Below are 115,343 nucleotides of genomic sequence, written 5' to 3' on the forward strand. Positions count from 1 at the left end.
GCTTGGGAATCAGGTTGACCGGTCGGCCCCGGACCCAGTGCACGGATTCCATGGGCTCAGGACCAGTCGGCGTCGGTGGACAGTATGGCGGGGCGTCCAGAACCGGCCAGGATGGATTCTTCCATCATCAAGGCATCGGCAAAGAACTTCGCGGCCCAGTTGGGATACTGCCAGGGATGGTAGCCACCATTGATGGGATGGGAGCCCTTGATCCCACCGCGCTCATCCGGGATGCCGCCGTGAAGGCGCTGAGTCCGACGGGTAAAGCCATTCACCCGGCTGACCGCCTCCCGGAACCGCTCCTCGCCGGTGAGTTGGTGCAGGCGCCCCCAGTTGATGGCGATCTGGGCATTGCCCGTCAGGCAGGACCAGGTCACCGTCGGTTGCCAGCGGGCATCGTATCGTCCCGGTAAAAAGCCATCCGGCGGCAAGGAGGCCAGCACCGCGTTCCCCATGGTGACGGCCTGGTGCAGGAAATCCTCGCGCTGTGCGTAGGCCCCCACTTCCAGGAATCCGCGCATGGCATAGGCAATGGTATGCAGGAAGGGTTGGGCGTCGTCCTGCAGGCAGTTGTGGGGTAACCAGCCATTGTCATGGCGCTGGGACAGCGCCCATTCCAGATTGCGCACCGCCGCCGCCAGAAAACGCGGTTCCTGAGTGATGCGATGGACCCGGGCCAGGCCCCAGGCAGAGCGAGTGTTATAGGTATTCATGGACGTGGTCGTGAACGGCGACCCGAAACGCCGCCAGCAGCCGTCCTCATCCTGTACATCGCAAAGCCAGGCAGCCGCCTTGAGGGCCGCCTCCCGATAGCGTTCCTCGCCTTCCTCCTCAAATGCCCGCACCCAGCCAAACAGCACCTGGCCGGTGTTGAAGATGGTGGGTTGATCCGAACTGCCCAGTGCACCGGCCAGCACACCGCCTTCCGGCAACTGGATCTCGCATTCCCAGTCGGCCATGGCCCGGGCACGGCCGCGGGCATCCATATCCCCGGTCAGGTGAGCAAAGCGGTAGAAAGTGGGCAGGATGTAGCCCGTGGTCTCGGGGTAGGACGGCGCCCAGCGGCGGGAGCGCACCAACCAAGTCTGGGCCACACCGGCATCGGGCGTCGCATCCTGGGCGCGCTTGAGCCAATCCATTGCCCCCCGCAGGTGATCCCGAATCTCTCCCGGGGCATGCAGCCCCATGCCCAGCCTGTCTCCCATCACACGGCCGTATTGACGCAATGTATCCGTAATCGCCATATCCACACCCTGGCTTGTCTGGGGCACCGGCGGCACCGATGCGTTACCGGTTCATGGGCTCAAGAGGCGCCCTGGAAACCGGTTATTGTGCTGCCCTGCGGGGAGCAGCGCAAAAAAAACTGCGGAATCATTGCGGTGAATCGAAAAAATGCCGTCCGGTAGCCACCATATGGTCCACCACCTCCGTCATGGCCCGGCAATCCAGCAGGCCAAGCCGGGTATTGCCCACCCGTCGGCGCTTCAACACCCCCTCTTTGAGCAGTTCTGCCTCCAGAAGGTCATCCCGACGCAGGCGATTGGCAGTGGCGCTGAGCACCTTGACAGGCACCTTGCGAGCCACACCCTCGTAATCAATCACCGTTCCTTCCATGGGTTCAGGCTCGTACAATGGAACCGGTAGCGTCTGCGCAATCCGATCTTCAAGGAAATGGGTAAAGGTCACGGTGGAAAAAGGGGCATCAATGGTGAGGATCTTGCCGTTCCACTCCAGCAGACGGCCAAAGGGCGATTGCGGCCCGAAAGGGACCAGGGCCTCGTCATGACCCACCAGAAATTCTTCGGCGCGATGCCCCCATGCCAGCAGTGGGTGTGTTGGACTCAGGCTCCTGCGCACGCCCTTGCCTCGACGAAACACTTCGGACAACAGTCCCATCTGGGAAGGGCTGCGTCGGACATCCATTGCTACGTTGCGGATGAGAAACTCCTTAGAACTTTCATTCTGATAAATTAGAGAAGGGAAAACCAACAAGCCATTTATCCCAACAACATCCCTAAGCGTTGCGATCATGTCGGTCGGTCGCCCTACAAAACCGTTGTTAGTGCGCCATGATGAATGAATCATCACCACATCATCTCGCCGCAACCCGAGTTGCGAAATCGCTTCAGAAAAACCTCCACTCTGATAACTCAAAAAACACTTAACAAACCACCACCTTAAATCAAATTTTGACCCATGAATAATTCTCATAAAGAGCCCTTTAGCAATCCGCCACCAGACTAAGCTCCTGCAACCGCATCAAAACAAAAACCCGCATACGACTCTCTTGTCAAACAACTGTCTAACTCGCCCTTCACCAAAGCTCTCCATCACCAAACCTAAAGCACTAATATTCCTGGCGAGCGCCCATCAGATTGAGAGGCTTGGGGCATGACATACCTTCGAGGATATTTTTTATGGAACCCTTTAAATGGACCCACAATCACCACGCCTAAGTCTTCTTGGCAACCAATATTCTCCCCCACCTAGACGACTAATTTTGAAACGCCAGAAAATCGCCTCATAAATATACACTGGCAACCTAGCCAACACGTATCTAATGGGATAATTTGAACATAAAAAAATTTGCGCATTATTCGAGACCCACGGCATTTCCCAACTCAATGGGTAAATCGCAAATTTCATCACCCACTCAAACAACCTAGCGCGTCGAAACCCATGTGACATAAATTTAGCCGCCCAATATTCTTTGAATTGGCAATTCACATGCCCTGTTCCACCCTGCCCGACCTGCGCAGCTGTAAAAAAAATTACTTCACTCGCGTGTCTTGTCAGGCTTTCCACAAAGAGGGCTGCCTTACACTCTGGAAGGTGCTCTGCAACCTCAATAGATATCACAAGATCAAATCTCTTGCCCAAATCCACAGGCTCCGATAGGTCAAGAGGTAAGATCTTAACCTGAGCTGAAGATTGAGCAGCATTGGATGACTCAATCCCGATTACATCCACCCCAAAAGACTTCAAGAAAAATAGAGTTCTACCTATTCCACAACCAAAATCCACGGCAGACTTTGGCCTAAAAACATCAAAAAGAAACCCAGCTATAAAGGGGTAGCCTTTTCGCATTCGATGCTGATCATAAAACTGCTCATCATAAATCTCAGACTCATGACTCATGACCTCGCCCCTTACACCACTAGTTCAAGATGGCATTTACAATATAAGCAAAACCCGCTGACCAGACCCGGTGAATATCTTACCAAATCCCAAAGCTAACTGAGCCACATGCGTAATCAGATAGCTACTTAATTACTGGATCAATAGAACTAGGATGTCTCCATACCGCATCAGGTCTTAGCCCATAAGAAAAAGCGAATCGCACCCCGGAAAAAACCTCTGAAAACCCTTCCTTGAATCCCGCCCTACGGAGACTCCAATACCAATGACGCAAATACATACTTCTGGCCGGGGCATACAAACAGTATTTCATCATACAGGCTCCTCTACCCAGGGAATGACCGCTCCGCAGACGTTTTTCAGCTTCATCAGTGCGCCGTTGATGATGATGATATACGACCAGCCCCGGCTCATAGATTCCATCAAAACCCGCTATCGACATCCGACGAAACATATCCGTATCCTCTCCTGAACAGAATCGCGTTCCAGCACCTAGGCGCTCATCAAAGCCCCTCAAGCCTACAATTGCCTCACGCTTGAAAGCCATATTCGCACCCAAAATCAAACCTGCCCCAACAAACTGGCCAGCAGGTATTTTCTGCTTATCCTCAGATTCCTGAATGGACACTCTGCGATCCAAGGGATCATAAAGCAGCAGACGGCCACCACAATAATCAACATCTTCTTGTAAAAAACATTTATATATCATGGATAGCCAACCTGGATCTGGGTAGCAATCATCATCCGTAAAGGCAAGGAATGCTCCCTTACCATGAGTGATCCCCCGATTACGGGCTTTCGACAAACCGGCAGCAGGCTCAAATACGGCCCGGATAGAAATCCTTGTCTTCGCCATAAAATTTTGGATGACTTGATCCGTATCATCCGTTGAACCGTTATCCACGACAATCAATTCCCAGGGATGCTGAAAATCCTGCCTTTCCAGACTGGCCAACGTCCCGAGGAGTTGCGTCGACCGGTTCCGGGTACAAAGGATCACCGAGATCATCAAACTGGATACTTCCCCCATGACTACCTCCTGTTTAATCGATTGAGAGGTATCGAAACAGCATGGTACTTTAACTCGACCAGCCGTGCATGTACCTGCCCAAGGCGGCATCAGATACCGATCTTGGGCAGTAGCCAGCCCTTATGCGACCTTAAAACCGCCCATTGCCGTGATTGCATCCCCATGCGGACCCATGCAAAATGCTAATCAGATCACGTTTTTGCCCCAAAAGTATTGACCGCACGCAAATCACGCCACCCATCCACCATCCAGAAGACCCCATGCCCAAATATGGCCATGCCGACACGGACAGCAGAAAGATGAACGAACCAGCACCACCTCACCGCACCGTGATTGAACCCCATACCGGCTGGAAGCTGATCAACTGGAGGGAACTCAGAGAATACAAGGACCTTTTCCTGTTTTTGATATGGAGAAACATCAAGGTAAGATATGCACAAAGTGCCATCGGCATCGGCTGGGCAGTAGTCCAGCCGGTTGCAACCATGATCGTATTCACCATCATTTTCGGCCGGCTGATGGGAGTTGAGTCGGACGGAGCACCCTATGCGGTATTCGCCTTTGTCGCGCTGGTTCCATGGACCTACTTTTCCAATTGCCTTACAGACGGCACGGCCAGCATGATCACAAACGCTCAGATCATCAGTAAAATTTATTTCCCCCGACTCATTTTGCCCATGGCAATTATCGGCGCCCGCCTCGTAGACTTCCTCATTGCCTTCGTAATTCTCTGTTTACTCTTGGCTGCCTACCGAATCATGCCCACATCAGACGTACTATTTCTTCCCCTTTTGGTGCTGATCATGACGCTTTCCGCTGCTGGATTGGGCTTATGGCTCACAGCCTTGGCCATTCAGTACAGGGACATTAATTACGGTATGAGCTTTGGCGTTCAATTACTCATGTATGCAGCCCCTGTAGTCTACCCAGCCAGCGCCATTCCTGAAGCCTACCGTCTCCTGTATGCCTTGAATCCGATGGTAGGTGTCATTGAAGGTTTTCGTGCAGCCCTACTCGGTACTCGGGCATTACCTTGGGATTTTATCCTCATCGGCTTGACCACCTCCGTCCTCATGTTCATTTCAGGAGTCATGTATTTCCGCCGTAAGGAGCACGTCTTTGCAGATGTTGCCTGAATCCCAAAAGCAAAAGAATTCAACTGGAATCTTCTAATTTTCGCCTACACGCACCCCGGAGAAACAGCCTTCTCATGAAGGATATCGTCATCAAGATTGAGGGATTAAGCAAAGCTTACCGCCTTGGCTCCCAGGCAGAACGTCCTGAAACCCTGGTCCAGGCGACCACCGCTCTTATTAAAGCCCCTCTGAAAAATTTGCGTCGCCTAAGACGTCTGGATACATTCACGACAGACAATACATCGGATGACATCCTGTGGGCACTTAAAGACATTAACTTAGAAGTCCAATCAGGAGAAGTCATCGGCTTTGTGGGGAGAAATGGCGCAGGCAAGTCGACACTGCTCAAGATATTGTCCCGCATTACTGACCCCACCAGAGGCCGCATTGAAATCCACGGACGTGTCTCAAGCCTACTTGAGGTTGGCACCGGCTTCCACCCGGAGCTTACCGGACGGGAAAACATTTACATGAACGGCACTATCCTGGGAATGAAAAAACGGGAAATAGATGAAAAATTCGAGCAAATCGTAGATTTCTCCGGAGTCAGCCGCTTCTTAGACACACCCGTCAAGCGTTACTCATCCGGCATGAAGGTTAGGCTAGCCTTTTCCGTGGCAGCGCATCTGGAACCGGAAATACTTATCATTGACGAAGTTTTGGCCGTAGGAGACGCCGAATTTCAGAGAAAGTGCTTGGGAAAAATGCAGGATGTTGCGGGCAGCGGACGCACCGTGCTATTCGTAAGCCATAATATGGCTGCCGTCCAAAACCTCTGCTCCAGAGCCATTGCACTCAGGAATGGAGAACTCATTGATGAAGGAAATACCAAGGAAGTTATTGGACGGTATCTTTCAAGCCTGATGTCAAGTAGTGCTAATGCCTTTTCTAATGAAAACACCGAGCGTCAGCAAAGCGGCCCCTTGCGATTGACATCGGGCTACCTTCTGAATGGCCAAGGCAGTCGGACTGAGTCACTCATCGCGGGGGAGTCCGCCACACTATGTTTCGAGTATGACTCCAGCGAAAACCTGGATGATCTGTCACTCACCTTCACCATCTACAATGATACCGGCACTGCCATCACCAGCGTGAGCACTGGGCTCAAAAATTTCTCAATACGCCAAACCGGCACCCAGGGCATCCTTAGCTGCCACATCCCCAGATGCCCGCTACCACTGGGAGAATACCGGGTAGCAATTCGTGTCGCCTCACATGGCAGGGCACTGGATCAGATTGGGAACGCACTGCGCTTCACGGTCGAAGACTCGGTATTCTTCGGGACGACAAAAGTACCTGATCGTCAATATTGTACAGTGTACATTGACCATGAATGGAATTTAAAAAAAACCATACTAAAGAAACATCCGAACCCTCAATATCAGCCACACAAAAACCCTTCCTAGTGCTTCAATTACCTAAAAGTCACGACCTATAAAGCAAAACGGTGAAGCGCATGAGATGGCAGGGTCATCCTAAAAATCGACGAAACTCGAGCCCACAGCAGCGCACTCGCACTAATCATAGAGGCTGACATGGATCGCTTGTCGCACTCCACTCCCGAGATCAGCGTGTCTAACTCATCAGATAACTTCGAATCCACTACCGCCCTTGGATCTCAAGCACTAAAGTATGCCGCACTGGTGCATGACATTCTGGACCCGCTGATAGCCCACGGCTCTCCCGTAGCGCTGTTCGATTTTCCAAATTATTCAAATGTTGGTGATAGCGCAATCTGGCTGGGGGAAGAGGCCTTTTTAAGCAAGCGTCCCGATCTTCATACGGTCGCGGTGGAAGACTGCGGCATCCGGCACTATGGCCTTCCTGACTTGCCAGACTCAGCGATCATACTCATACAAGGCGGTGGCAATCTGGGGGATCTCTGGCCCCATCATCAGGCCCTGCGGGAAAAGCTCATCGGACATTACCGGCAACACCGTATTATCCAACTGCCTCAGTCCATTCATTTCAGGGATGCAACCAACGCGGATCAGTGCCGAGACACCTTCAGCGGCCACCCGGATTTTCACTTGCTGGTTCGTGATCATGACAGTCTGGAGCAGGGGCAACGACTTCATCAAGGCCCCACTTATCTGTGTCCGGATATGGCTCTCTGCCTCGGCCACCTGCCTCGTACCACCCCCTCACGCTACCCCGTGGTTGGATTGCTGAGAACGGACAAGGAAGCAATCAACGACGAAGCTTTTCCAGCACCACTGGGAGATACCCTTATTGTCGACTGGATCGACGAATCGCCATCCCGTACCCAGCAGATCACAAAAGTCATCGAAAGAATACAAATTCAATATCCGCGTCGATCATCCATACTCTATGGTATCAAGCGTCGGCTTTACCATCAGTTGGCCAAGGAACGCCTCAAGCGTGGTTGCGACATTCTGAGTTCGGGCCATGTTGTCATTACAGACCGACTACATGCACACATTCTCTGCACCTTAATGGGTATTCCCCATGTGGTTCTAGATAATAACTATCGTAAGATCGGCAATTTCCGTGATGCTTGGCATACAGGAGAAAACATATGTGCCTCGGCATCAACCCTCGCTGAAGCCAAGGATAAAGCTGAGGAATTATTCAACACCTTTCAGGCATCTGGGCCGAAATAACCGATCACGTCCACTTTCTGAGAGAGACTCAGTTCATGACAGATAAGACCATAAGACTTTCAAGTAGTGGAGTGACCACGGAATCGGGCTGGTCGAAAGTAAACTGGACGCTTAAGGGGTTGGAGCCGGATGATTTCATTCTCAGCCATGAAATACCCGAGCAAGACCAGAACCTATTGAGTGATCCGCAGTGTGGCGATCATGCATTATGTGCCATCCTGTTGAAAGCGATGGAGCAGAAGGACGACATCGTTGTGGAAGGAAAGGTCTCCCCGAAGTTACTTGACGGACTGGAAACCCTACAAGCCATCTGGCACCGATGGCGACCTGAGCGTTATCAACTCATCAAGATATTTGCCGAAGAGGAATGCGAAACTGTCCCGGCAAAAAATGAGCGGCCAGCGATTTTTGCCTTCTCCGGAGGCGTTGATGCCTCGTTTACCTTGTTCCGCCATCTACACAATCAAGCTGGCCGTAACAAATACAAACCCGCCGCGGCACTTTTGATTCATGGCATGGATATCCCCCTGGATCGTGATGATTTCTTCCAAAATGCCGCCACACGTGCAGAACAAATACTGGATGGCTCCGGGGTTCGACTAATCCGTATGCGAATGAATTGTCGGGAACTACTTCAAAGATGGGAAGACAGCTTTGGACTACAATTAGCGGCATGCTTCTTGCTATTCCAGGCCAACTATGCTGATGCCGTTCGAGGCAGTGAAGAACCCTATGAATCTCTCATTTTCCCTTGGGGGTCCACCCCATTGACCGACCCCTTAGCCTCAACGGCATGCATGGAAATGAGGCATGATGGTTGCGATTTTGATCGAACGGAAAAAGTGTACTGGCTAGCAAAAAACACAAAAGCATCAGAGTATTTACGGGTGTGCTGGGAAGGCCCAAGACCTGACAGAAACTGTGGTGAGTGTGAGAAATGCATCCGCACAATGCTAAACTTCTGGGCAATGGACTTGCCGATACCAAAAGCCTTCCCCACTCAGTTAACGCCAAAGCGTGTCTCATCAATCCGAATACGAAACCGCATTCAACACACCTACCTCATTAATTTATTGAGATTCGCGGAACGACACCATCCAAAAGACGATCAGATACTAAAAGCACTACAAAAACGCCTAGGACATACAGGGCCAAAAAATGCAGCAAGAAGAGCCGGTTACCTTGCAAAAAGAATATTGGGAATATAGCTCATTAAAAATTGATAAGCACAACACATAAAACATCATAACATGACAATCTTCCAGCTCTCACGCCGCACCCGCCTCCCCAATACCATTATAATCAATCAAAACCGGCTACATCATTAGAAAATGCCTCATAGACATCCTCCAATTGCAGCCTTTTCCCCTCACCCATGGAAAGAAAGCCAGTGGATGAACCGACAACACTTATTGTCTCGCCTGGCTTCTCGAGGATGGCCAATTTACTATACAACAGGAGCACTGGACCTGTGGGATCGCCATGGAAATGCTTGGAAAAAAAGTCACTGGCTAGGCAAGACAGAACCGATAGATGGCGTAAGTCTATATCATGCCGGGAAATTAATACCACGTTGGCGAAATCAACCGCGCTGGGATCAACTGGCGCTGAAACACCATACTCGGCGCCTTTGCAAGATATCAATGAAGCATCATGACAACCAACCCATTATGATGCTTTTTCACCCCGGATTCTGGCCTTATGTGGAATATTTAACTCACTACCCGATCATCTTTCATGCCTATGATCTCTATTCCGCTCAGCCAGACTGGAATGAGGAAAAAGAAAGTTTCCAAACCGCTCTTTTACAGCGTGCCAACTTGGTCACGGCATCATCAAAAAGCATTGCAGAAATATTAGAAAAGGAGTCCGGAAGAAACATAGCTTATCTACCTAACGGGGCTGACGTGAAGGCATTCAACTATCAAAATGTGGGAAATTGTCCTGATGACCTTGCAGCCATACCCCAGCCCCGGATCGGCTATATTGGAGCCATCAACAAAAAGGTGGACTTGAGAATTATAGCTGGCATTTCCAAAGCTCGACCAAACTGGAATTGGTGCTTAATAGGCCCGATTGCACATAATGAATTACAATCCGACCCAGAACTTTTTGCAGCATACAAACATTGCCTAAACTCTACCAATGTACACTTTCTCGGCGAACGCCGGCACGACATCATTCCGTCTTATGCCAATCACATGGATATCAACACCATGTGCTATCGCTGTGATGGCGATGGATGGTGGAAAAACATATACCCCTTAAAAATGCATGAGTATCTCGCAACAGGAAAACCAGTCGTCAGCTCAGATGTTCCCTCTGTTCGGGAATATGCCGATGTAATCGCCATCGCCAACGATGATCATCAATGGATCAACCTACTGCAAGCGTGCTTGCAGAATGGTGGCGCTGGATCCTCGGATCAGCGCCTTGCGGTCGCACAACAGAATAGCTGGGAAACGCGCGTCACCCAACTTGAGCAATGGCTGTTGCAACTTTCTAAAGCAGAATACGATCCCCTGCGCTAAAACTGTAGCACTTCACCCTGAACGAAAAAACAAAGCTCCCAAAAGATTACGAGCCGTCCTCCGACAGGGATAAGCCTTGAGTGCTTCCATCGCCTTCTGCAAAGACTCACTTCTTTCGCCTGCCCTACGAAGATGCATGGAACATCCAATCAACTCATCGCTCAATTGCTGATGCATGAGAGGCGCCTTACTCCTTGAGCGGTCGTCGATCATCTTCCTGATCGCATAGGCTTGCCAAAAACAAGCTCGCGCACGTATTCGATGAAATCCCACGGGATCACATGCCATATCGACTCCAGATGAAAGACTGCCGGGAACACGCTTTGCCCACGCATGAACCCGTTTATCAAGAACAATATCCCCCACTCTGGAAAGTTCCCAAACCATCAGCACATCACCCCTCAGCTTCATGCTGGAATCAAATCCACCCACACGCCGAGCAGCGACTGCATCTATCAATGCTGCCGAAAGATGACCAACAAAGAATATGTGCTCTAACTCCCGACTCCGTGTGCGCTGATATACTTCATAAAACCCCGGAACAGGGTGATAATCATCCATCAAATGAGGGGCTGGCATGATAGGGATATTCGATTCAGGCCTGGAGATGAGTCCACCAAGAAAGACTGCTTGAGAAAAAGACCTCGCAAGTTCAGTCAAGCGCTCAATGTGTATTTCTACCCAAGCGTCGTCATCATCCAAAAATGCAATATAGCCATCCTCAACAGCTTCCAGCCCTCTATTTCTCGAAGGATACAGACCAGACTGTTCATAGCGATGATACTCTACTGGAATCGGCGCATTTTTTGCGATTTGAGCCACCACCTCGGAAGTACCATCACTACTGCCATCGTCTATAACGATCAACTTGCATACTGACGACGTCTGTTTGAATACAGACATGATTGCGTCTTCAAGTAATTCTTTTCGGTTGAAGGTATTGATTACTGCTGTGACTTTAATTTTAGTCATCAGATTCACCCGCCCTATAAAATCTGGAAACTTGCTGGCAAAATCCAGCTTGTACACCCATGACCCAGGGAAATAGACTTATGGTAAACAGACTTGAAAGGACGGGGCAACCATGCTGAGAACCATCGCCTTATTCATTTTTTTGCTGCCATTCCCCTTTATTGTGAATGCGAATCAATTTGTTGGCGGAGAACTGGAATGTGGGAGCCTGAAAAATCCGGACGGTCCCAATGATTATCGCCGCGCGGATTTCAGCAAAGGTATCCCTCAGGGAGACAACCACTTTACCCCCGAAATCGAGCGACTGGAACGGGGACGCACCAGCATATTACTGGGTGATATCGACTACACCCTGCGCTCTTGGCCAAACCACCACCGTGCGCTGTGGGCCGTATCCAGATACGAAAGACTGAATAATGGACGGTTGCCTAACGCGGATCAGCTACGTGGCTGGCGCCGTAGCGCAGACTGCTACTTCGACCGTGCCATGCGCTTCACCCCCGACGATGGCACCGTCAGGATGCTCTACGGCATGCATTTGCATCTCTCCGGACATCCCCGGCGCGCGCTCCCTCATTTCGAAAAAGCCGCTGAGCTAGGCGAAGATTCCGCCGAATTTCACTACAATTTCGGACTGTTGCTGTTTGATCTGAGAGATTACCGTGCCGCCAGGGAGCAAGCCGAGAAAGCTTATTCTCTCGGCCATCCACTGCCCGGCCTGCGAAACAGGCTGCAGCGAGCAGGTCACTGGAACTGAACAGATAATCAGAGCGTTCTTTTTTGGCCAATACCCCCACCAGCGTCGCCAAGGGCGCCGCGCTGACCATCACCATGCGCTGGACCGACCGCCTGATCGGTCTTGTCAGCGTCATCATCCTTGCACGCCTTTTGGCGCCCGAGGATTTCGGCATCATTGTCATGGCCTCCCTGGTCATTGGCCTGGCGGATGTTCTGCTGGATCTGGGCGTGCATGTGGCCCTGATTCAGACCCCCTCTCCATCTCAGGATCATTACAACACGGCCTGGACGCTGCGTCTGCTGCAATGTGCGGCGGCCGCCGCGCTGGTGTGGGTGGCGGCGCCGTGGGCGGCGGTCTTTTTTGACGAGCCAAGCCTCACCCTGGTCATACAGATTCTTGCCCTCTCCTTTTTATTGAGCGGGCTGGAGAATATCGGCATCGTGAATTTCCAGAAGGAGATGCGCTTTGTCGAGGATTTCCAGTTCCTGTTTGCCCGGCGAATGGCCGGCTTTGTGACCACCATCGGGGCCGCCTTCGTGCTGCAGTCGTTCTGGGCACTGGTGATCGGGACTTTGGCGGGGCGTGCCTTCGGCCTGGTATTGAGCTATGTGATGCATCCCATGCGGCCCCGGCTGAGTCTGGCCCGATTCCATGAGATTTTTGGTATTTCACAGTGGGTACTGGTGCGCAATATCGGTGTCTATCTGGATCAATCGTTGCACATGATGTTGGTGGGGCGGCGGGACAGCACCACCGTGACGGGGGGATATTCCCTGGCCAACGAGATTTCCAGCATGCCCACCACCGAACTGCTGGCGCCGATCAATCGGGTGCTGTTCCCGGCCTTTGTGCGGGTGAAGCAGGATCTGACTGAACTCAAGCGTCTATTCCTGCTGGCGCAGGGGGTACAGGCCTTGATCGTGATTCCCGCCGGCACGGGGCTGGCCCTGGTGGCCCGAGAGGCAGTGGCCATACTGCTGGGTGAGCAATGGGGGTTCATCGTGCCTTTCGTGGAGATCATCGCGCTGGTCACGGTGGTCACCGCCCTGCTCTCCAGCGGCATCTATGTCTGCCTGACCCTGGGGCGTGTGAAGCTGGTGGCTGCCTATACCTGGTGGCAAGTGGGTGTTTTTGCCGTGCTCGCGGTGATGCTCCTGCCCCAGGCGGGTGCCTTGGAAATCGCTTGGTTGAGATTGTTCGTGGCGGCACTGGGGGTGGCCGTGTTTGCCGGGTTGCTGACCCGGACATTGTCGGGTCTGAAAGTGGGCGAGTTGGTGGGTGTGGTCTATCGGCCCCTGCTGGCGGCCCTTTTCATGGCACTGTGCGTGACGCAGCTTGGCGAGTTGATCCCGGGACCGGAATGGCTAATCCTGATGGCCCGCATCGGCTTGGGCATGGTCAGCTACATGTTGGCCATCATCCTGCTGTGGTGGCTGGCGGGCCGCCCCGCCGGGGCGGAAGCCTATGTGCTGAGGCAGGTACTCAGGCTGCGGCGGCGACATGACTGAAAAGGCCCCCTGCATCGTCATGTGACGCAGGGGGCCTTTGCCGATACGCCCTATGAGTGAAGACGGACGGGGCTCATTCCATCAAGAAAACATCCGGCGACGACGCATGGCGGAGAGCAGGCCCAGAATACCCATGCCCATCAGCAGCAGGCTACCGGGTTCGGGGATATCCGTCCGGACATGCTCGGCATAGACCCGGATATTGATGTCGCTGGACTTGTCCCAACCAAAACCGTCGGAATCCACCATGCCACCGAAAACGATTTCATCCAGGCCGGCATTACCGAAGAACCAGCGGTACAGGTCATCCGACTGATCCTGAGGGGTGCCGCTCAGAGCGGCGTTGGAAGCATGGTTGAACCACAGGGGCTGGGGATCACCCGTGGTACTGATGCCGTCCGCCGCAAAGAGATATTGGCCTTCGGAGAAGATCCCCAGATCAAAGAAGTCAATCTGCCAGATCTGAATGAAACTGCCACCGGACCCCTGGTAGGCCACACCGGGGTTATCCGGATAATCCACAGGAGTGATGGTGACGTTGGCATTGTCCGTCTCATTACCGGTCACGTTGGCTGTTGCCACGCGCGGCACCACCGTGTCTTCTCCCTGATCCTGCCCCAGGAACAGGGAAATGGTCTGGTAACGATCACCCAGTTGGAAATCGGACTCATACCCTCCTGCAATGGCCCAGACGGTGATCCGGTAAATATTCCAGTAGTCGGTGTGCTTGGGCTGACAGGACAGGCAAGGCAGGGTGAAATCATCACCGGCAATCCATGCATCGCCGGTTCCACCGGCTTCACTGCCGAAATCCCAAGCCACGTTGCTTCGATCCGGACCGGCAACGTTATTGAGGTTTGTATTGGGGAGTCCGCGATCAACAACCAGCGCCGCCGAAGCAACACCGCTCATCCCCATCGCCAGCAGCCCAATCATGCCGCCGGCAATACATGCCGATTTTAGCGTTTTCATTGATGTCTCCGACGTCGCTTGATTTCTCCGCCTGAAACAAGCAAAAAAGACACCAGTTTTTTAATTCATTGATAATCAAAGCCTTAAAAAGGCCAGAGAGGTATTTTAAGATGAGGATGTCAACCATCCCGACAGTGAGGTTATCAGGACAAAGGGACCCGCGTTGAAGCCGCATTGACCGCATTGAGCAATAGGCGCGCCATGAAGCGGGATGGAATGCGATCCCAAGGTGAAAAGCGAGGCAGTTGCCAGCGGTCGGCATTCCGGGTAGCCACGCCACCGGCGGTGCTGAAGGCGGCTTCGAAACCCAGATCGCGCACCAGCCTGACATGTTCGGCCTGATAGTCATCAAACGGACGGCCGTTGGGATAGGCGAACAGGGTCACCGACTCATCCAGCAGGGACTGCAGCTCGGCTCGTCCCTGCTGGATTTCCTGCCGCACCGTCTCGATGCCCACGGTCGTGAAAATGGGATGGCTGACCGTATGACAGCCCAAGACCATGCCGGATTTCTGCAACCGTCGAACCTGGTTCGAGGTCATCATCAGGTCCGTGGGCAAACCGCTCGATACGGGCTCGATGATGCGCTGTATCAGTGCATCACGGTCGGAAGGGTCCAGGTTTTTCAACAGGGCAATGAGTCGGCGAGTGGAACGGCGTTTTTCATGAATCGAGCCGGTCAGGAAACGCTGGCCCAGACTGTCGCTCAGATCCAGCAGGTCGGTTTCCATCAGGCGCATGGCCTCGATCACCGTGTCATGCCACATCCGCCCACCATCCAGATAGCCGGTGGAGATGAAAAACGTGGCGGGAACGCGATGCTTCAGCAGAATGGGCAAAGCCACGTTGGCATTGTCCGCGTAACCGTCGTCAAAGGTCACGCAGACCGCCTTGGGAGGCAAGGTGCCCTGGCTCAGTCTCTCCATGGCCTCCGGCAGGCTCAGCAAGTTGAAGTGTTCCGCCAGCAAGGCAATCTGCCAGTGAAAGGTTTCGGCATCCAGTGCTTCCGGTCTGAAGGGGTCCGGCTCGGGAAGGACCTGGTGGAAGATGAGAATGGACAGTCGCCCATTTGCGCCACCCTTGCAGATCATGGGCAACAGCCTTCCGGTCAGATCCACCAGGCCGCGATCCAGTCGACTACTGGGCTCCGGAGTCAGCAAGTTGCGGGACATACCGGAAATGGTTGCAGTGTAATGTGTCATGGTTCCATCGCCTCCCGATAGACGCCATATAACACCTGGCGTACCTGCTCCCATTGAAAGCCACCCACCGCCTCCAGACCGTTGCGGCGCAGCCGTGAAACTAGGCCAGGGGAATCCATGAGTCGGCATACGGCCTCGGCCATGGCCCGGGGTTCACCCGGAGGCACCAGCAGGGCGGTGCTGCCATCCTCCACCAGATAGGGTACGCCCCCCACATGGGTACTGACGACGGGAACCCCACTGGCCAAGGCCTCCAGAATGGAGTTGGGGGTGTTATCGATCAGACTGGGATTGAGCATGATGTCGGCACTGCGATACAGGTCCGGCAGCAGGCCAACTTCCAGACGGCCGGCAAACGTGACCCACGGCGTCAGTTGCAGCGATTGCACCAGGGCCTCCAGGGCGGGGCGCTCCGGTCCGTCACCGGCGATGGTCATTCGCGCCTCGGGGTGATGTTCCCGGATCAGGGCCAGGGCACGGATGGCCGTGGCGTTGTCGTAGATGTCTTCCAGGTTACGGGTCACGATGAGGTGCGGCCCCCCTCCCCCCGCTCCAGGGGTACAGGGGACATAGGATCGATGCGGGGCAAATTTTGAAAGGTCGATCACATTGGGGACCACCACCGCCTCGGCATGGAAACGCCCAAAGACATCCCGCAGAAAGCCGGAGGGAACGATGATGCGCGACGCCCGCGACATGGTGGGGCGTATCCAGCGCCAGGACTGCTCGAAGAAGGCTTCCGCCCCACCGCCCCGGTAATTGACGACCACCGGCACCCCCCGGATACGCCCGATCCAGATGGCGGGGGCCGCGAACAGATGCCAGGACCAACCGGAGTTGGCCATGACATGCATGACGCTGATTCGGTCGCACAGCCGCCACAGGGATACCACATAGGGGACAAGACGAAACAAGGCGCGCACGCCGCGGATGCGCTCAATCCAGCCGGGGTGATAGGGCGCGTTCATCTGGACCAGTTTCACCACCAGATGATCCTCCTGCAGCAGACGGGCCAGCTGCCGGGTCTGGTTGGCAATGCCGCCGGGGGGGGGTGGCAACGGCCCCACCAGACCGATGCGCCAGGTCGGTTCAGGTATGTTCATGGGCGAGATGCGTAGGCTTCCGAAATCAAGGTGACGTACTTCCCGGACTTCCCCGGCGGGATGTGGTCGGGAAACGAGAAGGTGACGGGAAGATCCGTGCCCATCATGCCCTGCATCCCGCGACACACCTCATCCAACAGGGCCTGGGGGAACGGGGCATCGCGCACCAGTAGGATCTCGATGGACAGGTCTCGACGCTGGATGATGCGGAACTGCTTGAGATCCGGCAGTTCCCGCAGGATGCCCACCAGGGCGGCACTGTGGATCAGACTGCCGTCCCGAGCCACGATGAAATCCGTCATACGCCCCATGACCTGCCCCAGGGTGGGCAGGGTGAGTCCGCAGGGACAGGGCTCCGCCTCCAACGCCACTCGATCACCGAGACGGTAGCGCAGCAGGGGCATGCCGTGGCCGTCCAGATTGGTCACCACCAGGTCACCCACGCCCTGTGCATCGGGCTCATCCACCTCCAGCAGTACATGCTCGGCGGCGATGTGCAAGCGTCCGGCGGGGCATTCGTGGGCCAGATGTCCGCCGTCACGGGAACCGTATTCGTTGCCCACCGGACACTGGAAGACCTCCAGCATCTTGTCCCGCTGGTTGGGATAGAGGACTTCGGAGGTGCAGGTCACCAGTTCAGGGCGCCAGCCGCCGAAGGCTTGTGGGTGGCGTTCCATGTAAAGGGCCACATGGTAGAGCACGGTAGGGTAGCCGTAGACCAGTCGAGGACGGAAACGGCGCAGTTGTTCCGCGCCTCGGGCCAAGGCCTCGTCACGCAGGTCCAGCCCAGAGATCACCACCTGATTGAGAAACCGGCGGTCCTTGAAGCGGCGCAAGGCGTCCTGCTTGCTCAGCTCCACCGGGGACCCCCAGTAATCCACCTGACGGCTCCCGGGCTCGATGCCGAACCAGGCCCGGCCCCGCAACTTGGCGGCATTGTGCCAGGATTCCTTGATGGGATCGGTGTAGAACACCAGGGGCTGGCCGGTGGAGCCGCCGGTGGTATGGCGAATCAGCCGATCCCGGTGGTCATCGGCCGTCAGATCGTCCAGGTATTCGCGCACATCGGCCCTCTCCAGCAGGGGCAGCCGGGTCAGGACCTCCCGGCCCAGTTCTTCCGGATGGGACACCCCCAGCGCCTCGAAGCGCCGGCGGTAGAAGGGCACATGGTGCCAGCAATGGGTCATGAGCCTTTGCAGCTTGCGGTCCTGCAGGGCCTTGAGGGCATCCGGAGACAGGCGTTCACTGCCCCTCAGCGAGGCATAACAGGCGGCAGTGCCGCGTCCCCGAAGGCGTTCATGGAGGGGGAACACCACCGAACGAACAAACCCTTCATGCATGGAACACCCCCTACCCTTGCCCGTTCATGGTCCTTTGGCAGATATCCTCAAAACACCTGGCCACCGCCAGGGAGGAGCAGTGATCTTCCACGTGGCGGCGGGCGGCCTGTGACAGCCGTAGCCGCAGGGCCGAATCCGACAGGAGCCGGTCCAGGGCCTGGGCCATGGCCTCGGGGGTATCCGCCTGCAAAAACTGCTCGCCATCGGTGAGCGGCAGGCCTTCCACCCCCAGCCCGGTGGAAACCACCGGCAGGCCCATGGCCATGGCCTCGTAGGCCTTGATGCGGGTGCCGCCCCCCACCCGCAGGGGGATCACATAGGCCGCGCCACCGTATACATGGGGGCGGATGTCATCCACAAAGCCGGTGAAGGTCCAGGGCAGGTTGCGCCGGGCCGCCTGCTCCACCAGTTCCGGATGGGGCCTGCGTCCCACCACGGTCATGCGCGCACCGGGGCGACGCTGCGCCAGCAAGGGCCAGACCTCGTCCATGAAAAAGCGGATGCCGTCGATGTTGGCCTGCCAGTCCATGGCACCGGTGAAGATCAGGTGGTCCCCGTCGCCGGGCGGCTGGTAGGCAAAGAAGTCCAGATCCACGCCGGTGGGGATGGCCTCCACCCGACGGTTCCGGGGCATGGCCCGGAATGCCTCGGCATCCCGTTCCGAGACTGCCACCACGGTATCGAAGCGGGGCAGTTCCCGGGCTTCGAAACGAGCCATCTTGCGATGCTGGCCCCGCCAGACGTAGCGTTTCAAGGGGTGGCCGGCCACCTCGGCATGCCGGCGAAAAATCTCCGCCTCCACGTTGTGGGTGAACATCACGGTGGGGCACAGGCTGTGGAGGGGGGCCAGGGTGGCGGCGTGGATGAAATCGAACACGGCCACCTGGGCACCCTGCTGAAGCTGTTCACGCACCCGGCGGCGGGCAACGGGGTTCACGCCGGCGGCCACGGAAACAGGCTTGAGGGACAGTAAATGGCGCAGCCGGGTGATCCTGTGCAACGGCCCGACACTACGGGCCGGCCAGGCGATGAAGCGGTCGCAGACCGCTTCGATCTCTTCCCGATGTCGGGCCGTCTGCTCGGGCGTGGCCGGCGACATGAGGGTGATGTGAAACCGCCCGCCCTTCATGCCCCGCAGGATCTGGGTGGTGCGGATCTTGCCGCCTTCGTCGGTGGGAAACAGAAACCGGGGTGACACAAAGACCAGGGACGGACGTTCGCTCACCAGCAGATCCCCTGATAGGCGGCCTTGAGGGCGCCGCGGTCCTTGATACCCACTAGGTCAAGTACCTGCTGTTCCGGACCGGCATGGGCCAGCAACTGTGCCACCAGCGGGGCATCACTCAGCCCCAGGACGATCACTTCCGAGTGTTCGATGAGGGCACGGCAATCTTCCATCAGCAGGGAGGCGATATGGGGCAGTGTCTCCTCGATGTAGCGCCGGTTGGCGCCGATGACCCGGGACAGCTGCACGTTGGGGTCGTGGATCTTCAGGTCCATGCCCTTGCCGATCAGACGCTCCGCCAGTTCCACCAGGGGGCTTTCGCGCATGTCGTCGGTGCCGCTCTTGAAACTCAGACCGATCAGGCCCACGCGCCGCTTGCCGCTGTCCAGGACAAAATCCACCGCATGGTCGATCTGCTGCTGATTGCTGGGAATGAGGCTGCCGAGCATGGGTAGCTCGGTGTCCTGCTCCTTGGCCATGTAGAGGACCGCCCGCAAATCCTTGGGCAGGCAGGAGCCGCCGAAGGCAAAACCGGGACGCAGGTAAGCCGGGGAAATGTTGAGCTGGCGGTCCCGGGTGACCAGTTCCATCACCTCGCGGGAGTCCAGGCCCAGGGACTGGGACAGGCGTCCCACCTCGTTGGCAAAGACGATCTTGAGGGCGTGGAAGGCATTGCAGGCGTACTTGACCATTTCCGCCGTGCCGATCCCGGTACCCACGAACTCGCAGGGCAGATGTTCGAAGATGGGCTTCACCTGGTCCAGGGTGCGTTCGGAATCGGCACCCACCACGGTGAAGGGGGGATGATCATAGTCCTTGATGGAGGAGCCTTCCCGCAGGAACTCCGGCTGGAAGGCCAGGCCGAAGCCCTCCCCCACCCGCTTGCCGGATGCGGATTCCAGCGTCGGCCCCACCAGCTCCAGGGTGGTGCCGGGCTTGACGGTGGAACGCAGCACCACGGTGTGATAGTGGTCCGTCAAGGCCAGGGCCTCGCCGATCTGCCGGGCCACGTTGCGCACGGCGGCAAGATCCTGGCTGCCGTTGCGGCTGGAGGGGGTGCCGACGCAGATGAAGGACACCTCCGAACGGCGGATGGCTTCGCTCACGTCGTTGGTGACCGTCAGGCGTCCCGCCTGTACCACCTGGGCAGTGAGTTCCTGGATGCCTTCCTCCACGATGGGGGAGTGCCCCCGACGCAACAGATCCAGCTTGTGCGGGTCGATGTCGACCCCGACGACCTCATGGCCATCCCGTGCCAGACACGCGGCCGAGACCGCCCCCACGTACCCCATCCCAAAGATCGCGATTCTCATGCTGGTCCATCCCGATGGTTCGGATTACCATGATTATTCATGTTCCATGATGCACCCGCCATGACCGACTCCCCCAAGTTGCACGACGTGAGGCCAACCCAGGGCATTGCAGGCGCGCTGACCACGGCCGACGACTTCGACACCGTGATCCGTTCCACACTTTCCGGAAGACTGGAGGGCGGCGCCCTGGTCAGTCAAGGGCCGGCCTTCTGTGCCGCTGCCGGTGGTGGTGTGCTGCAAACCGATGGACTGATCCTGACCCTGACAGGCCGGGCGCATCATGGCGACGCTACCAGCGTGGATGCCGTCCTGCAAGCACTGGCCCGGGATTACCGCCGTCAGGGCGCGGCAGCACTGACCGTCCTCAAGGGGCCTTTTGCGCTGGCGATCCTGGAGCCGGAACGCGGGCGCGGCCTGCTGGCGGTGGACAAGATCGGCATCCGGCAGCTCTATTATGCCCAGGACGGCACCCGGCTGAGCTTCTGCAGTGCCCTGGCCCCACTGGTGGAGGCGGGGCTGGGCGGTGATCTGGATGCCCAGGCGATCCATGACTATGTGTACTGTCATTTCATCCCCAGCCCCCGAAGCATCTACCAGGGCATCCGCAAGCTGCCCGGCGGGCATGTGCTGGAGTGGGAGCGCGGGACGCATCGGGTACGCCCCTACTGGCTGCCCCGCTTTGAGGAAACTCCCGTGGATGTGGCCGGGGCGGGCAAGGAGATGCTGGCGATCATCGAGCAGGCGGTGCGCGATGTTGCCGCATCGCCGGAAGCGCCGCGCACCGCCGCGTTTCTGAGCGGCGGACTGGACAGCTCCACCGTCACCGGGATGCTGGCCAGGGTGAGCGACGAGGCCCACGCCTACTCCATCGGTTTTGATGTGCCCGGTTACGACGAGATGGAATATGCCCGGCTTGCCCGAGGCCATTTCGGGGCCGTCGGCCATGAGTATTACGTCACGCCGGACGACATCACCACCTGGCTGCCGCATGTGGCGACTGCTTGCGATGAGCCGTTCGGTAATTCCTCCGTGCTGCCGGCGTTTCTGTGTGCCCGCAAGGCCCGCGAGGAAGGGGTGGAACTGATGCTGGCCGGGGATGGCGGGGATGAGCTGTTTGCCGGCAACGAACGCTATGCCAAGCAGGGTGTATTCGAGCATTTCAACCGCCTGCCCGCCTGGGCCAGACAGGGGCTGATCGCGGGCACGGCCCCGCTGGCGAATCTGCCGCTGCTGCGCAAGGCCCACAGTTATGTCACTCAGGCGCGGATTCCGCTGCCGGATCGGATGGATACCTATGCCTTCCTGGAGCGCCATGATCCCCGGGAGGTTTTCACGGCGGGGTTCGTCGGCACGGTGGACCTGCATGCCCCCAGGGATCTGAAGCGAGGCCTGTTCGCGGCACCGGAAGGGGCTTCCCTGCTCAACCGCATGCTGTATCTGGACTGGCATTTCACCCTGCACGACAACGATCTGGTGAAGGTGAACACGGCCTGCCGGCTGGCCGGGGTGGAGGTAGCCTATCCGATGCTGGCCGAAGACCTGATGATGCTCTCCAACCGGATTCCGTCGGCGCGGAAGCTCAAGGGCAACCAGTTGCGGTGGTTCTACAAACAGGCCTGCCGGGATTTTCTGCCGGAGGCCATCATTCAGAAGAAAAAGCATGGTTTCGGCCTGCCCTTCGGCATCTGGCTGCGGGATCATCCGCCCCTGCGGGATCTTGCCCTGGATGCACTGACCCGCCTCAAGGGGCGGGACATCATCCGGCCCGAGTTCATCGACGAGCTGATCCGCCTGCACCGGGACAAGCACGCCGCCTATTACGGGGAGCTGGTGTGGGTGCTGATGGTGCTGGAGCTGTGGCTGGCCGGACGCCGGCCTTGAGTGTAAAAAATTCCGACACCACCCCCGCCTTCATCGTCCGGCCTCCGCATGGCCCCCCAAAAACGAGGGCAGGCCTGGGGGCTGGGCGCGGTTTATTAGCCATTTTCTGCCTTGAAAAGCCGCATCATGGGGTCTTTCTATCCTGACAGGCAGAAACATCGGATTTTTTTACAATCTCAAGACTAAAAGCTTGAGGCACTCCGCATAAAATCGCATCCGGAAGCCATCACCCCGCTACAGGCACACTTCATGCTTAAAAACTAGCATGCAGTTTTCCACCGAGCGCTTTTCGTGAAGGATCCAACGTCGATGAACACAGCCCACAACAAGAACAACACACTGAAGCATCTAGTCATGGCACTGTTGGTCGGCGCCGGCACCTTGGTGGGTACGGCTCAGGCTGCGGTCATTACCCTGACGACCACGGTAACCAACGCGCCTAACCAAATTAGCTTTCAAAAGACGGGCAGCACATCAGGGGAAATCAACGGTTGGCAGGTGCAGGGCATCCCCACGTTTTTGTTCAAAGTCACGAATACCAACGCAAACATTAACAACAGAATAATTACTGTGGAGTTGAAGCTTGAAGGTGCTCGTGACGAATGGGAATGGTCTGATACCTATTCGCTTACCGGCACAATTAGCAAGAACGCTAGTACCTATGCTCTCAATTGGAGTAACCTGACCATCGGCACTGCGCCCAATGAGGGAATCCCATACATTCGGCTCAGCTTCGCCCCCTTGAGCGTCGTAGGTCAGGCCGAGGGTTCGATAAATCCCATTTTCAGCTCCTGGTTACCGTCCGCAAATTCATTAGGCGGATCATCAGAAAGCAATCCCGACAACCTCAACACCCCGAACAACCTCGTCACCGCCGTCCCCGAACCCGGCATACTGGCCCTGTTCGGTGCCGGCCTGCTTGGCGCAATGGGCTTCCTGCGGCGCAGACGCGCCATCTGATCCTTGCCCGTCGTAGCAAGGCTCTCCCCTCACCCCACCCCCTCTCCCGCAAGGGGAGAGGGGCTTACCTTCCCCCACGGATTGGGAACTGGTCTTACCCCCTTCTCCCCTCGGGGGAGAAGGACCGGGGATGAGGGGAACGTTTGGCGGACACCAGGATGGCGTGGCTGAGCAGGCTGCCCAACCCCGGAACGGCCCGGATCAGCCGCCGCATCCAGGGCCTTTCCAGCAACGACTGATACCGCTGCAGACGCCCCGGCAGGATGGGGATCCAGTGCACCCGCACCTCCGTGGCCCCTTCCCGTTCCAGCCAGACGGCAAGATCACCGACCCGGTCGTACCGAAGACCCGGTGCACGCCCCGTCAATCGGGCCACCAGACACCGGATCCGGGTGGTCAGGCAGTCACGGTTCAGAGCGTCGATCCAGACCTGTCCACCCGGTCGGGTGGCATGCACCAGCTCCCGCACTGCCTGCTCCGGCCGTGACAGGGCCTGCATCACACCAAAACACAGGACACCGTCCAGGGAAGCGGGACGGATCGCCAGCTGCGTCACATCCCCCACGGCCCAGGTCATCGCCGCCGGACTGCGTTCCCGGGCCTTTTGTACCGAGGGCAGGGAATAGTCCATGCCGATGGGACTGACGCCCTGCCCGGCCAGATAACGGGTATAACTGCCGGCCCCGCAACCCACGTCCAGCCACAGGGCGCCCGGCGCATCCCCCGGCCAGAGGCGCTGAAAGTTTCTCAACCGGGCCTCCAGGCCGGACCGCGTCCAGCCGGCGATGTCGGCGTCATCCTGACAGACCTTACCGCGCTGAATGAAGCGTTGACGCCATTGTTCTTCGAATTTTGGGCGGGGCATGAAGTCTTGGGAAAAATTCTGGGCGGGCTGATAGTTTGAGGCTTGGAACCGCATTGCACAATGCAATGCATTTTCGCGTTAGACTGTCAAGATTGTCACCCTTTTACGCCGGATCACCCGCATGACCACAGCTCAGACCGAAAACCTCAACATCGCCGCCATGGACTACATGCCCTCCCCCCGGGAGATCAAGGCACAGTTCCCCCTGTCCGATGCCGCGGCCCGCAGTGTCCTCGCCGGGCGCAAGGCCCTGTGCGACATCCTGGACCATCGGGATCCGCGCCTGTTCGTGGTGGTGGGTCCCTGCTCCATCCACGACCCCGAGGCCGGCATGGACTATGCCCGACGCCTGAAGACGCTGGCGGACGAGGTATCGGATGTCATGCTGCTGGTGATGCGGGTCTATTTCGAAAAGCCCCGCACCTCGGTGGGCTGGAAGGGGTTCATCAACGACCCCCATCTGGATGACACCTTCCGCATCGACGAGGGCATGGCCAAGGCCCGGCGATTTCTGATGGACATCAATGAGCTGGGGCTGCCGGCGGCCACCGAGGCCCTGGACCCCATCGCGCCCCAGTACTACGGCGATCTGATCGCCTGGACGGCCATCGGCGCCCGCACGGCGGAATCCCAGACCCATCGGGAGATGTCCTCGGGCCTGTCCACTCCCGTGGGCTTCAAGAACGGCACCGACGGCGACCTGAGCGTGGCTATCAACGCCATTCTATCGGCCGGCAGCCCCCACAGTTTCCTGGGCATCGGCAATGACGGGCAGTCGGTGATCCTGCGCACCCGGGGCAACCGTTACGGCCATCTGGTGCTGCGCGGCGGTAACGGGCAGCCCAACTATGACACCGTCTCCGTGGCCCTGGCGGAGCAGGCCCTGGACAAGGCCGGCATCCCCCGGAACATCGTGGTGGACTGCTCCCACGCCAATTCCTCCAAGAACCCGGCGCTTCAGCCGCTGGTGATGAAGGATGTGATGCACCAGATCCGGGAGGGGAACCGTTCCATCGTGGGGCTGATGGTCGAGAGTTTCCTGGAGGCGGGCAATCAGCCGCTGACGGCGGATCGTTCCAAGCTGCGCTACGGCTGTTCCATCACCGATGCCTGCGTGGACTGGGCGACCACGGAGGAGATGATCCGCAACGGTGCGCAGATGCTGCGGGAACTGATCGACGATCGTATCTCGGCTTGAAACCTGGACTCCCGCTTTCGCGGGAGTGACGCTCACCCTTCGTTGCGCCGCAAAAACGCCTCGAACATGAACAGGGACCACAGGGGGGCGCTGTAATCCCGGCGCCCGCTCACATGAGCATCCACCAGATGCCGGAGGGTGTTCATCTCGAAAAGACCGGCATCCTGTAGCCGCTCACCGAGGATGGTATCTTGCAGACGCTGTTTCAGGGGGCTGCGGAACCACTGGTCCAGGGGCACGGCAAAGCCCTGCTTGCGCCGGTACAGGATGTCGTTGGGCAGGTGTGGCTCCATGGCCTTCTTCAGCAGGTACTTCCCTTCCCCACCCCGGAGCTTGAGCGACGGCGGCAGGCCCGAGATCCATTCCACCAGAGGATGATCCAGGATCGGTACCCGAACCTCCAGGGCATGGGCCATGCTGGCCCGGTCCACCTTGGTGAGGATGTCGCCGGGCAGATAGGTCTTCATGTCCAGGTACTGGACCAGGGACAAGGGGTCTTCCACCGGCGCGCGGGCGGCGTGGCGGCGCAGCACGTCCACCGCCGTGTGTCCCTCCAGCTGCCGCCGAAAGGCGGGGCTGTAGAGGTTCAGGCGCTGCTCGTCGCGGATGACCGCGATATTGTTGAAATACCCTTCCACCGCGTCCCTGGCCAGGGCCTGGAAGGTGGCGCGGGCGCGGAACATCCGGGGAGCCCGGTCCAGCTTGGGATATATCCGTCCCAGGGTGCCGAACAGGGGACGCCGCAACCCCAGGGGCAGATGGTTGCGCACCCGTTCCTCCTGTAGATGGAATCGGTAACGCCGGTATCCGGCCAGGGTCTCATCCCCGCCATCCCCCGACAGGGCCACGGTGACGTCCTGCCGGGCCAGCTCGCAGACCCGGTAGGTGGGCAGAGCCGAGCTGTCGGCAAAGGGTTCGTCGTAGAGATCCGCCAACCGGTCCAGCAGGCTGAAGTCATCCGGGTCCACCTGCCGCTGCCGGTGGCTGGTATGGTAGCGCTCGGCCACCTGGGCGGCATGGGCGGACTCGTCGTAGCGGGGATCGCTGAAGCCGATGGAGCAGGTCTTGACCGGGTCGTCCATCAGGCCCGCCATCATGGCCACCACGGCGCTGGAGTCCACGCCGCCGGACAGGAAGGCCCCCAGGGGCACCTCGGCCACCAGACGGATGCGTACCGCTTCGCGCAGGCGCTCCACCAGCGCCTCCATGGCCTGGGCCTCGTCCATGGGGGCATGGGGCTGGAAGGGTACGTCCCAGTATTCCCGTGGCTCCCCCGGTGCGCGGCCCCGCTGCAACAGCAGGGTGTGGCCGGGGGGCAGCTTGTGTACGCCCTGGTAGATGGTGCGCGGCTCGGGCACGTAGCCGTAGGCGAAATATTCGTCCACCGCCCGGGGGTCCAGCGACCGGGGCAGATCCGGGTGGGCCATCAGAGCCTTGAGTTCGGAGGCGAAGATGCACTGGCCATTGGGCAGATAGGCATAGTAGACGGGCTTGATGCCCAGGCGGTCCCGGGCCAGGAACAGGCTTTGGCGGTTGCGGTCCCAGACGGCGAAGGCGAACATGCCGCGAAAGTGACGCACGCAGTCTTCGCCCCATTCTTCCCAGGCATGGACGATGACTTCGGTGTCGCAATGGGTGCGGAAGGTGTGTCCGGCGGCCTTGAGTGTGTCGGTCAGCGCCGGGAAATTGTAGATCTCGCCGTTGTAGGTGACGGCCACGGTGTGGTCTTCGTTGAACAGGGGCTGCTGGCCGCTGGAGAGGTCGATGATGGACAGGCGGCGGTGGGCCAGCCCGACCCCGGGTTCCAGGTGGACGCCGCCTTCATCGGGGCCACGGTGGAACTGGGTCTGGTTCATGCGTTCCAGCAGTCCCCGGTCGATGGGGGCCTGGCCCTGGATGTCGAAGATCCCGGTGATGCCGCACATGTTTTTTATCTCTTGGAGAGTCTGTCATAGACGTTCAGGTAGCCCTGCACCATGGCTTCCAGGCTGTAGCGCTGCCGTGCCCGCTCCCGGGCGGTGCCGCCGTGGGTCCGCGCCAGGGCCATGTCGTCCAGATAGTCGCTCAGGGCGTCGGCCAGGGCCTCGGGATCGCCGGCGGGGATCAGGGTGCCGGTCTGGCCCGGCTCGATCAGGTCGGGATTGCCCCCCACCGCGGTGCCGATCACCGGCAGACCGGTGGCCATGGCCTCCAATATGGTGTTGCAAATGCCTTCCGCCAGGGAAGGCACCACGCACAGGTCCATCGCCGCCATCAGGTCGGGAATGTCGTCACGGTTGCCGGGCAGCCAGGCCAGGTCGGCAACACCGGCTTCCCGCAGACGGGCCTGCAGCCCCTCCCACAGGGGGCCGTCTCCGATCATCACCAGACGCAGCCTGCGCTTCAGCCCTTCATCCCGCCTCAGCAGGGCAAGCACGGCCTCCACCAGGATATCCGGGGCCTTGACCGCCTGCATCCGCATGACAGCGCCGATGACAACAGCCTCCGGGGGCGCGAATCCCTCCGGCAGGATGGAGCGGACCTGGGCCTTGTCCCGGGGTGAAAAACGGACAACATCCACCCCGTTGCAGATATGGTTCAGGCGGGCCGGGGCCACGCTGATCTGCCGTGACAGGTAATCCAGCTGGTGCCGGGACAGGGCAATGTACTGGCCCACCAGGGGCCGGAACACACGGCGCAGGTGCCGGGTTTTGGCCCGGGAGCCGTCCAGATCACCGATGTCCCAGCCATGCTCGCCATGGACACGCCGCCTCACCCCCGCCAGGGCGGCAATGGCCTGGGTCTCCAGGGTGGCCATGTTGCGGGTATGGACAATGTCCGGCCGCAGTCGGCGCAGCAGCCGCCAGAGCCGGCCGTGGACCTTGAGGTCCTTGCCCTCCTGCTTGTGCAGAGCATGCAGCGTCACGTCGTCGCGGCGAATGCGGCGACTGAAATCGGTGTAGTCCGTCATGCACACGATGGCATGGCGGTAGCGGTCCGCCGGCATGTGGTTGATCAGGTTGACCAGACCGTTCTCCATGCCGCCCACGTCCAGACGATGAATGATGTGGGCCACCAGCGGTGGTGTACCCCGCGGGCCGTTGGTCATGAGCCTGACTCCGGCCGGTATTCCACCTGGATCAGCCCGGGCATGCGGGTCAGGAAATCCTGCAGGACGGCCCGCCCCTCATCGGCGGTGATCGGGAACTCCGTGGTCACGGCCACCAGCAGCGAGCCGTCCCGATGGCCACTGAGCCGGGCCCAGGCCTCCAGGAGCTTGACCTCGATGGGTCGGGCGGTGGCACGATCCGCCACCTGGTACCAGTGCCAGACGATGCGGCCGCGATCTCCGGGACCGCGCATGACCGTTTCGCGGACCATGTGGGGCTCGCCGCCGGCAAGGATCACGCCGCGCCCGGACTCGGAAATCCGGCGCCAACGGACTTCATCGTAGATCAGGTTGCCGTAGGTGATGAGATCCGTACCGGCCTGGTCATGACGGTAATGAGACAGGTGCAACGCCAGCTCACGTCCGTTTTCAGACCGGTAGGCATGCTGGGACTGGTAATCCGGCTCGGCAAACCGGGGCTGCCAGACCGGTGATTCGTCCCGCTGGGGTAAGGTCCAGCCCGTGACCTGGGGGGCCACCGGATAACGGTCACCGGCCAGGGCGGCCATGCGCTGGTTGAGGCCCATCTCGGTCAGGGGGGCCATGGACAGAACCACGGCGGCCAGGACAAGGGGCATGACCACCGGGGAGACCGCCATGGGGGACGGGTTCCCGGCCCGTGTGGTCGGCTGTTGCCGGCTCCCCTCTTCCGGATGGTCGTCTTCCCGGAACAGGCTGCCCACCCAGAACAGCAGGAACATCACCACGCCGAAGAACAACCAGCCGTAGATCAGATGGTCCACCCCGACGGCGTGTTCCATGTCGGTCCAGTGGGCGATCATGATGATGCCGTAGGCCCGCAGGCCGTTGGCCACGATGGGCACGATGATGGCGAAGGCCGTGAACACCAGTCGCCGCCAGAGGCTGCGGTAAACCAGATAGGCGTACACCAGCCCCAGGGCCACCGAGGCGATCAGATAGCGGATGCCGCTGCAGACCTCGGCCACCACGAAATCCCCGGCGGGAATGCTGATGTAGTAGCCCTCGGCAAATACCGGCAGCCCCGTCAGACGCAGCATGAGCACGGTGAACCAGGCGGTATAGTCCTGCAGGATGGGGACCAGGAAGCTCCCCACCGGCCAGGCGAAGAAGACATAGGCCAGGGGGAAAGTCAGCGCCCTGGAGATGCCAAGCCCCAGAATGGTGATGACCAGGGCGGGCACCATGGCCACTACCACGAAGGTCTGGACCACGGTGACATCGGCGGCCCGGGCCAGAATCCAGCCGAAACCGAGGGCGGCGATCAGCAGGATGCCCAGGTAGCTGGGCTGGGGGGTGAGTTCGGCCAGTCGGCGGCGCATGCGCCAGGCCAGAAACAGGCTGATGGGCAGGATGACCAGGCCGTGGGCGTAGGTGTCGGAAGTGGTCCAGATATGCACCAGCTTCTGCACACTGGGCCAGTAGAGGAGCACCATGGCGCCCATGCCCGCGACCAGGAGCCCCAGGGCCAGGGGCCATGACAGGCCCGCACTCCGTGGGGCTGCCGGGTCTGCTGATGGATGTTCAGCCGATGTTGAGACAGTGGTGTTCATGGCGACTCCAACAATGTCACGAACCGCTCCATGTGCTCGGCCCAGCTGTAATGTTCGCAGACACAGGCCCGCCCCAGCCGCCCCAAACCCGGAGACAGGTTACCGGAGAGGACATCGCAGGCCAGCCGGGCCAGGGTGACCGGGTCTTCGCTCACCGGCCATTCCAGACCCTCGCAGGCGCGCAGTCCATCCAGTGCCTGGGGGGTCACCAGCACCGGCTTGCCCATGGCCATGGCCTCCAGCACCTTGTTCTGGATCCCCCGGGCGATCCGCAGCGGCGCCACCGCCGCCTCGGCATGGGTCAGATAGGGGCGCACATCCTTCACCGCGCCCGTGACCTGGACGCCGTCGATCTGCTCCAGTTGTTTCACTTCCCTGGCCGGCCGGGCGCCGACAATGGTGAAACGGGCATCGGGGTGATCCAGTCGCACCAGGGGGAAGACCTCTCGGGCAAACCAGCACACCGCATCCACGTTGGCCCAGTAGTCCATGGCGCCGGTGAAGACCAGATGCTGCTCACCCACCCCGTACGGGCGGGGATACTCTCGTTCCGGGCTGAAATAATCCACGTCCACGCCGTTGTCGATGGCATGGATGCGACCGGCCGACTCCGGCGCCAGCGTCCGGAACAGGGCCGCCTCCTGCTCACTGACGAAGGCACCCGCGTCCGTCAGGGACGCGACACGGCGCTCGAAGGCCAGCAGACGACGGGATTCCCGGGCATAGATCCGGTTCATGGGAAAGCGATGGGAAGCGGCGTACTGGCGCCACTTGTCCGAGTCCACATCGACGAAATCCACCACGACCCTGCGACCGGCATGGTCTTCCGGTCGCAGGTACTGGGCCATGGCGGACGAGAAAATCAGGACCCGTTCCACGCCCTGGTCCAGTATCCGGCGCACCCATTGCCGCATGGGTCGGCTGTCGTAGTAAGGCTCCGACAGGGAGCGGCCGTCCATGAAGCCCCGCAGACTCGCCAGCTTGGCCAACGGCGGTCGCAACGGCAACAGGCAGGTGCTCTCGCACAGGCAAGCCACGTCTTCCCGGTAACGCCAGTCGTGGGGGTCGTCCACGAACGCCCCCAGGTGAATGCGGTAGCGCCCCGCCAGGTGCTTGAGCAGGTTGAATGACCGGATCTTGTCCCCCTTGTTGGGCGGATACGGGATCCGGTGGACCAGGTAGAGCAGCGCCGGGCGTGTGGTGTCGTTCATCCCAGACCCCGGGAGAGACGGGGACCGATCAGGTTGGCCACCGGGGTGGGCAGACGCTTCCAGGCCTCGATGAAGAGACGGTACTTGGGGTTCAGGGGGTTGATCTCGGGGATGGCATCCGCCTTCACCAGATGGTACTCGTAGTAGAGCGGCTGGGGCTGGAAGCCCCAGTTCTTCTTGAAGCTGAAGGAGCCGGTGCCCCGCTTGCTGCGACCGTAGTCGAAGCACCGGTAGCCGGCGGCGCAGGCGTGGCGCATGACCTCCCAGTAGAGGAAATCGAATCCGGCCAGTTCCCGGGCCGTGGGCATGCCGCCGCCGTAATAGGGCAGCACCTCGTCGCGGAAGCAGAAGCTGAGCACGCTGCTCACCGGCTGGTCCCGGTGGGTGACGGTGAGAATCCGGGCATCCTGGCCGAAGGTGTCCAGCAGGCACTGGAAATAGCGGCGGGAGAACACGGGGGTGCCCAGGCGACGCACGCTGTCGGCATAGATGCCGAAGAAGGTGGCGACCTCATCCTCGAACCGGGATGCAAGCCCGTGCTTGATGCCCTTGCGCACCATGGCCCGCTGCTTGCGGGGGATCGCCAGCAGGTTGGCTTCTTCCTCCGGCTCGATGGGCTTGCGAAAGGTGACGTAGAGATCATCCTTGCAGGGCCACTGGGGGCAATGACGATGCTGGTGACGCAGTTCCAGATAATCCACCTGAAGTGCCTCCGCCAGATCCCGGGCCGCGTCGATCAGGGCCTGGGCCGTGGCTTCGTCGTCGGCGGCCACGCCGCCGTAGACACAAAAGGGCATGGAGATGAGGGCATTGCCGAACAGCAGGGTCTTCACATGGCCCAGGGGCAGGATACCCCGTATCCGGCCGTCCTGTTCCGCGTACAAAAAGTGCGCGGGATGTCCGAAGGCCTCCCGCAGTACCCGGCGCCAGCCGCTGCGGTGAAAGAAGGTGGCTTCCGGGCATGCCATGACATAGGCATCCCAGCGGGCCTCGTCGCCATCCTCAAGATGACGGATGGTCGGTGCTGTGCGGGCGTCACTGCCCTTGGTATCCATGACTGCATTCATGCGGGATTCACTGCCTGTTCAAGAAAGATCCTATCCATGCGTCCCCATTGAAAATCCGACAACAGCCGTTTGAGCCGGCCTTCGGTGCGGGACAGATTCAGGTAATGACGCACCCGGGTCTTGAGCCCGAGCCCGGTCTGACGGGGCTGATCGGGGTCGATCTCCCAGGGGTGGAAATAGAACACGGCGGCCTGCCGGTCCCGCTGGTTGACCTGACGAATGGCCCAGCGGGAGACTTCATAGGGCAGCAGGCGGAAATAACCGCCGCCGCCGCAGGGAAGCTTTTTGCCCAGCACTTCCACGGTGGTGACGGGGATTTCCACCAGATCGCCCTGCCCCGGCCGGAAGGAGAAGCGGGGTGCCTCGGGCATGCCGTAGAGATCGTGGTGGACCGGATAGATGCTGGAACTGTAGCGGTGGCCGGTTTCCCGCAGGGTATCCAGGGCCCAGAGATTGTCGCGGCCGATGGAGTAGCTGGCGGCCCGGTAGCCCAGTACCGGGGCACCTACGGTGTCTTCCAGCAAGGCCCGGGTTCGGGTCACGTCCTGGCGGAAGGCCTCGGGGGTCTGCTCCGTGGCCCGGATATGGGACCAGCCGTGGCTGGCAATCTCGTGGCCTTCGGCCTGGGTGCGCCGGACCAGTTCGGGATAGCGTTTTGCCACCCAGCCCAGGTAGAAGAAGGTGGCCTTGGTGTCGTGGTCCGCAAAGAGCTGGAGGATGCGGTCCACATTGCGTTCCACCCGGCAGGGGAGTTCGTCCCAGGTGCCGCGACAGATGTGGTTTTCAAAGGCGGAGACGTGGAAATAGTCTTCCACGTCCACGGTCATCGCGTTGCGGATGCCTTGGATGGGGCTGGGTCTGGATGTGTTCATCATTTTGCGCCTCCCCTGATTGTCTGCAAGAAGATCACTCCTTCATCAAATGTTTCACCGCCCGCCGCAGCAGGGAAACCTCCCGGTAAAAGGACTTCTCCAGAGACTGAATCCGGCTCTCCAGGGCGGACACCCGTAACTCGATGTTGCCCCAGGAGTAATGGGCGGGCAGGCCCTGACCGTCATAGATGCCCCGGTTCATGCCGTCTTCCACCGGACCGACACCCACCTCCTCCGGGATGGCGCTGATCTCTTCGCCCAGCTCCCGGGCCACGGCCTGGACCACTTCGGCATCGATCCCGTGACGTTCCTCCAGAAAGGCATACAGCAGCAACCGATCCGCCAGGCTGTTGATGCGACGGGGAATGCCCTGGGTCTGCCGGTAGATCTCGGCAAAGGCCTCGGTCTCGAAAGCCGGGTCGTTCTTCCACCCCGCATGTTCCAGCCGGTAACGGATGTATTCCTCGGTCTCTTCCCGTGACAGCGGCGTGAGGTGGCAGGCGGCGATGAAACGCTGGCGAAACTGTTCCAGCTCCGCCATCTGCAGGGTGCGCCGGAACTGATTCTGTCCCAACAGGAAGCTCTGCAACAGCGGCCGACCGGCAAGCTGGAAGTTGGACAGCATGCGCAACTCCTCCAGGGCATGGGGCGGCAGGTTCTGGGCCTCGTCGATCACCAGCAGAACCCGCTTGCCTTCCCGGGACTTGTCCACCAGAAAACGCTCGATGCGGGTGAGCAGGTTGGCCTTGCTGTCGCTACCCACCTGCATGCCGAAGGCCATCGCCACCATGCGCAGCAGGTCGTCGGCGTGGAGCTGGGTGGTGACGATCTGGGCGGCAAAATAGTCCCGCTCGGAGATGTCGTTGAACAGCATGCGCACCAGGGTGGTCTTGCCCGTCCCCACATCGCCGGTGATGGCGATGAAACCCTCTCCCTGACTCAGGCCGTACTGCAGATAGGCCAGGGCCCGCTTGTGGATGCGGCTACCGAAAAAGCACCGAGGGTCGGGGCTGAGCTGGAAGGGCTTGCGATCCAGTTTGAAATAGGCTTCGTACATGGGCGGCCCTAGAAGGTCCTGCTCAGGGTGGCGGTGATGCGGTTCTCCTGGTAATCGAAATCGTCCTGATTGGAGTCACGCTCCTGGTAGCGGTATTCAATGGCGGCGGAGGTGTTGGCACCCAGGGTCCGGCTCAGGCCGAGACCCACGTTCCACAGGTCGTCCTTGCGGTTGTCCAGATCATAATCGGAGCGCTGCCACTGGGATGACAGGGTGGCCTGGGTACGCGGGGCGACCCGCCAGCCCAGGTTGGCACTGAAGCTGTTGATTTCCTGATCACCCCGATCCGTCTGGTAGAGTCGTTCTTCCCGGGCGGCCGCAAGCCCCCAGGAAAGCTTGGAACGCTGTCCCGACACCGAGATATTGAGACGCTTGGAGATGTAGGCGTCCGGCACCAGTTCAGGGAAAAGGAAGAAGATTGGAAACCCATCGTCATCCACGACAGGCAACCCGGTTTGGCCGTCTACGATGAGGAAGGGGACGAACTCCACCCGATTGAGGCTGGCCAAGGACTCCGAGTAGTTCACCTGCCAGGTCGCGTGCCGGAAACGATGGCTGAAGGTCAGGCCGTAGGTATCATCGAAGAAGCGTTCGCCGTAGAAGGCATCCAGGCTGGTGCGGGGACCGGGCAACCAAGTGAATCCGGCGCGCCAGAAGGTGTCGTCCGGGTCCGCCGCTTCGGCGGCCCGATTGTACCGGTTGCGCTCATCCCCACCCGCCGCATAGACGCTGAACTGGGGGCTGATGTTCAGACGAACCAGGGCCTCCAGGGATTCCAGGGTCACATCGGTGCCGTCGTCGTAGGCGGACTTATCCCAGGAATAGGACAGCGCCCAGCCCACCGTGGTGAAACGGGGACCGCTGTCCAGGGTGGCCTGAATCCGCTGATTCTCGCTGTTGTTGCTGGTGATGCCTCCGGACTGGTAGTCCACCTTGTCCCAGGTGTAACGCAGTTCCCCCGTGGCAAAACTGCCGAAGCCCTGACGCCAGTAGGGGGACAGAGAATAACGGGCCACGTCGGAGCGTGCCCCGGTAGAGATGTTGTCACCGGCAAAACCGTCCCTGGAATCCCTCAACTGCTGTCCGTAACTGGCCGATGCATCGAGGAACAAGGTCTCACGGATCAGGGTGGTGGTGCTGGTACCCGCGAACTGATGATAGACGGTATTGCGACCGTCATCCTCCCAATAGGCCAGGCTCTGCAGGTTGTAGCCCAGGGAAAGATCGGTGCGCCCGCCGGATCGTTGTAGTGAAAAACCGGTATTGAGTTGGGAGACCGAATCACTTTCCTTGTCTTCGCTCCGGGGGGCCAGGTTCACGTTGTCCGTATAGGTCTGGGACACGGAGACACGGGGCGTGAGGTCCCAGCTTCCCGCTTGGGCGGCGGCGCCGACATGCACCAGCGCCAGGGAGCCTAACAGGGTGCCGAAGGGCTTGATTCTCATGCCGGCGTTTCCTTGGCGGTGTCGGACTTGCCGTGGTAACCGTAGCCGTAGCCATATCCATACCCGTAGTTGCCCAGGGTGCGGCGGACCTTGTTCAGCACCAGCCCGATGGGCTTGGAGGTATCCAGCATGGCCAGGGCATCCTTCACCGTACCTTGCAGGGTGCGGCTGGACTCGACCACGAACACGATCTGCCCCACCAGACCGGCCACCACCACCGACTCGCTGGTCAGCAGCAAGGGCGGGGAATCGAAGATCACCACCCGATCCGGGTAGCGCTCCGCCAGTTCCCGGGTGAGCCGAAGCATGTCTTCACTGGCCAGCAGTTCGTTGGAATGGGGATGGTAGCGTCCCATGGGGATGACCCGCAGCTTGGGGACATTGGTCTTGATGATCACATCCCCCACGTCCAGATCCTTGTCCAGCAGCAGGTCGATCAACCCGGGCCCCTGGGGCGTGCCGAGGACATGATGGACGCGGGCGCGCCCGACGTCGGCATCCACCAGCAGCACCGTCTTGTCCATTTCCATGGCGATGCTCATGGCCAGGTTGATGGCGGTGAAGGTCTTGCCTTCCCCCGACTTGGCGCTGGTTACCATAATGAGGTTGCCCTGATCGACCAGTTCGGCGCCGCGGCCGAAGGCATTGGCCAGCAACGGGCGCTTGATCATGCGGAATTCCTCCGAAACATGATTGCGTTCGGAGTTGGCGGTGATGAAGCCCTGTTCCCGCAGATGGGCCAGATTCAGCGCCACGTACCGATCCGAGGCCGGATCCACGTCCGGCGGTGGCGGCGGAATATCGGGCAGGGTGTCGAAGGGCGGCATGGGGGCCGAAACAGACGGGGTTTCCCGTTGATCATCCGTCGTCTTGCGGCTGACCGCGGTGGTTATGGCTGGTGCCCGCGCTTCGGGTTCGGCGCGAGGCAGGTCACGGGTCTCGGGGCCGGCTTCCAACCGGCGCACCGCCTTCTCGATGAGGCTCAGATCGGTCTGTTTGTCGCTCATCCCAGCAGCCTCTCAACGATGGACAGGTGAATGCCGCCGGCAGCCACCACGGCAAAGTATGCCGCCAGCAACAGCCCTCCCACGCCGGCGAAGGATATCAGTTCGATCCGTTCCCGCAGGCGTCGCTTCGAACTGGTGAGCAGGCTCACCGTGCCCAGCACCGGGAAGCCGGTGACCTTGTTGAGGGAGCGGCGATTGTCGAAGACCGGCCGTAGCTGACCGATCAGGAAGGCCAGGCCGCCGCCGATGCCCAGCCCCGCCAGCAGGGCCATGGAGAACATGGCGGGGCGATTGGGGGCGGATGGGGACGAGGGGACCCGAGCCGGCTCGATGACCCGGAACTGGACCTGCTCGCCACGCTCCTCGACGCTACGGCTCAGGGCGGCCGACTCCCGGCGACGCAGGAGCTGCTCGTACTGTTCACGGTTGACGTTGTAGTCCCGATCCAGCCGCGACATCTCCGCCTCGATGTCGGGGATGATGTCCACCAGACGCTGCAGTTCCGCCACCTGACTCTGGTGCTGCTGCAAGCGGACCCGCAGGCTGGCGATTTCCACGTCCGCGTTGGACAGGGTCATGCGCATCTGCTGATACACCGGGTTGGTATCCAGTTGCTCCATGCTGGGACCGCTCTGGCGGGCCAGACGGATCTCCTCCTCCCTCTGGACCTGCAGATCCTCAATGGTGCGGCGGATGCTCTGAATGTCCGGATGCCGTTCCGTGAAGGTCAGCAACAGTTCGTCCAGGCGGGCCTGAAGGTTCTGAATACGGGCATCAATGGCCGCCGTCGCCTGAGTGGTCCGGGTGCCACCCATGATGCCGAACGTGGGTTCTTCACCGATCAATTGTCGCCGAATTTCCTCGCGGCGATTTTCCGCCTCTCTCAGACGCAGCTGGGTTTCCTCCAGCAGGCTTTGGGCCTGCTGAAGGCGGGAGTAGTAGTTTCCTCGATCCCCCGGTAGCAGACCGACGTTGTCACGACGAAAGTCCGCCAGACGCCGCTCCGCGGCAGCCAAGCGCTGCTCAAGCTCCCGGATCTGCTGATCCAGGAAGCGCCGTGCCACGTCGGTATCCGTCCGGGTATCCCCCAGCGCACCTTCCACGAAACGGTTCAGCAGGGCCTGGACCACGTCATAGGCATGCCGCGGATTGCCGTGGGTGTAGGCGATGGTGTAGACGTTGTCCTGGCGGCCCGCGGAAATACTGATACCACTGCGCAGCTGACCGACGATCCGCTGCATGTCCGCATCGGTGTGGGCCTGAAGGTGCAGATCCGTGGCCCGAGCCACCTCTTCCAGGTTGGGGCCGGTCAGCATGGTGCGGGTCATGAAGGCCACCCGCTGGGAGACGTTGGTGTCCACCGCCAGGCCCCGGAGCAGGGGACGGAGCATGGATTCCGTATCCACGTGTACCTGAGCGGAAGCGCGGTACTGATCCGGCAGCTGGGAGACATAGAGCCAACCGGCCATGCTCACCCCCCAGGCAACCACCAGGACCACCCAGCGATAGCGCCAGATGTCGCGCAAGTAGCCCAGGATCTGAGAGATGATTTCCTGCATGGCGGTCTCCTCGCCTTCACATACCGCGGGACGCCGAACCGGCGTCCGTATTACCGACGTGCGGGGGTAAGTCTGTCTTAGAACCAGGACTCGGGAATGATGAGGATATCGCCGGGCAGCACGGCCACATTGGCCTCGATATCCCCCTTGTTGATCAGGTCATTGATGCGGACCCCGAACTGCCGAGCTTCGCCGTTGATGTTGCGCACGATGGAGGCCCGGTTGCCGGCGGCAAACTCCGTCACGCCGCCCACGGCGATCATGACATCCAGCAGGGTCATGTTTTCGTTATAGGGAATGGCCTGGGGGTTGGCCGCCTGCCCCACCACCCGGATCTGCTGGTCATAGGGTCCGCGGAAACCGGTGACGATCACGGTGACCACCGGGTCACGCACATAGACGGAGAGCACTTCCTCCATGTCCCGGGCCAGCTGGGTCGGGGTCTTGTTGGCGGCGGGGACATCTTCGATGAGGGGAGTGGTGATCTTGCCGTCGGGGCGGACCGGCACCGACATGGACAACTCGGGCTGGCGCCAGACGAAGATGTTGACGTTGTCGCCCGGTCCGATGATGTAGTCGGGACTGCCGGTGAACTCCACGGCTTCCAGGGGGGGATGTCTGGTGGCACAACCGCTGAGCACCAGGATCAGCAACGAAACGACGAGAAGACCGATACAGCCTGACAGGCGATGCTTGTTCACGTGCTCCTCCTTTTCACGGACCCAGGTCCGCTGGGCAATCCGGCAGTCGCGGGGACTGGCTCTGAATCAGGCTTGAGTACAGCCGATCCAATCAGCAAATGCCCCTTGAAAAGGAGCATAAGTGAGAACTGCGTCACAAATCAACAGACCGGTAACTGATGGTTATCACTTTCCAGCGATGATTTACCGGCCCACGGCGTCACCTTACCCACAGCCTTGGCGCAGTTTATCACCGCGCCCTTCCCTCCCGGTAGACGGATCACTCCGGCTCCCGAATCTCGAAATCATGGGTGATCTCGGCGGTCCTGCCCAACATGATCGAGGCGGAGCAGTACTTTTCCGCGGACAATTCAACCGCACGGGCCACCTGCTTTTCGGCAAGATTGCGGCCAGTGACGATGTAATGGGCATGGATGCGGGTGAACACCTTGGGGTGTTCCTCGGCCCGCTCGGCCTCCAGCATCACTTCGCAGTCCGTGATGGCCTGGCGGGACTTCTGCAGGATCTGCACCACATCGAAGGCGGAACACCCGCCCATGCCCATCAGCAGCATTTCCATGGGACGCGGCCCCAGATCCCGTCCACCGAACTCCGGCGGTCCGTCCATGACCACGGCATGACCACTTCCGGATTCGGCCACGAAGGTCATGTGATCCACCCATTTCACTCTTGATTTCATCTGCATGATTTCCCTTGGAACAAGGCTGACGCCCCTCTGATTCGACAAGGTGGGGGCTTTACCATAAACTGTGGCGGGGTAAAAACAATAATCATGATCCCCGACACTACAATCCGTCACCCCACGACGGCACCCCACCGGTCCTTCTCTACGAGGTGGACAATGAGCATGTTGCCAAGGCAAAAGCAGATGCCTGACCCGGCGCTGGAAAAACTGCTGTCTCATTGCCATCGGCGGCAATACCCCGCACGCTCCACCGTCATTCACGCGGGGGATCGACCGGAGACGCTGTACTATATCATCCAGGGTTCGGTCAGCGTGACCATAGAGGACGAGCACGGCCATGAAATCGTGCTGGCCTATCTCAATCCCGGTCAGTTTTTCGGTGAAATGGGCATCTTTGCCTCCCAGGCCCGCAGTGCCGGCGTGGTGACCCGCGCCCCCACTGAAACCGCCGAGATCCACTACCCCAAATTCCTTGACCTGGCCATGCAGGACCCGCAGATCATGTTTCTGCTGGCCACCCAGTTGGCGGCCCGGTTGCGGGAAACCAGCCGCAAGGTGATCGATCTGGCCTTTCTGGATGTCACCGGACGCATCGCCCGCACCCTGATGGAACTGGCCCAGCAGCCCGATGCCATGACCCACCCCGAAGGGATGCAGATCCGCATCACCCGGCAGGAACTGGCCAAGATCGTGGGCTGCTCCCGGGAAATGGCCGGTCGGGTGCTCAAGGAACTGGAGGAGAAGGGCCTGATCACGGCCCACGGCAAGACCATCGTGGTATTCAACGCCCGCTGAGTCCGCCCCGAGACCGGCCCGCTACGCTTCCGCTTCCCGGATCACTTCCAGGAACGCCAGCCCGTAGGACTCCAGCTTTTTCTCTCCCACCCCGGAGATGCCCGCCATGGCCGCCAGGCTGTGGGGGCGCACCTGGGCCATTTCCTGCAGGGTGGCGTCATTGAATACCATGTAGGGCGGCACGCCCTGCTCATCCGCCAGCCGGCGACGGCAACCGCGCAATGCCTCGAACAGGCGCTGACCCTCGGGGCTGTCCAGTTGCAGCGCCCTTGAGCGGCGTGGCTCCCGGCTGATCCGGGCGGGGACGGTCTCCTTGCGCAGCATCAGGGGAACCTCCCCCCGCAGCACGGGGCGACAGGACGGATTCAGGTGCAGTCCTCCGTGCCCTTCCAGATCCACCGTGAGCAGGCCGCGGGCGATGAGCTGGCGAAAAATCCCCCGCCACTCGTTCACGGTCAGATCACGACCGATGCCGAAAACACTGAGCCGATCATGGCCGAACCCCCGGATGCGCTCGTCCTCCTTGCCCCTGAGCACGTCCACCAGATAATTCACGCCGAAACGCTGCCCGGTACGATGGACACAGGACAGGGCCATCTGGGCCGGCACCGTCGCGTCCCAGGTTTGCGGCGGCTCAAGACAGTTATCACAGTTACCGCAGGGTTCGGCGAGCGGTTCTCCGAAATAGGGCAACAAGGTCTGGCGACGGCAGGTGACGGTCTCGCACAGCCCGAGCATGGCATCCAGCTTGTGACGCTCGACCCGCTTGTGGGATTCATCGGCGTCGGAAGCATCCACCATCTGCCGCAGGGTGATCACGTCCTGCAGGCCGTAGCTCATCCAGGCATCCGCCGCCAGCCCGTCTCGCCCGGCACGGCCGGTCTCCTGATAGTAGGCCTCGATGCTTTTGGGCAGGTTCAGGTGGGCCACGAAACGGACATTGGGCTTGTCGATGCCCATGCCGAAGGCGATGGTGGCGACGATGATGATGCCTTCCTCGTTGAGAAAGCGCCGCTGATGGGCTTCGCGCATCTCCGCGGGCAGACCGGCATGGTAGGGCAAGGCGGTGAGTCCCTGTCCGGTGAGCCACTCGGCCACCTCCTCCACCCGTTTGCGGGATAGACAATAGACAATGCCCGCCTCGTCCGGATGGGTGTCGCGGATGAAGCGCAGCAACTCCCGCCGGGCATTGCCGGCGGACTGGTTGATGCGATAGCGGATGTTGGGGCGATCGAAGCCGCTGATGAACGCCCGGGCCTGATCCAGACACAGGCGGGCACGGATCTCCCCGCGGGTACGGGCATCGGCGGTGGCGGTGAGGGCGATGCGCGGCACCCGGGGCCAGCGCTCGGCCAGCAGGGAAAGCTTGATGTATTCGGGGCGGAAGTCATGGCCCCACTGGGAGACGCAATGGGCCTCGTCGATGGCAAAGAGATTGACGCAGACCCGGTCAAGGAGGTTCAGGGTACGTTCGGTCAGAAGACGCTCCGGAGCGACGTACAACAAATCCAACCGCCCATCCAGCAGCTGGGTTTCCACCGCCCTGGCTTCATCCGACGCAAGAGTGGAATTGAGGTAGGCGGCGCGCACCCCGGCCTGCCGCAGGGCGGCCACCTGGTCCTGCATGAGGGCGATGAGGGGGGAGACCACGACGCCGGTGCCGGGCAGGGCCATGGCCGGGATCTGGTAGCAGAGGGACTTGCCGCCGCCGGTGGGCATCAGCACCAGGGCGTCCATGCCCTGCAACAGGGTCCGGATGACCTCGTCCTGGGGGGAACGGAAGCGGTCGTAGCCGAAGGTGTTGCGAAGAATCTCCAGGGGTTTTTTGTCCATCTGACTCCTCAGACAGGAACCCGGGCGACACCAGCGGCCTGATCGCGGGCGGCGCGGCGGGCACGGATACGATCCCAGACCTTTTCATGGAAGTGATAGGCCACGGTGTTGATCATCGGTTCGATCAAGGCGGCGAGTCCACCGATCACGAGACTGCCGGTCAGGGCGTAGACCACGGCAAAGGCGACGGTGAAGTGTACAACGGCGAAGCTGGCGGTCTTGATCATGGCGGCGTCTCCCGAATCTGATGTGTCCTTGATTGAGAGACTAAACAAATGCGAATGATTATTGAAATTGATTCTTACAATATCCCCGATAGAAGTACCGAATAACAGCTTCAATCCAGACTCCGCGAGGCGACCTCGTACACGTCCCGGGACAGTCCGGGATGGGCCACGATCCGCTCCAGACAGCGCCGCATTGAGCCTTGACGCTCCTCGTCAAAACGCCGCCAGCGACTCAGACTGGTCACCAGCCGAGCCGCGATCTGCGGGTTGAGGGCGTCCAGTTCCAGGACGCTGTCGGTAATCAGCCCGTGACCGGACCCATCCAGGGCGTGGAAATGCACCGGGTTGGCCATGGCAAAGGTCCCCAGCACCGCCCTCACCCGGTTGGGATTGCGGATGCTGAAACCGGGGTGGGACATCAGTCCCCGCACCCGATCCAGCGCGCCCGGGGCCGCATCCATCGCCTGCAGGCCGAACCACTTGTCCAACACCAGGGGATCGTCGCGCCAGCGGGCCTCGAAATGGGCCAGGGCCTGGTCACGGGCCTCCCCAGGGCAGTCCAGCAACGCCCGCAGGGCGCCCATGGCATCGGTCATGTTGTCGGCGGACCCATAATGGGTCCGGGCCAGGGCCACCGCCTCGGCCTCGCCGGAGGCGCACAGATAGGCCAAGCACAGGTTGCACAGACGGCGGCGTCCCATGGCCGTCGCATCCATGCCTTGCGCCCCCGCCGTGGCCTCATAGACGGCACGGAACCGATCCCCCAGGGCGGCGCCCAGGGCCTGGCGCAGGAACTGTCGGGCCTGATGGATCGCATCCACGTCCACCACCGCCATCTGCTCCGCCAGATAGCCTTCTCCCGGCAGGGTCAGGGCCTCGGCCACCAGGGCGGCGTCCAGCGCCCCGTTGGCCAGCACCTGGCCGAAAGCCTGCGCAAAACGGGCATCCAGCGTCAGGGGTTGCCCCGCTTGGACGGCCTCGATCAGTCCCTGCAGTACCTTCAGGGCAAACTGCTGGCCCGCCTCCCAACGGTTGAAGTCGTCCGTGTCATGGGCCATGAGGAAGGCCAGCTGCGCATCGGTGTAGGGGAAGCGCAGATTCACCGGCGCCGAGAATCCCCGCAACAGTGAGGGGACCGGCAACTCCGGCACGTCCTGGAACACGAAGACATGGGTGGGCGCGGTCAGCTCCAGGGTGCGCTCACCGGCAACGGCACTGTCCTCCCCCTCCAGGCGCAGGGGGATCTCCTGCCCCCGGGCATCCAGCAGGGCCATGACCAGGGGAATGTGCAGGGGCAGCTTTTCCGGCTGGCCCTTGGTGGGAAGGCAGGACTGGCGCACCGTGAGCCGGTAGGTGGCGGTCCGCGGGTCATGCTCCCCGGTCGCCTCCAGCAACGGCGTTCCGGCCTGGTCATACCAGCGGCGGAACCGGGAAAGATCCCGGGCATTGGCATCCTCCATGGCCTTGACGAAATCGTCCGTGGTCACCGCCTGACCATCGTGACGGTCGAAATAGAGGTCCAGCCCGCGGCGGAATCCTTCACGACCCAGCAGGGTCTGGATCATGCGCACCACCTCGGCGCCCTTTTCATACACGGTCATGGTGTAGAAGTTGTTGATCTCGATGTAGGACTGGGGCCGCACCGGGTGGGCCATGGGACCGGCGTCCTCGGGGAACTGCAGGGTGCGCAGGCGCTGGACATCCTGGATCCGCTTGACCGCCCGCAGGCTTTGGTCAGCGGTGAATTCCTGGTCGCGAAAGACGGTGAGGCCTTCCTTGAGGGAGAGCTGGAACCAGTCGCGGCAGGTGACCCGGTTGCCGGACCAGTTGTGGAAATATTCGTGGGCGATGACGCTCTCGATGGCCACGAAGTCGTCGTCGGTGGCGGTATCTGGACGGGCCAGCACGTACTTGGAATTGAAGACGTTGAGCCCCTTGTTCTCCATGGCCCCCATGTTGAAGTCGTCCACCGCCACGATCATGTAGATGTCCAGATCGTATTCCCGGCCGAAGGTGTCCTCGTCCCAGCGCATGGATGCCTGCAGGGAGCGCATGGCGTGATCGCATTTGTCCAGGTTGTGACGCTGCACGTAGATGCGCAGGTCCACCTCCCGTCCGGTTCGGGTGGTGAAGCCGTCCCGCCGGCAGACCAGGTCCCCCGCCACCAGGGCAAACAGATAGCTGGGCTTGGGGAAGGGATCGTGCCAGACGGCGAAATGACGCCCCTCGGGCAGGTCGCCGCTGTCGGTGAGATTGCCGTTGGAGAGCAGCACGGGATAGCGGGCCTTGTCGGCCTCGATGCGCACCGTGTAGACGGCCATCACGTCGGGCCGGTCCAGGAACCAGGTGATGCGACGGAATCCTTCCGCCTCGCACTGGGTGCAGAAGTTGCCGCCGGAGACATACAGCCCCTCCAGCGCCGTGTTGGCCGCCGGGGCAATGCCCGTCTCCAGGCTGAGTTCACAGCGCTCGGGCAGATCGTGCAGGGTCAGGGTCTCGCCCTCCAGATGATAGTCACCCGGCTGCAGGGGACGGTCATCCAGGCGGATGTCGTGGAGCACCAGATCCTGGCCGTTGAGTGACAGGGGAGCCTCCCCGTGGCCGTTGCGCGCCAGGGTCAGGCGGGATCTGACCCGGGTATCCTCCGGATCCAGCACGAAGCACAGGTCCACCGAAAGGATGCGCCACCGGGGGGGTGCGTAGTCCTTGAGATGAATGGCGGCGGGGGCGGTTTCTTTCATCATTTTGCGCGAACAACCGGGTTGGGCGTGTGCCTGACTTCCATGGTGCACTATAGCGTTTTGAGATGGGGGGCGTCCAAGCTTGCCAAACGGACGCCCCTTGATGATCATAGCCCCATACCCGACTATTGCACCAGGATATGACCATGAGCATGCAGGCAAGCATCGAGCAGACATTGTTCGAGGGGCTGGACCCGGTTCATCTGGAAGTGGTGAACGAGAGCGACAAGCACAACGTGCCGCCGGGTTCCGAATCCCATTTCAGGATCACCGTCGCCTCACCCCGGTTCGAGGGCCTGCGCCTGCTGGCAAGGCATCGTCAGGTCCATGGTCTGCTGGCGCGGGAGTTGTCCGGGGGCATCCACGCCCTGGCGCTGCATACCCTGACGCCGGAGGAGTGGACGGCCCGGGAAGGTCGGGTGGCCGAGTCTCCCCCGTGCCGGGGTGGGGGGAAGCGGCGCTGATCGCCCCCCGGAACCCGGCCTCGATGGCAGCCCAGTCCATGGCGGCTGTCGGCGCGATGCACTCCACCCGACTGTCACGGCGCCAGGCCACCGGCTCGGCGCTGAAACGTCCTTCCGCCCAGTCGAAGCGCTGCCATTCCCGGCCGGTGCGCAATACTCCCTTGGCCCGGATCAGGTCCCGCCAGGGCGGGGCCGCGAACAGTGCCTGCACCCGCGACAGGTCGAAGCGCTGTGCGTGGTCGAAGTGCCAGCCCCGGGCGGTGTCCGCTGGCGGGGCCTGGACGGCACGGCCCAGCGGACGCAGGACCGGCCCGGACACCCCCCCCGCAACCGGCAAATCCAGCACCGCCGCGTCCACCTCGCCCCGCCGGGCATGAATGATTGCCCGCTTGGGTGGGTACAGGCCCTTGAGGTAATCCTCCACGGCCTGGATCTGTTGCGGGGTGGCAACGTCCTTCTTGTTGATGATCACCACATCCGCCAAGCTGATCTGGTCCCGGTAGATGGCTGAACGGGACAGACGATCCGCGGAAAAACCGCCGGGATCGACCACGCAGAGGCTGTTGCCCAGGGTGACCGCCCGGGCCAGCCAGGGGTCCCGCAGGGTGTCGATGATGCCGGCGGGATGCCCAAGGCCCGTGGGTTCCAGCAACAGCCGGTCAGGCCGAATCTGCCGCAGCAGACGGGTGAGGGCCACCCGCAGGCTCATGGCGCCGGTACAGCAGATGCAGCCACCGGATACCTCCCGTACCGCCACGCTGTCGCCACCCGCCGACGAGACCAGCGCGCCATCGATGCCCACTTCCCCGAACTCGTTCACCAGCACCGCCCAGCGCTCGTGGGCAGGACGCCGGCCCAGCAGGTGCAGCACCGTGGTGGTCTTGCCGGCGCCCAGAAAGCCGGTGATCAGGTTCAGGGTGGTGACGGAGGGTGTCGGGTCATCCGGTGGGGTCATGGCAGCCGGTCACTCCTCATCGTCATCCCCGGGCACCCCGCAGCGGCCGAAGAAGTCGTAGTGATCGAAGGCCTCCGCGATGCCGCCCGCATGGGTGGCATCGGCGAAGTACACCCGTCGGAAGCCGTAGAGATGTTCCAGTTCGGGCTGGTGATTGCCGACCACCACGCCCAGGGTACTGCCCCGCAGCATGTCCTCGTCATTGCCCGAGTCCCCCGCCACCAGGGTGTGGTCCAGGGGGATACCCCACTTGTCGGCGAAGTAGCGCACGGCAAAGCCCTTGGAAGCCCGTACCGGCAACAGGTCCAGAAAGTGGTCGTGGGAATAGATGATGTTGGCGTGCAGATCTTCCTGATGCAGCAGTCGCTCGATCTCCTTCATGCCGGGGGCCTTGGCCGGGTCGACGAAGAAACTGAGCTTGTGGCGGCGCTGATCCTCCGTCGGCTGCAGGGTGATGCCCGGCAGGTCCAGCAACAGGCGGCGCAGGGCCTCCGGGTTCCAGCGGTGATCGATGTGGCGGGACCAGCCCTGGTCCTCGGTCATCTCCGGGCCGTAATGGATCTCGGCGCCCACGGAAGTGATCATCACGTCCGGCGTGGGCACGCCCCATTCCTTGAGTACCTGGATGGCCGAGTCCAGGCGACGACCGGTGGCAATGCCGAAGGCCACCCCCCTGCCCCGCTCCTTGAGCCGTTGCAGCATCACCCGCAGGGAGCCCCGGTCACCCAGCAGGGTGTTGTCGATGTCGGAAATCAGTGCCCGATCCGCCTGGGACAGCTTGCCGGAGAGACGCTGCTGCCCCCGGCGATAGCGGCTGGCCTCCCGGCGCAGCCCCTTGAGCCGCTTGATGTAATTCTCCGCGTGACCTTCCCAGGCATAGTGCCGGCGCACTCCCTTGAGACCGTTGTCGGACAGGCGCTTCCAGCGGTCGGGGTCCACGAGGATGCCGTGGATGGCCTCCGCCATGGCCCGGCAGTCCAGGGGGTGCACCAGTTCCCCGTTGTTGCAGTGGGCCAGGATGTCCCGGGGACCGCCGTCTTCCGTGGCCACGATGGGGGCGCCGCTGGCGGAAGCCTCGATCAGGGTCAGACCGAAGGGTTCGGTCAGGGCCGGATTGACGAAGACGCCCCGGGTGCGGGTCACCAAGCGGTAGAGATCGGGCACATCGTCGGCCGCATGATGCTTGGGGAAGGCTACGGCGCCGTAGAGGTCATGGTCGTCGATGAGCATCATCACCTCGGTGAGGACATCCCGCGGCCCCTTGTCCATCTCGCGGATGCTGTCCCGGTTGCCGGCGACGATGACCAGGTTGGCGATCTTGCGCAGTGCCGGATGTTCGGCATAGGCCTTGACCAGGGTGGGAATGTTCTTGCGCTCGTCGGGTCGGGACAGGGCCATGATCATGGGCTTGTCCGGGTCCGCGAGAAAGCGCTTGAGGGTCTGGTAAATGGCTGGACGGGGGGCTCGGGCCCGGGGAGGATGGAACCGGCTCAGGTCCGTGCCCGGCGGGATCACCACCATGCGTTCCGGGCGGTAATGGTCGTAGAGGGCATATTGTTCCTCCACCTCCTGCCGGGTGCTGGCAATGACCATGTAGGCGTTGCCCAGGACCTCCTCCTCGGCCTCGATGCGGCGACCGATGTGGTAGCGGCGCTCGATCTCGTCCGCCGTGGCGCCCTTCTCCAGCAGGCGCTCCCGCTTGACCCGACCCAGGGAATGACCGGTCTGCACCAGCGGCACTCCCATCAGGTTGGCCACCCGCACCGCCACGTGCCCGGCATCGGCATAGTGGCCGTGCACCACGTCCGGCATCAGGCCCACCTGACGGATGTGCTTGATGGCGTTGTCGGCAAAGCAGTCCAGATAGGGCCAGAGCTTTTCCTTGCGCAAATAACGGCGTGGGCCGCAGTCCAGGCGGATGATCCGCACCCCGTTGCCCAGGTCTTCTTCCGGCTGGGCATAGTCGTCGGACACCCGGTTGTCCACCACCCGGCGGGTGAGCAGGTCGACGCGCCCCACTTCGGGGTGGGCGCCCAGGGCACGGGCCAGTTCCACCACGTACTTGATCTGTCCGCCGGTGTCGGCATCGCGTCCTAGTTCCAGGTCATCCCCACGGACCAGGCCGTGGATGCTGATCAGGACGATATACAGGCCCTCGCCCTGACGGGCCTTGCTTTGGGTTTTCTTCATCGTTTCTCGTATCCCTTGAGGCTCAAGACGTCCAGGGTGGACGGGTCCTCGATGAACTTGTGTGACAGGATCAGCGCGGTGGCCGACCAGGTCTGATTGAAGTTGGAGCGGCGGCCGATGAGACGGCCGTTGCGCCCGTCGTAGTATTCGGGCCAGCCGTTGGCGTAGAGACGGGGGGCGGCGGTGTCATGGGCACGGCGGGCCAGGTCTTCCCGCCCGGCGTGGAGGGCGGCGGCGACGAAGGCCCACAGCAGGGCCGGCCAGTTGCCGCCGTTGTGATAGGACCAGGGGATGTTCTTGGGATCGGAACCGGTCATCAGCCGCCATTCATCCCCTTCCATGGCGGGGAAACAGATCTTCACCGGCATCATCCCCGCCAGATCGCTCCAGCGCTGGTCGAACAGGGCCATGATGCGCCGCCCCTGCTCCGGGTCCGCCAGACCGAACAGCACCGCCAGCAGGTTGCCCAGGGAGAAGAAGCGAAAATCCATCCGTCCCGGTCCCAGGTTGCCCACCAGATAGCCGGTCTGCGGGGGCAACCAGTCGCTGACCCAGGCGGGGATGCTCTCCGGATGGATGTTCAGGGCATTCTCCGAATCATGGCCGAAGATCTCGGTACGGTAGCGATGGATCCGGTTGAGCCGGTCCTCGTCCAGCCAGTAATAGTGGCGCACGTACTCGGTGAGCTGGTCCAGACGCTTGCACGACTGCTGATGGATGGCCTGGCTTTCCGCGTCTTCCGGGTCCAGCAGTTCCAGGGCCGCCCGCAAAGCGCCGAAGAACAGGGACTGGATTTCCAGGGGGTGGCCGTAGACCCCCATGCGCCGGTCGATCATGAACGAGCCGTCGGGCACCAGCAGGGTCGGGAAGATCTCGAACCGATCCTGCAGGCAGATGTTGAGGATCATGCGCACGCCCCGCCGGCACTCCGGGGAACGGGTGAAGGCGGTATCTCCGCTGACCCGCTCATAGGCCACCAGCAGGATCAGCCACCACATCATGGAATCCACCGGTGCCACCCGGCCGATGGCCCGGTCACCGAAATCGGTGTGGATCTCCTCCTCCCCGGCCTCGTTGCACAGCACCCGGAAACTGGCGGGCATCACCTTGGCCACCGCCCGGTGACCCTCCACCTCTTCCTGCTGATCCCGCAGCTTGAGCACCAGGGCCAGAAAGTCGCGGACAATGTCGTGGCGACCGTCCAGCAGGAACACCAGGCCGGAGGGGACGAAATCCCGGACGAAGCAGTCGGCGTAATTCTCGGCGGGGGCTTGTGCATCCAGGCTGGCGATGGTGCCGACCACCCGGCCCTGGTAGTGCACCTGGGAGGCCTCAAGGAGGCGGTAGGCGGAGCTGATGGGGTCGGTCAAGCGGGGGTCTCCCTCGTCGTCATCTCGGATCTTCGGGCACCTCGGGGGCCGGCGGCGGTGTCGCCGGGCGGGCAAACAGGTAACCCTGCACATAGTCCACCCGCCTGCCGCGCAGCCAGTCCCATTCGGCGCGGGTTTCCACGCCCTCGGCGATGGTGGCGATGTCCAGTTCGCCGGCCATTTCGATCAGCTTGGCCAGCACCTTCTGGCGGAAGGGGTCCTGGTCGATCCCTTTCACCATAGCACGATCGAACTTGACGAAATCCGGCCGCAACTCCGCCAGCAGGTTGAGGGAGGCATAGCCGGCGCCCAGATCGTCCAGTGCCACGCGAAAGCCGGCCTCGCGATAGAAATCCACGATCCGGCGCAGGTGGGCGGTGTCGGAGACGGCCTCGGTTTCCACCACTTCGAACACGAAACGCTGCGGATCGGCGCCAAGCCGGCGGACTTCGTTCAGGGTGGTCTGGAGACAGTAGGCCGGATCGTAGATGGTGGTGGGATTGAAATTGATGAAGATATTGCAGCGGATGTTGTGACCCGTCGCCTGACGAATGGCATTGATGCGGGCGGTCCGGTCAAGCTGGAACATGAGGCGGGCGGCCCTGGCCTGCTCCAGCAACCGATCCGGATAGATGAGCGAGTGTTCCCCGGGGCTTTGTCCGCGCATGAGGGATTCGTAGGCGAAGATCTGATCCGGGCGCCGGGTATGGACGATGGGCTGGAAATGGAACACCAGGCTTTCCGTCTCGATGATGTCCACCAGCCAGCCGCTGCAGGCCCGCGCCAGCAGGGCGTGCAGGCTCTGGGTACGGGGCAGATGGGCGATGCCGAAGGATTGATCCTCGGGCAGCAAGGCGGCCTGACAGTCCCGGATCTCGGCCTCGCTCAACTGATCCTTGAGCCGTTGGGCCAGCGGCTGCAGATCACCGTTGCCCAGGCGGATCTCCAGAACCCCTTCGATGCCGTTGTGAACCGGATAGCCCTGGGCCTGCAGGTGTTTGTGGAGTGCCTTGAGGGTGTGGGACAGGAACGGCGCCAGATAGAGCCGCCCCGGTCCGGGTTCACAGCGCTCGATGATCTGGCAGTCTTGGCATGTCATGGCGGACACCTCATCCCAGGGAGTCTTTCCCTGCCCGGCACTGTCCCAATGTGATGAACACTCACTGCGCACTCCCTATCTGGAGAAAGGTCCCGACAGATCGTCCGTGGACGAACCGGCCTTGACATTCTTTCCGGCCATTCTCCCCCGTGGGGCGGGCGAAGGCAGCCCCTCCAGGGTGGATAGGGAAGCGTGGCGATATGATCATAACCGATCCCGGATGGGGATCAAAAAACGACGAGGTGTCTGCATCATGAACGAGAAGGTGAGCAAGTCCGAGGCCCAGTGGCGTGCCGAACTGACGCCGGAGCAGTATCGCGTCACCCGGGAGGCGGGCACGGAACGGGCCTTCACCGGCTGTTTCCATGATCACAAGGCCGCGGGGGTATATCACTGCATCTGCTGTGATGCCCCGCTGTTCAACAGTGATCACAAGTACGACTCGGGTAGCGGCTGGCCCAGCTACTGGCAGCCAGTGAGTGAATCGGCCCTGGAACGGCATGAGGATCGCAGCCTGTTCATGACCCGGGTAGAGGTGCGCTGCGCCGGCTGCGATGCCCACCTGGGGCATGTGTTCGAGGACGGCCCACCGCCCACCGGACTGCGCTACTGCATCAACTCGGCGGCGTTGCGGTTTCAGGGGGCGGAATAGCCCCCATCTCCCCGGCACCTCAAACCCCGGCTTCCCCATGTTGCCGGTCCAGTTCGTCAATGCGCCTCCCGGTCTCGCCCGGCGAGGTGGTGTTGCGGGCCAGGGTCTGGTAGGCCACCGGCACCACGAACAGGGTGAACAGGGTGGCGAACAGCACGCCGGCAAACACCACGGTGCCGATCACGAACCGGCTCTCCGCACCCGGACCGCTGGCCAGGATCAGCGGCAGGGTGCCCATCACCGTGGTGAAGGCCGTCATCAGCACCGGCCGTAGCCGGATCTGCGCCGCCTCCACCAGGGCCTCCCGGAACTCACGTCCGGTGTCCCGCAACTGGTTGGTGAACTCCACGATCAGAATGCCGTTCTTGGCCGCCAGACCGATGAGCATGACGATCCCGATCTGGCTGTAGATGTTGAGGGTCTGGCCGGTCAGCAGCAGTCCCACCAGCGCCCCCACCACCGCCAGCGGCACGGTGGTGAGGATCACCGCCGGCTGGACGAAGCTCTCGAACTGGGCCGCCAGCACCAAAAACACCACCACCAAGGCCAGCACGAAGATGAACAGGATGGCACCACCCGCCTCCTTGAACTCCAGGGATTCCCCCTTGTAGTCGATGCGTGCCTCCGCCGGCAGTTCCTCCGCGGCGATACGCTCCAGGTACTCCAGGGCCTCCCCCAGGGTGTAGCCCGGGGCCAGACCCGCGGTGATGGTGATGGCGCGCATGCGGTTGTAGCGGCTCAAAGTGGCCGCGTCCGCCTGCTCCACGAAACTCACCACGTTGGACAGGGGGATCAGCGCCCCCGTGGTGGTGGAGCGCACGTAGATGTTGCGGATGTCGTCGGGGGTCCGGCGCTGATCCGGTATCCCCTCCAGGATCACGTCATACTCCTCGCCCCGGTCGATGTAGGTGGTCACCCGCCGCGAGCCCAGCACCGTTTCCAGGGTCCGGCCGATGCTCTCGAAGGACACCCCCAGATCCGCCGCCCGGTCCTTGTCGATGGTCACCATCAGCTGGGGCCGGGTTTCCTTGAAATCGGAATCCAGATTTCTCAGGTTGGGGTTTTCCGAAGCCCGTTCGATGATCAGGTCCCGCCATTCCACCAGTTCATCATAGCTGGGACCACCGATGACGAACTGGACCGGCTGGCCCACCCGGCGCCCGCCCAACCCCTGGCGCATGACGGTGATGGCCCGCACGTCCGGGATCTGGGCCAGTTCGGCGGACAGGGCGCTCATGATCTCCCAGGCGGAGCGCTCACGATCGTTCCAGTGGGCCAGCACCACGATGCCGAAACCGTTGTTCACCGCCTCCGCGCCGCCGAAGCCCCGCGGGGTGCGGGCCAGCACCCGGATGGCCTCGCCGGATTCGATCAAGGGCATGAGCCGGGCCTCCACCTGGCGCATCTGGGACTGCATGTGCTCGTAGCCCGCCCCCTCCGGGCCGTCCACCAGGACGAAGAAGGCCCCCCGGTCTTCCGGCGGGGCGTATTCGTTGGGAATGCGCTCGACCAGACTGATGATGGCCACCAGCATGGCCACCATGACCACCCCGGTCACCACCGGCACCTTGAGGGAACCCCGCAGCGCCTTGCCGTAGAGGGCCGACAGACGATCAAAGGTTACCGCCATGACATGATTCAGCCCGGTCTTGCCGGTATCCTTGCGGATCAGACGGGCACACATCACCGGCGACAGGGTCAGGGCCACGATGCTGGAAAAGGCCACCGCCGCCGCCATGGCCAGGGCGAACTCGGTGAACAGACGCCCGATATTGCCCTCCAGGAAGGCCAGGGGCACGAACACGGAGATGAGAACCAGGGTGGTGGCCACCACCGCAAAACCCACCTGCCGTGCCCCCCGGTAGGCCGCCAACAGGGGCGGCTCGCCGGCCTCGATGCGCCGATGGATGTTCTCCAGCACCACGATGGCATCGTCCACCACCAGGCCGATGGCCAGCACCAACGCCAGCAGGGTGAGCAGGTTGACGGAAAAACCCAGGGCATAGAGGGCGATGAAGGCCGCCGTGAGGGAGACCGGCACGGTCACCGCCGGCACCAGCATGGCCCGCACGCTGCCCAGGAACAGGTAGATCACCAGGATCACCACCAGCATGGCAATGAACAGGGTGGTGAACACCTCCTTGATGGCACCGTCGATGAACACCGAGGTGTCATAGCTCATGGCGATGCGGGTGCCTTCGGGCAGGGTGGGGTTGATCAGGTCCACTTCCGCCCGCACCGCCCGGGACACGGCCAGGGTGTTGGCGGTGGACTGCTGGATGATGCCCAGGCCCACCATGTCCTCGCCGTTGCCGCGCAGTTCGGTACGATCGTTCTCCGGTCCCACCGCCACCCGGGCCACCTCCCCCAGGCGGACCAGGTGGCCGTCATCCCCGCGCCGGATCACCAGGCGGGCAAAATCGTCGGCGCTCTGATAGCCGCGGGCCAGGCGCACGTTGAACTCCCGCTGCAGGGAGTCCACCCGTCCGGCGGGGAGTTCCACGTTTTCCCGCCGCAGGGCGGACTCCACGTCCTCCACCGTCAGGCCCCGGGCGGCCAGGGCCTCCCGGTCCAGCCAGATGCGCATGGCATACCGCTTGGCGCCGCCGATCCGGATCAGGGCCACCCCGTCCACGGTGGACAGGCGGTCCACCAGGTAGCGCTCGGCATAATCGGTGAGCTGCAGGCCGTCCATGTGTTCGCTGGCCAGATTGAGCCACATGATGGGATCCGCGTTGGTATCCGCCTTGAACACCTGGGGCGGGTCCGCCTCGTCCGGCAGCTGTCGCAGCACCCGGGCCACCGCCTCGCGCACGTCGTTGGCGGCGGCGTCGATGTCCCGGTTGATCTGGAATTCGATGGTGAGGCGGGACTGGCCGTCGATGCTCTCCGAGGAGATCCACTTGATCCCCTCGATGCCGCTGACCCGGTCCTCGATGAGCTGGGTGATCTTGGTCTCGACGATGGCGGCGTTGGCGCCCCGATAATCGGTCTGCACCGTCACCACCGGCGGGTTGATATCCGGATATTCCCGCAGGGGCAGACGATCAAAGGACAACACCCCGAAGGTGACCAGCAACAGGCTGATCACCACGGCCAGGACCGGCCGGCGGTTGGCAACATCGGAAAGGATCATGAGCGGCCACCCATGGGCTGGTATTCACGCACCACCTCCACGGCGCTGCCGGGGCGGATGCGGACCGTGCCTTCCTGGACCACCCGGGTTCCGGCTTCCAGGCCGTCCAGGATTTCCACGTAGCCTGGCACCCGTCGACCGGCCTCCACATCCTGTCGACGCACCCGGTCCTCGTCGGTGACCACGAAGACGTAGTGCTGATCCCGCACCTGCATCAGGGCCGATTCGGGAATGGACAGGGATTCCATCTGGTCCTTGACCAGGGTGACGGTCAGGAGCATGCCGGGGCGCAAGGCGCCGTCGGGGTTGGGGATGGCGGCGCGCACCATGGCGGCGCGAGTGCCGGGGTCGACCCGGGTGTCCACGCTGGTGACCTCGCCCTGGAAGGTGCGATCCCGGTAGGCGGCGCTGCGGGCCTCGATGCGCTGTCCCGAGGCCACCCCGGGCAGGAAAGTTTCCGGCACGCTGAAGTCCAGCTTGATGACGCTGATGTCATCCAGGGTGGTGATGACGGTACCCGGCGTGACCAGGGCACCGAGGCTGACGCGACGAAAACCCACCACACCGTCGAAGGGGGCACGGATCACCCGGTCGGCCACCCGGACCTGGGCCGCCTCCAGCCGGGCCTGGGCCTCGCTCAGGCGGGACTGCTGCTCGTCCAGGCGCTGCCGGGGCAGGTTGCGGTCGGCCACCAGGCCGCGGATGCGCTCCAGCTCCCGACGCTGTTCCTCCACGCTGACCTGCCGCTCGCGGGCCTCGGCCATCTCCTCGGCGGCCGCCAGACGCACCAGTACCTGGCCGCGGCTCACCCGCTGACCGTCGCTGAATTCGATGCTCTCCACCGGCGAGGTGATGCGGGCGGTGATTTCCACCGACTCATTGGCGCGGGCGGTGCCGAGGGATTCCAGACTGGTTTCAAAGTAGCGCTGGGCCACGGGGGCCACCACCACCGGCACCGGTCCCTGGGCACCGCGGGCCGGCGGCGGCGCGGCGGCGTGATCCGCCAGGATCACGTAGGCAACCCCCGCCAGGATGGCCAGGGTCAGGATGCCCGGGGCGATCAATTTCTTTCCAGTCACGTTCAGTCCTCGGCAAAATCGAATCCTTCCGCCAGGGACGGAAGGGGGCAATCACCCCCCCTCTCCCCAAGGGAGAGGGTTGGGGTGAGGGGAAGTCAGGAAATACCCCCCGCCCCCGGGGAGAGGGGGTCAATGCGATCACGGCCATGGGGCGCCATGAAATCCAGCGCCGGGCCGCGGGGGATGATACCACCGGGATTCAGATGCTCATGACTGCCGTAGTAATGGGTCTTGATGTGATCCATGTTCACGGTCTCCGCCACCCCCCGCACCTGATACAGCTCCCGGGTGTACGCCCACAGATTCGGATAGTCCACCAGTCGCTGCCGGTTGCACTTGAAATGGCTGTAATACACCGCGTCAAAGCGCACCAGGGTGGTGAACAGGCGCCAGTCCGCCTCGGTGATTCGGTCACCCACCAGATACCGCTGCCGGGACAGCCGCGCCTCCAGCCAGTCGAGGGTCTCGAACAGACGGTCGAAGGCCCGCTCATAGGCGGCCTGCTCGGTGGCGAACCCGGCCCGGTACACACCATTGTTCAACGTGTCATAGACCCTTTGGTTGACAGCATCGATCTGTCCCCGCAGGGCCTCGGGATAGAAGTCCACGTGCTGATCCGTATGCGCTTCGAAGGCGCTGTTGAACATGCGGATGATCTCGGAAGACTCGTTGTTGACGATGGTCCGGCGATGCCGGTCCCAGAGGGTGGGCACGGTGACGATGCCGGTGTATTCCGGATCCGCCAGGGTATAGGCCTGATGCAGGTATTCAAAGCCGTTGACGTGATCTTCCGTGGCCCCCGGCCAGGGCTGAAAGCGCCAGCCCTGCTCCAGCATGAACGGGTTCACCACCGAGACGCCGATGACATCTTCCAGCCCCTTGAGGGCACGGAAGATCAGGGTGCGGTGCGCCCAGGGGCAGGCCAGGGACACATAAAGATGATAACGGCCGGGTTCCGCGGGAAAGCCGCCCTCGCCGGTCGGCCCGGGCGCACCGTCGGGGGTGATCCAGTGCCGGAACAGCGAGTCCTTGCGAATGAATTCACCGTCCTCGGTTTCCTCGGCCAGCCAGTCGCTGCGCAGCTGGCCCTTGATGAGCAGGCTCATGACGTCTCCTGAAAATGGGGAATGGGAATCGAGCATCCAGTGCTCTCAGGTCTGACCCGGGCCGACCGGGTTCGTTCAGGCACCGCCGGGGCCGCCGGCGGATGACTTGCCGGTCACGGCAGTCTATAACTGACGGGAAATCCACGCGCGGAGTTTTCGGCCCCTTGTCCCGCTCACCGAACCGTCCCGGCACAGGGGCACTGATCCTGATCATCGTCCTGCTGCTGACCTGGCTGGCGGGCAGTTATACCGTGCCGCTGCGTTCCCTGGAACAGGATGTCCGCCAGGCGGCCACCCAGTTGTTGCCCCGGCCGGACCGGCTACCGGGGGTGGTCCTGATCGAGATCCGCGACGAGGACGTCCGCCGTCACACCCCCTACTCCCGGGCCATCCTGGCCCGGGCGGTGGATCGGCTGCAGGTCATGGGGGCCGCGGGCATCGGCCTGCATCTGGACCTGGATCACCCGGAAACCCCGCCCCTGACACCCCGCCCCGACCAGGATACCGATGCCCGTCTGGCCCAGGCGCTGGCAGGTCACGGCAGGGCCCTGGTGGCCGCCTCCCTGCATCGGGGCAGCGGGCCGGCCTCCCTGCCGGAAGGACGGCTGGACGGCACCACTCCGGCCTGGCCGCAATGGCCGGTCCTGCGGCTGCTGGCACGCCCGGCCGTCCTGCCCGGGGCCGACAGTCACCTGCGGGTGCCGATCCCACCCCTGTCCGGGGCCGCCACCGTGGCCGTGACACCCTCCGCGGATCGTCCGCACCCCCCGGACCCGGCCCTGCTGCCGATACGTGGCGGCCATGCGCCGGGCATGGCCCTGGGGCTGGCGGCCATCCTGGCGGGACATGCGCCCGGTGATCTGGTGGTGACACCCGGCCGGGGTGTGCGGATGGGCGATGATGTCCTGAGCCTTGGCCCTGACCTGTCGCTCCTTGCCGTGCCGCCACGGCGGGATCCCCGGGGACAGGCGCTGGATACCTGGACACTGGACGACCTGCTGATGGAACGGGTGCCGGCGAGCGCGATTGAGGGCCGGGCCGTGGTCATCGGCCTCAATCAGCCGCATCAGACCCCCTTCATCACCCACGGGGGCCTGAGCCTGCCCCCCGCCGCCTGGACCGCCTGGGCCGCCGGGGCCGTCCACGAAGGTCACCGTGTTCGTGTCGGCGGCGGATTCCACGCCCTGGAGCGATGGCTGCTGGCGGCGGCGGCCCTCTACCTGCTCTGGCCGGCAAGCCGTGGGCCGGACTCCCGTCGCGCCGTCCTCGGCAGCGGCGGCCTGGTTCTCGGCCTGCTGCTGTTGACGCTGACCACCCTGACGGCAACGGGCTGGTGGCTACCGCTCATCCTCCCCGCCCTGTTCGTCGGGCTGGGGCACGGGCTGCTGGTGGTCCAGGCCCGGCTCACGCGACGCCTGGCGCGGGATCGGCTGGATGCCGCCGAGGCTCGATTGCAGTTGGGGGCGCAGTTACGGGAGCAAGGGCACCTGGAGCCGTCATTCGCGGCCCTGCAACGCTGTCATGTCCCCCTGGAGCCGCTGTTCGGCGAGTTGTACCGACTGGGCCGCGACTTTGAGCGCAGACGTCAGTACGGCCGCGCGGTGGAGGTCTTTCAGTATCTGCGGGACCGGAATCCCGCATTCCAGGATACCGAGCAACGACTGGCCCGCCTCAAGCCCTTCGCCGGCTCCAGACAGCCCCGTCTCGGTGACATGAAGCACATCCGGGGCGGCAAGGCGTTGCTGCTGTCCGATGACGGCACCGACCAGCCCATGATCGGCCGCTACCGGGTGGAAAGACAACTGGGCAAAGGCGCCATGGGCATCGTCTACCTGGGGGTGGACCCCCATATCAATCGCCGGGTGGCGATCAAGACCCTGGCCCTGGACCGGGCCTTCGAGCCGGAGGTCAGGGAGGAAGCAAAGCAGCGATTCTTTCGCGAGGCGGAGGCTTCCGGACGTCTGGATCACCGCCATATCGTGACGGTCTACGATGTGGGCGAGGAGCACGACATGGCCTTCATCGCCATGGATTATCTGGAAGGCGAGCCGCTGGAGGCCTTTACCCGTCCGGACACCCTGCTGCCCATCCCCGAGGTACTGGAGGCCTGTGCCCAGGTGGCCGAGGGACTGGCCTATGCCCATGAACAGGGCGTCCTGCATCGGGATGTCAAGCCGGCCAACATCATCTACGACCGAGAGCGACGGACGGTGAAGATCACCGACTTCGGCATCGCCAGCATCATCGGGCACGACCGCGGCGGCGGTGGTCCGCGCCAGGGCACCCCCGCCTTCATGTCGCCGGAACTGGTCACGGGTCAGTCGGTGGATGCCCGCGCCGACCTGTTTTCCCTCGGGGTGTGCCTGTACCAGCTGCTGACGGGTGAACTGCCGTTCAAGGCCGACACCCTGACCGGGCTGATCTCGCAGATCGCCCAGTCGCCGCCCGGGGACATTCTGTCGCTGCGCCCCGAACTGGGTCCGGTGATCCAGGTGATGGTGAAAAAGGCCCTGCAGAAAAACCCCGACCTGCGCTACCAGAACGGCACCCAGATGGCCAAGGCCCTGCGGGACTGCGGTGACAGCCTCAGGAGAATGCCCCGGCAAGGACAGTACAGCCTGCATGGGAATGACGATGATCATCCACTCGGGTTTTGATGTGACTCGGCCCGGACCCGGCCGTTTTCCCGGACCCGGTCTCCCGGATGGGTGATGATGGGCTCCCCCGGATTCAGGCCGTCCAGGACTTGGGTCCACAGTCCGCTGCGACGACCGATCTCCACCCGTTGCAGGCGGGCACGCCCGTTCTCGATCCGGAACACGGCCCAGGCATCTTCGTGCCGGAACAGGGCACTGGTGGGGATCTGGAGTACGTCATCCCCTTCCCAAAGCATGAAGCGGGCCTCCACCCGGTAACCATCCCCCAGATGGCGCCATTGCTCGCGGGGGGATGACAGCGTGGACCAGACATGCACCCGCTGCTCCTCCACCCCCAGGGCGGACACCTTCTCAAACCCCGCCGGTTCCACCCGCCGCACCCGGCCCTCCAGAACTTCGCCGCCGCCCCAGCGTTCCAGGATCACCCGCATCCCGGGACGCAGGCGCACGGCCTCCATGGACAGCAGATCCACCTTGACCTCCAGATCATCCAGATTACCCAGTTCCAGTACCGCCTCCCCGGCCTGAATGGGGCCTTCGTCGTGCCGGTGCCGCTGGGTCACCAGCCCCGAGACCGGGGCGCGGACGGCCACGGCCGGGCTCTCCTCACCGGCGCGACGACCATCGGCCATCTCCAGTACCAGGCGGGCAGAGGCCAGATCGAAGCCCGACACCTCCACCCCGTACCGGGCCGCCCGTTCCGCCGCCCGGGCCGCATCCCGCACGGCCAGGCGGCGGTCCCTTTCCTCGGCGGCAATCTGGGATTGCCGGAACAGACGCTCGCCGCGTTCATGCTCCTGTCGTGCCAGGCGGCTCTCGGCCTGGCGGACCTCCAACTCGGCCCGGGCGGCCTCCAGCCGGGCAGCGGCGGCCCGGACGGCCTCCCGAGCCTGTTCCCGGCTGCGCAGGTCCAGTCCCGGGGCCGGGGCCGGCTCCAGCAGGAACAGGACATCGTCGATGTCCACCGGGTCACCCGGCTCCAGGGTCACCCGCCGCAGGTAGCCATGGATGGGGGCGGTGACGGTATAGGCATGACGCAGGCGGGTCCGACCCTCCTCCTCCACAAACTCGGCGAAGGGGCCACGGATCACCTCGGTGGCACTGACCGGGACGGGCGCGGGCCGCAGGGCCAGCCCCAGCAGCACCAGAATGGCCAGGGCGACGAGGGCGATCAGGATCTTCTTGAGCAAGGGCATGATGTAAGGTCTGTCGGTTATTCGTTGCTCTTGAGTGCGCTCACCATGTCCAGCCGCGCCAACCGGCGCCCGATCAGGAGCACCGACAATACTGCCGCCAGCAAGACCCCGGCGGCGGAGAAGGCATAGGTGGCCGGGGTGATGACGAACGGTATCCGGAACAGGTCCATGCTCAGGGCCTGGTTCAGCAGCCAGGCAAACACCGTCCCCACGGCCCACCCCAGGGGGATGGCCAGCAGGGTCAGCAGGGCCATCTCGCCGATCAGGACCCAATTGACCTCGCTCCGGCTGAGCCCCAGCACCCGCAGGGTGGCCAGTTCCCGCTCCCGTTCGGCAAAGGCGATGCGGGCGTTGTTGTAGACCACGGCGAAGGTGATGGAACCGGCCATCAGCAACAGGATACCCATCATGACCAGCACCGTGTCCTGGATATAGTCCCGGAACTGACGCTCCGCATCATCGATCATGCCGATCCCCGCCACCCGGGGCATCTCCCACAACCGTTCGAACAGCCGGTCCTGCTCGTACTCGGCCACCATGAGCCAGGCCCCGGAGAGGGCCGGCCCTTCCCGCATCAGACCGTTCAATGCCCGCCGCTCCATGTAGGCACTGACCCCGATGGGTTCATCCACCGTGCCCGCCAGGGGCACCTGCAGGGTACGGCGGTGCCCCTCCAGCACCTCCACCGTGATCCTGTCGCCGGGTCGCACTCCCAGATATTCCGCCAGATAGCCGGTGAGCAGCAGCCCCTCCGGCGGCAGGTGGACAGGCCGGTAATCCGCGTCCAGCAGGCCCCGCAGCCGGGGCCGGGCCTCCATGCCCTGGATCACGGTGCGATAGTCCCGGCGTTCGTGGACCAGGCGCACCGGGACCGAGCGATAGCCCTCCACGTACTGCACGCCCGGCAGGGTCCGCAACTCGGCCAAGGCCCGCTCCGGGGTGGGATCGGTGAAGCTCAGGTGCAGGTCCATCTTCATCACCAGTCGGTACTGGATGTCCAGCAGATGGTCCACCGCATTGAACTGGTAACTCCCCAGCAGCAGCAACCCGCCGGAGAGGGCGATGCCCAACATGGACATGAAGGCCTTGAAACGGTGTCGGGAGAGGTTGCGCACGATGATGCGGGTGGGCTGGGACAACAAGCGCCCCAGGGCCGACCGCTCCAGGAGGGAGTGCCGAAACCGTTCCGGTGCCGGTGGGCGCATGGCCTGGGCCGGCGGCAGGCTGACCGCCTGTCTCACTGCCCGCCAGGTACCCAGCAGGGCCGCCCCGGCGGCCACCGCCAGGGCCAGCAGGATCACCTGGGGTCGAAGCCGGAAACTCATCTCGGGAAACCGGTAATATTCCGCGTAAACCCCGGCCAGCGCCTCCGCCGACCAGGACCCCAGCAGGATGCCCAGCAGGGTGCCCGTCACCACGATCAGGCCGGTGAGCAGACCGAAATGCAGGGCAATGTCCCGGTCGTGGTAGCCGAAGGCCTTGAGGATGGCCACCTGCTGGCGCTGGGTGCGGATGACGCGTCCCATGAGCACGTTGAGCAGGAAGGCGGCCACCCCCAGGAAGATGGTGGGCAGGACCACCGCCATCACCCGCAGCTGATCCAGTTCCTCGGACAGGAAGCGATGGGAGACCTGGTCCTCCCGCCCCACCGCGCCGATGCCGCCGTAGGGAGCCAGCCGCAGGTCCAGGGCCTCGATCACCGCGGCCTCGATCGCACCGGCCCGCAGGGACACCAGCACGCTGTTGAAGGCGCCATCCAGGTCCATGGCCTGGGCCAGGCCCCTGCGGTTCATCCACAAGACCCCGTAGCGCTGGTAGTCGGGCAACAGATCCGCCGGCCCCACCTGGTAGATGAACTCCGGCGACAGGGCCACCCCGCTGATGATGAGCCGTTCCAGGCGGCCGTTGATAATGGCGGTGAGCCGGTCGCCGGGGTGCAGGTCATGGGCCTGGGCAAAGGGCTCGCTGATGACCACCTGGTCCGCCCGACCGGACTCGGGCAACCCACCCCGGCGCAGATACAGCCGGTTGAGATCGGGCTGGCGGCCGTCGGGCAGCGACAGGATCATGCCCCGCACCGGTTCCTGGAATCCCGGCACTTCCAGGCGTACCGGCGCCTTGATCCGGGTCTGCACCCGGTTGACGCCGGGGATCGCCTCCAGGCGCGGGGCCAGCCCTTCCGGCGCCCGCCTGAGATCGGCAAAGACATCGGCAAACTGATGACTGTCGTAAAAGCGATCCTTGGACAGGGTGAGGGCATCCAGGGTGGTGACGGAGAGGATCAGTACCATGATGCCGGCGGCGATCACCACGGCAATGGCGGCCACCTGCCCCTTGAGCCGGGCCAGATCACGCCACAGCTTGCGGTGGATGGCCCGCATCACCACACCAGCTGATCGGGAGACTTGCGGATCGGGTTATCCTCCACCGACTGGACCCGGCCATCCGCCAGCCGGACCACCCGATCCGCCATCTCGCCGATCACCGCGTTATGGGTGATCACCGCCGTGGTCGTTCCCAGTTCCCGGTTGATGTCCTGGATCACCCGCAGAACCCGAATCCCGGTGCGGGAATCCAGGGCACCGGTGGGTTCATCGCACAGCAGCACGTCGGGCCGCTTGGCCACGGCACGGGCAATCGCCACCCGCTGCTGTTCCCCGCCGGAGAGTTGGGCGGGAAAGTGATCCATGCGGTCCTCCAGCCCCACCAGGGCCAGGGCATCTTCGGGCGACATGGGGTCGCGGGCGATCTCGGTGACGATGGCCACGTTTTCCCGGGCGGTCAGGCTGGAGATGAGGTTGTAGAACTGGAACACGAACCCCACATGGTGTCGCCGGTACCGGGTCAGTGCCCGGTCGTCGGCCCGGACCAGATCCTGGTCCCGGTAGCGCACCTCGCCGCCGTCGGCATGATCCAGGCCACCCAGGATGTTGAGCAGGGTGGACTTGCCGGAACCCGATGCCCCCAGCATCACCACCAGTTCACCGGCATGGAGTGTCAGGTCCACCCCCCGCAGTGCCTGGATACGGACCTCGCCCATCAGGTAGGTCTTGGTGACCCCTCGGGCCAGGAAGACCACTTCGCGCTTTTCGTCCATAGATAGTCTGAAGATAGCGGCTCTTGAATCACACAGCCCGTGGAGGCAGTATCCCAGGACATAAAGACCCCACTCAAGGAATGTTTCTGCATGACTCATCCTCGTGAAAGCCGGGACTCCGGTCATGGACCGAAAGTCCTGGACTCCCGCCTGCGCGGGAGTGACGATGATGAACAGGTCATGATCCAGTCAAGTGACGGCACGACACTTTTTTGAAACTCAAACACCGGAGATCTCCATCTGTGACCACGGCAAATCCTGAAACCGCCGCCACCGGCATTCAGGGACTGGACTTCCTGCTGCAGGGCGGCCTGCCGCGCGGCCGCCCCACACTCCTGCGCGGAGGACCGGGGACGGGCAAGACCGTCATCTCCCTCACCTTTCTCTGCCACGGTATCCGGCAGGGGGAGAACGGGGTGCTGGTCACCTTTGACGAATCCCCCGAGGCCCTGATCCGGCATGCCGCCGGATTCGGCTTCGCCGCCGACCGTTTCATCGAAGAAGGACGCCTGCGGATTCTGGACATGCGCCCCGATCGCAACGAAGTGGTCGGCGACTACGTGGAACTCACCGCCGTCATGGCGCGTATCGATCACGCCCTGCAAAAGACCGGCGCCCAGCGCCTGGTGGTGGATGCCATGGACGTGCTGGAGGGGGCCTTTTCCGCCGAGATCTCCCTGCGCGGGGAGCTGGCCCGGGTGTTCGACTGGCTGCGGGAATGCCGGACCTCATCCCTGATCACCATTGGTGAACAGGAAGAGTTCACCACGCGCTACGGCCTGGAAGATTACGTGGCGGACTGCGTGATCGCCCTCAAGCAGGACCTGGACCACCGGGTCATGACCCGACTGCTGCGGGTCGTCAAGCGCCGTGGCGGTGGCCACGGCACCAGCGAGGCACCGTTCCTGCTGGATGGCGACGGGATTTTCATGATCCCGGTGACCGGATCGGTACTCCGCGCCCGGGTGTCCGATGAACATTTTTCCACCGGCATTCCGGGCCTGGACGCCATGCTGGGCGGCCAGGGACCTTATCGGGGCTCCACCCTGCTGTTCTCGGGCCAGGCCGGCACCGGCAAGACCAGCATGGCCGCCGCCATGACGGTCAACGCCTGCGAGCAAGGCAGAAAGGTGCTCTACATCAGCTTTGAGGAGAGCGTGGACGAACTGGTCCGCAACCAGTTGAGCATCGGCGCCGACCTGCGCCGACACACCGAGGGGAGCGAGGCCGACCGCCGCCTGATCCTGCAACCGGTGCGTGCCGTGGAGCTGGGGCTGGAGGAACACCTGATGCGCATCATGCGTTCCATTCGCCGCCATCAGCCCGATCTGGTGGTGCTGGACCCCATCAGCAGCCTGGCCACCCGTCGCACCGGCGACAGTGCCAAGGACATGCTGCTGCGCCTGATCCACCTCATCAAGGAGGCGGGCATCACCGCCGTGGCGACGGAACTGCTCACCGATGACAGCCAGGGCGTGAGTCACCTGGATGTCTCCTCCATGATCGACGTCTGGATCAAGTTACGGCGCCATGAGAACAACGGCGAGATGAATCGTCTGATCACCGTGGTCAAGGCACGGGGTCTGCCCATCTCCAGCCAGGTGAAGGAATTCCGTTTCACCGACCAGGGACTGGTGATCGAGGACCCGTACATCGGTGAAAGCGGCATTGCCTATGGTACGGTTCGCGAGGCACGCCAATCCGAGGACGAACAGGTGATCGAACAGCTGCACACCGAGCTGTCCCGGGCCATGCAGCGACGCCATGAACTGGATGAGATCAACGCCGCGGCGGAACGGCTGGCACGGGCGGAACGGGATACCCGGGCGCTGGACATCGAACGGGAGATTGCCGGGATCGAACGCCGTCTGGCCAATATCCAGCGGGCACGCTCCGCCATCTCCAGGAGCCGTCAATGACCACCGGCCACTACCAGCTCAGACTCTACATCGCCGGCATGACCCCGGCGGCAAGGCGGGCCATCGAGAACCTGGAAACCCTGGCCAGGGAACTGGGACGGCAGGGGGAACAGGTGGAGATTCAGGTGGTGGACATCATCGAGCGCCCGCAACTGGCGGAAGACGAGCGCATCCTGGCCACCCCGGTGGTGATCCGCAAACTACCGCCTCCCATCCGCCGGGTGGTGGGAGACCTGTCGGAGCGGGAACGGGTGCTGGTGGGCCTGGACATCCGCCCACTCTGAAAGGGCCTATCGAAAATAACGCCGCAGATACTCGGGGAAGGACACGTCATCCTCAGCCTCCATGCGCTGCTGCCGCGCCAGAGACTCCCGGGCCTCGGCCTCCAGCATCGCCTCCCGCTCCGGGGTCAGCCCCGCTTCCCGCAGCCAGGCCGCATGGGCCAGGGACATCTGCCGGGCAAACTCGTGGAAGCCCTGCTCGTGCTCGCACATCAGGGCCAGCATGCGGGCGGAAGGCGTCAGCGCCGCATCGGCCACCTTGGCCTGTTGCTCCGCCAGGGATCGGGAATAGGGCTGTTCCGCATGGCCGTCATCCAGCACCCGGCACAAGGGCACCATCTGCTCCAGTACCTCGGCGGCCCAGACACGCAGCGGTACCCGCTCATCATTGCGCATGAGCTGCAGCGACGGGTCCCTGCCCCGGTGGGCGGTGGCACTCTGGTTGTGATCAATGGCAAAACGCTCCAGCTCGCCGATGGGCGGGCTGTCCAGCAGCAGGGCATGGATCATGAAAGCCTCCAGGAAACGAAGCTGGGACTCATTGACACCCAGGGGATCAAAGGCGTTCACGTCCACCGAACGCAGTTCCACATAGGCCACGCCGCGCCGCTCCAGGGCCACCGTGGGCCGTTCATCCCCTTCCGTCAGGGGTTTGGGACGCACGGTACTGTAATATTCGTTCTCGATCTGCAGGATGTTGGCATTGAGCTGGCGGTATTCGCCGTCCACCTCCACACCGATGCGGGCATACTCCGGCGACGGGGTATTGATGGCGTGGGACAGGCCACGGACATAGCCCTCCAGGCTGTCGTAGTTGGCCTTGATGCCGCTTTCTTCTTCCTTGCGGTTCTGATACCCGATGTCTCCCATGCGCAGGCTGGTGGCCCAGGGTTCATAGCAGGTGCTCTCGTCAAACTCCGCCAGGGTGGTGGGCTTGCCGGCGAGGAAGGATCGGCACACCGCCGGAGAGGCGCCGAAAAGATACGGGATCAACCAACCCAGGCGCTGCAGGTTGCGGATCATGCCGAAATAACCGCGGTCGCGGAACCGGCGGGCATCTTCGCCCGGCACCCCGAGTACCTGCTGATAGATGGGCCAGAAACAGTCCCCCATGGAAAAATTGAAATGCACCCCGGCGATCACCTGCATCAGGCGGCCGTAACGGTGCCCCAGGCCCAGACGATAGACGGTCTTCATGCGCCCGGCGTTGGAATCGCCGTAGCGGGCCACCGGAATCCCCTGCTCCCCCGCCAGCACGCAGGGCATGCTGGTGGCCCAGAGGTATTCAGTGCCGATGCGGGGATAGGTGAAGGCGTGCAGATCCCGCAGGAAGGCCAGCGCCTCGCCCGGGGTGTCACAGGGCGGGGTGATGAACTCCAGCAGGGCTTCGGAATAGTCGGTGGTGATCCAGGGGTGGGTCAGCGCCGATCCCAACGCCCTGGGGTGGGGTGTGCGGGCGATGCTGCCGTCCGCGTCCACCCGCAGGCTCTCCTTTTCCAGACCGATGCGGGTACCCCGCAGGCATCGGGCACCGCCCAGGTTCAGGATCTGCTGCAGGCGTGTTTCACAGTGGGTGTACAACGTCGACGTCTCCATGGGGGCCTTCCTGAATACCCCATCATCATACTATGGTCATGGCTGAAAACTTCAGTGCCACACGCCATAATCCCCCCTGATCCGCCCCGACCTGGCGCAGCCCCGCATGATCCCCCTGTTCAAATCCTGGCGCAGACACCGCACCCTGGCCCGGGCGCCCATCCCGGACAGCCTCTGGCATGCCGGGCTGGCGGCCCAGCCCATGCTCGTCGGCTTCAATGGTACCGAGCGGGCGGAACTGCGCCGCCTGGCCACCCTGTTCCTGGACGAAAAGCACCTCCATGGCGCCCATGGCCTGGAGATCACGCCCGCCATGGCCCTGCATATCGCCCTGCAGGCGTGCCTGCCCATCCTCCGGCTGGGTATCGACTGGTACGACCAGTGGTCCACCATCATCGTCTATCCGGACGACTTCCTACCCCGACGGGAGATCATGGACGATGACGGCATCCTGCACCTGGACGAGAGCCCCTACAGCGGCGAGGCCTGGGAACGGGGACCGGTGCTGCTATCCTGGGCGGCGATGGCCGCGGGGGAGCCGCTGGCCATTCATGAATTCGTCCATACCCTGGACCTGCGCAACGGCGTGGCTAACGGCATGCCGCCCCTGCACCCGGAAATGTCCATCCAGGACTGGACCCGGGCCATGAGCAGGGCCTACGATGAACTCCATGCCCGGCTGGACCGGGACGAGCCGGTGGAACTGGATCCCTATGCGGCCAGTGATCCGGGTGAATTCTTTGCCGTGATGAGCGAATATTTCTTTGCCGAACCCTGGACCCTGGCGCAATCCTGTCCGGATGTCTACGGGCAATTCCGCCAATTCTACCGTCAGGACCCGTTGGCCAGGCTGCCGCGGGGTCCCGGCATCTTGCACGTTAAGGAGTAAGACATGACCCAGACCCTCCGCGAGCAGTTGCTCCAGGCCGGACTGGTCACCGAAGAACAGGTCAAGCAGGTCGAACAGGCCAAGGCCCCCAAACCCCGTCAGGGCGAACGCGGGGGACCACGCAACGGCAAGCCGGGCAAGGGTGGCGGCCATGGGGCCGGGCCCGGACGCCGGGACCCGCGGACCCGGAACCGCGGGTCCGGCAAGTCCCGGGAGCAGACACCTCCCGGCACCCCCCGAAGACAACAGGCCTCGACGGCGGCACCTCGGGCCGGCGCCGCTCCCGATGCCCGCGCCCTCAAGCAGCAGCTACGGACACTGGTGGCCGCCCATCGGGTGAACAAGGAGGAAGCCGATGTGGCCTATCATTTCCAGGTGGGCACCACCATCAAGCACCTCTACGTGACGGCCGAACAACAAGCGGCCCTGGCGGAGGGGCGGCTGTGCATCGCCTTTCTGGATGGCCGACGCAACCTGCTGCCCGTGGAGCAGGGGCGCGAGATCCTGCGCATCGATCCAAGCCGCACGGTGATCTTTCCCGGCGATGACGACGCCACCCCATGACCCGGCCACTGAATCGACCGGGGCCGGGACCCTCACTGCTCTTCATACAGGCTCAAGACATGCGACGCCAAAGAACCAAGCCGACCGTTTTTCTCACGGCCCTGCTGCTGATCGCCCTGACGGGATGGCACATGACGGCCTGGGCCGCACCCTCCGGCGGGGGAGCCACCTGGCCGGGCTATATCCCCCTGCAGCCGGCCCTGGTGGTGAACCTGGACAACCCCCGGCGGGCCCAGTATCTACAGCTCAATGCCCAGCTCTATGTGGAGACGGCACAGGAGGCCCAACTGGTGGAACACCACATGCCGGTGATCCGGCATCACCTGATCCTGTTCTTCGGCGGCCGCGACCCGGAGCTGGTGCAGACCGCCGCGGCCCGGGAGCAACTGCGTACCGAGGCCCTGGAGACCCTGCGTCGGGTCATGACCGAGCACACCGGCTCACCGGCCGTCAATGGACTTTACTTCACCGGTTTCATCGTGCAGTAGATCCGCAGCCGCCGCCTCAAGGGCCTCGCAGGCCTCCAGCCAGGCGGATTCCACCTCGGCCAGCCGCCGGGCGGTTTCCGCCTGGCGGCCCAGCAATGACTGCAGGCGTTCCCTGGCGGATGCCTCATAGATCGCCGGGTCCGCCAGAGACTGATCCAGGGTCTGCTTTTCCCGCTCCAGGGTTTCGTGTTCCCGCTCCAGGCGCTTCACCTGGTCCCGCAGGGGCTTGAGCCGCTGCCGGAGCGCCGCCTCGTCCCGCTTGCGCGCCTTGCGCGCCGCCGCGCTCTGTTCGCCGCCGGTCTCCCGGGCATCACCGCCCCCCTGGGTTCGCTCCCGGGCCGCCAGCCAATCCCGGTAATCGTCCAGGTCGCCCGCAAAGGTCTGCGCACCGCCATCGGCCACCAGCAGGAATTCATCACAGACACTGCGCAGCATGTGCCGGTCATGGGACACCAGCACCACCGCCCCCTCGAAGTCCTGCAGGGCCTGCTCCAGGGCATGACGCATCTCCATGTCCAGGTGGTTGGTGGGTTCGTCCAGCAACAGCAGGTTGGGTCGCTGCCAGACCAGCAGGGCCAGCACCAACCGGGCCTTTTCCCCGCCGGAGAAAGGTGCCACCGGGGCCAGGGCCTGATCCCCCACGAAACCGAAACCACCCAGAAAATTGCGCAGTTCCTGTTCCCGTATCCGGCTGTCCAGGCGCTGCAGATGCAGCAGGGGGCTGGCCTGGGGATCCAGTTGCTCCAGCTGGTGCTGAGCGAAATATCCCACCGCCAGATCGGGCGCCGGTTCCCGGGTGCCGGTCAGGGGCGCCAGGTCACCGGCCATGATCCGGATCAAGGTGGACTTGCCGGCCCCGTTGGGGCCGAGCAATCCCAGGCGAGCCCCCGGGTGCAGGGAAAATTTCACCGCCTGGATCACCGCCGTCCCGCCGTACCCGCCGGCCACCCGATCCAGCTTCAGCAGGGGATCGGGTAATCGCGCCGGTTCACGAAAGGCAAAGCGAAACGGCGAGTCCGCATGGACCGAGGCCACCCGGGTCATGCGCTCCAGGGCCTTGAGGCGGCTCTGGGCCTGGCGCGCCTTGCTGGCCTTGGCCCGGAATCGGGCCACGAACTTCTCCATGTGCTCGATTTCCCGCTGCTGGCGTTCATGCAGGGCCTGCTGACGGGCAAGGGCCTCGGCGCGGGCCAGTTCGAAGGCGGAGTAGTCGCCGGTGTAGAGCCGGATGCCGCCCTGTTCGATATGGGCCACATGGGTCACCACCCGGTCCAGGAAGTCGCGGTCATGGGAGATCAGCAGCAACGTGCCCGGATAGGCGGCCAGCCATTGTTCCAGCCACAGCACCGCCTCCAGATCCAGATGGTTGGTGGGTTCGTCCAGCAACAGCAGGTCCGACCGGCACATGAGGGCGCGGCCCAGGTTCAGGCGCATGCGCCAGCCGCCGGAAAAGGAAACCATGGGACGCCGTTCGTCCCCCGGCTGGAAACCCAGGCCATGGAGCAGCCGGCTGGCCCGGCTTTCCGCGGTCCAGGCGTCAATGGCGTCCAGACGGGCATGCAGTTCCCCCACCCGGGTGCCCTCCCCGGCGGCCTGCGCCCGAGCCAGTTCCTCCTGTAGTCGACGCAACTCGCCGTCACCGTCCATCACGTAATCCAGGGCGCTGCGCTCGCTGCCTTCCACTTCCTGGGCCACATGGGCGATGACCCAGTCCGAGGGCAGACTGCATTCCCCCTGATCGGGGGCCAGTTCCCCCCGCAGCAGGGCAAACAGGCTGGACTTGCCGGTGCCGTTGGCGCCGGTCACGCCCACCCGCCAGCCCGGGTGAATGGTGAGGTCCGCGTCCTGGATCAGGACCCGGGTGCCACGTCGCAGGGAGAGATGTTCGAGTCTGAGCATGGCGACGGAGTGTATCAGTCCGGCCGGGCGGACCGCAGCACGACTTTCCGGCGCCGGTGGGGAAAATCCGGCCCACGGCGGCGTCATTTTTCCGCCACACATCCACCTTTAAAACTCAAGTATATGTTTTTACTTAAAAACAATTAGTGGCATGGAATTCGCTTAACTGTTTGCACAGAGGAACAGCGCCGAGACAGGACCCATGATCCGTCACATCATCCAGGCCCCGATTGAATCCCGCTACCAGGCAGGCAATGCCGTGGTCAAGACCCCGCGTTTCCTGGGTGGCCCCGTCACACCCCCCGGCCCGGCCGAGCTGATCGACACCCCCAGGCTGCTGCACCGGCTGCAGACCACCCTGGACCTGGACGAACTGATGGATATCTTTTCCAACTCCATCGCCTGGCGTATTCCCCACGACGGCCTGACCTTCGACCGCGAAGACCGGGGCATCCATCTGAGCCGTGGGCGCCTGTCCCGGCACAGCTGCCGCTACCACCTGATGGTGGATCAGCATGAACTGGGAGAACTCAGGCTGCTGCGGGGACGCAAGTTCCGGGAATCGGAGCTGGCCGCCCTTGAGGAGGCCCTGACCGCGCTGATCTATCCGCTGCGTAATGCCCTGCTCTATCACGAAGCCCTGCAGGCCGCCCAGACGGACCCGCTCACCGGTCTGCAGAACCGGGCCGCCATGAACCGGGCCGTGGAGCGTGAACTGGCCGTGTGCCGCCGTACCGCGCAGCCCCTGGCCATGCTGGTGCTGGACGTGGACCATTTCAAGCGCATCAATGACCATCACGGCCATCATTCCGGCGATCAAGTGCTGATAGCGGTGGCGCGGCGTCTACAAGAGGTGACCCGCAAGAGCGACATGGTGTTCCGCTTCGGCGGCGAGGAGTTCGTCATCCTGATGGCCGGCACCGACACCCAGGCCGCGGCCCAGGGTGCCGCCCGCGTCCATGAGGCCATCCGCAACCACCCCCTGTCCCTGGGGGACGGGGGCCACGTGGAGGTCACCGCCAGCATCGGCGTGACCGCCTACCGGGAGGAAGATACCCCCCACAGCCTGTTCCAGCGGGCAGACCAGGCCATGTACCGGGCCAAGCAGACCGGCCGCGACCGGATCGAATGGGCGGACTGAGCCGACTCAGGCGACGCCCCTGATACGCTCCAGGCAGGGCACATGGGTCTCCAGGATGGCCTGCCGGATCACCTCGATGGCACGCGGGCGCGGGAAACTGCTACGCCAAGCCAGGGCCACCTGGCGCTCGGGTACGGGGTCATTGAAACGCCGGATGGCCAGCAGGTGCTGGGCATAGCGATCGGCCCCCGCCGCTGAACAGGGCAGGATGGTGACCCCCATGCCGGTCACCACCATGTGACGAATGGTTTCCAGGGAACTGCCCTCCACCGAATGCTGAATGCGGTTGCCCGACGTCACCGCGGAATGACAGGCGGGACAGGCTCGCAGCACCTGCTCCCGGAAACAGTGCCCCGCTCCCAGCAGCAGCAGGTTCTCCTCGGCCAGTTCATCAATGTCCAGCTTCTGCCGGCGGGCCAGCGGATGATCCGCCGGCAGCACGGCGACAAAGGGCTCGGCATACAGGGGCAGGGTCACCACCCCCGGCTGCTCGAAGGGCAGCGCCACGATAATGGCGTCCAGATCCCCCTGCCGAAGTCCCTCGGCCAGCCGGGAGGTATAGTTTTCCTCGATGATCAGGGGCAGTTGCGGCGCCCGACGGTGCACCTCCGGCACCAGATGGGGGAGCAGATAGGGGCCGACGGTATGGATGGCGCCCAGGCGCAGGGGCCCGGCCAGCTGATCCTTGCCTTGGCGGGCCAGATCCACCAGGGTATCCACCTCCTCCAGGATGCGCTGGGCCTGCTGTACCACTTCCTCGCCCACCGGCGTGATGGACACCTCGGTCTTGCTGCGTTCGAACAGCATCACCCCCAGTTCCTCCTCCAGCTTCTTCACCGCCACGCTCAGGGTCGGCTGGCTCACATGACAGGCCTCGGCGGCCCGGCCAAAGTGCCGCTCCCGTGCCACCGCCACGATGTAACGCAATTCTGTCAGGGTCATGAGATCATCCCGTCATTGATCAACCAGGGGCGTCGCTGCTGCTCCCCGAGTGTAACCCAGCGCATCGGCAAGTCATCCTGTCCGGAACAAAACCCGTGATATCATCACGCCATCCATACCGCCACCCCATGCATCCGAGACCGCCATGGCATCTCCCCTCCTCAGGCTGAGGCGCCATCTCACCGCATATCGGCCGGCTCACCTGCCGGTTGCCCACAAGCTTGGCCTGAGCATTTCGCTGCTGATCATCGGTTGCGTGACCCTGCTCGGTCTGGTGATCATCAACCAGCAGAGCCGGCTGCTCCATGAACAGATGGACGGCTTCGGCCAGGCCATGGTGGAACAGCTGGCGGCAACCTCCAGGGAACTGGTGCTGGCCGATGACAGCCTGGCCCTGAATGCCCTGATCATCAATCTGGCCGGCAGCCCCAGAGTCATGGGAGCCGCCGTCTACCATCGCGACGGTCATCCCCTGGCCCGTTCGGGACTGGTCCCGGAGACATTGGACCAGCCGGTGGCGCCCCCCCATCACCCCCAGGTCTCCGGTTATGCGGGCGACATCCGGTTTCAGGATGTCCGTCTGGGCAGCGCGGTGGTGACCCTCAGCCAGGTGGAACAGTACACCGCCGTCCGCCATGCCGTCACCGCCATCGCGCTCTCCACCCTAATCATCAGTCTGCTGGCCGGGATTGCCGCCTTTCTCATGGGCAAGCACCTCTCCCGCCCCATCGACCAACTGATGCTCGCCACCCGGGCCATCGGCGCCGGTGATTACCGCTATCGGCTGGAAACCCGACGCCGGGACGAGATCGGACAACTGATGACGGCCTTCAACCGGATGGCCCGGGGACTGGAGGAAAAATCCCAAGTGGAAGGGGCGCTGAGCCGCTATGTCTCGGTCGGCGTGGCGCGCAAGATCATGAACAATCTGGATCAACTGGAACTGGGCGGCCATCAGGTGGAAGCTTCCGTACTGTTTGCCGACATTGCCGGCTTCACCTCCCTGTCCGAGCAGCTGCCGCCCGATCAGGTGGCACGACTGCTGAACGAGTATTTCAGCTACGTGAGTCGCATCGCCCATTGCTACCGGGGTACCATCGACAAATTCCTGGGTGATGGGGTGATGGTGGTGTTCGGTGTCACCGAGGAAGACCCGGACCACCGTTTCCATGCCATCGCCTGCGGGGTGATGCTGCAGCGACTGGTATCCCGGCTGAACCGGATACGGGTCGCCGCCGGTCAGTTGCCGGTGCGCTTCCGGGTGGGCGTGAACAGTGGTCTCATGCTGGCGGGCAACATGGGGGCGGACGATCGCATGCAGTACACGGTGGTGGGGGACACGGTCAATCTGGCGGCTCGCCTGATGGGTTCGGGAGACCCGGGGCAGATCATCATCCCCGCGGCCCTGATGGAGGACACCGAGCTGGCAAGGGCCCTCCACACCCGACCCCATGGCTATCTGTCCCTGCGCGGGAAGGAGGCCCCGGTCAATACCTGCGTGGTCGAGGACGTGAGCGAACCCCATCGCCCGCTGATGGAACGTCATATCCATGCGCTGATCACCGGGGAATCCCCCTCATGACCCTGCTACGGACCCTCGTGACGTTGCTGCTTGCCCTGGGCCTGACGGGTTGCGCCATCGTGCTGGTCCAGCCCTACAGCCCCGAGCAACGCCTGCAACTGGCCCTGCAACGGGGCGACATCGTCCTGGTGCGGGAGATCATGGCCGTCCTGCCGGCGGACGAGGATGATGCCGACCGGGCCGCCCTGCGGGCCTGGCTGGAGCGGGCCGAACGACACGTGGAGCAGGCCATGCTGATGCAGGCGGCCGGACACCTGCGGCGGGAACAGTGGACCCAGGCCCAGGCAAGTTACGACCATGGGCTGGCGGTGCGCCCCGACAGCGAGATCCTCAAGGCGGCCCGGGCCCGTGCCATCAAGGAACAGCAGGAGCATCTCCAGCACCTGCGGGTCAGACTGCTGCTGTCCCAGGGGCGCGCCCTGACCACCCTCACCCCCCTCTATGCGCAGGTCCTGAGGGCCGATCCCGAAGACCCGTCGATACGACAGGCACTGGCGCAGGCACAACAGGATACCGGACAGGTGGCCGAGGGCCTGCTGCAACTGGGCCTGTCCGCCATGGACGAAGCGGATCTTGCCCTTGCGGTGGAAGCCCTGAGCCTGTCCCAGGCCCTGGTTCCCGACGCAACGGCGGAAGCGGCGCTGCAGTCGGCCCAGGCCGCACAGACCCGGCAACAGGCCCTTGAGCGGCGGGCCCACCAAGCCCAGTTGCAGGCCCAATGGGCACAACGCACCCAAGTGCTGTTCAGCAATTTCGAGGGTGCAATGGAAGCCGGCGACCTGCCCGCGGCCCGGCGTCACCTGCTGGCACTGGAACAGGCCCAGCCCCGGGATGCCACGGTGCGACGCCTGCGTCGGGAGCTGGCCAAGGCGGTGGATGCGGAGGTGACCCTGGGACTGGAGACGGGACGGCGCCTGTATCTGGACGGCAAGATCCCGGAAGCCCTGGAAACCTGGCGCAACCTGCTGGAGCTGCGCCCCGACCATCCGGACCTGCAGGCGCACATCAACCGCGCGGAGCGGGCCCTGGAGTCCCTGCGCCGCCTGGAACCCGGCGGCCCCGGGGCCGCCGGCACGCCATAGTCGGGTCAGCTCCCCAGCAAACGCTCGGCGATGCGAAAGCCCGCCGCGTAGGTGCCGATGGCCGAACCCAGGGTCGTGAACAGGAATACCAGCAACACCCGCGAAACCCGGTTCCTCCACCAGCCCCGCAAGTGGGCGGTGTCCTGTCGCAGTCGGGAGAAATCCCCCACCGTGGGCTTGCGCAGGAAGGTTTCCACCGCCGCGGCCACGAAACCGACCCCGATGGTGGGATTGAGGGAGGTGAGCGGCGCGGCCAGGGCGGCCGTGATCACGGTGATCGGATGCCCGCCGGCAATCAGGCCGCCGATGCCGGCCAGGGTGCCGTTGATGAGCACCCAGTCCCTCACCAGCTGCCAGCCCAGATCCGGATTACGGCTGAAACCCAGGATGAAGCCCGATATCACCAGGGCCACGATCAGCCAGGGCAGAACCTTGGGCCACAGGGCGGGGAGGGGCTCCTGATCCAGCCGCTGGATCAGCGCCGCCGGAGATTCAGTGGCGGTGCCGACCAGGGCCTGGCGGATGCCCTGCAGATGACCCGCCCCCACCACGGCCAGGATGTGCCGGTATTGCCCTTCCCGGGCCTCCTGTCGGAGACGGGCGGCCATGTACTCATCCCGTTCCTGGATCAGGGGCGTGTAGAGGGCCCGGGATTCCTCGGCGAACTGGGTGAAGGTGGATTCCAGCACGTCACCCTGCTTGAGGCGCTCGATTTCCTCCTCCGAGATCTTTTCCTTGCTCACCACGCTGGCCATCAGGCCCGTGAACAGGTTCATGCGCCGCCACCAGGGGACGTTGCGGTAGCAGCGCTTGAGGGTGGTGCCCACTTCCCGGTCGATGAGCAGTACGGGCAGGTGAGCGGCACGGGCCTCGTCAATGGCTGCCCGCATCTCGGCACCGGGCTCGATGTCGAACTGCTCTGCCAGGCGCTGCTGATAGGCCCCCAGGGCCAGGCTGGCGGTCACCATGGGGACCTTGCCCTGGCGCAACACCTGGAACAGATTCATCCGCGACAGGGCGTCCGGATCCAGAATGGCATGATGGCGACTGGGACACAGCTCCACCGCCACCGCATCGAAATCCCCGCTCCGCAGCAACCGGCTCACGGTATCGGCGGACACCCGGGAGACATGGGCGGTACCCAATACCGTAATCCGGGTACCATCAAGGGTCAGGGTGAACCGGGGTTCATCCGCGGAAGAAGCGACTTGAAGATCCATGCAGGGTGTCCAGGGCGTGAAACGGAAGACGGCCCCGACGGGGCCGGGGTCGTCACCATAGCAGGGTGACCGGGGTTAGACCATCCTCGGCGAGTCAGGGCTCCAGACACGTCCCCACGGAACCGGCGGCACAGATCCTGCCGTCCACCCAGACCGCCCGTCCGAGGTTGGCGCCGGAGAGGTCCGCCCCGCTCAGGTCGGCACCCCGCAGATCGGCATAGCTCAGATCCGCTCCCGTCAGTCGTGCCCGGATCAGGCGGGCCTCCACCAGGATCGCCCCGGTGAGTCGGGCCTCGCTCAGATCCGAGTCCGTGAGGCGGGTCTGGCGCAGGTCGGCATAGCTCAGGTCCGCACCGACCAGGCGGACCTGCTCCAGACGCCCGGCAAGCAGGTCCGCATTGCTGAGCACGGCCCCACTCAGGTCGGCCCCGCGCAGGTCGATCCCCACCATGCGGCAATAACTCCAGTTCACCCCGGGCGCGGCGGGGGCCAGACAATCCGGTGGCGGCGGGGGCGGCGCGCGCCCCGACGAAGCCACCCACAGCCCGGCCAGCAGGAGCACTCCCAGCACCCCGCCCACGCCCCAGACCACCCAGGGCCTGGGAGGACGGTCACGGGCAGGTCGTTCCAGAAGCTCCGCCCTTTGCTGGCGGAAACTCAGGATCTCGGCCGGTTCGGGCCGACGGCGATCCTGACTTGCGCGGGCTTCCAGGGGCACCTCGTCCTCCCCTTCCGGCATCTGCGCGCGCCGCTCCCGCAGGCGTTCATCCTCCCGCAGACGGGCCTGCAGGAGCCGCAATCGGCCTTCCGGCGAGTGGGTATCCAGCAATTCCTCGGGCACCAGATGGGGGTGCTCGGCGATGCACTTCCAGTGCTCGCCGTCGGTGCTGATCTGATCCTCGATATCCAGGCGACCCAACAGCAGGTAACGGGATACCAGGCGACCGGGATGGGGACCGCTGACCCGGCCGTCGCGGCGCGTGAACCACAACTGGTGACCACTGTCCTTGGAGGCGTCCATGGGGGAGATATTGACGCCGGAGGCACCGGCAACGCAAGCCGCAAGGCGGCCCATGGGGCCGGGTCAGTTCCTGAAGATCACACCGATGCCGATGTTGAAGCAGGGACCGGCAGGGGCCGGCGCGACCAGTTCCCGGGGCCAGAGGTGGAATTCCTCCACCGCCACAAGGGGATAGAGGTAGGGCGATTCCCCGACCTTGCCCGATACCGTGCCCTCGATCCGGCCGGTCACGGTCAGGCGCCGGCCGGGCTCGAAGTCCACGGTCTCCAGATAGCCGGGAACATGGGCCAGGAACCGGCCCTGGGGCATGCGGGTGGTCGCGGGGCCCTGGCCGCGGTCGAGGGGATAGCCCAGCACCTCGAACTCGGTGACGTCCGCCAGATTGCGGGCATGGACGATGACTCCACCCCACAGCACCCGGGTACCGGCCGGCACCCCGGCATCCCGGACCGCCGCCACCGGTGTCAGGTCGGCATCCACCCCACCGGCATCGAAACGGGGGCCGGTGGCGCAACCGGCAAGGAACAGCAGGAACGACATCGGCAGCCACCACGGGAGCACTCCCCGGGGCGACGTTTTCCTGGCAAGGGCATCATGCATCATCAGTACCGCCATGGCCGGTAATAGGGGTGATGGAAGGGATACCAGGGATCATACAATGGAGAATGGAAGGGTGGCGGATAATGGTAATAGGGATCGCGAACCGGCACCGGCCGCGGGGCCCACAGGTGGGTGCCGATGGTCCGGACCAGGGGGAAGGCATACCGGTACTCACCGATGGGTCGATGCACCACCCCGTCCAGTCGACCGGTGACGGTGAACTCCCTGCCCTCGGCATGGACCACCGGGTCCAGAAAACCCTGGACATGGGCCAGAAAACGCCCCTCGCTCGCATCCACTTCCCGGGGGCGCCCCCGCCCGTCCAGGGGTCTGGCCACCACTTCCACCAGGGTGTGATCCGGACGGTTCTCCACCGCGGCGATCACGCCGCCCCAGCGCACCTCCCGTCCCTGCCAGCCCTCGGGGTCGGCCCGCACCACCGAAAGCACCGGGATCTCATCGGGGACATCGGCAATGGCCGCGGGAGGCCGGGACGCGCAGCCGCTCAGCAGGACACCGCAAAGCAGCAGGACAAACATCCAGATGCCGTATCTCATGGACCTCACCTCACGCACGGGCAATCTCCGCCACGGCCGGCATACCCGGTACAGGCCGACATGGCGTTAGAATCCGTGTTTCCTTCGACAGCCCAGCGGCAGAAACATTCCCCGTCATGCCCCACCCTCCCCAGCCCATTGATACCGTCCTGCCCCAGGTCATGCAGGCCCTTGCCGAGCAGGGTGCCGCCGTGCTGCAGGCCCCGCCGGGGGCCGGCAAGACCACCCGGGTGCCCCTGGCGGCCCTGCATGCCCCCTGGTGCACCGGCACCATCCTGATGCTGCAGCCACGACGGCTGGCCACCCGGGGCGCGGCCCGGTTCATGGCCGAATTGCACGGGGAGGCGGTGGGCGAAACCATCGGCTATCAGACCCGGCTGGAGCGCCACGTCGGTCCCCGCACCCGGGTGCAGGTGATCACCGAAGGCATTCTCACCCGCCGCCTGCAGCAGGACCCCGCCCTGGAGGGGGTGAGCCTGGTGATCTTCGATGAATTCCATGAACGCAACCTGGCTTCGGATCTGGGATTGGCCCTGTGCCTGCAGTCCCGGGGCCTGCTGCGGGAGGATCTGCGAATACTGGTGATGTCCGCCACCCTGGACGTGGCCCCGGTGGCCCGGCTCATGGGCGACGTACCGGTGATCCATAGTGAGGGACGCCGATTCCCGGTGGACATCCGTCACCTGGAACCGTCGCGACGGGGTCATGCCGATCTGGAAGCCCGGATGACCACGACCCTGCGGCAGGTGCTGACGGAGGAAACCGGCAGCGTGCTGGCCTTCCTGCCCGGACAGCGGGAGATCGAGCGGGTGGCCCAGGCCCTGGACGGCACCGACCTGCCCACGGACGTGAACATTCACCCCCTCTACGGCAACCTGCCCCCGGAAGCCCAGCAGGCGGCCATCGCCCCCTGCCCCGCCGGACGCCGCAAGGTGGTGCTCACCACCGACATCGCCGAAACCAGCCTGACCATCGACGGCGTGCGGGTGGTGGTGGACAGCGGCCTGGCCCGGCGGCCCCGGTTCGACCCCGCGTCCGGTCTGACCCGACTGGAGACGGTTCGCATCAGTCGCGCCTCGGCCGTCCAGCGCAGCGGGCGGGCGGGCCGCCTGGAACCGGGCGTGTGCCTGCGCCTGTGGACCACCAGTGACGAAGCCGCCATGCCGGAACACAGTCCGGCGGAGATCCTGGAAGCGGATCTGGCCCCCCTGGCCCTGGAACTGGCCCGCTGGGGCGCCGATGCCGGGGAACTGGCCTGGCTGGACCCGCCGCCGACGGCGGCACTGGCCCAGGGCCGTGATCTGCTGCAGAGACTGGGGGCGCTGGACGATGACGGACGCCTGACCGCCCACGGCGAGGCCATCGCCGCCCTGGGGACCCATCCCAGGCTCGCTCATCTGATGCTCGGTGGTCGCCGTCTGGGACTGGACACCCTGGCCTGCCGGTTGGCGGCCCTGCTGGAGGAACGGGACATTCTCGGCGGCCTGGACGGCCCCGCCGAGGCGGACGTGCACCTGCGACTGGAAGCCCTGGAGGGTCGCGGCGTGCCCGGTCACCGGGTCCACCGGGGTAGTCGGGAACGGGTGCTGCGACAGGCCCGGCGCTTTGCCGCCGCCCTGGCGCGCCGCCCCTCGCCCCCGTCCGAGGGGCTGGCCCCGCCCCGGGAACCCGCCGGACTGCTGCTGGCGCTGGCCTATCCGGACCGGATCGGACAACGTCGTCCCGGCGGCGAGGCCCGTTACCGGCTCTCGGGAGGGCGCGGGGCCGCCTTCAGTCGCCATGAATCCCTCTCCGGCCAGGAATGGATCGTGGTCCCCAACCTGGACGGTGCCGGACGGGAGGCACGGATCTTTCTGGCCGCGACGCTGGACCGGCAGGACCTGGAGGTCCATCTGGCCCGGCTCATGGAGCGACGGCAACAGGTGGTCTGGGACGGCCGGGCCGGGGCCGTCACTGCGCGGCAGGACATCCGCCTGGGGGCACTGACCCTGGAGACCCGACCGCTGTCATCACCGGACCCGGAGCGGATCCGCGCCGCCCTGCTGGAGGGCATCCGGGACACGGGACTGGCCTGTCTGCCCTGGAGCCGGGACACGCAAGGGCTGCGGGAACGGGTGAACTTTCTGCACCGAACCTTGGGACCCCCCTGGCCGGATCTGTCGGACGCGGTCCTGCTGCAAGGCCTGGAAGATTGGCTGGGGCCCTGGCTGGAGGGCATGAGCCGGCTGACCCACCTGGACCGCCTGGACCTGACGGCCATCCTGCGCGGCTGCCTGGACTGGCCGCTGCCCCAGGAACTGGACCGGCTGGCCCCCACCCACCTGTCTCTGCCGGGGGGACAGCGGGTCAGGCTGGATTACGGCCAGGGGGAGGTGCCGGTGCTGGCGGCCCGCCTGCAATGGCTGTTCGGCATGAGGGAAACCCCCTGCATCGCCGGCGGCCGGGTCCCGCTGCTGGTGCATGTCCTGTCGCCGGCCCAGCGACCGGTCCAGATCACCCGCGACCTAGCCGGTTTCTGGACACGGACCTATCCGGACGTGAAGAAGGATCTGAAGGGACGCTATCCCAAACACGCCTGGCCGGACGATCCCCTGGCAGAGATCCCGGGCCGGCGCTGAACAACGGGTCAGGACGGGTGCAGGACCAGGGCCTCCACCTCCACCACCTGCTGCTGGGCCCGTTCGATGAGGGAGCGCACCACGCCGGGTTCCAGACCGACCCGCTCCCAGACCCGGGGGTCGATCGGTGGGGCATCGCCGGGGTCCTGGGTATCCAACTCGGCCATGTGGGCCACGCTGTTGGCAATGTGGACCAGGGCCACCTCCACGGGATGATCCGTGGCATTCATGGGTTCGTGGTGATAGCGGATGCAGTCCTGAAGCTTTTGCGGCAGATTGAGGCGGGCCGCCAGCGCCCCACCCACCTGGGCGTGATCATGACCGAGGATCTTGCGCTCGGCTTCGTGGGGCGGCAGGGTACTCAAATGCTGCAGACCCAGCAGGAAGGCCTCATGGGCCTCGTCCGGCTCCCGATTGAAGATCAGCAACCGGCCGATGTCATGGAGCAGGCCGGCGATGAACATGGACTCGCCGTGACGCAGGTTCAGGTCTTCGGCCAGGATCCGGGCGATGAGGCCGCAATAGACACTGTGCCGCCAGAAGGCCTCCATGGACATGAGTTCGTTGGGGATGCGGTCAAAGGCCCGGCCCACGCTGGTGGCCAGCACCAGATCCCGGATCTGGGAGGTCCCGATCACCGCCACGGCGCGGGTGATGGTCTCCACCCGATGGGACAGACCGTAGAAGGGACTGTTGGCCAGTTGCAGCAGACGAATGGTCAGGGCCGGGTCCTGGCTGATCAGGCGGCCGATATCCGCCGCCGTGCTGTCCGGGTCATTGACCATGGCATTCAGGCGCACCGCCACCGCTGGCAACGAGACCAGTCCCGTGGCTTCTTCCACCAGTTGTTCGATGCTCAGTGACATGCTCACCCCCGCCGTGGTTGCCCACCTATCATACACCCGGGAACCCGGGCCGCCATGTCGGCATCGCTCATCCCAGCAGGGTCCCCAGCCAGAATGCCAGACCCAGCGCCGCAAGGCCCCCCACCGAAACGATCAACCAAAGCCGGCGGCGCCGGGCACGGCTGCGCTCCTCTTCCCACCGCGCCACCGATTCCGCACCCTTGCGATCGCTTCTAGAGGTCTCCCCCATGCCGGCGGAGGGCGTGGGGGCCGGTTGTTCGGCGCCCGCCGACGGCGAAGCCTCCGCCGGCGCCCGGGGAGCCGCTTCGGCGACCTGGGTCATGACCTGAGCCAGCCGCGCCTCCAGTTGCCGACAACGTTCCTCCAGCTGCTGCTCCCGCTCCCTGTGGGCGCCGCGCAACCGCCCCGCATCCGCCCGGGCCTCGTGCACTTCCTGATGGGCGGCGGCCAGCGCCTGTTCCAGCTCTTCCAGACGGCGGCTGACACTCAGTAGCTCGTCCTCCGCCTGCAGACGGGCCAGTTCCTCCGCCTTGATCCGGGCTTCCTGATTGCGTGCCTGACGATCGGGGCCATCCCCTCGCCCGCGGGCCTGAGCCAGTTCCGTGGCCGCCTGCTCCAGGTCCCGGTTCAGACCCTGGATACGCGCCTCCAGCTCGTTGTTGCGGGCCTGCTGCTGTTCCAGCGCCGCCGCCAATCGCTGCTCACCGGCACGGGCCGTGGTCAGGGCCTGTTCCTGCTGCTTCAGACGCACCTGCATTTCCCGTTCATCCGAGGTCTGCTGACGCAGCATCAGCTCGGTGCGCACCTGCTTGAGTTCCTTCTCCAGCTGGTCCCGCGCCTTGAGCGCCGCCGCGGCCTGACTCAGGGCCTGAGACAGCTGATCACGCAGGGACTGCAGTTCCCCCGCCGGGGCCGGCGCGACCGCCGGGGAGGGAGCCCCCAATAGTCGCTCCGTGAGCTTGAGCACTTCCTCGCCACGAAACGGCTTTTTCAGCATCTCGTCGGCGCCATGCTCGCGGACCCGTTGCGCGGTGCCCACGTCATCCTCGTTGCCGGTCACCACCACCACCGGCAGCTTCCGGATATGCGCATCCTCGCAGTCACGCACCCGCTTGAGCAGGCCGTAACCGTCCAGTCCCGGCATGGACAGATCGGTGAAGATAGCGGCGATGGCGGGTTCGCCCCGCAGCAGGCGCCAGGCCGCCTCCCCGTCCTCGGCCTCAAGGACTTGATAACGGGTATTGAGAATCTTGTTCAATGCCTGTCGCATGACCCTGGAATCATCCACGACCAGAATCGTGACTGCATGCGCTGATGAACCCATCGATCCTTTCTCCTGCCCGACATGAGCATTGCTGTTGTTTTAACGGTTGAGTGTAGCGCCTGACACCCCGGGTTGCCCTTCGACTGGTCAGTGCACGGCCTCCTTCCGTCGGTCGCTTGATCCCTTGCGGCACTCAAGCCATTATCGGTCAGGTCATTTTCGTGCTGAAGGAGAAACCGGCATGACGGAAACCGTCGTCATCACGGGTGCCAATCGGGGCATCGGACTGATGTTTGCACAGCAGTACGCCGAGGCGGGCGCCCGGGTGCTGGCCGCCTGTCGCCACCCGGAGCAGGCCCGGGAGCTGAGCCGACTGGCCGCCAAGACCCGGGGCCGGGTCAGCGTACACCCCCTGGATGTCACCAATCCGGCACAGATCCAGGCGCTGGCGGGCATCCTGACGGATACGCCGGTGGACATCCTGATCAACAATGCCGGCAGCTATGGTCCCGCGAGTGCCTTCGGCGACACGGACGTGGAAGGGTGGCTGGAGACCTTCCGGATCAATACCGTGGCACCGCTGAAGATCATGGAGGCCCTGGTGGAGCCGGTGGCCTCCGGCCGGCGACGCCTGATGGTGAACATCTCCAGCAAGATGGGCAGCATGGCGGACAACGGTTCCGGCGGTTCCTACATCTACCGTTCCACCAAGGCGGCCCTGAATGCCATCACCGTCAGTGCGGCACGCGACCTCGGGGCGCGGGGCATCACGGTGGTGGCCCTGCACCCCGGCTGGGTGCGGACGGACATGGGCGGCCCCGATGCGGAGATCACCACGGAGCAGAGCGTGACCGCCATGCGTCAGACCATCAGCCATCTCACCCTGGTGGACAGCGGCCGGTTCATCGACATCGACGGCAGCGACATCCCCTGGTGACCCGGTGCTGAGTCTACTGCGCAACGTGCTGTTCCTGGCGGCCCTGAGCCTGGTGCTGCTGGTGGCCCTGTTCCTGGGCGCCCGCAGTTGCGGACTGACGCCGGAACAGGCCGAGGAGGCCCGCCTGTTGGTGGAGATGAACATCGAGGACGGCGAGGCCTATCGCAGCCGCAACGGCCGGCGGGACGGCGTGGTGACCCTGTCCAGCGGTCTGCAGGTGGAGATGCTGGCCCAAGGTGACGGACCCGTGCCGACCCTGGAAGACCGGGTGGTGGTGCATTACCGGGGCCTGCACCTAGACGGACGGGTGTTCGACAGTTCCTGGCGCCGGGCGGTGCCGTCGGTGGTGGCGGTACGGGATACGATCCCGGGCTGGCGGGAGGCCCTGGTGCACATGCCGGCGGGCAGCCGGGCCCGGCTGGTGGTGCCCCACTGGCTGGCCTACGGCGAGGGACGGGCCGGCGCCGTCATCGGGCCGGGGGAAACCCTGATCTTCGAACTGGAACTGCTGGAGGTGCTGGTTCCCGGCGAACCGGAAGACCCGCCCCCGGCGGACCCCATGCAGCAGACGGTACCGGGCATCGGCTGAATCGCGGCCGGCCACCCGGGCTTTTTACGAGGTGCCACGTCCATGCAAGGCAGCAACGTCATCAGGGCCGAGGGCGCGGGTTCCCCGGCGGTGGGACTCATGGCCGGGATCACCTGGCTGGGGATCTGCGTATTCCTGTTCCTGGACATCTCGCCATCCGCCGATGGCGACTGGATCGAGTGGGCGGTGATCGCCGTGTTCGGTCTGGCCGGACTGACCCTGGTGGCCCAGGGCATTCGCCAGTGGCTGGAGAACCGGCGCTGGGGACAGGTGGTGTTCCGCATGGACCCCTTCCCGGCCCGGCTGGGAGAGAGACTGTCGGGGATGATCCAGTTGCCCCACGGCCTGGAGGGTGGGCGGGAAGTGATCCTGTCCCTGTCCTGCATCGAGACCCAGGAACGGGAGCAGGACCGCTGGCGCAAGGTACTCTGGAACGAGACCCAACCCGCCGCCCGTACCGCCGGAGTGGGTCGCAGCAGCCGGCTGGGCGTGGATTTCCCGTTACCCACGGACCAGCCCCCCAGCAGTAGCTCCCGGTTGCCGGAATCGGTGCGGGTGCGCTGGGAGCTGGGTCTGGAGGTGAAGGGGCGCACCGGCCGGCTGCGACGACGGTTCGTGGTGCCGGTGGAGGCGCGTTAGCCCCTCCTCCTCCGGCTATCGCTTCCAGCGCACCTCGTACAGGTCCAGCCGCCGATCCACCAGGTTGCGCACGGCCCCGTGGGTGCGCAGTTCCTTGAGATTGTCCAGATCCAGGTCGGCGATCAGGGTCATCTCGGTGTTGGGGGTGGCCTCGGCGGCCACCGCGTCATGGGGGAAGGCGAAGTCCGAGGGCGTGAACACCGCCGCCTGGGAATACTGCATGTCCATGTTCTCCACCTTCGGCAGGTTGCCCACGCTGCCGGAGATGACCACATAGCACTCGTTCTCGATGGCCCGGGCCTGGGCACAGCGACGCACCCGCAGGTAGGCGTTCTTGGTGTCGGTCCAGAACGGCACGAACAGGATCTGCAGACCCTGGTCCGCCAGCAGGCGGGGCAACTCGGGGAACTCCACGTCGTAGCAGATCAGGATGCCGATCTTGCCGAAGTCGGTCTCGAAGATGCGAACCTCGTCCCCCCCCTTCAGGCCCCAGTAGGATCGCTCGTCCGGGGTGATGTGCAGCTTGTACTGCTTGTCCCAGCTACCGTCCCGGCGGCACAGGTAGGAGACGTTGCGCAGTTCCCGACCATCGTACTCGGGCATGCTGCCGGCGATGATGTTGATGTTGTAGGCCAGGGCCAGGTTGACCATCTCCTGGCGCAGGGTGTCGGTGTAGTCGGCCAGATGACGCACCGCCTCGGCGGTGTTGTCCTGGTTGAACTGGCCCATCAGCGGACCATTGAAGAATTCCGGAAACAGCACCACGTCGGCCTGATAGCCGGACACCGCGTCGACGAAATATTCCACCTGCTGCAGCAGTTCGTCGAGGGATTTCAGCGGCCGCATCTGCCACTGCACCGCCCCCACCCGCACCACCTGCTTGGTGGCGCCGATGAGGGTTTCCTTCTCCTCGTAGTAGATGTTGATCCACTCCAGCAGGGTGGCGTAGGCGTGGGATTCCTTGTCGTCGGGCAGGTAGTCGTTGATGATCCTGCGCACATGGAAGTCGTTGGACAGCTGGAAGGTGAGCACCGGGTCGGTGACCTCATGGGACTTCACCAGTTCCACATACTGCTGGGGGCTCATCTCCTCCCGGTAACGGGCATAGCCGGGGATGCGGCCGCCGGCGACGATAGCCCGCAGGTTGAGCTTTTCGCACAGTTCCTTGCGGGCGTCGTAGAGACGGCGCCCCAGGCGCATGCCCCGGTATTCCGGGTCCACGAACACGTCCACGCCGTAGAGGGTGTCGCCGTCCGGGTCATGGGTGGTGAGAAAGCCCTTGCCGGTGATCTCCCAGTATTTGTGACGGTCGCCCCAGCGCCGGTAGTCCACGATCAGGCTGATGGCCGCCGCCACCACCCGGCCATTGTCCTCGATGCAGATCTGGCCTTCGGGAAAGCGCTGGATCTGGGATTCGAACTGCTCCCGACTCCAGGCGCCGTCCAGATTGGGATAGACGGCCTCCATGATGTGATGGATGTCGTCGTAATCGGCCAGACGGGTGTTGCGCAAAAGCAGGCGATGCGAGTCGTATTCCGTGTCGCGGGACTCAGGCATGGGAACTCCGATGGATGTGGCGGTGTGGATACGGTTCAGTCCGGATCATAGCCCAGGTTGGGGGCCAGCCAGCGCTCGGCGACCTCCAGAAGCATGCCCTTGCGCCGGGCGTAATCCTCCACCTGATCCCGGTTGAGCTTGCCCACGGCAAAATAGCGGGACTCCGGATGGGAAAAATAGAATCCGGACACGGACGAGGCGGGAGACATGGCATAGCTGTCGGTGAGGGTCATGCCGGCATGGGTCACCGGGTCGATGAGTTCCCACAACAGGCCCTTCTCCGTGTGCTCCGGGCAGGCGGGATAGCCGGGGGCCGGTCGGATGCCCTGATACTTTTCCTTGATCAGGTCCTCGTTGGACAGGGCCTCGCCGGCGGCATAGCCCCAGAACTCACGCCGCACCCGTTCGTGCAGGTGTTCGGCAAAGGCCTCCGCCAGACGGTCCGCCAGGGCCTTGATCATGATGGCGGAGTAATCGTCATGGGCGGCCTCGAAGCGGGCGACGTGTTCGTCGATACCGCCGCCGGCGGTGACCGCAAAGGCCCCCAGATAGTCCCGCGGACCGCTCCCCTGGGGGGCGATGAAATCGCTCAGGCACATGTTCGGGGCCTGACGGGGCTTGCGGGTCTGCTGGCGCAGGTGGTGCAGACGCATCAGCGGCTCATGGCCCGCCGCGTCCCGGTAGAGCTGGATGTCGTCGGCATCCACCCTGGCGGCGGGGAAGAAGCCCACCACCGCCCGGGCCCGGAGCCAGCCCTCGTCGATGATCCGGCGCAGCATGGGCCGGGCATCGGCAAACAGCCGGGTGGCTTCCTCGCCCACGATCTCGTCTTGCAGGATGCGGGGATAGGCGGCATGCAGATCCCAGGCACGGAAGAACGGGGTCCAGTCGATGTAGTCCACCAATCGGTCCAGGGGATAGTCGTCAAATCGCAGCAGGATGCTGTCGGGACCATGAAGACGCAGGATCTCCGGGGCCGGCCCGCCCACGGACGGGGCCTGATCCGCATCCAGGACGGCGGGGCGCGGCGGGGTGTAACCGGACCAGTCCACCGGCGTCCGGTTGGTCCTGGCCTCCTCCAGGGTAAGCCAGTCCTGGGTCTTGCGGCGGGCGGCATGCTGTTCGCGCACATCCGCGTATTCGGCACGGATCTTCTCCCCATAAGGGCCGCGCAGCTCCGGGCTGACCAGACTCTGGGCCACGCCCACCGCCCGGGAGGCATCCTTCACCCAGACGGTGACCCCTTCATAGGCAGGGGCGATCTTCACCGCGGTATGGGCACGAGACGTGGTGGCACCACCGATCATTAGCGGCGTGCCGAAGCCTTCCCGCTGCAGCTCCGCCGCCAGATGGGCCATCTCCTCCAGGGACGGGGTGATCAGGCCGGACAGGCCGATCACGTCCACCTTGTGTTCCCGGGCCGCCTCCAGGATCTTTTGCGCGGGCACCATGACCCCCAGGTCGATGACCTCGAAATTGTTGCACTGGAGCACCACGCCGACGATGTTCTTGCCGATGTCGTGGACATCCCCCTTCACCGTGGCCATGAGGATGCGACCGTTGTTCTTCGAGTCGTCGCTCTTTTCCGCCTCGATGTAGGGGATCAGGTGGGCCACGGCCTTCTTCATCACCCGGGCGGACTTGACCACCTGGGGCAGGAACATCTTGCCGGCGCCGAACAAATCCCCCACCACGTTCATGCCGTCCATGAGGGGGCCTTCGATCACCTGAATGGGCCGGTCGAAGGTCAGGCGCGCCTCTTCCGTGTCTTCCACCACGTAGGCATCGATCCCCTTGACCAGGGCATGCTCCAGACGCTTGGCCACGGGCAGCGACCGCCAGGCCAGGTCTTCCTTGCGGGTCTCGCCACCGGTGTCGCGGAAACGGTCGGCGATCTCCAGCAAGCGCTCGGTGGCATCGGGACGGCGGTTGAGGACCACGTCCTCCACCCGCTCCCGCAGTTCCGGCTCGATCTCGTCATAGACCGCCAGCTGACCGGCATTGACGATGCCCATGTCCATGCCCGCGCGGATGGCGTGGTAGAGGAACACGGCGTGAATCGCCTCCCGCACCGGGTTGTTGCCGCGGAAGGAGAAGGAGACGTTGGAAACGCCCCCGGACACCAGGGCATGGGGCAGGGTTTGCTTGATGCGGCGGGTGGCCTCGATGAAGTCCACGCCGTAGTTGTCATGCTCCTCGATGCCGGTGGCGATGGCGAAGATGTTGGGGTCGAAGATGATGTCCTCGGCCGGGAACCCCACCACTTCGGTGAGAATCCGGTAGGCCCGCCGGCAGATCTCCACCTTGCGGTCCTCGGTATCCGCCTGGCCGGTCTCGTCGAAGGCCATGACCACCACCGCCGCGCCGTAGCGTCGCAGCAGGCGGGCCTGATGGATGAAGCTCTCTTCCCCTTCCTTGAGGGAGATGGAGTTGACGATGCCCTTGCCCTGGATGCACTTGAGTCCGGTCTCGATCACTTCCCATTTGGAGGAATCGATCATCACCGGCACCCGGGAGATGTCCGGCTCGGCGGCGGCCAGGCAGAGGAACCGCCGCATGGCCTCCACCGCGTCCAGCATGCCCTCGTCCATGTTCACGTCGATGACCTGGGCACCGCTTTCCACCTGCTCGGCGGCCACTTCCAGGGCAGTCTCGTAGTCACCGTCCTTGATCAGGCGCTTGAAGCGGGCACTGCCGGTGACGTTGGTGCGCTCCCCCACGTTCACGAACAGGGTGTCGGCGGTGATGTTGAAAGGCTCCAGGCCCGACAGGCGGCAGGCGGGGGTGATCTTCGGCACCGGACGGGGAGGATGTTTCTCCACCGCCTCGCGAATGGCCCGGATGTGGTCCGGGGTGGTGCCGCAGCAGCCACCGACGATGTTCAGCAGGCCGCTGCCGGCCCACTCACTGATCTCCCGGGCCATCTGCGCCGGGGTTTCGTCATAGCCGCCGAACTCGTTGGGCAGACCCGCGTTGGGGTGGGCGGAAACGTGGGTGTCGGCGATGCGGGAGAGTTCTTCCACATAAGGCCGCAGTTCCTTCGGTCCCAGGGCGCAGTTGAGACCGATGGAGAAGGGCCTTGCGTGGCGCAGGCTGTTCCAGAAGGCCTCGGTGGTCTGACCGGTGAGGGTGCGGCCGGAGGCATCGGTGATGGTGCCGGAGATCATCACCGGCCAGCGTTCGCCCCGATCCTCGAACAGGCCTTCCACGGCAAACACGGCGGCCTTGGCGTTGAGGGTGTCGAAGACGGTTTCGATCATCAGGATGTCCACCCCGCCGTCCAGCAGGGCCTCGGCGGCCTCCCGGTAGGCGGCCACCAGTTCGTCGAACCAGACGTTGCGAAAACCCGGGTCGTTGACATCCGGGGAAATGCTGGCGGTGCGGTTGGTGGGACCGAGGATGCCGGCCACATAGCGGGGACGGTCCGGGGTCTTGCGGGTGTATTCGTCGGCCACTTCCCGAGCCAGGCGGGCGGCCTCCCGGTTGATCTCCGGCACCAGGTCTTCCATGCCGTAGTCGGCCATGGCGATGCGGGTGGCGTTGAAGGTGTTGGTTTCGAGAATGTCGGCGCCGGCCTCCAGGTAGGCGGCGTGGACCTCGCGGATGATGCCCGGCTGGGTCAGCACCAGCAGGTCGTTGTTGCCCTTGATGTCCGACGGCCAGTCAGCGAAACGCGCTCCCCGGTAATCGGCTTCCTGCAATCCATAACCCTGGATCATGGTGCCCATGCCACCATCCAGAATCATGATGCGGCGCTGGATCTCCTGGTGCAGCTGAGTGAGTCTGTCGGAATTCATGAACATCTATCCGGTTGCGTCAAAGTTTTCCAGCATAACATGCTTGCCGGAACCATTCGTAGGCGCCCGCAACTGATCCAGGTCAGAGATTTACGGCTGACTCTGAACTAGCCTCGAAGCATGGTTGAAGGATGTTTACCGGGTCTCCTGGTCCTTGACCATCCGCCCGTTTGATTGGCGGGTTTCCATCCTCACACGGTTTCGGGCCGCCCCTGGCGGCCCTTTTTTTACCTTCTCACTGGCCAAAGGATCCGGACTCACACCGTGTCCCGACATGAATCCCTGATCTTCTACGCCACGGCGCCGGATACCTGTCCTTATCTGGAAAACAGGAAGATGGTGAGCCTGTTTGCCGATCCGGGCGGACCGATGAGCGTGGCCGTCTACGGGGAACTGCTTCAGCACGGATTTCGTCGCAGTGGCAGTCATGTGTATCGGCATCAGTGCCCACAGTGTCGGGCCTGTGTGCCCTACCGGATACCGGTGGCGAAATTCACGCCGGATCGCGGTCAGCGCCGGGTGCTCAAGCGTAATGCCGGGCTGTCGGTCACGATCCGGGAAGTGGGTTTTGATCCGGCCCATTACCGCCTGTACACGGCCTACGTGAACCACCGCCACCGGGGCGGCGGCATGGACAACCCCACGCCGGAAAGCTACCTGGGATTCGTGACCAGTCGCTGGTGCCGCACCTGGCTGGTGGAGTTCAGGGAAGAGGATTCGCTGCTGGGTGTTGCGGTGGTCGACCGGCTGCCGGATGCCCTGTCGGCGGTATACACCTTCTTTGACCCGGCGGCCCAGGCACACAGCCTGGGTACCCTGGCGATCCTGTGGCAGATCCGGCAGGCGCGGGAGGAAGGCCTGACCCATGTCTATCTGGGCTACTGGAATGCCCAAAGCCCCAAGATGGCCTACAAGAACCGCTTCCAGCCGGGGGAAGGACTGATCAACGGCATCTGGACACCCGTCACCACCTGAAGGCGCCCCGAACCACGCATCCCGGCAAACATCGGTTGTCGGCCCGGCTTTCTTACGGGTTGAGCAGCGTCAGGGCCTCGGCATGCAGCTCCGGGGTGGCCGCCGCCAGCACGCTGGTGGTTTCCAGAGTCAGGGGGCCGCCCTGAAGATCGGTGAAGATTCCACCCGCTTCACGCACAATCACCGCCAGTGCCGCAATATCCAGGATGTTGACGTCCGATTCCACCACCAGATCGATGCGCCCGGAGGCCAGCAGGTGGTAGTGGTAGAAATCCCCGTAACCCCGGGTCCGGTTGACCCGCTGGACGATGCGCGCCAGGCCCTGCCAGCCGGGACCACCGGCCAGGGTCTTGACATTGCCGATGGACAGGGTGGCCGCCTCCAGGGTGCGAATATCGCTCACCCGGATGGCCTCCCCGGCCAGGAAGGCGCCGCCGCCCGTTTCCGCATAGGCCATCTCCTCGAACTCGGGGGCATTGGAGACGCCGGCCACCAGTTCGCCGTCACGGCGCAGGGCGATCTGGGTGGAGAAGAAGGGATAGCGACGCACGAAGCTCTTGGTGCCGTCGATGGGGTCGATGAGCCACAGACAATCCGAATCCATGCGCTCCTGCCCGGTTTCCTCGCCATAGATGCCATGATCGGGAAAGGCGGCGGTGATGATGGACTTAATGGCCTTTTCCGATTCCAGATCGGCCACCGTCACCGGCGTCTGGTCCGGCTTGATTTCCACCGCCACATCCTGGCGATAGTAGCGCTGGATCACGTCCTGGGCACTCAGGGCGGCGTCGATGGCGGTCTTCAGGAATGGGGTCATGGCAGCTCCCGGCAGCGATGGAAAGGGCGCAAGGTTAGCATGAGCCGCGGGGGCTGCGATCAAGCGGAGTCGGCCAGATGCCGGCGATTGACGAATTCCAGCATCATGCCCCGGTCATCCCGCCGCAGGCGCGTCACACCCGCGTAGGGAATCTTGATGCGGTACATGGCCTCGGTGGGCACCTCCAACGCGGCACAGACGGCCGCCCGGATCACCCCCGCGTGGGTCACCACCAGCAGGTGCTCCCCCTCATGCCGGCGGATCAGGTCATCCAGCGCCCCATCGACCCGTCGGCGAAAGTCTTCCAGTGGCTCGGCGCCCCGGGGGCGGGCCCGCATGGGATCACGGAAGAAGGCGAGGAACGCCTCCGGGCTGTTTTGCCGAAGCTCCGTCGGGGTACGCCCCTCCCAGCTGCCGAACCCCACTTCCCGCAGATCCGGTACCTGGGTGAGTGGCAGATTCAGGGCACGGGACAGCGGCGCCGCGAAATCCAGGCAGCGACGCATGGGGGAACTGATGATCCGGCTCCAGGGACCCGAGGTCGGGGCGCGACCGCCCACGGCCCGCCACATCTGCTCCAGGCCCTGCTCGCTCAGGGGGTCATCCACGCCGCTGCCCCGGTAGCGTTCGCCGCCGGCCGGTTCACCATGGCGCAGAAGGTCGATACATGTCATGGGGGAAAATCCTGCTCAAGCCCTGCCGGGCCATGGGGCACCGGCAGGGCCATCGAAACGACGAGGCGCTAGCCGCTCACCCCGACGATGGTGAGCAGCGCCAGAATGGCCACGAAGGCGATCACGCTGCGAAATACCAGACTGGAAGCACGCTCCACCGCGGAACGGGCCTCCAGGGGCGCCTTGAGTTCTTCCTCGGTGAGCTGGATGGCCTCGCAACCGGCATCCCGCAACAGGGCCTCGTTCTCGGCCGCCATGTTGCCCCAGCTGCCCAGAATGCCGGCACGCAGCACGGGGAAGGCCCGGTCGAAGCTGCCGGTCAGGGCGTAGAACAGGGCCACCAGACGGGCGGGAATCCAGTCCAGCAATCCCTGCAGCTGGGTGGCGGTCTGCTGGAAGCCGTCCGGCTCCGCCCCCCGGGGTGCGCGCATCAGGTTGGCCAGACGATACAGCAGGGCACCCACGGGCCCCAGCACCACAAACCAGAACAGCACGGCAAAGAGACTGCCGTTGCTGCCGGTGAGCATTGTCTGCAGGACGGCCCGGGCGCGCTCGGCGGCATCATCCGGGACCTGATCTCCCAGCAGGTTGCGGGCATGCTTCATCTCCCGCTCCTCGTCCTTCATGGCACCGGCCTCCAGGAAGGCGTCCACTTCCTTGCCCAGGTTGCGGGGCCCGATGCTCAGCAGCAGCACGGCCAGGGCGATGAGCACGCCCACCAGGCCACCCAGGATCCCGCCGACAAGTTGCATGAGAATGACCAGCACCACCAGCGGGATGGCCACGGTGATGACCAGTGTCGGCGTGGCGCCAAGACCGAACCCTTCGCAACGTCCTCGTACCAGGCTGGTATATCGATCCAGCCAGGAGAAGTGTCTCAGGTTTTCGACGGCATTCGTGAAGCGTTCCACAAATAGTGTGACAAGTATGATGAACAGTGACATGACGGGCTTCCCGGGTTTGAAAAGGTGACTAAAGTTTCGTTGCTCAAAATCCTGCTTGCAAGTTTCGGCGCTACCGGATTCACTACGAAATCACATGATTTTCTCCAAGCAAAAAACTTGGATTTACTTTTAAAAAGTCCTGAATGCGCCCATCTGTTGTCGCACCCGGCAAATGCCCTCACTCCCGCGAAAACGGGAGTCCAGAACATCCAGTCCGCGATGGATTCCCGCTTGCGCGGGAATGACGCATTCAGAACTTCCCATGTCCGGAGATCAGGCATCCGACAATACTTGCAACCTGGACCATTCAAAACAAGGTCCTGGATCAGTCTTTCGGCCCGGAGCGATATCGGAATGCCCCACCACCGGGGCATCGGCCAGGCCGGTATAGGTCTTTTTCAGGACGGTGATGAGTCGGGCCAGCCGCTCATACTGGGCACCGGTAAAGGGATGAACATCACTGCCTTCCAGTTCGATGCCGATGGAAAAGTCATTGCAGCGTTCCCGCCCCTGAAAGCAGGACACCCCCGCATGCCAGGCCCGCTGGAGAAAAGGGACATACTGCACCATTTCACCATCGCGCCGGATCAGGACATGGGCGGAGACCCTGAGCCCCTGGATCTGGGCGAAGAAGGGATGCCCCTCCGGCGGCAGGGCATTGGTGAACAGCCGGTCGATCCAGGGTCCTCCGAACTCCCCCGGCGGCAGGCTGATGGCGTGGATGACGATGAGTTCCGGCGTCATCCCCGGCGGACGCGCATCCTGATTGGGGGAAGGCACCCGTGTTGCGATGTCCAACCAGCCGGTGGTGTCGATGTCCATAAAAGCCCTGAAAGCCTTGAAGTCCTGATAATTTGATAAAATGCCGCCCCGCCCCACACCCCCGTCGCCATGGACACCCTCAACCCGCAACAACGCGCCGCCATCGAGTACGTGGATGGCCCCTTGCTGGTGCTGGCCGGCGCCGGCAGCGGCAAGACCCGGGTGATCACGGAAAAGATCGCCCACCTGATCCGTCATCGGGGGCTTTCCCCCAAGCGGATCGCCGCCATCACCTTCACCAACAAAGCCGCCCGGGAGATGAAGGCCCGGGCCGGCAAGCTGCTGTCCCGGGAGGAAAGCCAGGGCCTGACGGTCTCCACCTTCCATACCCTGGGCCTGGACTTCATTCGCAAGGAGATCAAGACCCTGGGCTACAAGGCGGGATTTTCCATCTTTGACGCCGCCGACGCCCTGTCCCTGCTCAAGCAACTCACCCACCGGGACGACGATGGGGTGGAGGCCGAATCCGCCCGCCATCGCATCAGCCGCTGGAAGAACGACCTGCTCACCCCGGAACAGGCCCTGTCCCGCGCCGAGGATGACCTGGAAGCCGCTCAGGCCCGCCTGTATGCCGCCTACCAGCGGGCGCTCAAGGCCTACAACGCCGTGGACTTCGATGATCTGATCGTGCTGCCCGTGCGCCTGCTGGAAGAGAATCCGGAAGTGCGCGAGCGGTGGCGTCATCGCCTGCGCCACCTGCTGGTGGACGAGTATCAGGATACCAATACCTGCCAGTACCGTCTGGTCCGCCTGCTGGTGGACGTGGACGCGGGACTCACCGCGGTGGGGGACGACGACCAGTCCATCTACTCCTGGCGCGGTGCCCGGCCCGAGAATCTGGTGGCCCTGCAACAGGACTACCCTCACCTGAAGATCATCAAGCTGGAGCAGAACTACCGCTCCACCAACCGCATCCTGCAGACCGCCAACCACCTGATCGCCAATAATCCCCATGTGTTTGAAAAGCGCCTGTGGAGCGGCCTGGGCCAGGGCGATCCCATCCGGGTGCTGCCCTGCAAGGACGCGGACCACGAGGCAACCCGGGTGGTGTCCGAGATCATGAAGCATCGCTTCAAGCACCGCCTGGAATTCAAGGACTACGCCATCCTCTATCGGGGCAACCACCAGGCCCGGGTATTTGAAAAACTGCTGCGGGAAAACAACATTCCCTACAAGGTCAGCGGCGGCCAGTCCTTCTTCGAGAAGGCGGAAGTCAAGGACATCCTGGCCTACCTGCGTCTGCTGGCCAACCCCGATGACGACAGCGCCTTTCTGCGCATCGTCAATGTGCCGCGACGGGAGATCGGTGCCGCCACGCTGGAAAAACTGGGAGAGTATGCCGGTCGCCGCCATGTCAGCCTGTTCACCGCCTGTTTCGAGTTCGGCCTGACGGAGACCCTGTCCGCCCGGGCGGCGGAGCGGCTGCAGGCCTTTGCCCAGTGGCTGCAGGACAAGTCCCGGGCCGCGACCACCGGCGACCCCGCCGCCGTCGCCAAAAGCCTGGTGGAGGAGATGAACTACGAAACCTGGCTGCTGGACCAGAGCGCCAACCCCAAGGCGGCCTCGAAACGCATGGAAAACGTGCAGGAAGTGCTGGACTGGATGGGACGCCTGGCCAAGGAAGGGACCGGCGACGGCAAGAACATCGGGGAAATCGTCGCCCACATGACCCTGATGGACATCCTGGACCGGGCCGGCGGCGAGACCGAGGCCGACGGGGTGCATCTGATGACCCTGCACGCCGCCAAGGGGCTGGAGTTTCCCTGCGTCTTTCTGGTGGGCATGGAGGAGGAACTGCTGCCCCATCGGGTCAGCCTGGAGGAAGACACCCTGGAGGAGGAACGTCGCCTGGCCTACGTGGGCATCACCCGGGCCAGGAAGGCCCTGACCCTGACCTATGCCTGCCGACGCACCCGTTTCGGCGAGACGGTGGAGTGCGAACCCAGCCGCTTCCTGGCGGAACTGCCCGAGGAACACCTGGAATGGCCCGACGCCCGCCCCCCGGATCCGGAAGAAGTCCGGTTGACGGGGAAGGCCCACCTGAACAACCTCAAGTCCCTGCTGGGGTGAAGGTATCGGAAGTGTTCAACGGCTGAGTTTGAGACCCACCCGGGCGATCCTGTCCGCCGCCATCTCCCGCACCACCAGCTCCACCTCGCCGCACTGCAGCCGGTCCCCCACCACCGGCTGGGTGTTCAGGCGATCCAGGATGAATTCCTCCAGGGTCATGCCCTTGGCGGATTCAGGCAGCTTGAGGCCGTAGATCAGGGACAGATCCTCCACCTTGGCGTAGCCGTTGAGCACGAACTCGCCGAAGAACTTGCGTTCGGACAGGCGTTCCGGCGCCGAACTGGCCACGAACAGGCGATCCAGCACCTTCAGGTCATCGGGGGGGGCCAGCAGGTAGAGGTAATCCCCCGCCCGCAGGTCCAGCATGTCCAGGGTTTCCAGGATGACCTTGTCGCGGACATGGGCCACCACCCGCACGCTGCGCGGCAGGGTGAAGCTGGTCCATTTTTCCCGGACCACCGGGGTATTCTCCGCCAGCCGGTAAGCCACCAGTTCCAGCTCCTGTTGACCGGGGATATCCAACTCCACCCGCTGCACCATATGGGTGGTGGGCGGCACTTCCAGCCGCAGCCAGCGGGCCACCGGCGTGATGGTCCAGCCCTGGACCATCAACGAAATGATGACCACGAAGAAGACGATGTTGAACAGCATCCCCGCCGCCTCGATCCCCGCCAGCATCGGGAACAGGGCCAGGATGATGGGCACGGCCCCCCGCAGGCCCACCCAGCCGACGAAGACCTGCTCCCGCCAGGGAAAGTTGAAGGGCAGCAGACACAGCCACACCGCCAGGGGCCGGGCCACCAGGATCAGCACGGCGGCGATCAGCAGGGCATCCACGGCCACGGGCATCAGCTCCGAGGGTGTCACCAATAGCCCCAGCATCAGGAACATGCCGATCTGGGCCAGGCTGGCGATCCCGTCGTGGAAACGGTTCACGTACTGGGCGGCCTGCATGGGGCGGTTCCCCACCACCAGGCCCGCCAGATAGATGGCCAAAAACCCGCTGCCCTGCAGCACCGAGGCCAGGCCGAAGATGGACAGTCCTCCGGCCAGGGCCACCAGGGGATAGAAACCCTGGGAGATCTCCAGCCGGTTGATGAGCCAGACCAGTCCCAGGCCGCCGAGGATGCCCACCAGGGCGCCCAGCCCCATCTGGCGAATGAATTCCCACAACACGGTGAGCCCCATGTTGCCGTGGCCGCCCACCAGCAGTTCGATGAGCACGATGGTGAGAAAGATGGCCATGGGGTCGTTGGAGCCGGACTCGATCTCCAGGGTGGAGCCCACGCGCTGCTTCAGCTCAAGCCCCCGGGAATGGAGCAGGGAAAAGACGGCGGCGGCATCGGTGGAACCGACGATGGCCCCCAGCAGGAAGCCCAGCATCCAGTTGATCTCCAGCCACCAGGCGGCGAAGGCGCCGGTGATGCCGGCGGTGATGATCACGCCGATGGTGGCCAACCCCAGGGCCGGGCGCAGCCCCACCCGGAAGCTGTCGATGGGCGTGCGCATGCCGCCGTCGAAGAGAATGATGGCCAGGGCCAGGCTGCCGAACAGGTGGGCCATCTGGATATCTTCGAACTCGATCCCGCCCGGACCCTGCTCCCCCAGGAGCATCCCGATGAACAGGAACACCAGCAGCAGGGGGACTCCCAGGCGTCGCGTGATGACGCTGGAGAGGACGCTGCCCAACAGGATGAGGCTGCCGAAGAAGATGATTTGGTTAGTGAGGTCCATGCATAAACTTTATCAGCCTTATTAAAAAATGGCATGAGTTTAAAAATGTTCTGAACAGAGCCCCATCCCGCGCAAAAAAAAAGGGCCGGATATCCGGCCCCAAGCGTGCGAGAAGAGGAGAAATGCGACACACGCCTTAAATAATAATCTTTCTCATTATCATGTCAACCGATTTTTGGAAATTTATTCCGCCGGGGCAAAGCGCTTGAGTCGCAGCGCATTGGTCAGCACCGAGACCGACGACAGGGACATGGCCGCCGCCGCAAAGACCGGCGACAGCAACAGCCCAAAGAACGGGTAGAGCACGCCGGCCGCCACCGGCAACAGGGTGGCGTTGTAGGCAAAGGCCCAGAACAGGTTCTGCTTGATATTGCGGATGGTGGCCCGGGATAAGGCGATGGCATGGGCCACCTGGCGCAGATCGTCGGACATCAGCACCACCCCGGCCGATTCCATGGCCACGTCCGTACCGGAACCGATGGCCAGCCCCACGTCCGCCGCCGCCAGGGCCGGCGCATCATTGATGCCGTCGCCGACGAAGGCCACCTTGTCCCCGGAGGCCCGCAGACGCTGCACCGCGTCCACCTTGCCCTCCGGCAGCACCTGGGCCACCACCTCGTCAATGCCCAGCTGCCGGGCCACCGCCCGGGCCGTGCGCTCATCGTCGCCGGTGATCATCACCACCTTGAGTCCCAGGGACTTGAGACGGGCCACGGCCGCGGCCGACGACGGCTTGGGCGGGTCGGAGATCCCCAGCAGGGCCGCCGGTCGGTGATCCACCGCCACCAGCACCGGGGTACTCCCCTGCCCCGCCAGCCTTGCCACGGCTTCCTGGGCGTTTCCCAGGTCAACGCCCGCTTCGGCCAGGAAACGGGGCGAACCGATGATCAACGCATGACCGTCCACCCGGCCCTGAAGTCCGCGTCCGGTCAGGGACTCGAATCGCTCCACCTCAGGCAGGGTCAGCCCCCGCTCCCGGGCACCACGCACCACCGCCTGGGCCAGGGGGTGTTCCGAGCGGGACTCCAGGGCCGCCGCCAGGGTCAGGACCCGGGCCTCGTCCCAGTCCTCCAGCACCGTGATCCCGGTCAGTTCGGGCCGCCCCCGGGTCAGGGTGCCGGTCTTGTCCAGGGCCACCACCTGGACATCCCGCAGGGACTGCAGGGCATCACCGCCCCGGAACAGCACCCCCATCTCCGCCCCCTTTCCGGTACCCACCATGATCGAGGTGGGGGTGGCCAGCCCCATGGCGCAGGGGCAGGCGATGATGAGGACCGCCACCGCATTCACCAGGGCCAGGGTGAGTGCCGGCGCGGGACCGAAGAAGAACCAGACCAGGAACGTGACCAGGGCGATCCCCATCACCGCCGGGACGAAATACCGGGTCACCTGGTCCACCAGATTCTGGATCGGGAGCCGGGCGGCCTGGGCGGACTCCACCATGCGAATGATCTGGGCCAGCACGGTGTCCGAACCCACCCGCTGCGCCTTCAGGGTCATGGCGCCCTGGCCGTTGATGGTGCCGCCCACCAGGGCGGCACCGACCGGCTTGTCCACCGGTACCGGTTCGCCGGTGATCATGGACTCATCCACCCAGGACCGGCCTTCCTCCACCACCCCGTCCACCGGGATGCGCTCCCCCGGCCGCACCTGAACCCGGTCACCGGGCAGGACCTGATCCACGTCCACCTCGGTCCAGTCGCCGTCGCGCCAAACCCGGGCGGTGCGGGGACGCAGGCCCATGAGCGTGCGGATGGCCTCGGACGTGGCGCCCTTGGCGCGGGCTTCCAGATACCGCCCCAACAGCACTAAAGTGATGATCACCGCGGAGGCCTCGTAGTAGACGTGCACCGACTCCGCCGGCAGGATCCCGGGCAGGAAAGTGGCCACCACGGAATAGCCATAGGCGGCGGAGGTCCCCAGCATGACCAGGGAGTTCATGTCCGGCGCACCCCGGATCAGGGCCGGGCCGCCCTGGCGATAGAACCGTAGCCCCGGGCCGAACTGCACCCCGGTGGCCAGCAGGAAGAACAGCAGATACACGGTCTGGGTACCCAGCGCCCCATGCACCATGTGATGAAAGGCGGGGAAGACATGCCCCCCCATGTCCAGCACCAGAATCGGCAGGGTCAGGGCGGCCGCCAGGATCAGGGCGCGGCGCAACCGGGACAGCGTCTGCTTGCGCTCGATCCGCTCCCGGTCTTCCCGGTCCGGCCCGGCCTCGTGGACCCGGCTCTCGTAGCCGGCTTCGGTGATGCGCCGGGCCAGTTCCGCGGCGGAGAGGGCACCGGCGGGGATTCGCACCCGTGCCTGGCCGGTGGCCAGGTTGACCCTGGCCTCCAGTACGCCCGGGGTCCGCTCCAGCAGGGTCTGCACCCGGCTGCTGCAGGCGGCGCAGCTCATCCCGGAGACATCCAGGATCAGGGTATCTTCGGCCACGTCATAACCGGCCTCGCGGACGGCGTGGACCAGGGCGACGACATCGGGCGTGGTCGAGGTGGTGACGGCGGCCTTTTCAGTGGCCAGGTTGACGCTGACGGTATCGACGCCCGGAAGGGGTTTCAGGGCATCTTCCACCCGCGTGACGCAGGCGGCACAGCCCATGCCGGTAATGGGCAGGGTCAGTGTGCGGGAAGGGTCATGACTGGAACGGGACATGGGGCTTGCCGGAAAAGGGCCAGCGTCCAGATTAATGCCTGAGCGGGGCCCAAGGAAACTGCCCCGGTCGTTCTCCCCTCACCCCAACCCTCTCCCACAAGGGGAGAGGGGCTTTTACAGACGCTCTGACTTAGTTGACCCGCTCGGCCATCTCGATGCGGATCTCCACGCGCCGGTTGGCGGCGCGGCCTTCCGGGGTGGTGTTGTAGGCCACCGGACGATCATAGGCATAACCGGCGGTTTCCATCAGACGGGCCGGGATGCCGCGCTCGACCATGAAACGCTTCACGGACTCGGCACGATCCTTGGAGAGACGATCATTCAGTGCCCGGGAACCGGTGTTGTCGGTGTGACCACTGATCACCACCCGCTCCAGACGGGAACCGGCCTGACGGATCCGGTCGGCCACCCGGTTCAGTTCGGTGGCGGCGGCCGGGTTGAGCTGGTGGCTGCCGACGGCAAACAGCACCTCGGAACCCAGGGTAATGGTTTCATAGACGGGCTCCGGCGCAGGGGCTGGCGCCGCCGGGGCGGGGGGCGGAGCACGCTCGACGCGGGGCTCCGGCGCGGGAGCCACGAAACCGGCACAGCCTTCGATGGCGCGATCCAGGCTCCAGCGGGGCGTACGGACACACTCACCGGAACCATCACGCACCACGGTACCACGGGGGTCCGAGGCATAGCCGACGTCCGCAAGGGCCACCGGCGTCCCGGCCATCAGCACGGACGAGGCCAGTACCAGGGTGCCGGCAAAAGTTGTCTTACGCATGTCGTATGTTCTCCTGAAATAGGGCTGAAAAATGTGGCAGCGCCACACGCGCAATACTAACCCCAAACACAAAGCCCCGCACGAGGCGGGGCTTTGCTGCCGTTGCTAAAACGGCACGTCATTGCGGTGAATCAGGCCGCGGGGCTTACATCATGCCCATGCCGCCCATGCCGCCCATGTCGCCGCCGGGCATGGCGGGCTCGTTCTTCTTGGGCAGCTCGGCCACCATGGCTTCGGTGGTGATGATCAGACCAGCCACGGAAGCGGCGTTCTGCAGCGCGGTACGGGTCACCTTGGTGGGGTCCAGGATGCCCATCTCGATCATGTCGCCGAACTCACCGGTGGCGGCGTTATAGCCCTGGCTACCCTTGAGCTCGCGCACCCGGTTCATGACCACTGCCGGCTCTTCGCCGCAGTTGGCCACGATCTGGCGCAGGGGCTCTTCCATGGCACGTCTGGCGATGGCGATACCCATGTCCTGATCGTGGTTGAGGCCCTTGACCTCGCCCATGGCTTCCAGGGCGCGCACCAGGGCCACACCACCGCCGGGGACCACGCCTTCTTCCACCGCGGCACGGGTGGCGTGCAGGGCGTCTTCCACGCGGGCCTTCTTCTCCTTCATTTCCACTTCGGTGGCGGCACCCACCTTGATCACGGCAACGCCGCCGGCCAGCTTGGCCACACGCTCCTGCAGCTTTTCCTTGTCGTAGTCGGAGGTGGCGTCTTCGATCTGGGCACGGATCTGCTCCACGCGGGCCTTGATCTCGTCGTGCTTGCCGGCGCCATCGATGATGGTGGTGTTTTCCTTGGTGACCACGATGCGCTTGGCCATGCCCAGGTCATCGATGCTGGCCTTCTCCAGGGACAGGCCCACTTCTTCGGAGATGACCTGGCCGCCGGTGAGGATGGCGATATCCTGCAGCATGGCCTTGCGACGATCGCCGAAGCCGGGGGCCTTGACGGCGGCCACCTTGACGATGCCGCGGATGGAGTTGACCACCAGGGTGGCCAGGGCCTCGCCCTCGATGTCCTCGGCAATGATCAGCAGGGGCTTGCCGGACTTGGCCACGCCTTCCAGCACGGGCAGCAGGTCGCGGATGTTGGAGATCTTCTTGTCGTACAGCAGCACGAAGCAGTCATCCAGCTCGGCGCTCATGTTCTGCTGGTTGTTGACGAAGTAGGGGGACAGGTAGCCGCGGTCGAACTGCATGCCTTCCACCACTTCCAGGGCGTTTTCCAGGGAGGAACCTTCCTCCACGGTGATCACGCCTTCCTTGCCCACCTTCTCCATCGCACTAGCGATGATCTCGCCCACGGACTCGTCGGAGTTGGCGGAGATGGTGCCCACCTGGGCAATGGCCTTGCTGTCGGTGCAGGGCTTGGACAGGTTGGCCAGTTCGGCCACGGCCACGGTCACGGCCTTGTCGATGCCGCGCTTGAGGTCCATCGGGTTCATGCCGGCGGTGACGGCCTTCATGCCTTCGCGGACGATGGCCTGGGCCAGCACGGTGGCGGTGGTGGTGCCGTCACCGGCCACGTCGGAAGTCTGGGAGGAGACTTCCTTCACCATCTGGGCGCCCATGTTCTCGAACTTGTCTTCCAGTTCGATTTCCTTGGCCACGGACACGCCGTCCTTGGTCACGGTGGGGGCACCGAAGGACTTTTCCAGCACCACGTTGCGGCCCTTGGGACCCAGGGTGACCTTCACGGCATTGGCCAGGACGTTCACGCCCTTGACCATGCGGGCACGGGCGTCATCACCGAAGCGGACTTCTTTCGCGCTCATACTTGTCTCATCCTCTAAAATGTATTCTGTGTGGGGAGCAGGGCTGGATCAGCCTTCGATGACGGCCATCACGTCTTCCTCGCGCATCACGAGGAGTTCCTGACCGTCCACCTTGACCTCGGTGCCGGAGTACTTGCCGAACAGCACCTTGTCACCCACCTTCAGGTCCAGCGGGCGCACATCACCATTGTCCAGGCTCTTGCCCTTGCCCACGGCAACCACTTCGCCGCGGATCGGCTTCTCGGTGGCGCTGTCGGGGATCACGATCCCGCCGGGGCTGGTGCGCTCTTCTTCCATGCGCTTGATGATCACCCGATCATGCAACGGACGGATATTCATGGGCCTTGACTCCTTAGAAGCAGGTTTTGGATTGACTGTGTCTGATCCCAGGGGCTGTTAGCACTCCCCCTTGGTGAGTGCCAATAATAGGGGCGGACTTCCGGATGTCAAGGGGGGGGAGAGGCTGACTACTCCCGGTCCCGGTTGCGCTCCGGAGACTCCACCTCCGGGCGAACCGGCTCTTCCCGCTCCCATTCCCCTTCGATGGTGCGTCCACGGCCACCCTGCCCCGGCGGCTGCCGGCCCTGGGCCTGATACTGGGCATGGACATGGGCATGGGCGGCGAAGACCCCGCGCCGGATCATCCATGCCGCCAGCAATCGGCGGGTGAACGGGAGCAGGCAGGCAAAGCCGATGGCATCGGTGAAGAAGCCGGGCGTCAGCAACAGGGCACCGCCGATGACCAGGAAGAAGCCCTCCACCAGCTCCCGGGCCAGCAACTGCCCCTGATCCATGCTGCGCTGGACCCGGGTCAGGGTGGCGATCCCCTGCTGCTTGAGCAGGTAGGCACCGATCACGGCGGTGAGAATGACCAGGCCGACGGTGGGCCAGACACCGATGATTCCTCCCACCTTGATGAGCACGAAGATCTCGATCAGGGGGATGGTGAAGAACAGCAACAACAGGATGGGAAAGACGGGCATGATGGCGATATCCGTGAGTGGTGGATGAACGTCGGATACACCGACAGGTAGAAGGGTCACTTTGGCGGCCTGCCCCCATGAATTCAAGACATACCGTTCCCGTTTTTCGGGATCTCAAGCCGGAAACACCCACTTGCCAGCCACCCCCGGGATTGGGTAAAACACGGTTATTGACTTATTTCAATTGGAAATATGAAGCCTGGAGGCCAGTCATGCGCGTTAACGGATCACTGCCGGGGCGTCGGCTCGTCACGGGCCTGTGCCTGCTGGTCCTGCTGTGGAGCCTGTCCGCCCACGGCATGGAACGGGACCCTTACGAGCACTTCTTCCAGTTCACCTTCGGCGATTTCCAGGAAGAGCTGGACACCGCCCGGGAGGCGGGCAAGAAGGCGGTACTGATCTTCTTCGAGATGGACGAGTGCCCCTTCTGCCACCGCATGAAGGACACCGTCCTCAACCAGCCCGAAGTCCAGGATTTCTACCGCGAGCACTTCGCCGCCTTTGCCGTGGACGTGGAAGGCGCCATCGAGATCACCGACTTCCAGGGCAACCCCACCACCCAGAGCGAATGGGCGTTTCAGGAGAACCGGGTCCGGGCCACGCCGGTATTCCAGTTCTTCGACCTCGACGGTCGGCCCATCGCCCGCCTGACCGGCCCCACCTCGGGGACCGAGGAATTCATCTGGTTCGGCGAATATGTGGTCGAGGGCCATTATCGGGAGCAGCCCTTCAGCCGTTACCGGCGTGAACGTCAGGAGCAGGCGCGGGGGTCATGAGCCGACGCATCCTGCCCCTGCTGATCGCCCTGTGCCTCTCCGGCCCGGCCGGGGCCGACGCCCCCCTGCCCTCACCCCTGACCCTGGAGGCGGCACTGGCCCTGGCCGATCCGGCACACCCCCGCCTGGCCCTGGCCCGCGCCGGGCTGGACACCGCCCTGGCCGAACAGCGGCTGGCAAACAGCCGCACCGATCTGGAACTGGGCCTGCAACTCAACCCCCGCTGGGTGGAGCCCAATGACCTGGCGCCGATGCAGGACCATGACGACTCCCGGGCCATCCTGCACGCCCGCAAGACCCTCCATGACTTCGGCCGCACCCGACATCACCTGGCCGCCGCGGAATCCGCCGTGCAATCCGTGACGTGGGAACAGGATCATGTTCTGGCCGATCACCGCCTGCGGATCATGCAGGGCTTCTTTGAAGTGCTGCTGGCGGACCTGACCTACACCCGGGACAACGAGGCCATGGCGGTGACCTTTGTCGAACTCAACCGCCTGCGGGAGCGCCACGGGCTGGGACAGGTCTCCGATATCACCTTGATGGCCCAGGAAAGCCATTACCAGACGGCACGCCTGCAGCGGCTGGCCAGTCAGCAGCAGACGCGCATCACCCGCCAGCGCCTGGCGGCCCTGCTGGGACGGCCGGACCAAGTGCCCGGACGTCTGCGCACCCCGGCCCTGGCAGGCAATGACCGGGAATTGCCCGATGTGGACACCCTCTGGACATTGGCCCGGGAACACAACCCCCGACGCCGGTCCCTGCAGTTGGCCGTGGAGTCGGCCACGGCCCGGGTGGGCGCACAGCGGGCGGAGCGCAGGCCCACTCTGAGCGCCGAGGCCCAGGCCGCCTGGTGGCAGCGGGAGTTCGGCGGCGACCGCAATCCCCTCGCCATGGGGCTGGTACTGGACATCCCCCTCTACGACGGGGGCCGGGTGGACGCCCGCACAGCCCGGGAACAGGCCGGCCTGCACGAGGCCCGCGCCCGCCTGCGGGATTTCGACCTATCCCTGCGCCAGGCGGTGCTGGAGACCTGGCTGGAGATCCAGCGCCTCGGGATCCAGCGGGAACAGGCCCGAGTGCAGGCGGATTACCGCGACCTGTATCTGGATCGCAGCCGCAGTCTCTACGAAATGGAAGTGGCCACGGACCTGGGCGATGCCATGACCTGGCAATCGGAGGCCATGCTGTTCACCGCCGGTACGGAGTTCCAGCTTGCCCTGGCCTGGGCTCGACTGGCTCTCCTGACCGGCCAGACCACGGCAGACCCACTGGCACCGGAGCCATTTTCACCCGCGGCCGTGGGGGAGGAGGATTCGTGATGCGCTCCAAGACTCGCCCCGGCCCGGCCATCCTGCTGCTCCTGCTGGTGCTGACGGCCACGGCACCGGCACTCCAGGCCGAGGAGATCCCCGCCCGGCTGGCCTGGGCCGACCGCCTGGAACTGGGCACCCCCCTCTCCGGCACCATCACCCGGGTGCTGGTGAACCCGGGAGATCGGGTGCGCCGGGGCCAGCCTCTGCTAGAGATGGACACCCGTGCCCTGCAGGCGGAGGAACAACAGGCCCGCGCCCAGGAACACCGCCTGCGGCTGGCCAGGGACGAGGCCCGCCGGGAGCATGATCGAACCCGTGAGATGTACGACCGCACCCTCATCGCCGAACGGGAACTGGCCCTGGCCGAGATCGCCCGACGCATGGCCGAGGCGGAACATCAGGCGGCGCAGGCGGCCCTGACCCGGGTGCGGCTGGACCTGGAACATGCCCGGGTGACCGCCCCCATGGACGCCCGGGTGATCGCCCGCCATGTCGCCCCCGGACAGGTGATACACAATGCCCTGCGGGTACAGCCGCTGCTGACCCTGGCGGCGGACGGCCCCATGCTGGCGGTGGCGGACGTGGAGGCCGCCGTGCTCGACAGGCTTTCGCCCGGCACCGAGGTGGAGGTGCGCGTGGGAGACCGACGCCTTGCCGGACGGGTGCGGGGGCTGGGGCTGGAACCGGTGGACGAGTCCCTGCCCCGTTTCCGGCTGGAGGTGGTATTTTCACCGCCGGAGGCGCTCGGGCTGCGGGCCGGGTTGACGGCGGTGGTGATCTTGCCATGATTCCAAACCTGTTTCCGATCTGAAAAGGCCCACCCCATGAGCGACAAGTTGCTGATCCTCACCACCCTCAACGACCCGGTCCGTGCCCGCGAGATTGCCGGTGAACTGGTCAGGCGCCGTCTGGCGGCCTGTGTCAGCATCCTGCCCGCGGCCACCTCCGTCTATGTCTGGGAAGACGAAGTTCAGGAGGACGCGGAACACGTCCTGCTCATCAAGTCCCGGGCCGATTGCCTCGACACCCTGCAGCGGACCCTGCAGGCCCTGCATCCCTATGAACTTCCGGAGATCATCGCGGTTCCAATCACCCATGGCCTGGAAGGCTACCTGCGCTGGATAGACGACAACACCGACTCATGATGCGACGCTCACTGCGATTCCTGCTGCTGGCACTGCTGCTGCCCGCCCTCCCCGCCCTGGCCCAGTTCGGCATGGGAGACGAACTCCTGCCCCCGGACGAGGCCTTCGCCTTCGATGCCTACCTGGAGGATGAGGACACGGCGGTGGCCCGCTGGCGCATCGCCGAGGGCTACTATCTTTACGGTGCCCAGTTCCGGTTCGAGTCGCAGACCGAGGGCATCGAACTGGGCGAACCCCGCCGGCCCGCCGGCGTCATCAAGGAAGACGAATTCTTCGGCCAGGTGGAAACTTACCGTCATGACATCCGCGTCCACATTCCCCTTCTGCGCGGCGAGGATGCCCCCGACACCCTGATCCTCAAGGCCCGCTCCCAGGGCTGTGCCGACATCGGGGTGTGCTACCCCCCCCATTTCCAGACCGTCAGCCTGGATCTCACCGATATCCGCGGCCCCCAGGCCCCGGAACCCCGGCCCGCGACCGGCGGCCCGCCCGTGACGGAACAGGACCGCATCGCCGCCCAACTGGCGGACGGGCGCATCTGGCTGGTGGCCCTGGTGTTCTTCGGTTTCGGCCTGTTGCTGACCTTCACCCCCTGCGTGCTGCCCATGATCCCGATCCTGTCCAACATCATCGTGGGACAGAAGGATCTCACCACCCGCAAGGCCTTCTTCATCTCCCTGGTCTTCGTCCTGGCCATGGCGCTGACCTATACCGTGGCCGGGGTATTCGCCGGCCTGGCGGGGGCCAACCTGCAGGCGGCCTTCCAGAACCCCTGGATCATCGGCGGCTTCGTGGCCGTGTTCATCGCCCTGGCCATGGCCATGTTCGGCTTTTATGACCTGCAGATGCCCTCCGGCATCCAGACCCGGCTGTCCGCCCTGTCCGGCAAACAGCAGGGCGGCACCCTCATCGGCGCCGCGGTGATGGGCTTTCTGTCGGCCCTGATCGTCGGTCCCTGCGTCACCGCCCCCCTGGTGGGCGCCCTGCTCTACATCAGCCAGACCGGCGACGCGATACTCGGCGGCCTGGCCCTGTTCTCCCTGAGCATGGGCATGGGCCTGCCCCTGCTCGTCATCGGCACCTCCGCCGGCAAGCTGCTGCCCCGGGCCGGGGCCTGGATGGACGCCGTCAAGGCCGTGTTCGGCGTGCTGCTGCTGGCCATGGGCATCTGGCTGCTGGAGCGGGTGGTGCCCGCCCAGGTCACCCTGTTCCTGTGGGCCACCCTGCTCATCGTCTCCGCCGTCTACATGGGCGCGGTGAAGTCCCTGCCGGAGAACGCCGGCGGCTGGCGGGTGCTGTGGAAGGGGCTGGGTCTGGTGATCCTGATCTACGGGATTCTGGTCATGATCGGTGCCGCCTCCGGCGGCCGGGACGTGCTGCGGCCCTTGAGCGGCATCATCACCGGCACCTCGGCAGCGGTCCAGGCCGAACTGCCGTTCCGCCCGGTGGACAGCCTGGCGGACCTGGAACGGGAGCTGGCCCAGGCCCGGGAGCTGGGTCAGCCGGTAATGCTGGACTTCTATGCCGACTGGTGCGTGGACTGCGTGCGCATGAAGCGCACCACCTTCCAGGACGGCGACGTGGCCCGGGCCCTGTCCGGGGTCCGCCTGCTCAAGGCCGACGTCACCGCCAACACCGGCGACCACCGGGAACTGATGCGGGCCTTCAACCTGTTCGGCCCACCGGCCCTGGTCTTCTATGACGGACAGGGGCAGGAACTGGCCCATCAACGGGTGGTAGGCTACATGAACGCCCGCCAGTTCACCGACCATCTGCAACGTGCCCTGGGGAGATCCTGAGCATGTCATCACCACAATCCGGTCCTTCGCGCCGTTATCTGCTGCCGGTCCTGCTGGCGCTCGCCCTGATCTCCGGCACCGCGGCCGGTTTCGGTTTCAGCCTGTTCTCCTCCGGCAAGCAGGCCGACAGCGCGCTCACCGGGTCCGGGATGCTGGGCCAGCAACGCCCCGACTTTGTCTTGCCCGACATGCAGGGCCGGGAGCGCACCATCGCCGAATGGGACAATCAGGTGGTGCTGGTCAACTTCTGGGCCACCTGGTGCCCCCCCTGCCGCAAGGAGATGCCCACCTTCGTGGAGATACAGGAAGCACATGAGGCCGCCGGCTTCACCATCGTGGCGGTGGCCATCGACGAACATCAGGCGGTCCGGGACTTCATGGACACCTACATGGTGAATTTTCCGGTGCTCATCGGCGAGGACACCGCCATGGAAGTGGCGCGCCGCTACGGTAACCGCTTCGGCAGCCTGCCCTACAGCGTGCTGCTGGACCGGGAGGGTCGAATCCGGTATATCCATGCGGGTGAGCTGACGCGGGCGACGCTGGAGCGGGAACTGCGGCCCCTGCTGTGACGGCGCAATCCCGAGCGCGGCGATTCGCCGGCAGGCCGGCTCCCACGGTACACGAAGACCCACCGCAACCCGGACGAGCCCACGAAACCTCTCGGAAAATTATTAGAACATGCCGGAAACTTCGGCAAAAACCCCATAATCCGGCCCAGACCCTGGACACCACCCCAACCATGAGGCACAATCCCCTGCACCTTGGGGGTATTCATCTTTCCTGCGACTGACCGCGGTTTTCACCCCGCAAGGCCCGGCATTTTCCAGTCCTCGCGATGTTGTGAAGCCCATGGCCAAGTTCCTGCTGCTCAACGGTCCCAACCTGAACCTGCTCGGCACCCGCGAGCCGGGCGTGTACGGCAGCAGGACCCTGGATGACATCGTCCAGGCCCTGACCGAACAAGCCCGACAGGCCGGCCATGACCTGGACGCCTTCCAGTCCAACGCGGAACACGCCCTGATCGACCGTATCCACGCCGCCCGTCACGAAGGCGTGGACGGCATCCTGATCAATCCGGGCGCCTACACCCATACCAGCATCGCCCTGCGCGACGCCCTGCTGGGCGTGGCCATACCGTTCATTGAAGTGCATCTTTCCAACACCTTTGCCCGCGAGTCCTTCCGCCACCACTCCTACCTGTCCGACGTGGCCGCCGGTGTGATCATCGGCCTGGGCCCCCACGGGTATGCGCTGGCGCTGCAGGCCGCCATGCAACTGACCAACCGAAGCTGAGACGCCATGGATATCAGAAAAATCAAGAAACTGATCGAACTGCTGGAAGAATCCGGCATCAACGAGATCGAGATCCAGGAAGGTGAAGAATCGGTCCGCATCACCCGGGCAGCCCCCAACAGCGGCACCGCCTTCATGATGCCGCCCCAGCAGTACATGGTTCCCGGCACCGCGCCCGCCGCCGCACCGGCCGCGCCGGCACCGGCGCCCGCCGTGGAAGACAAGCCCGCCCTGCCCTCCGGCCACCAGGTCACCGCTCCCATGGTGGGCACCTTCTATCGCGCCCCCACCCCCGGCGCCCGCGCCTTCGTGGAAGTGGGCCAGTCGGTGAATGCCGGCGATACCCTGTGCATCATCGAAGCCATGAAGATGCTCAACCAGATCGAGGCCGACAAGGCGGGCGTGATCAAGGCCATCCTGGTGGAAAACGGTCAGCCGGTGGAATACGGCCAGCCCATGTTCATCATCGACTGAACGACGACCAGGGGCCAGACAAGCACATGTTCAACAAGATACTGATTGCCAACCGGGGTGAGATTGCCCTGCGGATCCTGCGGGCCTGTCGCGAGATGGGCATCAAGACCGTGGCGGTGCATTCCGACGCGGACCGGGATCTCAAGCACGTGCGCCTGGCGGACGAGTCGGTGTGTATCGGCCCGGCCCGTTCCATCGACAGCTATCTCAACATCCCCGCCATCATCAGCGCCGCCGAGGTCACCGACGCCGAGGCCATCCACCCCGGCTACGGTTTTTTGTCGGAAAACGCCGACTTTGCCGAACGGGTGGAATCCAGCGGCTTCGTCTTCATCGGCCCCCGGGCCGATACCATCCGCCTGATGGGTGACAAGGTCTCCGCCAAGGACGCCATGATCGCCGCCGGCGTGCCCTGCGTCCCCGGATCCGGCGGCGCCCTGGGGGACGATCCGGAAGAGAACCTGGCCCTGGCGCGCAAGATCGGCTACCCGGTCATCATCAAGGCCTCCGGCGGCGGCGGCGGCCGCGGCATGCGGGTGGTGCACTCCGACGGCGCCCTTATCAACGCCATCTCCCTGACCCGCAACGAGGCGGCCTCCGCCTTCAACAACCCGACCGTCTACATGGAGAAATATCTGGAGCGCCCCCGGCACGTGGAGATCCAGGTGATCGCCGACGAACACGGCCACGCGGTCAGCCTGGGAGAGCGGGACTGCTCCATGCAGCGCCGTCACCAGAAGGTGATCGAGGAGGCCCCGGCCCCCGGCATCACCGAAGAACAGCGCCGCGCCATCGGTGAGCGCTGCGCCGACGCTTGCCGTCGGATCGGTTACCGGGGCGCGGGCACCTTCGAGTTCCTTTACGAGGACGGGGAGTTCTACTTCATCGAGATGAACACCCGCGTGCAGGTGGAACATCCGGTGACCGAGATGGTGACCGGCATCGACATCGTGCGGGAACAGATCCGGGTGGCCGCCGGCGAACCGCTCAGCTTCACCCAGGAGCAGGTCAAGATACAGGGCCACGCCATCGAATGCCGCATCAACGCGGAAGATCCGGCCACCTTCATGCCCTCCCCGGGGACCATCGGCCAGTACCACGCCCCCGGCGGCCCGGGCATCCGCGTGGATACCCACATCTATAATGGCTACAAGGTACCGCCCTACTACGACTCCATGATCGGCAAGCTCATCAGCTACGGGGCCACCCGGGAGATCGCCCTGGCACGCATGCGCGGGGCACTGTCGGAGATCGTGATCGAGGGCATCAAGACCAACATCCCCCTGCACCGGGATCTGATCAACGACGTGGCCTTCCAGAACGGCGGCACGGACATCCACTACCTGGAAAAGAAACTCAAGGCACAGAGCTGATGATCCAGATCACCCTTCCGGCCACGGCCGAGCAGACCGACACCGCGGAAGACGCCCTGCTGGATCTGGGGGCCATCTCGGTCATGCTGCGGGATGCCGGGGACTTCCCCCTGCTGGAACCCCTGCCAGGGGAAACCCCCCTGTGGCCGGATACCCTGGTGACCGGACTGTTTGCCGCCGATGCCGACATCCCCGGCCTCACCGCCGCCCTGGCCCGGACGCTGGGTCTGGAGCCGGCCCGCATCCACCACGAGATCCTGCCGGAC

97 protein-coding genes and 1 pseudogene (2 of these 98 cut by a window edge) are annotated in these 115,343 nt (G+C 63.8%); 38 read left to right on the top strand and 60 right to left on the bottom strand.

Annotated elements, in window-relative coordinates; genetic code table 11:
* The 5 genes from LQD11_RS02900 to LQD11_RS02920 all read right to left on the bottom strand — a co-directional run.
* Nucleotides 1-52, bottom strand: partial view of a glycosyltransferase family 4 protein gene (locus LQD11_RS02900; protein ID WP_238616179.1) — the 5' portion only. It extends 1,184 nt beyond the left edge of the window; the window shows 52 of its 1,236 coding nt (coding positions 1-52); its start codon is at nucleotides 50-52; its stop codon lies off the left edge, out of view.
* 4 nt (nucleotides 53-56) lie between these two features.
* The gene (locus LQD11_RS02905) at nucleotides 57-1,244 is read right to left on the bottom strand and encodes a hypothetical protein (RefSeq protein ID WP_238616180.1); all 1,188 of its coding nucleotides are present in this window, start codon (nucleotides 1,242-1,244) and stop codon (nucleotides 57-59) included.
* A 127-nt stretch (nucleotides 1,245-1,371) separates the two neighbouring features.
* Entirely contained in the window at nucleotides 1,372-2,211 is an 840-nt protein-coding gene (locus tag LQD11_RS02910; RefSeq protein WP_238616181.1) for an AAC(3) family N-acetyltransferase, read from the bottom strand.
* 216 nt (nucleotides 2,212-2,427) lie between these two features.
* Nucleotides 2,428-3,138 carry a class I SAM-dependent methyltransferase gene (locus tag LQD11_RS02915; RefSeq protein ID WP_238616182.1) on the bottom strand — a complete coding sequence of 237 codons (711 nt, stop codon included), beginning with the start codon at nucleotides 3,136-3,138 and terminating at the stop codon, nucleotides 2,428-2,430.
* Nucleotides 3,139-3,262: 124 nt separating this feature from the next.
* Entirely contained in the window at nucleotides 3,263-4,168 is a 906-nt protein-coding gene (locus tag LQD11_RS02920) for a glycosyltransferase family 2 protein (protein ID WP_238616183.1), read from the bottom strand.
* Between the two features lie 260 nt (nucleotides 4,169-4,428).
* Between LQD11_RS02920 and LQD11_RS02925 the strand changes: the two genes are divergently transcribed.
* The 5 genes from LQD11_RS02925 (at nucleotide 4,429) to LQD11_RS02945 (ending at nucleotide 10,459) form a co-directional block, all read left to right on the top strand.
* Nucleotides 4,429-5,304 carry an ABC transporter permease gene (locus LQD11_RS02925; RefSeq protein WP_238616184.1) on the top strand — a complete coding sequence of 292 codons (876 nt, stop codon included), beginning with the start codon at nucleotides 4,429-4,431 and terminating at the stop codon, nucleotides 5,302-5,304.
* Nucleotides 5,305-5,378: 74 nt separating this feature from the next.
* Nucleotides 5,379-6,710 (top strand): ABC transporter ATP-binding protein, encoded by a 1,332-nt coding sequence (locus LQD11_RS02930; RefSeq protein ID WP_238616185.1) that lies wholly within the window; start codon nucleotides 5,379-5,381, stop codon nucleotides 6,708-6,710.
* A gap of 129 nt (nucleotides 6,711-6,839) precedes the next feature.
* Nucleotides 6,840-7,928: a polysaccharide pyruvyl transferase family protein gene (locus LQD11_RS02935; RefSeq protein WP_238616186.1), complete on the top strand. Its 1,089-nt coding sequence runs from the start codon at nucleotides 6,840-6,842 to the stop codon at nucleotides 7,926-7,928.
* Between the two features lie 35 nt (nucleotides 7,929-7,963).
* Nucleotides 7,964-9,136: a hypothetical protein gene (locus LQD11_RS02940; protein ID WP_238616187.1), complete on the top strand. Its 1,173-nt coding sequence runs from the start codon at nucleotides 7,964-7,966 to the stop codon at nucleotides 9,134-9,136.
* 186 nt (nucleotides 9,137-9,322) lie between these two features.
* A complete protein-coding gene (locus LQD11_RS02945) occupies nucleotides 9,323-10,459 on the top strand; it encodes a glycosyltransferase (RefSeq protein WP_238616188.1) in 1,137 nt (378 codons plus the stop codon).
* A gap of 12 nt (nucleotides 10,460-10,471) precedes the next feature.
* On the opposite strand, the gene LQD11_RS02950 is transcribed toward LQD11_RS02945, so the two are convergent.
* Nucleotides 10,472-11,488 carry a glycosyltransferase family 2 protein gene (locus tag LQD11_RS02950; RefSeq protein WP_238616189.1) on the bottom strand — a complete coding sequence of 339 codons (1,017 nt, stop codon included), beginning with the start codon at nucleotides 11,486-11,488 and terminating at the stop codon, nucleotides 10,472-10,474.
* Nucleotides 11,489-11,543: 55 nt separating this feature from the next.
* Here LQD11_RS02950 and LQD11_RS02955 point away from each other — a divergent pair, with 55 nt between their 5' ends.
* The gene (locus LQD11_RS02955) at nucleotides 11,544-12,188 is read left to right on the top strand and encodes a tetratricopeptide repeat protein (RefSeq protein WP_238616190.1); all 645 of its coding nucleotides are present in this window, start codon (nucleotides 11,544-11,546) and stop codon (nucleotides 12,186-12,188) included.
* A gap of 23 nt (nucleotides 12,189-12,211) precedes the next feature.
* Nucleotides 12,212-13,678: a lipopolysaccharide biosynthesis protein gene (locus tag LQD11_RS02960; RefSeq protein WP_238616191.1), complete on the top strand. Its 1,467-nt coding sequence runs from the start codon at nucleotides 12,212-12,214 to the stop codon at nucleotides 13,676-13,678.
* Between the two features lie 81 nt (nucleotides 13,679-13,759).
* On the opposite strand, the gene LQD11_RS15685 is transcribed toward LQD11_RS02960, so the two are convergent.
* The 7 genes from LQD11_RS15685 to LQD11_RS02995 form a co-directional block, all read right to left on the bottom strand.
* The gene (locus LQD11_RS15685; RefSeq protein WP_238616192.1) at nucleotides 13,760-14,500 is read right to left on the bottom strand and encodes a PEP-CTERM sorting domain-containing protein; all 741 of its coding nucleotides are present in this window, start codon (nucleotides 14,498-14,500) and stop codon (nucleotides 13,760-13,762) included.
* Between the two features lie 55 nt (nucleotides 14,501-14,555).
* Nucleotides 14,556-14,777: a hypothetical protein gene (locus tag LQD11_RS02970; RefSeq protein ID WP_238616193.1), complete on the bottom strand. Its 222-nt coding sequence runs from the start codon at nucleotides 14,775-14,777 to the stop codon at nucleotides 14,556-14,558.
* Between the two features lie 16 nt (nucleotides 14,778-14,793).
* Complete coding sequence (locus LQD11_RS02975) at nucleotides 14,794-15,741, bottom strand: polysaccharide deacetylase family protein (RefSeq protein WP_238616515.1); 948 nt, start codon at nucleotides 15,739-15,741, stop codon at nucleotides 14,794-14,796.
* 107 nt (nucleotides 15,742-15,848) lie between these two features.
* Nucleotides 15,849-16,955: a glycosyltransferase family 4 protein gene (locus tag LQD11_RS02980; RefSeq protein WP_238616194.1), complete on the bottom strand. Its 1,107-nt coding sequence runs from the start codon at nucleotides 16,953-16,955 to the stop codon at nucleotides 15,849-15,851.
* Entirely contained in the window at nucleotides 16,952-18,295 is a 1,344-nt protein-coding gene (locus LQD11_RS02985) for a phenylacetate--CoA ligase family protein (RefSeq protein ID WP_238616195.1), read from the bottom strand. The genes LQD11_RS02980 and LQD11_RS02985 overlap by 4 nt, the downstream gene beginning before the upstream one ends.
* A gap of 10 nt (nucleotides 18,296-18,305) precedes the next feature.
* The gene (locus tag LQD11_RS02990) at nucleotides 18,306-19,520 is read right to left on the bottom strand and encodes a glycosyltransferase (protein WP_238616196.1); all 1,215 of its coding nucleotides are present in this window, start codon (nucleotides 19,518-19,520) and stop codon (nucleotides 18,306-18,308) included.
* Complete coding sequence (locus LQD11_RS02995) at nucleotides 19,517-20,833, bottom strand: nucleotide sugar dehydrogenase (protein ID WP_238616197.1); 1,317 nt, start codon at nucleotides 20,831-20,833, stop codon at nucleotides 19,517-19,519. The genes LQD11_RS02990 and LQD11_RS02995 overlap by 4 nt, the downstream gene beginning before the upstream one ends.
* A gap of 39 nt (nucleotides 20,834-20,872) precedes the next feature.
* Between LQD11_RS02995 and LQD11_RS03000 the strand changes: the two genes are divergently transcribed.
* Together LQD11_RS03000 and LQD11_RS03005 are read left to right on the top strand one after the other, a co-directional pair.
* Nucleotides 20,873-22,714, top strand: a complete 1,842-nt coding sequence (locus tag LQD11_RS03000; RefSeq protein ID WP_238616198.1) for an asparagine synthetase B family protein — start codon at nucleotides 20,873-20,875, stop codon at nucleotides 22,712-22,714.
* Nucleotides 22,715-23,023: 309 nt separating this feature from the next.
* Complete coding sequence (locus LQD11_RS03005; protein WP_238616199.1) at nucleotides 23,024-23,674, top strand: PEP-CTERM sorting domain-containing protein; 651 nt, start codon at nucleotides 23,024-23,026, stop codon at nucleotides 23,672-23,674.
* A 94-nt stretch (nucleotides 23,675-23,768) separates the two neighbouring features.
* Here LQD11_RS03005 and LQD11_RS03010 read toward each other — a convergent pair whose 3' ends face one another.
* A complete protein-coding gene (locus tag LQD11_RS03010; protein ID WP_238616200.1) occupies nucleotides 23,769-24,539 on the bottom strand; it encodes a class I SAM-dependent methyltransferase in 771 nt (256 codons plus the stop codon).
* 121 nt (nucleotides 24,540-24,660) lie between these two features.
* Here LQD11_RS03010 and LQD11_RS03015 point away from each other — a divergent pair, with 121 nt between their 5' ends.
* Complete coding sequence (locus tag LQD11_RS03015; RefSeq protein ID WP_238616201.1) at nucleotides 24,661-25,737, top strand: 3-deoxy-7-phosphoheptulonate synthase; 1,077 nt, start codon at nucleotides 24,661-24,663, stop codon at nucleotides 25,735-25,737.
* Between the two features lie 32 nt (nucleotides 25,738-25,769).
* On the opposite strand, the gene LQD11_RS03020 is transcribed toward LQD11_RS03015, so the two are convergent.
* From LQD11_RS03020 to LQD11_RS03075, 12 genes are all read right to left on the bottom strand, one after another.
* A complete protein-coding gene (locus LQD11_RS03020) occupies nucleotides 25,770-27,662 on the bottom strand; it encodes an XrtA/PEP-CTERM system amidotransferase (protein ID WP_238616202.1) in 1,893 nt (630 codons plus the stop codon).
* A 5-nt stretch (nucleotides 27,663-27,667) separates the two neighbouring features.
* Nucleotides 27,668-28,825, bottom strand: a complete 1,158-nt coding sequence (locus LQD11_RS03025) for a TIGR03088 family PEP-CTERM/XrtA system glycosyltransferase (RefSeq protein ID WP_238616203.1) — start codon at nucleotides 28,823-28,825, stop codon at nucleotides 27,668-27,670.
* Nucleotides 28,822-30,417, bottom strand: coding sequence for an exosortase A (gene xrtA / locus LQD11_RS03030; RefSeq protein WP_238616204.1), 1,596 nt, complete (start codon nucleotides 30,415-30,417; stop codon nucleotides 28,822-28,824). Before xrtA ends, LQD11_RS03025 begins: the two co-directional genes overlap by 4 nt.
* Nucleotides 30,414-31,628 carry a TIGR03087 family PEP-CTERM/XrtA system glycosyltransferase gene (locus LQD11_RS03035; protein ID WP_238616205.1) on the bottom strand — a complete coding sequence of 405 codons (1,215 nt, stop codon included), beginning with the start codon at nucleotides 31,626-31,628 and terminating at the stop codon, nucleotides 30,414-30,416. The genes xrtA and LQD11_RS03035 overlap by 4 nt, the downstream gene beginning before the upstream one ends.
* On the bottom strand, nucleotides 31,625-32,695 hold the full coding sequence (locus tag LQD11_RS03040; protein ID WP_420828245.1) for a FemAB family XrtA/PEP-CTERM system-associated protein: 1,071 nt from the start codon (nucleotides 32,693-32,695) through the stop codon (nucleotides 31,625-31,627). The genes LQD11_RS03035 and LQD11_RS03040 overlap by 4 nt, the downstream gene beginning before the upstream one ends.
* Nucleotides 32,692-33,567 carry an XrtA system polysaccharide deacetylase gene (locus LQD11_RS03045; RefSeq protein WP_238616206.1) on the bottom strand — a complete coding sequence of 292 codons (876 nt, stop codon included), beginning with the start codon at nucleotides 33,565-33,567 and terminating at the stop codon, nucleotides 32,692-32,694. Before LQD11_RS03045 ends, LQD11_RS03040 begins: the two co-directional genes overlap by 4 nt.
* 34 nt (nucleotides 33,568-33,601) lie before the next feature.
* Nucleotides 33,602-34,624, bottom strand: a complete 1,023-nt coding sequence (locus LQD11_RS03050; RefSeq protein ID WP_238616207.1) for an XrtA/PEP-CTERM system-associated ATPase — start codon at nucleotides 34,622-34,624, stop codon at nucleotides 33,602-33,604.
* Nucleotides 34,625-34,632: 8 nt separating this feature from the next.
* Complete coding sequence (locus tag LQD11_RS03055; RefSeq protein ID WP_238616208.1) at nucleotides 34,633-36,069, bottom strand: TIGR03016 family PEP-CTERM system-associated outer membrane protein; 1,437 nt, start codon at nucleotides 36,067-36,069, stop codon at nucleotides 34,633-34,635.
* Nucleotides 36,066-37,076 (bottom strand): XrtA-associated tyrosine autokinase, encoded by a 1,011-nt coding sequence (locus tag LQD11_RS03060; RefSeq protein WP_238616209.1) that lies wholly within the window; start codon nucleotides 37,074-37,076, stop codon nucleotides 36,066-36,068. The genes LQD11_RS03055 and LQD11_RS03060 overlap by 4 nt, the downstream gene beginning before the upstream one ends.
* Nucleotides 37,073-38,635, bottom strand: a complete 1,563-nt coding sequence (locus LQD11_RS03065; protein ID WP_238616210.1) for an XrtA system polysaccharide chain length determinant — start codon at nucleotides 38,633-38,635, stop codon at nucleotides 37,073-37,075. The genes LQD11_RS03060 and LQD11_RS03065 overlap by 4 nt, the downstream gene beginning before the upstream one ends.
* Before the next feature lie 77 nt (nucleotides 38,636-38,712).
* Nucleotides 38,713-39,336: an XrtA/PEP-CTERM system exopolysaccharide export protein gene (locus LQD11_RS03070; RefSeq protein WP_238616211.1), complete on the bottom strand. Its 624-nt coding sequence runs from the start codon at nucleotides 39,334-39,336 to the stop codon at nucleotides 38,713-38,715.
* 259 nt (nucleotides 39,337-39,595) lie between these two features.
* A complete protein-coding gene (locus LQD11_RS03075) occupies nucleotides 39,596-40,015 on the bottom strand; it encodes an OsmC family protein (protein ID WP_008931859.1) in 420 nt (139 codons plus the stop codon).
* 162 nt (nucleotides 40,016-40,177) lie between these two features.
* Here LQD11_RS03075 and crp point away from each other — a divergent pair, with 162 nt between their 5' ends.
* Nucleotides 40,178-40,816: a cAMP-activated global transcriptional regulator CRP gene (crp, locus tag LQD11_RS03080; RefSeq protein ID WP_040405292.1), complete on the top strand. Its 639-nt coding sequence runs from the start codon at nucleotides 40,178-40,180 to the stop codon at nucleotides 40,814-40,816.
* A 21-nt stretch (nucleotides 40,817-40,837) separates the two neighbouring features.
* Here the strand turns inward: crp and recQ are convergent, their stop codons facing one another.
* The 3 genes from recQ to pepN form a co-directional block, all read right to left on the bottom strand.
* On the bottom strand, nucleotides 40,838-42,649 hold the full coding sequence (recQ, locus tag LQD11_RS03085) for a DNA helicase RecQ (RefSeq protein ID WP_238616212.1): 1,812 nt from the start codon (nucleotides 42,647-42,649) through the stop codon (nucleotides 40,838-40,840).
* Between the two features lie 8 nt (nucleotides 42,650-42,657).
* Nucleotides 42,658-42,876 (bottom strand): DUF2061 domain-containing protein, encoded by a 219-nt coding sequence (locus tag LQD11_RS03090; protein WP_238616213.1) that lies wholly within the window; start codon nucleotides 42,874-42,876, stop codon nucleotides 42,658-42,660.
* Between the two features lie 110 nt (nucleotides 42,877-42,986).
* Complete coding sequence (pepN, locus tag LQD11_RS03095; RefSeq protein WP_238616517.1) at nucleotides 42,987-45,617, bottom strand: aminopeptidase N; 2,631 nt, start codon at nucleotides 45,615-45,617, stop codon at nucleotides 42,987-42,989.
* 146 nt (nucleotides 45,618-45,763) lie between these two features.
* Between pepN and LQD11_RS03100 the strand changes: the two genes are divergently transcribed.
* The gene (locus tag LQD11_RS03100; protein ID WP_238616214.1) at nucleotides 45,764-46,081 is read left to right on the top strand and encodes a BolA family protein; all 318 of its coding nucleotides are present in this window, start codon (nucleotides 45,764-45,766) and stop codon (nucleotides 46,079-46,081) included.
* A gap of 13 nt (nucleotides 46,082-46,094) precedes the next feature.
* On the opposite strand, the pseudogene LQD11_RS03105 reads toward LQD11_RS03100, so the two are convergent.
* The 4 genes and pseudogenes from LQD11_RS03105 to LQD11_RS03120 form a co-directional block, all read right to left on the bottom strand.
* Nucleotides 46,095-47,036 (bottom strand): annotated as a pseudogene (locus LQD11_RS03105) (CobW family GTP-binding protein); the annotation flags it as partial.
* A gap of 9 nt (nucleotides 47,037-47,045) precedes the next feature.
* On the bottom strand, nucleotides 47,046-49,226 hold the full coding sequence (locus LQD11_RS03110) for an HAD-IIB family hydrolase (protein WP_238616215.1): 2,181 nt from the start codon (nucleotides 49,224-49,226) through the stop codon (nucleotides 47,046-47,048).
* Nucleotides 49,223-50,596: a glycoside hydrolase 100 family protein gene (locus LQD11_RS03115; protein ID WP_238616216.1), complete on the bottom strand. Its 1,374-nt coding sequence runs from the start codon at nucleotides 50,594-50,596 to the stop codon at nucleotides 49,223-49,225. Before LQD11_RS03115 ends, LQD11_RS03110 begins: the two co-directional genes overlap by 4 nt.
* A gap of 19 nt (nucleotides 50,597-50,615) precedes the next feature.
* Nucleotides 50,616-51,695: an EAL domain-containing protein gene (locus tag LQD11_RS03120; RefSeq protein WP_238616217.1), complete on the bottom strand. Its 1,080-nt coding sequence runs from the start codon at nucleotides 51,693-51,695 to the stop codon at nucleotides 50,616-50,618.
* Nucleotides 51,696-51,948: 253 nt separating this feature from the next.
* Here LQD11_RS03120 and msrB point away from each other — a divergent pair, with 253 nt between their 5' ends.
* A complete protein-coding gene (gene msrB, locus LQD11_RS03125; protein WP_238616218.1) occupies nucleotides 51,949-52,347 on the top strand; it encodes a peptide-methionine (R)-S-oxide reductase MsrB in 399 nt (132 codons plus the stop codon).
* A 19-nt stretch (nucleotides 52,348-52,366) separates the two neighbouring features.
* On the opposite strand, the gene LQD11_RS03130 is transcribed toward msrB, so the two are convergent.
* From LQD11_RS03130 to LQD11_RS03140, 3 genes are all read right to left on the bottom strand, one after another.
* Nucleotides 52,367-55,483 carry an efflux RND transporter permease subunit gene (locus tag LQD11_RS03130; protein WP_238616219.1) on the bottom strand — a complete coding sequence of 1,039 codons (3,117 nt, stop codon included), beginning with the start codon at nucleotides 55,481-55,483 and terminating at the stop codon, nucleotides 52,367-52,369.
* Nucleotides 55,480-56,562, bottom strand: coding sequence for an efflux RND transporter periplasmic adaptor subunit (locus LQD11_RS03135; RefSeq protein WP_238616220.1), 1,083 nt, complete (start codon nucleotides 56,560-56,562; stop codon nucleotides 55,480-55,482). The genes LQD11_RS03130 and LQD11_RS03135 overlap by 4 nt, the downstream gene beginning before the upstream one ends.
* Before the next feature lie 95 nt (nucleotides 56,563-56,657).
* Nucleotides 56,658-57,668 carry a glutathione S-transferase family protein gene (locus tag LQD11_RS03140; protein WP_238616221.1) on the bottom strand — a complete coding sequence of 337 codons (1,011 nt, stop codon included), beginning with the start codon at nucleotides 57,666-57,668 and terminating at the stop codon, nucleotides 56,658-56,660.
* 164 nt (nucleotides 57,669-57,832) lie between these two features.
* Between LQD11_RS03140 and LQD11_RS03145 the strand changes: the two genes are divergently transcribed.
* A complete protein-coding gene (locus LQD11_RS03145; protein WP_238616222.1) occupies nucleotides 57,833-60,325 on the top strand; it encodes a protein kinase domain-containing protein in 2,493 nt (830 codons plus the stop codon).
* On the opposite strand, the gene LQD11_RS03150 is transcribed toward LQD11_RS03145, so the two are convergent.
* Genes LQD11_RS03150 through LQD11_RS03160 form a run of 3 tightly spaced genes read right to left on the bottom strand, consistent with a single transcriptional unit; the run spans nucleotide 60,307 to nucleotide 64,618 of the window.
* Complete coding sequence (locus LQD11_RS03150; protein WP_238616223.1) at nucleotides 60,307-61,521, bottom strand: efflux RND transporter periplasmic adaptor subunit; 1,215 nt, start codon at nucleotides 61,519-61,521, stop codon at nucleotides 60,307-60,309. The genes LQD11_RS03145 and LQD11_RS03150 overlap by 19 nt on opposite strands.
* 17 nt (nucleotides 61,522-61,538) lie before the next feature.
* On the bottom strand, nucleotides 61,539-63,902 hold the full coding sequence (locus LQD11_RS03155) for an ABC transporter permease (RefSeq protein WP_238616224.1): 2,364 nt from the start codon (nucleotides 63,900-63,902) through the stop codon (nucleotides 61,539-61,541).
* Nucleotides 63,902-64,618: an ABC transporter ATP-binding protein gene (locus LQD11_RS03160; RefSeq protein WP_238616225.1), complete on the bottom strand. Its 717-nt coding sequence runs from the start codon at nucleotides 64,616-64,618 to the stop codon at nucleotides 63,902-63,904. Before LQD11_RS03160 ends, LQD11_RS03155 begins: the two co-directional genes overlap by 1 nt.
* A gap of 242 nt (nucleotides 64,619-64,860) precedes the next feature.
* On the opposite strand from LQD11_RS03160, the gene kaiC reads away from it, so the two are divergent.
* Together kaiC and LQD11_RS03170 are read left to right on the top strand one after the other, a co-directional pair.
* Nucleotides 64,861-66,537, top strand: coding sequence for a circadian clock protein KaiC (kaiC, locus tag LQD11_RS03165; protein ID WP_238616226.1), 1,677 nt, complete (start codon nucleotides 64,861-64,863; stop codon nucleotides 66,535-66,537).
* Nucleotides 66,534-66,821 (top strand): circadian clock KaiB family protein, encoded by a 288-nt coding sequence (locus LQD11_RS03170; protein ID WP_238616227.1) that lies wholly within the window; start codon nucleotides 66,534-66,536, stop codon nucleotides 66,819-66,821. Before kaiC ends, LQD11_RS03170 begins: the two co-directional genes overlap by 4 nt.
* A gap of 6 nt (nucleotides 66,822-66,827) precedes the next feature.
* Here the strand turns inward: LQD11_RS03170 and gshA are convergent, their stop codons facing one another.
* Complete coding sequence (gshA, locus tag LQD11_RS03175; RefSeq protein ID WP_238616228.1) at nucleotides 66,828-68,414, bottom strand: glutamate--cysteine ligase; 1,587 nt, start codon at nucleotides 68,412-68,414, stop codon at nucleotides 66,828-66,830.
* 106 nt (nucleotides 68,415-68,520) lie between these two features.
* Between gshA and LQD11_RS03180 the strand changes: the two genes are divergently transcribed.
* From LQD11_RS03180 to LQD11_RS03190, 3 genes are read left to right on the top strand one after another with little or no spacing between them, the layout of a single operon-like run.
* Nucleotides 68,521-69,303, top strand: coding sequence for a M90 family metallopeptidase (locus LQD11_RS03180; protein WP_238616229.1), 783 nt, complete (start codon nucleotides 68,521-68,523; stop codon nucleotides 69,301-69,303).
* A gap of 3 nt (nucleotides 69,304-69,306) precedes the next feature.
* A complete protein-coding gene (locus LQD11_RS03185) occupies nucleotides 69,307-69,867 on the top strand; it encodes a DUF2058 family protein (RefSeq protein WP_238616230.1) in 561 nt (186 codons plus the stop codon).
* A 59-nt stretch (nucleotides 69,868-69,926) separates the two neighbouring features.
* Nucleotides 69,927-70,355, top strand: coding sequence for a flagellar basal body-associated FliL family protein (locus LQD11_RS03190; RefSeq protein WP_238616231.1), 429 nt, complete (start codon nucleotides 69,927-69,929; stop codon nucleotides 70,353-70,355).
* On the opposite strand, the gene LQD11_RS03195 is transcribed toward LQD11_RS03190, so the two are convergent.
* Nucleotides 70,308-72,254: an ATP-binding cassette domain-containing protein gene (locus tag LQD11_RS03195; RefSeq protein ID WP_238616232.1), complete on the bottom strand. Its 1,947-nt coding sequence runs from the start codon at nucleotides 72,252-72,254 to the stop codon at nucleotides 70,308-70,310. The two genes, LQD11_RS03190 and LQD11_RS03195, sit on opposite strands and share 48 nt — an antisense overlap.
* Before the next feature lie 202 nt (nucleotides 72,255-72,456).
* Here LQD11_RS03195 and LQD11_RS03200 point away from each other — a divergent pair, with 202 nt between their 5' ends.
* Nucleotides 72,457-73,395 carry a GGDEF domain-containing protein gene (locus LQD11_RS03200; protein WP_238616233.1) on the top strand — a complete coding sequence of 313 codons (939 nt, stop codon included), beginning with the start codon at nucleotides 72,457-72,459 and terminating at the stop codon, nucleotides 73,393-73,395.
* A gap of 6 nt (nucleotides 73,396-73,401) precedes the next feature.
* Here LQD11_RS03200 and LQD11_RS03205 read toward each other — a convergent pair whose 3' ends face one another.
* Nucleotides 73,402-74,337: a hydrogen peroxide-inducible genes activator gene (locus tag LQD11_RS03205; protein WP_238616234.1), complete on the bottom strand. Its 936-nt coding sequence runs from the start codon at nucleotides 74,335-74,337 to the stop codon at nucleotides 73,402-73,404.
* Nucleotides 74,338-74,482: 145 nt separating this feature from the next.
* Between LQD11_RS03205 and LQD11_RS03210 the strand changes: the two genes are divergently transcribed.
* Together LQD11_RS03210 and LQD11_RS03215 are read left to right on the top strand one after the other, a co-directional pair.
* Complete coding sequence (locus LQD11_RS03210) at nucleotides 74,483-75,919, top strand: adenylate/guanylate cyclase domain-containing protein (protein ID WP_238616235.1); 1,437 nt, start codon at nucleotides 74,483-74,485, stop codon at nucleotides 75,917-75,919.
* Nucleotides 75,916-77,001, top strand: coding sequence for a hypothetical protein (locus tag LQD11_RS03215; protein ID WP_238616236.1), 1,086 nt, complete (start codon nucleotides 75,916-75,918; stop codon nucleotides 76,999-77,001). The genes LQD11_RS03210 and LQD11_RS03215 overlap by 4 nt, the downstream gene beginning before the upstream one ends.
* 5 nt (nucleotides 77,002-77,006) lie before the next feature.
* On the opposite strand, the gene LQD11_RS03220 is transcribed toward LQD11_RS03215, so the two are convergent.
* The 4 genes from LQD11_RS03220 to LQD11_RS03235 form a co-directional block, all read right to left on the bottom strand.
* Nucleotides 77,007-78,221, bottom strand: coding sequence for a TraB/GumN family protein (locus LQD11_RS03220; RefSeq protein WP_238616237.1), 1,215 nt, complete (start codon nucleotides 78,219-78,221; stop codon nucleotides 77,007-77,009).
* A 94-nt stretch (nucleotides 78,222-78,315) separates the two neighbouring features.
* Complete coding sequence (locus LQD11_RS03225; protein ID WP_238616238.1) at nucleotides 78,316-79,296, bottom strand: pentapeptide repeat-containing protein; 981 nt, start codon at nucleotides 79,294-79,296, stop codon at nucleotides 78,316-78,318.
* A gap of 9 nt (nucleotides 79,297-79,305) precedes the next feature.
* Nucleotides 79,306-79,782, bottom strand: coding sequence for a Slp family lipoprotein (locus LQD11_RS03230; protein WP_238616239.1), 477 nt, complete (start codon nucleotides 79,780-79,782; stop codon nucleotides 79,306-79,308).
* A gap of 62 nt (nucleotides 79,783-79,844) precedes the next feature.
* Nucleotides 79,845-80,399 (bottom strand): Slp family lipoprotein, encoded by a 555-nt coding sequence (locus tag LQD11_RS03235; RefSeq protein ID WP_238616240.1) that lies wholly within the window; start codon nucleotides 80,397-80,399, stop codon nucleotides 79,845-79,847.
* 116 nt (nucleotides 80,400-80,515) lie between these two features.
* Here LQD11_RS03235 and hrpB point away from each other — a divergent pair, with 116 nt between their 5' ends.
* Complete coding sequence (hrpB, locus tag LQD11_RS03240) at nucleotides 80,516-83,017, top strand: ATP-dependent helicase HrpB (protein ID WP_238616241.1); 2,502 nt, start codon at nucleotides 80,516-80,518, stop codon at nucleotides 83,015-83,017.
* Nucleotides 83,018-83,025: 8 nt separating this feature from the next.
* Here hrpB and LQD11_RS03245 read toward each other — a convergent pair whose 3' ends face one another.
* Nucleotides 83,026-83,883 carry an HDOD domain-containing protein gene (locus LQD11_RS03245; RefSeq protein WP_238616242.1) on the bottom strand — a complete coding sequence of 286 codons (858 nt, stop codon included), beginning with the start codon at nucleotides 83,881-83,883 and terminating at the stop codon, nucleotides 83,026-83,028.
* A 67-nt stretch (nucleotides 83,884-83,950) separates the two neighbouring features.
* The gene (locus tag LQD11_RS03250; protein ID WP_238616243.1) at nucleotides 83,951-85,207 is read right to left on the bottom strand and encodes a response regulator; all 1,257 of its coding nucleotides are present in this window, start codon (nucleotides 85,205-85,207) and stop codon (nucleotides 83,951-83,953) included.
* A 181-nt stretch (nucleotides 85,208-85,388) separates the two neighbouring features.
* Between LQD11_RS03250 and LQD11_RS03255 the strand changes: the two genes are divergently transcribed.
* The 3 genes from LQD11_RS03255 to LQD11_RS03265 are packed head-to-tail and all read left to right on the top strand — an operon-like array spanning nucleotide 85,389 to nucleotide 87,312.
* Nucleotides 85,389-86,084, top strand: a complete 696-nt coding sequence (locus tag LQD11_RS03255) for an SDR family oxidoreductase (RefSeq protein WP_238616244.1) — start codon at nucleotides 85,389-85,391, stop codon at nucleotides 86,082-86,084.
* A 4-nt stretch (nucleotides 86,085-86,088) separates the two neighbouring features.
* Nucleotides 86,089-86,673, top strand: coding sequence for an FKBP-type peptidyl-prolyl cis-trans isomerase (locus LQD11_RS03260; protein WP_238616245.1), 585 nt, complete (start codon nucleotides 86,089-86,091; stop codon nucleotides 86,671-86,673).
* A gap of 42 nt (nucleotides 86,674-86,715) precedes the next feature.
* Entirely contained in the window at nucleotides 86,716-87,312 is a 597-nt protein-coding gene (locus tag LQD11_RS03265) for a hypothetical protein (RefSeq protein WP_238616246.1), read from the top strand.
* A 15-nt stretch (nucleotides 87,313-87,327) separates the two neighbouring features.
* Here the strand turns inward: LQD11_RS03265 and LQD11_RS03270 are convergent, their stop codons facing one another.
* Entirely contained in the window at nucleotides 87,328-88,869 is a 1,542-nt protein-coding gene (locus LQD11_RS03270) for a bifunctional GNAT family N-acetyltransferase/carbon-nitrogen hydrolase family protein (protein ID WP_238616247.1), read from the bottom strand.
* Nucleotides 88,870-88,904: 35 nt separating this feature from the next.
* A complete protein-coding gene (gene metH / locus LQD11_RS03275; RefSeq protein ID WP_238616248.1) occupies nucleotides 88,905-92,666 on the bottom strand; it encodes a methionine synthase in 3,762 nt (1,253 codons plus the stop codon).
* Between the two features lie 264 nt (nucleotides 92,667-92,930).
* On the opposite strand from metH, the gene LQD11_RS03280 reads away from it, so the two are divergent.
* Nucleotides 92,931-93,641 carry an arginyltransferase gene (locus tag LQD11_RS03280; RefSeq protein ID WP_238616249.1) on the top strand — a complete coding sequence of 237 codons (711 nt, stop codon included), beginning with the start codon at nucleotides 92,931-92,933 and terminating at the stop codon, nucleotides 93,639-93,641.
* A gap of 52 nt (nucleotides 93,642-93,693) precedes the next feature.
* Here LQD11_RS03280 and LQD11_RS03285 read toward each other — a convergent pair whose 3' ends face one another.
* The 4 genes from LQD11_RS03285 to ampD form a co-directional block, all read right to left on the bottom strand.
* Nucleotides 93,694-94,458, bottom strand: coding sequence for an inositol monophosphatase family protein (locus LQD11_RS03285; protein ID WP_238616250.1), 765 nt, complete (start codon nucleotides 94,456-94,458; stop codon nucleotides 93,694-93,696).
* A gap of 59 nt (nucleotides 94,459-94,517) precedes the next feature.
* Nucleotides 94,518-95,132: a histidine phosphatase family protein gene (locus tag LQD11_RS03290; protein WP_238616251.1), complete on the bottom strand. Its 615-nt coding sequence runs from the start codon at nucleotides 95,130-95,132 to the stop codon at nucleotides 94,518-94,520.
* Nucleotides 95,133-95,200: 68 nt separating this feature from the next.
* Nucleotides 95,201-96,076 carry a regulatory signaling modulator protein AmpE gene (gene ampE / locus LQD11_RS03295; RefSeq protein WP_238616252.1) on the bottom strand — a complete coding sequence of 292 codons (876 nt, stop codon included), beginning with the start codon at nucleotides 96,074-96,076 and terminating at the stop codon, nucleotides 95,201-95,203.
* 273 nt (nucleotides 96,077-96,349) lie between these two features.
* Nucleotides 96,350-96,898 (bottom strand): 1,6-anhydro-N-acetylmuramyl-L-alanine amidase AmpD, encoded by a 549-nt coding sequence (gene ampD, locus LQD11_RS03300; protein WP_238616253.1) that lies wholly within the window; start codon nucleotides 96,896-96,898, stop codon nucleotides 96,350-96,352.
* A gap of 69 nt (nucleotides 96,899-96,967) precedes the next feature.
* Between ampD and rep the strand changes: the two genes are divergently transcribed.
* The gene (gene rep, locus LQD11_RS03305) at nucleotides 96,968-98,968 is read left to right on the top strand and encodes a DNA helicase Rep (protein WP_238616254.1); all 2,001 of its coding nucleotides are present in this window, start codon (nucleotides 96,968-96,970) and stop codon (nucleotides 98,966-98,968) included.
* A 15-nt stretch (nucleotides 98,969-98,983) separates the two neighbouring features.
* Here rep and LQD11_RS03310 read toward each other — a convergent pair whose 3' ends face one another.
* The 6 genes from LQD11_RS03310 to LQD11_RS03335 all read right to left on the bottom strand — a co-directional run bounded on the left by LQD11_RS03310 (nucleotide 98,984) and on the right by LQD11_RS03335 (nucleotide 106,898).
* A complete protein-coding gene (locus LQD11_RS03310) occupies nucleotides 98,984-100,702 on the bottom strand; it encodes a potassium/proton antiporter (protein WP_238616255.1) in 1,719 nt (572 codons plus the stop codon).
* A gap of 183 nt (nucleotides 100,703-100,885) precedes the next feature.
* Complete coding sequence (locus LQD11_RS03315; RefSeq protein WP_238616256.1) at nucleotides 100,886-103,360, bottom strand: heavy metal translocating P-type ATPase; 2,475 nt, start codon at nucleotides 103,358-103,360, stop codon at nucleotides 100,886-100,888.
* A 130-nt stretch (nucleotides 103,361-103,490) separates the two neighbouring features.
* Nucleotides 103,491-104,129 carry an OmpA family protein gene (locus LQD11_RS03320; RefSeq protein WP_238616257.1) on the bottom strand — a complete coding sequence of 213 codons (639 nt, stop codon included), beginning with the start codon at nucleotides 104,127-104,129 and terminating at the stop codon, nucleotides 103,491-103,493.
* 145 nt (nucleotides 104,130-104,274) lie between these two features.
* Complete coding sequence (gene groL, locus LQD11_RS03325) at nucleotides 104,275-105,915, bottom strand: chaperonin GroEL (RefSeq protein ID WP_238616258.1); 1,641 nt, start codon at nucleotides 105,913-105,915, stop codon at nucleotides 104,275-104,277.
* 48 nt (nucleotides 105,916-105,963) lie between these two features.
* Complete coding sequence (groES, locus tag LQD11_RS03330; RefSeq protein ID WP_008931806.1) at nucleotides 105,964-106,254, bottom strand: co-chaperone GroES; 291 nt, start codon at nucleotides 106,252-106,254, stop codon at nucleotides 105,964-105,966.
* 128 nt (nucleotides 106,255-106,382) lie between these two features.
* Nucleotides 106,383-106,898 carry an FxsA family protein gene (locus tag LQD11_RS03335; RefSeq protein WP_238616259.1) on the bottom strand — a complete coding sequence of 172 codons (516 nt, stop codon included), beginning with the start codon at nucleotides 106,896-106,898 and terminating at the stop codon, nucleotides 106,383-106,385.
* Between the two features lie 212 nt (nucleotides 106,899-107,110).
* On the opposite strand from LQD11_RS03335, the gene LQD11_RS03340 reads away from it, so the two are divergent.
* The 10 genes from LQD11_RS03340 to prmA all read left to right on the top strand — a co-directional run.
* Nucleotides 107,111-107,674, top strand: coding sequence for a thioredoxin family protein (locus tag LQD11_RS03340; protein WP_238616260.1), 564 nt, complete (start codon nucleotides 107,111-107,113; stop codon nucleotides 107,672-107,674).
* Nucleotides 107,671-108,996 (top strand): TolC family protein, encoded by a 1,326-nt coding sequence (locus tag LQD11_RS03345; protein WP_238616261.1) that lies wholly within the window; start codon nucleotides 107,671-107,673, stop codon nucleotides 108,994-108,996. Before LQD11_RS03340 ends, LQD11_RS03345 begins: the two co-directional genes overlap by 4 nt.
* Nucleotides 108,996-109,778: an efflux RND transporter periplasmic adaptor subunit gene (locus LQD11_RS03350; protein WP_276315654.1), complete on the top strand. Its 783-nt coding sequence runs from the start codon at nucleotides 108,996-108,998 to the stop codon at nucleotides 109,776-109,778. Before LQD11_RS03345 ends, LQD11_RS03350 begins: the two co-directional genes overlap by 1 nt.
* 36 nt (nucleotides 109,779-109,814) lie before the next feature.
* Nucleotides 109,815-110,135, top strand: coding sequence for a divalent-cation tolerance protein CutA (gene cutA, locus LQD11_RS03360; RefSeq protein ID WP_238616262.1), 321 nt, complete (start codon nucleotides 109,815-109,817; stop codon nucleotides 110,133-110,135).
* Entirely contained in the window at nucleotides 110,132-111,934 is a 1,803-nt protein-coding gene (locus LQD11_RS03365; RefSeq protein WP_238616263.1) for a protein-disulfide reductase DsbD, read from the top strand. Before cutA ends, LQD11_RS03365 begins: the two co-directional genes overlap by 4 nt.
* 2 nt (nucleotides 111,935-111,936) lie before the next feature.
* Nucleotides 111,937-112,506 carry a TlpA family protein disulfide reductase gene (locus LQD11_RS03370; protein ID WP_238616264.1) on the top strand — a complete coding sequence of 190 codons (570 nt, stop codon included), beginning with the start codon at nucleotides 111,937-111,939 and terminating at the stop codon, nucleotides 112,504-112,506.
* Between the two features lie 280 nt (nucleotides 112,507-112,786).
* Nucleotides 112,787-113,230: a type II 3-dehydroquinate dehydratase gene (gene aroQ, locus LQD11_RS03375; RefSeq protein WP_008931798.1), complete on the top strand. Its 444-nt coding sequence runs from the start codon at nucleotides 112,787-112,789 to the stop codon at nucleotides 113,228-113,230.
* 6 nt (nucleotides 113,231-113,236) lie between these two features.
* Nucleotides 113,237-113,704 (top strand): acetyl-CoA carboxylase biotin carboxyl carrier protein, encoded by a 468-nt coding sequence (accB, locus tag LQD11_RS03380; protein ID WP_238616265.1) that lies wholly within the window; start codon nucleotides 113,237-113,239, stop codon nucleotides 113,702-113,704.
* A 26-nt stretch (nucleotides 113,705-113,730) separates the two neighbouring features.
* A complete protein-coding gene (gene accC, locus LQD11_RS03385) occupies nucleotides 113,731-115,077 on the top strand; it encodes an acetyl-CoA carboxylase biotin carboxylase subunit (RefSeq protein ID WP_238616266.1) in 1,347 nt (448 codons plus the stop codon).
* Nucleotides 115,077-115,343, top strand: the 5' portion of a protein-coding gene (prmA, locus tag LQD11_RS03390) for a 50S ribosomal protein L11 methyltransferase (protein WP_238616267.1). The gene runs 621 nt beyond the window's last position; the window shows 267 of its 888 coding nt (coding positions 1-267); its start codon is at nucleotides 115,077-115,079; its stop codon lies off the right edge, out of view. Before accC ends, prmA begins: the two co-directional genes overlap by 1 nt.

Origin of the sequence: Ectothiorhodospira shaposhnikovii, assembly GCF_022227765.1 — a bacterium.
Classification (GTDB): Bacteria; Pseudomonadota; Gammaproteobacteria; order Ectothiorhodospirales; family Ectothiorhodospiraceae; genus Ectothiorhodospira.

Excerpts from the sequence above, each read along its gene's own strand:
- LQD11_RS02995 (WP_238616197.1), bottom strand. The coding sequence starts at position 20,833 with ATGAGAATCGCGATCTTTGGGATGGGGTACGTGGGGGCGGTCTCGGCC.
- LQD11_RS02955 (WP_238616190.1), top strand. The coding sequence starts at position 11,544 with ATGCTGAGAACCATCGCCTTATTCATTTTTTTGCTGCCATTCCCCTTT.
- LQD11_RS03210 (WP_238616235.1), top strand. The coding sequence starts at position 74,483 with ATGGCATCTCCCCTCCTCAGGCTGAGGCGCCATCTCACCGCATATCGG.
- LQD11_RS02970 (WP_238616193.1), bottom strand. The coding sequence starts at position 14,777 with ATGGTTGACATCCTCATCTTAAAATACCTCTCTGGCCTTTTTAAGGCT.
- LQD11_RS02905 (WP_238616180.1), bottom strand. The coding sequence starts at position 1,244 with ATGGCGATTACGGATACATTGCGTCAATACGGCCGTGTGATGGGAGAC.
- LQD11_RS03250 (WP_238616243.1), bottom strand. The coding sequence starts at position 85,207 with ATGGGTTCATCAGCGCATGCAGTCACGATTCTGGTCGTGGATGATTCC.
- gshA (WP_238616228.1), bottom strand. The coding sequence starts at position 68,414 with ATGGAGACGTCGACGTTGTACACCCACTGTGAAACACGCCTGCAGCAG.
- LQD11_RS03215 (WP_238616236.1), top strand. The coding sequence starts at position 75,916 with ATGACCCTGCTACGGACCCTCGTGACGTTGCTGCTTGCCCTGGGCCTG.
- LQD11_RS03025 (WP_238616203.1), bottom strand. The coding sequence starts at position 28,825 with ATGACCAACGGCCCGCGGGGTACACCACCGCTGGTGGCCCACATCATT.
- ampD (WP_238616253.1), bottom strand. The coding sequence starts at position 96,898 with ATGGACATCGACACCACCGGCTGGTTGGACATCGCAACACGGGTGCCT.
- LQD11_RS03100 (WP_238616214.1), top strand. The coding sequence starts at position 45,764 with ATGAGCATGCAGGCAAGCATCGAGCAGACATTGTTCGAGGGGCTGGAC.
- LQD11_RS02985 (WP_238616195.1), bottom strand. The coding sequence starts at position 18,295 with ATGCATGAAGGGTTTGTTCGTTCGGTGGTGTTCCCCCTCCATGAACGC.
- LQD11_RS03065 (WP_238616210.1), bottom strand. The coding sequence starts at position 38,635 with ATGCAGGAAATCATCTCTCAGATCCTGGGCTACTTGCGCGACATCTGG.
- LQD11_RS03160 (WP_238616225.1), bottom strand. The coding sequence starts at position 64,618 with ATGGACGAAAAGCGCGAAGTGGTCTTCCTGGCCCGAGGGGTCACCAAG.
- LQD11_RS03015 (WP_238616201.1), top strand. The coding sequence starts at position 24,661 with ATGACCACAGCTCAGACCGAAAACCTCAACATCGCCGCCATGGACTAC.
- LQD11_RS03365 (WP_238616263.1), top strand. The coding sequence starts at position 110,132 with ATGATGCGACGCTCACTGCGATTCCTGCTGCTGGCACTGCTGCTGCCC.
- LQD11_RS03150 (WP_238616223.1), bottom strand. The coding sequence starts at position 61,521 with ATGCCCTTGCTCAAGAAGATCCTGATCGCCCTCGTCGCCCTGGCCATT.
- LQD11_RS03005 (WP_238616199.1), top strand. The coding sequence starts at position 23,024 with ATGAACACAGCCCACAACAAGAACAACACACTGAAGCATCTAGTCATG.
- LQD11_RS03370 (WP_238616264.1), top strand. The coding sequence starts at position 111,937 with ATGTCATCACCACAATCCGGTCCTTCGCGCCGTTATCTGCTGCCGGTC.
- LQD11_RS03315 (WP_238616256.1), bottom strand. The coding sequence starts at position 103,360 with ATGTCCCGTTCCAGTCATGACCCTTCCCGCACACTGACCCTGCCCATT.
- LQD11_RS03255 (WP_238616244.1), top strand. The coding sequence starts at position 85,389 with ATGACGGAAACCGTCGTCATCACGGGTGCCAATCGGGGCATCGGACTG.
- LQD11_RS03185 (WP_238616230.1), top strand. The coding sequence starts at position 69,307 with ATGACCCAGACCCTCCGCGAGCAGTTGCTCCAGGCCGGACTGGTCACC.
- LQD11_RS03130 (WP_238616219.1), bottom strand. The coding sequence starts at position 55,483 with ATGATCCTTTCCGATGTTGCCAACCGCCGGCCGGTCCTGGCCGTGGTG.
- LQD11_RS03190 (WP_238616231.1), top strand. The coding sequence starts at position 69,927 with ATGCGACGCCAAAGAACCAAGCCGACCGTTTTTCTCACGGCCCTGCTG.
- LQD11_RS03155 (WP_238616224.1), bottom strand. The coding sequence starts at position 63,902 with ATGCGGGCCATCCACCGCAAGCTGTGGCGTGATCTGGCCCGGCTCAAG.
- LQD11_RS03270 (WP_238616247.1), bottom strand. The coding sequence starts at position 88,869 with ATGCCTGAGTCCCGCGACACGGAATACGACTCGCATCGCCTGCTTTTG.
- cutA (WP_238616262.1), top strand. The coding sequence starts at position 109,815 with ATGAGCGACAAGTTGCTGATCCTCACCACCCTCAACGACCCGGTCCGT.
- LQD11_RS02935 (WP_238616186.1), top strand. The coding sequence starts at position 6,840 with ATGGATCGCTTGTCGCACTCCACTCCCGAGATCAGCGTGTCTAACTCA.
- LQD11_RS03205 (WP_238616234.1), bottom strand. The coding sequence starts at position 74,337 with ATGACCCTGACAGAATTGCGTTACATCGTGGCGGTGGCACGGGAGCGG.
- LQD11_RS03235 (WP_238616240.1), bottom strand. The coding sequence starts at position 80,399 with ATGAGATACGGCATCTGGATGTTTGTCCTGCTGCTTTGCGGTGTCCTG.
- LQD11_RS03290 (WP_238616251.1), bottom strand. The coding sequence starts at position 95,132 with ATGACATGTATCGACCTTCTGCGCCATGGTGAACCGGCCGGCGGCGAA.
- LQD11_RS03170 (WP_238616227.1), top strand. The coding sequence starts at position 66,534 with ATGACCACCGGCCACTACCAGCTCAGACTCTACATCGCCGGCATGACC.
- LQD11_RS03230 (WP_238616239.1), bottom strand. The coding sequence starts at position 79,782 with ATGTCGTTCCTGCTGTTCCTTGCCGGTTGCGCCACCGGCCCCCGTTTC.
- LQD11_RS02930 (WP_238616185.1), top strand. The coding sequence starts at position 5,379 with ATGAAGGATATCGTCATCAAGATTGAGGGATTAAGCAAAGCTTACCGC.
- LQD11_RS03195 (WP_238616232.1), bottom strand. The coding sequence starts at position 72,254 with ATGCTCAGACTCGAACATCTCTCCCTGCGACGTGGCACCCGGGTCCTG.
- rep (WP_238616254.1), top strand. The coding sequence starts at position 96,968 with ATGGACACCCTCAACCCGCAACAACGCGCCGCCATCGAGTACGTGGAT.
- msrB (WP_238616218.1), top strand. The coding sequence starts at position 51,949 with ATGAACGAGAAGGTGAGCAAGTCCGAGGCCCAGTGGCGTGCCGAACTG.
- crp (WP_040405292.1), top strand. The coding sequence starts at position 40,178 with ATGAGCATGTTGCCAAGGCAAAAGCAGATGCCTGACCCGGCGCTGGAA.
- LQD11_RS03090 (WP_238616213.1), bottom strand. The coding sequence starts at position 42,876 with ATGATCAAGACCGCCAGCTTCGCCGTTGTACACTTCACCGTCGCCTTT.
- LQD11_RS03035 (WP_238616205.1), bottom strand. The coding sequence starts at position 31,628 with ATGAACGACACCACACGCCCGGCGCTGCTCTACCTGGTCCACCGGATC.
- LQD11_RS03010 (WP_238616200.1), bottom strand. The coding sequence starts at position 24,539 with ATGCCCCGCCCAAAATTCGAAGAACAATGGCGTCAACGCTTCATTCAG.
- LQD11_RS03340 (WP_238616260.1), top strand. The coding sequence starts at position 107,111 with ATGCGCGTTAACGGATCACTGCCGGGGCGTCGGCTCGTCACGGGCCTG.
- LQD11_RS03045 (WP_238616206.1), bottom strand. The coding sequence starts at position 33,567 with ATGAACACATCCAGACCCAGCCCCATCCAAGGCATCCGCAACGCGATG.
- pepN (WP_238616517.1), bottom strand. The coding sequence starts at position 45,617 with ATGAAAGAAACCGCCCCCGCCGCCATTCATCTCAAGGACTACGCACCC.
- LQD11_RS02910 (WP_238616181.1), bottom strand. The coding sequence starts at position 2,211 with ATGAGAATTATTCATGGGTCAAAATTTGATTTAAGGTGGTGGTTTGTT.
- LQD11_RS03265 (WP_238616246.1), top strand. The coding sequence starts at position 86,716 with ATGCAAGGCAGCAACGTCATCAGGGCCGAGGGCGCGGGTTCCCCGGCG.
- LQD11_RS02925 (WP_238616184.1), top strand. The coding sequence starts at position 4,429 with ATGCCCAAATATGGCCATGCCGACACGGACAGCAGAAAGATGAACGAA.
- LQD11_RS02975 (WP_238616515.1), bottom strand. The coding sequence starts at position 15,741 with ATGATCTGCAAGGGTGGCGCAAATGGGCGACTGTCCATTCTCATCTTC.
- LQD11_RS03285 (WP_238616250.1), bottom strand. The coding sequence starts at position 94,458 with ATGACCCCATTCCTGAAGACCGCCATCGACGCCGCCCTGAGTGCCCAG.
- LQD11_RS03050 (WP_238616207.1), bottom strand. The coding sequence starts at position 34,624 with ATGTACGAAGCCTATTTCAAACTGGATCGCAAGCCCTTCCAGCTCAGC.
- LQD11_RS03350 (WP_276315654.1), top strand. The coding sequence starts at position 108,996 with ATGCGCTCCAAGACTCGCCCCGGCCCGGCCATCCTGCTGCTCCTGCTG.
- LQD11_RS03310 (WP_238616255.1), bottom strand. The coding sequence starts at position 100,702 with ATGGACCTCACTAACCAAATCATCTTCTTCGGCAGCCTCATCCTGTTG.
- LQD11_RS02945 (WP_238616188.1), top strand. The coding sequence starts at position 9,323 with ATGAACCGACAACACTTATTGTCTCGCCTGGCTTCTCGAGGATGGCCA.
- LQD11_RS03020 (WP_238616202.1), bottom strand. The coding sequence starts at position 27,662 with ATGTGCGGCATCACCGGGATCTTCGACATCCAGGGCCAGGCCCCCATC.
- LQD11_RS02940 (WP_238616187.1), top strand. The coding sequence starts at position 7,964 with ATGACAGATAAGACCATAAGACTTTCAAGTAGTGGAGTGACCACGGAA.
- aroQ (WP_008931798.1), top strand. The coding sequence starts at position 112,787 with ATGGCCAAGTTCCTGCTGCTCAACGGTCCCAACCTGAACCTGCTCGGC.
- LQD11_RS02915 (WP_238616182.1), bottom strand. The coding sequence starts at position 3,138 with ATGAGTCATGAGTCTGAGATTTATGATGAGCAGTTTTATGATCAGCAT.
- groES (WP_008931806.1), bottom strand. The coding sequence starts at position 106,254 with ATGAATATCCGTCCGTTGCATGATCGGGTGATCATCAAGCGCATGGAA.
- LQD11_RS03055 (WP_238616208.1), bottom strand. The coding sequence starts at position 36,069 with ATGAGAATCAAGCCCTTCGGCACCCTGTTAGGCTCCCTGGCGCTGGTG.
- LQD11_RS02980 (WP_238616194.1), bottom strand. The coding sequence starts at position 16,955 with ATGAACATACCTGAACCGACCTGGCGCATCGGTCTGGTGGGGCCGTTG.
- groL (WP_238616258.1), bottom strand. The coding sequence starts at position 105,915 with ATGAGCGCGAAAGAAGTCCGCTTCGGTGATGACGCCCGTGCCCGCATG.
- hrpB (WP_238616241.1), top strand. The coding sequence starts at position 80,516 with ATGCCCCACCCTCCCCAGCCCATTGATACCGTCCTGCCCCAGGTCATG.
- recQ (WP_238616212.1), bottom strand. The coding sequence starts at position 42,649 with ATGGACAAAAAACCCCTGGAGATTCTTCGCAACACCTTCGGCTACGAC.
- ampE (WP_238616252.1), bottom strand. The coding sequence starts at position 96,076 with ATGTCACTGTTCATCATACTTGTCACACTATTTGTGGAACGCTTCACG.
- LQD11_RS03225 (WP_238616238.1), bottom strand. The coding sequence starts at position 79,296 with ATGGGCCGCCTTGCGGCTTGCGTTGCCGGTGCCTCCGGCGTCAATATC.
- LQD11_RS03245 (WP_238616242.1), bottom strand. The coding sequence starts at position 83,883 with ATGTCACTGAGCATCGAACAACTGGTGGAAGAAGCCACGGGACTGGTC.
- LQD11_RS03040 (WP_420828245.1), bottom strand. The coding sequence starts at position 32,695 with ATGAATGCAGTCATGGATACCAAGGGCAGTGACGCCCGCACAGCACCG.
- LQD11_RS03075 (WP_008931859.1), bottom strand. The coding sequence starts at position 40,015 with ATGAAATCAAGAGTGAAATGGGTGGATCACATGACCTTCGTGGCCGAA.
- metH (WP_238616248.1), bottom strand. The coding sequence starts at position 92,666 with ATGAATTCCGACAGACTCACTCAGCTGCACCAGGAGATCCAGCGCCGC.
- accC (WP_238616266.1), top strand. The coding sequence starts at position 113,731 with ATGTTCAACAAGATACTGATTGCCAACCGGGGTGAGATTGCCCTGCGG.
- xrtA (WP_238616204.1), bottom strand. The coding sequence starts at position 30,417 with ATGAACACCACTGTCTCAACATCGGCTGAACATCCATCAGCAGACCCG.
- LQD11_RS03180 (WP_238616229.1), top strand. The coding sequence starts at position 68,521 with ATGATCCCCCTGTTCAAATCCTGGCGCAGACACCGCACCCTGGCCCGG.
- LQD11_RS03060 (WP_238616209.1), bottom strand. The coding sequence starts at position 37,076 with ATGAGCGACAAACAGACCGATCTGAGCCTCATCGAGAAGGCGGTGCGC.
- LQD11_RS03220 (WP_238616237.1), bottom strand. The coding sequence starts at position 78,221 with ATGGATCTTCAAGTCGCTTCTTCCGCGGATGAACCCCGGTTCACCCTG.
- LQD11_RS03335 (WP_238616259.1), bottom strand. The coding sequence starts at position 106,898 with ATGCCCGTCTTTCCCATCCTGTTGTTGCTGTTCTTCACCATCCCCCTG.
- accB (WP_238616265.1), top strand. The coding sequence starts at position 113,237 with ATGGATATCAGAAAAATCAAGAAACTGATCGAACTGCTGGAAGAATCC.
- LQD11_RS03345 (WP_238616261.1), top strand. The coding sequence starts at position 107,671 with ATGAGCCGACGCATCCTGCCCCTGCTGATCGCCCTGTGCCTCTCCGGC.
- LQD11_RS02920 (WP_238616183.1), bottom strand. The coding sequence starts at position 4,168 with ATGGGGGAAGTATCCAGTTTGATGATCTCGGTGATCCTTTGTACCCGG.
- LQD11_RS03200 (WP_238616233.1), top strand. The coding sequence starts at position 72,457 with ATGATCCGTCACATCATCCAGGCCCCGATTGAATCCCGCTACCAGGCA.
- LQD11_RS03140 (WP_238616221.1), bottom strand. The coding sequence starts at position 57,668 with ATGAGCCTGCTCATCAAGGGCCAGCTGCGCAGCGACTGGCTGGCCGAG.
- LQD11_RS03110 (WP_238616215.1), bottom strand. The coding sequence starts at position 49,226 with ATGAAGAAAACCCAAAGCAAGGCCCGTCAGGGCGAGGGCCTGTATATC.
- LQD11_RS03120 (WP_238616217.1), bottom strand. The coding sequence starts at position 51,695 with ATGACATGCCAAGACTGCCAGATCATCGAGCGCTGTGAACCCGGACCG.
- LQD11_RS03320 (WP_238616257.1), bottom strand. The coding sequence starts at position 104,129 with ATGCGTAAGACAACTTTTGCCGGCACCCTGGTACTGGCCTCGTCCGTG.
- LQD11_RS03000 (WP_238616198.1), top strand. The coding sequence starts at position 20,873 with ATGTTCCATGATGCACCCGCCATGACCGACTCCCCCAAGTTGCACGAC.